The organism is Ignavibacteria bacterium (assembly GCA_017303675.1).
In the GTDB taxonomy this organism is placed as follows: Bacteria; Bacteroidota; Ignavibacteria; order Tepidaquicellales; family OLB5; genus OLB5.
The window spans coordinates 921447-1036789 of record JAFLBX010000002.1 but is presented as its reverse complement, the minus strand read 5'-3'; the positions used below and the strand labels follow the sequence as shown (position 1 = coordinate 1036789).

Here is a 115343-nt window from a genome sequence, read left to right as displayed (position 1 = left end):
AATATTATTGAACTGGTCAAGTGTTATATCCGCAGGCTCACTTAGCAAACCATTCCTCAGCAGGTCAACACCGCTTGAAGGCTCGAATTTTGCCGTGTAAATTTCATCAATATCATTATACACACACCACTGTATCTTAAATGCTGCATTAGATGATTTTTGTATGTAAATAAGATCTGTGTTGCTGTATGTGAAAGTTGCAATGCCGGAAATGTTCTGCAGCGAAAGCAGTCCCTGGCCTTCAACTTCAAATCCTGAAAGCCTTTCAGGCACAGGCTGCGTGTTATCAAACCGGTTTATCCTGAATATGGCATTATCGGGATCTATTGGACTTGAATTGTTATTGCCCGATCTGGTTACGAGATAGTAGTTATCCTGGAATGTTGCAATTCCCGTAAAATTCCCGTGGTCTCCCGGTATAGGTGTCGGCTGGTTAGAACGGAATGCAATTGTAGGTACTACACCTGTCAGCGTTCCGCCGTTGGGCTGAAGCTTAAAACGGTAAACCACATCAACTGTATCGAGTACGTTAGGGGGGATTGTATCAATTACCGATGCGATAACCAGCAGGTCAAAGTTTCTGTCCTGCGTTATCTTTTTGGGTCTTAATATAAACCCTGAAGTGCTTACAATACCGCCTGCCAGATTCAGCTGAACGATCCTGTCATTATTTTTATCAGCAACATATATCTGCTGGTCATACCCGAAATGTATATCTACCGGTTCGTTGAATCCGGTTATAACAGGTGTAATTGGAATATACGTTGTATCGCCAATTGTGCCCGGGTCAACATTTATCGGGTAATCAGCCAGGTTAACATCATCAGCATCAGCGCATGCATTTAAGTATATAACACACAAAAATACTGTGCTTATTATTATCAGTTTCGCAATATTATTTTTGATCTTGTTCAAATCTTTTTTTGTGTTGCCTCGACCTTCCGGTCGTGGATAAAATTAAATTTATTTTTGGCTTTAGCCTTAATTTTTTTCTATTTGGGGCTAAAGCCCCAAATCCTTTGTGAATCCTTTCCCACGGTCTAAAGACCGTGGTTACTCAAAAGCAAAAAATCAAGTTTAACCTTTCACGTTTTACATTTGACGTTTCACTTTTGACGTTTCACATTTGATGTTTCACATTTCACTTCATCACTTCTTCTTATTCAGCAGCAAATTTATACTTAGCCTGTGAGTAAAGCCAAGATCCTTGAAGTTAGCTATGGAATAATCCAGCGAAGCTGTTGTGATGGATATCGGCGCTCTTAGCCCTATACCGCCTGAATAATTTTCTGATTCAACGTTAAACTTGTACCCTGCCCTTAGGAACAGGAAATTCTTATATGAATATTCAGCCCCGATATTCAGGTTCTCTGCGTTATCATTGGGATGATTAAGCTGAATAGATGTTGTAAGCTTATTCATCTTGTTATCTATCGGGTCATATGCAAAGCCAATTCTGAACATTGTCGGGGGAGGGAAAGCCTGGAATTCTGATACTGTACCGCCCGTTGATGTTGTAACTGAACCGCTTGGTTTAACCTGCGGACCGAAATTGGAGATCGTAACTGCAAAGCGGGTGTTCGAAAGCCCTGTCCAGTAATATGTCCCAAGATCGAACATAAATCCGCGCATCTTAAGCTCCGCCAGTGTTTCTTCAACGTATCTTACGGTCAGGCCGAATGAAAATTGTTGTGTAAGCTTTCTTGCGAATGTTAAGCCAATGCCAAGATCGCCATACTTGAAATATTCGCCTGTTCCGCCGGGCTGAAATTCAGTAGTCTTCTGCATTGCCGGCGTATGAAGTGCAATTACGCTTAAACCTAAAGCGTTATTGCCGCCAAAGCGGTAAACACCACCGAAAAATTCATGGTTCAGGTCAACTAGCCACTCATTGTGGCTGAAGTGAACGCCGTTCTCTTCGAACTGCATTAATCCTGCGGGATTCCAGTAAAGCGCTGTGATATCATTTGATACAGCGACGAATGTTTCGCCCATACCTGTAGCCCTGCCGCCAACGCCTATCTTCAAAAACTGCAGCGATGATGTGCCGGCTCTTTGATTGCCAAGCTGCGGTATAAGCTGCGAGTATGAAACTGCGTCAGCTAAAAATAAAAACAGTAATATGTATATATATTTTTTCAAACCTATATTATCTTATTCCCTCAAAAGCGGAAATCTCTTCTTTTTATCTTAATTGCCACGAGCTTCACATCGTGGTTTATTTTTAAATCTTTAAACGGCTTAAGCCTTTAGCATTATTTTTGTTACAGGATATTCCCCAAATTGTTACCTTCATTACTTAACTACCAACAACTCCACCATTTCACTATTTCACTATTTCACTATTTCACAACTTAACTACTCACCAACTAAACCACTCGCCAACTAAACTACTCACCTAATACTGGAACGAAATACCAAACCTCAGCTGCCGGGGTGAAAGGAACCTTGCCGGGTTATACGGATATGGTGAAAGCGGACCCTGCAGATCAGGATACAGCGGGTCATTCCAGCCGTTTGGAGTCGGATCGCCGTACTCATATGCTCTGCCTGTTACCGGGTTTATTATAGCCGCGTTCTTTATGTTCAGTATGTTCGTTACTTCAAATGTCAAAGTCAGCTTCATATTCTTGAAGCGGAAATATTTATCTACACTCATATCAAGCCAGAACCAGTTTGCTGCAAGCTTGCTGAGCGGGTTGTTGATATCAGATTCATATTCAGGCCTGCCGTCACTTAAATATCCAACCAAAAGCTGGGGAGTGTATCTTTTGCCTGACTGGAAAAATGCCCTGAACTTGAATGATATATCATCAATAGTATTCTTGCCGAAACCGAAAATTCCTGTTCCCTTGCCGAAGTAAAAGCTTGTGTTAGCTGATATCTGTATTGGCCTATCCCAGCTCAGGTAATTTTCACCAATGGTTTCAAAGGCTCCGCCTGTTGCAACAAGATATCCCTGGTCAGGTGAGGAACTTTTTCCTGTGGCTATTGAGTATGTCATGTTTATGTTGCCGTTGAACCACTTGCCGATTCGTTTTTTGTAATCAAGCTCAATGCCCCTTGATTTGGTATAATCCTGGTTCACGTAGGTTATAAAGCTTTGTCCGGCAAACCTCGGGTCATTTATCTTCGCTGAAACTGTTGCAACATAATCGTAAATATCTTTATAGTATGCAGTAATAGTGAATACATCATCGTTTGTGAACTGGTTGCGAAGTCCAAGCTCATATGAAACCGTGGTTTCAGGATTCAGGTTCGGGTTACCGAACTTCTGGAATGAAGACTTTGAGCTTACATTGGCTATCTTCGCGTAAACAAACTGCGGCTTCGGGCGTTTTGAAAAATGCCCGTAGCTGAAAAATAAGGTCTGGTTATCTGTGATTGGATGCGATATACCTATACGGGGAGATAGTCTGCCTTTCCACCTCCTGCCGCCAAGGTTATATGTATCTTCCATGTACTGCTTTTTAACTTCATCAGGTATTGTAACAGCGTTCGGGTTGCTTATGGCATCATCAACAAGCTTGCCAGGGAACCAGTAATCAAACCTTAACCCGAAGTTAAGTATCATTCCCTTGAATGTAATTTTTTCCTGGGCATATAATGCGCCGAACATTGGGTACACTTTATAGGCATCATTGTTAAGCCCGAAAGTACCTATCCATGGCTTATATACATCAATTAGCTGCATTTCTTGGTAAGCCGCTTCAAAGCCCGCTTTGAATCGGTTCTTTACGTTGAATGTGTGGCTTAAGTCGAACTTCATCCTGTATTCATTTACAAAATGGTCATGCCATGTGTATGAATTGCCCACATCAAAAAATCCGTCGCCGGGTATTATGCCGTATGGATTGTTTGTATCACCTGTCTGGTAATATACAAACGGCGGCTTAATGATATCCTGCGGCTCTGTGTATTCATCCCAGTTAAGGCCGTTTGCATCAACTCTTAGCTGTGTGAAATACTTTGTGAGCTTAAGCTCGTAAAATGTCTTGGTGCCTATAGCATGCTCCCATGATATGCTGTTGAAGATATTCAGGTGGGTGTATGTATTGGCATTATCTAAAATTTCCTGGAAGTTGTATTGGTATCCCGGATCAGGCTCAACATATTCAAGATTTGTCTGCAGGCTTTGTGAATTCTGGTTGATAGCTACCGACTGGTTGAATGAATATGCCAGCTTCATATTTTCCTTCAGCTTCCAGGTTGCCTTTGCTAGCCAGTACCAGTTATTGTTCTGCCTTGGTGCAAACTTGGTTCCTTTGAAAATTGATGAGTAAAGCTGCTTCGCTTTGTATCCCGGGAAGTCAGCATCAGTTAAACCCGCAACGGATGTGAACCCGTCTGAAATGTTCATAAGGAAGTTACCGAAAAATGTTATCTGTCCCGGAAGCTTTATTCCAAGCAGCTTGCCGAGCAGAAATTTCGTCAGCGGTTCTGGACCGCCTATATTTGCTTCAAAAACATCTGTGTTGAATGACGACTTGGAATCTTTATTGAATACCAAGTTATCACGTTTGTATGAAAGGTTAACTGAATATTTTTCGTAGTTGCCGTCTTTGGTCTTTACATTCACAACGCCTGATGTTGCCTGTCCGTATTCAGCGTTATAGCCGCCGGTTATAACTTCAACCTCTTCGAGTGACTGCGCTGAGAGCTGAAGGCCGAAACCCGTGCCGGCAAGTGGATCCTGTACAGATACACCATCGAGTAAAAATGAATTATCATCGCTTCTGCCGCCGCGGATAAACAGCGCGTCATCCTGCTTGATAACTCCGGGCTGAAGTGTTACCACATCCACAACATTTTCAACTATCTTGCCTTCAATATCCTTGGCATTCATGATATGCTTGCTTTCCGTCTGCTCTATATCAAGCAGTGGGCGCTCGCCGACAACTAGTATCTCTTCACCAACTGTGAATGAGGTGGTGTTCAGGTTAATATTAAGTACAGTTTCTTCACCGTTTTTAACTTTAATATCGGTGTACTCTACGGTTTTATATCCAATTGATGAAACCGATACAGTATATTCGCCTTCAGGCACGTTTATAAGCACATACTTGCCGTCTATATCCGTTGCAGTGCCTATATAGCTTCCCTTTATCTTTACATTAACATCAGGTACAGGGTTCTTTGCGGAATCAACCACAACGCCTGTTATCATACCCTGCTGGCTGTATAAACCTGTGGTAATAAAAAATAGAACCAATAATATTTTCTGTAGATATCTTTTCATATCAATTATGGATATTGAAATCCGTACCAAGTATCCTTCTTAAGAAGATCGCAGCATTGCTGCTGCCGTTCATTTTGTTTAGCGGAACTGTCATCAGAAATACCTTTGGATTAACAGCCGCATCTTTAATGCTTATTGTTATCTTTGTTGTATCATAGGTCGGGTTGTACGGCATTTTATATACTACCCGTGCCGAAGGCTTGTAAACAAGACCTCTTATCCTGTCTATTGTTGAGCTTACCGTAAGCTCCGGGTAATTCTGGTCATAAACAATTACAGGAGTTGTGGTAAATACAGTTGTTGCCTGGTAGAATGTAACGCTGTCAACCGGGGCGAATTCAACAGGGTTGAAACCCTGGTCTATAGTATTACCGAAACCGCCCGAGAAGAAAACCTTGCCGCCTGCTGCAAGATAAAAGGGCAGTGTTTCTGTGGCAAGTTGGTAGTTCGGATTTTCGTTGTTATTGTTACCTCTGAATCCATACCATATAACGCATTCAAACAATTTCAGCGTTTCTATGAACATTGGATTTTTGATCTTAGGGATATTGCTACCGTTATTTACTTTAATATCAAGCTCACTGAATAAAAAGGGCAGTGTATCCAGTGCGCCTCTGTAGAACTGTGCCGCTGCTGAGTTATCGCTCAGCGATGCAGGGTAGTCATCTATAAGAAGAATCTTACCTGTTACAGGCCTTACAAACCAAGTCCTGCCGGAGTCTGGCATTGTAACAACAGGTGAATAAACTCCCGCAATATCTTTCACCTTCATGTAAAGCTTGTTGTTCTGCCCGGGAACAATTCCGTTTGTCTGCCTTAAAGTTATAGTTGATGTTGTTGCTGAAAGCTCATTCCATGTTGATGTATCATTTAAGGCGTAATAATATTTGCTTATCGAGCCGTCACCGTCAGGATCAGTTCCCGTCCATGCAAAAGTTGCAACCGGGAACGATGTATCAGGTATGCTTGTGCCGCCGTTAAATGATACTGATGGCGGTGAATTGTAAACCGGGAACAGGTTGCTTGCAGGTGTTGGATCTATATTCCCTTTATCATCCACCGCTGCTACCCAGAAACGGAATGTGCTGTCATTGCCAACAATAACAAGCTGGAATGTACTGTCATTGCCTTCCTTGTATGTCCAGTTAGTGCTGTCAAAGCTGAAGCGGTAGCCTTTAACAAGGCCGTCAGGGTCATCGCCCCACCAGGTTATTTTTAACCTGGTTATATGCGGACTTATAATGCTATCCGGAAACAACGATAAATATGTCTCCGGCGCTGAATTAGTCAGCATTCCTTCCGGCACATCCGTGCAGTTGTACAATGTAACCGCACTGATCAATATCAGTATGTAATATTTAACTTGTTTTAATATCATTTCTTTTAATTCCCCTCACAAGAGGGGAATTACATAATTCTATAATTTCAGGTTACTTCACCAATACCATCTTTTTAATTTCTCTGAACTTGTTGCCGTTTGATGATGTTGCATCAATTACATAAATATACATTCCTGATGCAAGTCCCATACCGTCAAACATTATCTCATATCTGCCTTTGCTCTGCTCACCGTTAACTAGTGTTCTAACTTCCTGTCCGATAAGATTGTAAACCTTAAGCGTTACTTCTGATTCAACAGGCAGATTGTAAACTATGTTTGTTACGGGATTGAACGGATTAGGATAGTTCTGCTTAAGCCAGAACTGTGTTGCAATTTCACCTATCGGTTCAACGCCAATAACTGTACCGAAATCAGCATTTGTTCTCGGTACCATTTTATATTTACCGAATGCATAATAAAGCACACCCTGCAGTGATGAGATCCCGTCCCACTTCCACAATAAACTTCCAGGCAGGGAAGGATTGTAATAATTTGCCTTGGTCTTATCCCAGCCATTCACTTTATCATGGTTTCCGTCCTGCAGCTCAATTCTTGCTTCAACATTTTCACCCGGATATACAACAAGTATCTCTCCGAAATTCCTGCGGAATGAAGTATCAGGCAGCGGGAATTCACTGGTGCAGCCAGATGCTGAAGGCGCATTGATACATGAAACTACGCACTGATTTGAAAATCTGATCAGTACACTTTCCCATTTCTCCGCTGTAGTATCACCATCAAGCTTATTATCAGCTACTATTGCCGGTGACATTACTTCAAAATTCGGAAGCGGCTGGCCGCTTGCAAGCACCTGGATATCGCCCGGAGTTGCAATTATAAGCCTTGTCATTCCGTTAGTTTCGTTGACTGTGCCTCTTACTCTTACTCTCTGTCCTTTAACAAGCGCGTCTGTAGCGTTTCCGTCAATCCAGATACCGCTCCATCCGCCTGCGATATTTCCATCCTGTATGATTACCCTGCGCGGCGAGGTCTGAGTTCCGCCTTCACTTGTGAATGAAAATGCGGGAATATCCGAAGTGTCAGCGGTTACAATACCTTCTGTTGTTACATCGTAACCGTTATAACCTGAAAAGCCGCCGTTGTTTGGTGTATACTGAATGTCTTTAATAGACATTGTATCGTTATTCCTTACATAATAAAAGTAAGTTGATTTACCTGTATCAGAGGGACTTAATCTGGATGCTCCCTGGTTATCTTTAGCTTTAATAAAATATTCAACAAGTGTGCCAAGCGGCTGCGCAGGCATTGTTGCTGAATATATGTTTCCTGTCGGGCTCATATTAAGCCTGTTGTAAACACCCTTGTTTATTCTGTAATAAAGCTGGCAGCTATCAACTGAAATGGGATTATCAAGTGTATCGGATACTACTGCGTTAACCTGAACCGTGTTTGCAGGTTTTGGCACACCCGGACTCCTTGATACACTGCTGATGAACGGGGGAGTGTTGCCAAGTGAAAGATCGTTCGGGTAAATAGGAACAATTACGTATCCATATAATCCGCCGTTTGCATCTGCATAAGCGCTGTTTACTATCACACCTCTTATTGATGTAACTGTTGCACCGATAGACGGCGGAGCCCATGCTGTCCATCCCCATGAAGGGGTCGGACTGGTTGAGAAGAAATTCGAAAAATCTCTTAAATAAATGAAGTTACCCTGCGCATCTATAAGCCTTCTGATATTCCTTACACCGGAACCGCTCTGCGGTCCAACAGTTACGTTATTTATCTGTACATACATTCCTTCATACTTTTCGCCTTTAAGGAACTTTACATTTCCGAGTGAATCAAAATCAGAAACATTTACTGTTATCGGAGCCGGTCTTCTTTTTATTGTAGGAAGTATCTGGATTTCAGTAAGTGTATCAAGCTTTAACTGTGTTGCGCCTGATGAAATAATGTCAGGGAATTCCTGAACAATACCTTTAACCATAACCTTCATACCTGAATCCAGGTTATTGATAAGCGTATTGGAAACTGTATCAGCCTGTCTGACAATTATACCGCTGAAGTTGCCGTTTGATGTATCCTGTATATATATAGTACGTGAGCTTGAACCGCGCATCAATATTCTGAAATCGTTGCCTGAAGCATTTACAACTGCCGGTGCAACTACTTTACCTATTACTGTAACGGTATCATTGATCTTTGTTGAACGGTCATGGCCAATTGCCAGTGAATCATTCGGCACTGTTTGTACAACCATTATTGTTGTATCGTAAGCGATGTAAAATCCAATAGCCGCAACAAATAAAAAAGCAGCTAAAAATGGTATTATTTTCTTCATGTTAGTATGTATTAATTTATTTTTAATCCTGAGCGAGTGAAACGAGCGAAGGATCTCATCAATTAAATCAAAATCTGATCCTTTTACTTTAATTTTATTTCTTCTATAAATTTTGTCATCCTGAACGAAGTGAAGGATCCAGAGTAAAATTCCGGATTATTCGTTTGTTGTCCTCACTCAGAATGACATTTATCTGATTTCCTTAAATTACTTTATCACCAAAAACTTACCTTTTTTAATAAATCCCGTCTTCTGGTTCTTTACCGTAAATATATACAGACCCGTTGCTATAGCCTGGTCATCTTTACTTATAAGATCCCACGCATGCTCACCACCGGCAAGTATCTGCGTGCCATCGGCAAATGTTTTGAACCACTGAATATCACCGCCGTTATATGAAGCAGCATCATGTGTAAAACGGTCAACTACATCGCCGGCAATTGTATAAATTGTTATTTCTGACTGCTCAGGCAGGTTGTAAAAATAAATTTTACGCTCCCTTTCCTGAAGCCCGTCCCATGCTGCGTTTACGTAATACGGATTCGGGTAAACGCCTATCGGGGTTGACTCATCATCGATTGAACCTGTTCCCGGAATAAGCCTGAACGAGTTTGAAAGCAGGCTTGATTCCAGCGATTCAAGATCGTTAGCCGTATCACCTTTATCATATGCCGTTAATGCATATACATACTGCCAGCCTCTCAGCTGGTTATTGTATTCAAACTTGTACCAGTACTGGTTGGTATCATTCGGGAAAGTCACTGGCTGCTGAAGCTTTATGTAGTTGAACCCTGTATTGTTGCCGATATTATTTATACTGTCAAAATCTCCGTTTAATATAAATGATGAAAGCAGCGGTTTTGTCGGGTCAATATCAGCTCCTGCATTTGTTCTGTATATTCTGTAGCCTTCAAAATCCTGTCCAAGTGAAATAGGGTCAATGCTTCTTTCAGCATTGGCAGCCCAGTAGACCGTTACTTTGTTCTCCTGGTTGATAATTTTAGTTATCGGGTTGTTTGGAGGTGATGGCAGTAAATACCTGTCAAGGAAATTGTTTCCGTTGATATCTTCACCCGGGTCAAGCCTGCCGTTGCCGTTTTTATCTTCGCCGTTGTATGCCTTCTGGCACCAGTCAGCATGACTGCGAAGCTCTGCGCGCTGGTAAGTGGAGTCCCAGCTCTGCGGGTCATTGCCCGTTTTTTTAGCACAGATAATTCCGTAAACAACTTCCAGTGTATCTAAATAATTCAGTGTGGTGTATGGACCGTTTGATACCATTACAGACCTGTTTGAAGGCTGTTTTATCTGGCTGTTTATCGTTGCGTTCATCTTCACGCCATTGGTGAAGTAGCCGTTCATTTTACTGTACCTGCCAAGATTTGAACCGTCCGCATCAGTTAAAGGTGCGAAGTATGTCGGATCAACTGTATTGCGGAACTGCCATGAAACAAAATTTCTGCCCGTGGGTAAAGTATCAGCCATTGTTCTGCCGTAGGGAGTAGAACCGAGTATCTTTACTCCGATATAACTGTTCGTATATCCAACATCGCCCGTTGCGTCAAATTCATAACCCATGTTATAAAGTGAATCCCATCCGTTACCGCCTTTTGTATAGAATGATGAACCGCCGGGCCTGGTTATCTGTGTGTTTCTTACAACAAGGTCAGTCCACATTCCTGTAAATACGCTGTCTATCGGCGATGTATCGCCGCGGTAGCCAATATTTACTATGCGGTATCTCATTATTACGAAGAAATCAGCATATGGATAGTTCCAGCAGTAAGATGATTGAATTACTTTTAAGCCGAGCGGGTTATGATTTACTATAACCTGTCCGCCAATGGTCGTTGCAGTATCGGTATATTCGCAGATGAAATCCTGGTGTGATACTGCAAGGGGTGAATAAAACGGTGAGGTTAATAGTGAAGATCGTTGTGTAATTATCTGTCCTGAAGCATTAGTATATTCAAAACCCTCGCCGCGGTTGGCAGCTGATGCATCAATTGCTCCTGTTGTTACTCGGATGACCCCGTTCTTTTTGCCGCCTATCCATAAACCGCCGTCAAATAAGTGTTCTATCTGAGAGCCTTTGGGATATTCGCATGAAGGCTGCCCCGGCCATAATGTAAAACCGTGGCCTATTGTTCCGAAATTCGTTATGGTTAAACCGATATTGCCGACATTTGTGTAATGATTTATATCATCGTCGGCTATGGCAAATCCGTCATACAATATTATGCATGCTAGCAGGGTAGAAATGGAATATTTGATAATACGGCTAAGAAAAGAACCTGTAAAAATTCTCATTCAATAATTGTTATACCTTTTTTAGATGAACCGATGTGTGAACCCGCTATAGAGCGGGGCAGTAAATAACCCAAAATTTACTGTTGCAAAATAGGCAAATCACGCAAAAAAAGCAATTCTTAATTTATTAGTTTGCTTTTGTTCTGTTAAGGATTTTATGCAATTTAAGTTTAAAAATCAAAAAATCAGTTAAAGAAATGTTAAGTTCAAGTTAATATAGTTAAATAAATAACAGGCAGGCATTTAAGTTATTACAGTTGATTTACAAATTCAAACCCACATCAGTAAATATCGAATATTATCATTAAACAACAAACAGAAATCAACAATGGGGGTTCACTTGTCATTTTTCTTAATTTTAGAAATAGTCTTACCTGCGATCTTAGCCGGTTTATCCATATCTTTTAAAGCAAAATTAATTGCTTCTTTAATCAACGATTTCACTTTCGTATTCCTGTAGTCAGAAGGTGTTTTTATATTAATATGTCTTATTAAATTCCCTGTACCGGTAAGCAATTTGTTTGGATCTTTTAATAAAGTGCCTTTATTGAAACCAAGATTCAAATGATTAGTGTAGATAGGCAGCATGCAAAAAGCATCTGCAAGCTTATCAGTAACTGAAAACACTGCTGTTAACGCATGAGTATGGTAAAGCAATTCATTGCTTTGGGGGCATAGTTCCAGAATAAAATCTCTTGCATCACAAAACAGATCGATAACTTCAGGAACTTTTAAATCCAGTAATGCTTGAAAATCCGGATGTATTGGTCTTTTAGATTTAGACAATTGTAAAATATTACCGGTAAATTCTTGAATAACACAATTAATCCTTACTAATCTTTACCCCCAAAATCTTATCCCCCCCCTTTTGCAAAGGGGGGAGGAAAATTCTGCTCCAATGTTGTACGTAAATTGTTCTTTAATTTTTAGAACAACTGAAATCAACAATGGGGGTTGCTTCTAAATGCTTTCTTTGCGTCCTTCGCATGAAAATATATAAATCCTGATTGATTTCTCCCCTCTCCTGTTAGGAGAGGGGCAGGGGGGTGAGGTCTTAATGTCCTACTTCACCAGCTTCTTTATCTTCGGATTCTGCTCCAGCAGATTCAGTACATACTTTCCTAAAAAATCAAACTCCAGATTAACCCTGTCACCAGCCTTATATTTACCAAAAGATGTATTATTGTAGGTGTATGGAATAATAGCCACCTTTATATCGAAATAATTGCCTTTAGGCTTGGTAACTTCGGCAACTGTAAGACTCACTCCGTCAACCGCAATCGAACCCACATATATCACATACTTCGCATGGCGCTTATGTATTTTTATCCTGTATTCCCAGTTATCTGAATCTTCCTTCTTTACCGCCTTTATCTGCTTAACTTCTGTAATGATCCCGGTGTCATCAACGTGACCCGCAACAAAATGTCCGCCAAGCTTTTTATTCATGGTAAGAGAGCCTTCAAGGTTCACTTCGTCACCCGTGTTGAGCTCGCCAATATTTGTTTTCTTCAGTGTTTCATGCATGCTTACAAAATCAAACTCGGTTTTGCTTCTGGTTGTCACTGTATGGCACACTCCGTTGATACTGACGCTGTCAGATTTTGCCAGCTTCTTTCCCACCAGCTTGGATCTGACCCTGAATTTAAATCCCTCGTTAATTTTTGTCTTCTTAACGACTTTACCTTTTTCTTCTACTATTCCTGTGAACATAAATTTTATCCAGTCTCCGCATTGTTATGTTGAAATTTCTTTCAGTGTTGTCAGTCTGAGCGGAGTCGAAGACTGACTTAAATTATTACTATCTCTGATAAACTATTACCTGCAACTTGAAACCTGCAACCTGCAACCTCTTAACCCTCATCACTTTTTCAAATTCACCAAAATATCCCTGCCTGATGAATAATAACTTATATTTTTATATTCCCTGAATGCCTGCTTATTTTCAAATGCTGTAATACCTCTGCCCATTATATCAGGCGCAATAAATATCAGCAGCTCATCTGTCAGATCCGCTTTTAAGAACTCATTGTAAACATACGCGCCGCCTTCAACCAATATACTTGCTATATTAATTGCTGCCAGCTTTTTCAAAACATCCTTCAGGTCAAATTTCCCGTCCCTGGTTCTGCAAGGCAATACCATAACTCCTTTTTTCTGCAGTGATCTTATCTTTTTAATGTCAGATTCCATTGCTGAAATTAATATCGTTCTGCTGTCTTTATATCTGAATACATCGTAATTCAAACCAAGTGAAAGCTCTTTATCAAGAATTATCCTGTAGGGGTCCCTTCCGTTAACATCCCTTACATTAAGCTTAGGGTTATCATACCTTATAGTATTTGCACCAACCAGCACCGCATCATAAACTGAGCGCAGCCGGTGTACTATCTTTCTGGATTCTGTTGATGATATCCATTTCGAGCGGTACTTTTCATCCGCAATCTTTCCGTCGATTGTTTGCGCCGCCTTTAAAGTAACATAAGGCAGGCCGGTTGTCACATATTTAACAAAAAATTTATTAAGCTCAATTGCCTCCGGCTCCAAGACGCCCGTTATCACCTCAATGCCTGCCCGTTTAAGCTTCTTAACGCTTCTGCCCATTACTTCGTGGTAGGGATCCTTCATTGCGATAACAACCTTGCTGAACTTATGCTCAATTATTAGGTCACAGCAGGGGGGAGTCTTGCCAAAATGCGCGCATGGCTCCAGGTTTACATACAGCTCTGCCCCTTTTAGGTCTATCCCTTTTCTTAAAGCTGAGTTTACCGCGTTTCTTTCAGCATGCGCTTCGCCGAATTTTTTGTGGTATCCTTCGGCTGCCACTTTTCCGTTCTTAACAATAACACATCCCACCATCGGATTAGGCGAAACAGCCCCCGCACCCTTCAGCGCCAGCTCAAAACATCGTTTTATATATTGTTCGTCGTTACTCAATTAATTAAATTATATCAATTTTCACATCTTACATTGTTAATTAGTATAATACTCATCATTTTTCCATTGCAAAGGATTATAATAAATATATTTCCTCACATTCTCTAATTCTTCTTCATTCCTGATTATTCTATCATGAAATCTACTTTTCCATTTAAAATTTTCATTAAATTGGAGAATCCTTTTTGTGCACTTGCCTTTAAACTGGTTAATTATGGAACCAACCGAATCAGCATACATCTTAGCTTCTGTAGAGACGCCCCGCTGGGGCGTCTCCGGTTTTGAGTGACTGCTTTTCTTTGTAAGTGCAATTATTCCATGAAAGTGATTGGGCATTACCTGGTATTCATCAAGGATCACATTATTTCTTAATTCACATGTTTTTTTCCATTCTTCATCGACAATTTTGCCCGCTTCGTTTAATATCATTTCCCCGTTTAACACATTGCCAAAAAATATTTTCATTTTATAAGTATTGATCGTAATGAAATACAAACCAGAACTCGTATAATCCCACCCTTTTAATCTCGTGCTTTCAACCCTGTATTTGTTGTTAAATAATGTCATGTTGTTTGAGACGTGCCAGCGGCACGTCTATACAGAATTATATTGAAATATATTACATCTGTACAGACGCCCCGCTGGGGCGTCTAAAGTAATGTGATAAAATTAATTATATACTTTAAGCTTTATCTCAAAATTTCCTTTCTTTTTGAGACGTGCCACCATGCCTTCGGCTTGGCTTAGCGGCACGTCTATACAAAATAATATTGAAATATATTTTATCTGTACAGACGCCCCGCTGGGGCGTCTAAAGTAATGTGATAAAATTATTTATAAACCTTAAACAAATCTCAAAATTTCCTTCGAGTTTATTCCTTGTTATAGCTCGTCTCTACAGTTTCAATTTCAAACCTCCACAAGCTTCGTAAACAGATCCCTGTCATCAAGGTATCGCTTGATCATATCAAGGCTATCGACCTGGTTCGGCCAGTGGATAAGATCTTTTGCCAGCTCATACGATGCCCATTTATATTCTGAGTGCTCATCGCTAATCGTTACTTTTTCGTCCTCCACAATAGTTAAAAAAACAGGTGACATGCATATTTTATCAGAAATCGCAAGATAAAATGTGTTTATCCTGGGAATGCTGTATATCTTAGCAGGTTTTAAGCCTGTCTCCTCTTCAAGCTCGCGCAGCAATGTATCTTTTGTGTGTTCGTGTGATTCAATTGTCCCGGTTATCATCTGCCATATACCGGGGTAAATTTTGGCGTTCTCTGAACGCTTTAGCAGCAGGAATTTATCTCCCTCGTCAGTCTTCCTGCATATATGAAGCTCTATGTAATTGGTTACTATCTGCGGCAATTTGAACTTTTAATTATTGAAATTTTTATGTCTTTTCCTTTTGCGTTCAAGAAAATTACGAAGTAATTTTCGAAGTCCCGCTGAAAGCGGGATAACATTTCGCGATTTATTCTATAAAGTTGCTATTTGTTATTTGCTATTTGTTATTTGTTATTTTATCACCACCATTTTCTTCGTATCGGTAAACACATTTTTCGATGTATTCAACACATCAGCGGCAAAGATCCTGTAAATGTAAACTCCGCTTGCAAGACCCGCTGCGTCAAAATCAATTGTATATCTGCCTCTGTGGAAATTATAATCGGCAAGCACAGCAACTTCTTTGCCTGCAACATCATATACTGCCAGCTTTACATATGAAAGCGTGCCGATATCGAACGTAATGCTTGTTACAGGGTTAAACGGGTTAGGGAAGTTTTGCCCGAGTGAAAATGTCTCAGGATAAATTCCCTGGTTATTTGAAATCCCCGTTGTTTGCCACTGGTTGAATAAAACCTGCAGTGAATCGATCGGGTCCTTTGGTGAGGGAACTGTCTGCACATTCAGGTCAAGCCAGTATGGACCGCTCTGCGGATCAGTAGGCTTTGCTACTCTTATGAATGCCGAAATCGATGACCTGACAGGCTGACACCTAGTATCTGCGCCTATTACCTTTGCCCCCTGCAATGAAGCCATTAATTTTTCAGCCATTGTGCCGGGAGTGTTAACATACCTGCTGTACATTGAGTCCAGTATCTGTTGTCCAAGCAGTATATTTCCCTGTACTGTAAAAGTTGGACCCAGATTATGGTTTTTATAATTAGTGCAGTTTACACCTGTGTATCCCGCAGTTCTGACTGTATTACCGATAAAATCCGTAATACCGTACTGCCTGATAAACGGATTAGTGTCACGCGCAACCAGGGAATCAATTATTTGCTGCGGTGAAAATCCAAGGTTCATTAAATTTCTGCCAATTGCCTGGTTGGTTGCGTTATACTGTGCCTGTGTATGTATAACACCGCGGTTCGGATGTACATCGCTCAATATTATTGAGCCGGCAATGCATGATGCTCCCGCGCTGCCAACAAGTCCCGTTACCGGGTCAACTGCCGTTATAGAAAATGTATCCTGCGCCGTAATACTGCTGCTGATTGAATAAACAAATAAAAATAAAATAATTATAAACTTTTTCATACGTTATGTTTTTATTCTAATAAGCAAATTAATATTTTTTTGTTTAAGATGTTAGTTTAATATTTATCAAACCTATGTTTAAATATGTGATTGTGCTGTTTACATTTTTTTACAGCGTTAATTTTTTACGTTTTGGAAATTTACCGCATGTTTTGGTGTTCTATATATTACAAGATAAACCCAAATCACAAATTATTAAATAACAGGGAGCTGAAAAAATGAGAACGCACCAAGAAAACAAAGGGTCGGGTCCATTAATGAATGAGCACATTAATAAAGGCCGCACCCAAAAAAGGAAACCGGGATTAATGTTCGTTTTAACCGGGTTATTGCTCGCTGCTGTAATTGCCACCGGAACGTCTATTATCAGTTATGCTTTTACGGGATTGCAGGATGACCCATACGGCAAGCTGGTTGAACAGGTCGCCGGCGAAATTAACCTGAATGAGCAGCAAAAAACTGAAGTCATGAAAATTAAGAACGATCTGAATGCAAAGCTTGAAAACCGCAAAGTTACTCATGTAACCGGCGGTAAGGATATCGAAGCCCTCTTCAGGGCTGAGCAGTATGACAGGAACGAAGCTATGAGAATTGCTAACTTACAGGATTCCGAAAACAGGGATCTTGCTGTGTATATGGTTGATGAGCTTGAAAAGCTGCATAGTTTAATGACATCTCAGCAAAGAAATGATGCTGTTGATAAGCTGAAATCATTATACAAGCAGATGAAAAACTTCAGATAAAGCATTGTATTTTAGTTTTTCAGATTAAAAATTTCGTTCGTATGAGTGGAGCCGAAGGCGGATTATTTCAGAATTTTACGGGGTTGTTTCAGAATTATTGGGAAAATTTTAAGGTATTTTCCATCAATTAATTCATGGAACAACCCCTTTTTTTGTAACATTTATTTACAGTATAATTACAATAAAATCATAATATTTGTGAGTATAAGAAGTAAATTTGTATAAATTCTGAAGTAAAAATTCATACGTCAAATAAAATATTTGCCGTAGCAAAAGGAGCAAAAAAATAATGTCAGATATGAATACATTCAACAATCCGCCGGAGCTGAATGACCAGCTTTCATCTTCATCAAAAAACCAAAAGAATAAAAAAAGCAGGAAGACTATTATAATCAGCGCGGTATTAGTGCTTGTTATAATCACCGGTATTGCCGGATTTGGTTTTGCCAAAGGATATTATGATAAACACAGGCCTCACGGTCCGCTTGGTATGATCATGGAAATGGCTTTAAGGGATCTTGATCTCACAGAGCAGCAGAAAAACGAAGTGATGAAGATTAAAGAAGAGATACAGCTTAAGATGGACAGCAAAAAAACCGACAGAAAAAAAGATATGGGTGAAATGATGGAAATGTTCCGCGGCGATACTTTTGATAAACAGAAAGCGCTTGATATGATGAAACAGCATGACGCTGAGCGCGATGAAATGCGTAATTTTATGCTTGACCAGACAGCCAGGTTCCACAGTATTTTAACACCTGAACAAAGAAATAAAGCCGTTGATAAAATGAAAGAGTTCCATGAAAAAAGAAAAGAACGCAAAGATAAACGGGACCGGGAAGACGGTAAACAATAAATAATTAGTAGTGGGTTGGTTTGAAAATTCATTTTCATTAACATGATTTTTTAATTATCTGTAGCCGCAGCCTTCAGGCTGCGCCCTAAATTCACAGGCTAAAGCCTGCGGCAGCTTCATTAACGTAATTTTTTAAATTATCTGTAGCCGCAGCCTTCAGGCTGCGCCCTGAATTTGCAGGCTAAAAGCCTGCGGCTGCGGTAAAACAACCAACTACCTGAATTTAATTAAAGTATTTTTAGATAGAAACTCTGTTTAATGATATGTATTTTTAAAGTATTGGGGGAGCATCAGAGATTTTCTTAAAAGTAATTTGTCATTCCTGCGAAGGCAGGAATCTTTAAAAAGTGTTCGTTTTTTTACAATACTTACTTTTCAGAAATCTTCCGGTATTCCCCTTTTATTTGCGCCAAAAAATGAAGGTAATTAGAAAGATCAATTAATATAATATGTCCAAATCGATACTTATAATAGATGATGATAACAAGCTCAATGAGCTGCTCGAGGAATACCTCGGTAAGAACAATTTTATCACTACGGCGGTCGAAAATCCGAAGGATGGCCTTGTCAAGTTAAAGAACAACCACTATGACCTTATCATACTCGATGTCATGCTTCCTGATATGGACGGCTTTGAAACTGTTAAGCAGATAAGAAAAGACCACGAAACCCCCGTTGTGATGCTGACCGCAAGGGGAGAGGTTACCGATAAAGTTGTTGGGCTTGAGCTTGGCGCTGATGATTACCTTCCAAAACCGTTTGAGCCGCGTGAGCTGCTTGCAAGGATACAATCAGTGCTGCGCCGCAGCGAGCTTAAGCTGAAAAAAAATGAAAATATCCTGCTAAAGGACCTGGTTGTTGACCCCAATAAACGCTCAGCTTCATACCACGGAAAAGATATGGAGCTTACTTCAACTGAATATGAGCTGCTGCTGCTTTTCGTTAAGAATAACGGCAAGGTGCTCTCACGTGATGAGATCATGCAGAACACTCGCGGAATATCATGGATGAGCTTTGACCGCTCAGTTGATGTTATGGTTTCACGCCTTCGTAATAAGTTCAAATCGCTTGGCAGCAAAAAGGATAAGGAACAGGTAATTAAAACCGTGCACAGCATCGGTTATATGTTCTTTTTAGACGAGGTGAAAAAATAAAATGCGGAGCATTTTTAATTGAAATTTAAAACACCCAACTTATCGATATTCCTGAAGCTGATACTGGTAGTTTTTGTATTCGGTATTTTACTGAATATAATTGTGCTCTTTGTATTCGAAGCAACCTCAGATAAAAAGCCTAGAAAGTTCCTTCGTGATTTTTCACGGCGAATGGAGCGCCATTTGGTTTATGAAATCGGCATACCGCCTGATACCGTTAAAGCCAAACAGATATGCGATGACCTCGATATTGAAATGAGATATATCGGCTCACCCTATAACTGGTCATCAAATGATGAGCTTCCTGATATTAATGCAATATTAAGCGATCCGGGTGACAGGGCGCGTTTTGATGATAATGAGTCCATTATAGCTCACCATGATGGCGAGCCGTATTCAGTCATCAGATTCCCGCAAGGTGTATTTGTGATAAAACCTTTTAACCCCCAGCTATTTAAACCTGAACGTGCAATTTTAATGCTGATTTTATTTATCAGCGTAATTATTGTAATTCTTTATTTCCTTCTGCGCAGCCTCTTCAGTCCGCTGAAGGACCTCTCTGCTGCTGTGGTAAGCATTGGCGAAGGCAACTATGATGTGAAGCTGCCAAAAGGCAGGAAGGATGAGCTTGGCGAACTTGCCGATTCAATCGGCGTAATGTCTGATAAGATCAACAGCTCTATTAAGAATAAGGAACAGCTATTGATAGATGTATCACACGAGCTGCGCTCGCCGCTTACGCGCATTAAGCTTGGACTCGAAGTTGGCTCATCAAAAGAAAAGATAGAAGAAGATGTGCTTGAAATGGAGCGTATGATAACCGGGCTGCTTGAAAATTACCGCGCTGATTCAGGGTTCAACCATATCAAGCCTGAAAAGGCTGATGTTACAGAGCTTCTGGATGAGACCATCGCTGAATATGATGAGAACTCCCGGCTGAAGTTCACAAATCCCGCTAAGGAAATATACTGCAATATCGATATGGATAAAATGCAGGTGGTCTTCAGGAACCTCATAGATAATGCGCTGAAGTATTCACAGAATGATGTAATAATAAGTATCACCGAACAAAAAGGCGAAGCCTTCATCAGCTTTAAGGATACCGGCAGCGGAATTCCGGAAGAAGATATTAAAAATATCTTTGAGCCCTTCTACCGCGCTGATAGGTCCCGTTCACGCCGCACGGGCGGCTTCGGACTTGGACTTTCCATCTGCAAAAAAATTATCGATGCGCATAAAGGCGAGCTGAATATCACAAGCAAGCTGAATGAGGGCACCGAAGCTATAATAAAACTCAGAACAGTTTAAAATATCTCACCCTGAGTGTTTCGACGGCCTCAGTAGTGAGTCAAAGGGTATTCAAACAATCCTTGTCGTGCTGAGTCCCGCAAAAAATTTTGCGGGATAAACTTCGTCGAAGCACATTTTTTCCCTCCTCTTCGAAACAACAGTCTTGTTTTAAGCGGGGGAAATCACTCCGCGGGAGTGACAGGAGGAGCCGCTTTTAGAAAATAGCCACGGTCTTTAGACCGTGGGCAGCGTACCTCCACTCAAATATGGGCTTTAGCCCCTAACATTTTTAAAACAACAAAATAAAGAGCGCCTACCGGACGCCCTTTTTTCACTGCATGATATTTAATCCTGTAATTAACCCAATAAAATTTTAATTTTCTTTCTTTAGCAGATTCAAAGCTTTGTTGAATGATTCAACACTGTCTATTGTAATTTCATCATAAGCATTTTCCCAGAAAACCCTGCCGTGTGTTCCGTGGAACTGGTTAAGCAGAAGTGTCGAGCGGTTCTTGAAAGCCGAAAGTATTTTTGGAATATACTTTTTCGGGTTATCAAGCGCCTGGGAATTATCTATCATAATTATTCCGCTGAATGTATCAGGAGTTATGGAGTAATCGCCAAGTATACAGATCGGGAATTTCCCCGGCAGCTCTTTCCAAGCTTTAATTACAATTTTTCCTTCAAGCTTCTCGCGGAACTCATCACCTTCAGCTACACCAAAATACCCGCTGCCGGCACGCGGCTTAAATGATACGTAACACAGCGTATATTTGCTGAACCCAACAGGCGTTAACCCGCTGAGAAATTTATATATGAATATGTTCTTTTGTACAGTCTGAAGCATTGAATGTTTGATTGTTATTTCAACAAATATAAAGTTCAGCTACAATAATTCCCTAACCGAAATCTGGTATATTAAATAACGCCAAAATCGGCTTTTTCATGAAATTTCTAATGTATTTGGGTTATGAAATTAGTTAAATACTATAACATACACAAATTACATTTTTAGGCTTATAATATTGAGCCCATAGATTAAGATCTAAAGTAGTTTACTATTCCGTTTGATTCATCAGATTTAAATTCTCATCATTCTTATCTTATTAATAAATTATTTAATCCGTATATATCCGCTTCATCCGTTTCATCAGTGTTCCATTCTTCAAAGAAAAAAATTTAAATTTTATCTTTCCCTGTAAAAGCATATCCACGCGTCATTCCCGCGAAAGCGGGAATCCAGACATAAAGTTTTTTTCAGAGCAAAATCTATGAAATACGAAACTCAAATCTGAACATTTATTTAAATTTTATCTTTCCCTATAAAGCCATATCTTTGCCTGTTAAAATAAATTAACAAAAATACCCCGCTGCAGGTCTTGTGACCTGCAGCTAAAAAAAATTATGAAGATCAGACTAATTTTATATTGCTTATTTTTTATTGGTTCAATTCTCCTCACCTCCTGCTCAAAAAAAGAAACCTCTGAAAATATTTTCAGGTATAACGAAGCGCAGGGGATAGAAAATCTTGACCCCATTATGTGCAGCAACTTTGCTGCCGGCTGGCCGCTGCAGCAAATGACCGAAGGTCTTCTGGAATACTCCCGTGAAATGAACCTTGAGCCAAATCTTGCTTCATCATACAAAATATCAGATGACGGACTGACCTATACATTCACAATCCGCAAAAGGGTTTTCTTCCACGATAACCAATGCTTCCCGGACGGAAAAGGCAGGGAAGTGAAAGCCTCTGATTTCAAATACTGCTTTGAGCGTGTGTGTGACCCATCCACCAAAACACGCGGGGCATGGCTTTTCCGCGATAAGGTTAAAGGCGCACTTGAGTTCATAACATCAATCAAAGAAAAACACAACAACGTAAAAGAAATAACGGGCATCCAGGCGCCGGATGATACAACGCTTATCATTACGCTCACAAAACCGTTCGCGCCGTTTTTGAGCATACTTACAATGCCGTATTCATTTGTTTACCCCAAAGAAGCCGTTGAGTTCTACAAAGATAACTTCGGCTATAACCCGGTTGGCACGGGACCCTTTAAATTCGTTAAGTGGGAAGTTGACCGCGAGCTTGAAATGACAAAAAATCCCAATTACTGGAGCCTGAATAAAGCAGGCAAGCCGCTTGTATATCTTGATGGCATCAAAGTAAGCTTCATCAAATCCAGTGAAACCGCATTCCTCGATTTCCAGCAGGGAAGGTTTGAATACTACGAACCTTCTCCCGAAGTATTAAGCCAGATAACCGATGAAACCGGAGCGCTTAAGCCTGAATACACAAAGGAGTTTGAGCTTATCAAACAGCCATGGCTTAATACGGTTTACCTTGGAATACAGCTTGATAAAAATGTACCCGGCGGAAAGAACAACGTCCTTTCAGATAACCGCAAGCTTCGCCAGGCGATAAACTACGCCATCGACCGCCAGAAAATTATCAGCTATGTGCTGAAGTTCCGCGGCACACCCGGGGTTAACGGACCCATCCCGCCCGGCATGCCGGGCTATAACAAAGAGCTCAAAGGCTACAGCTTTGATCCTGCCAAAGCCAAACAGCTCCTCAGCGAAGCCGGTTACCACGATGGAAAAGGATTAACGCTTAAGCTTGTGGTATCAAATGATGATACACAGAAGCTTATTGGGGAATCAGTGCAGGCGCAGCTTCGCGATCTTGGAATAGATGCCCAGCTTGATTTTATGCAGGCATCAACCATGCGCTCATCACAGGTCGGGGGAGAGCTTAACTTCTGGCGCGGCAACTGGGGCGCTGATTATTTTGACCCCGAAAACTTCATGGCGCTTTTTTACAGCAAAAACCACTCACCGGCCGGACCCAATTACACGCATTATCAAAACATGGCGGCTGATTCATTATATGAGCTTGCAATGCGCCTTACCGATTTTAACACCCGCGCAAAACTTTATAACCAAATGGAAGAGATCGTGCTCGAAGATGCGCCATGGGTAATTTTATATTACAACCAGGTTGTTTATTTAAAGAGCAAAAAGGTCCGCGATATGTATATCGATGGCCTCAACACCATCATCCTCAAATCCGCCAAGATGCAGTAATTGACTCTCCCCCTGGCAGGGGGAGCAGGTCTATGACTCTACCGAGTCTTTGACTCGTGGAGAGGGGGTCACAAGAAAAATAAAAATTTTGCCTCTGTATAGACGTCCCGCTGGGACGTCTGCTTTTGATGAATGAATAAATCCAGGCGGACAAGCCGCACCTGCTGCAGAAGCCCATAATAATTTTGCGAGCGGAGGGAATTCCAAATGAGTCGGTAGCATTGTAAAAAATCGTCTAGATGTAGAAGAGCACTGCGTGACTTCACTCCGCTTCGCTTCGTTCAGAATGACAACACATGTTCTTGTAATCTATACGTAAGCTTTAATCCATGTCATCCTGAGTCCCGCAAAAAATTTTGCGGGATAAACTTCGTCGAAGGATCTAGACGAAAATTGTTGTAGAAACGTCCCGCTTGGTCAAGCCAGCGGCATTAGGGGAGGTCTGCTTTTGATGAATAAATAAATCCAGGCGGGCAAGCCGCGCCTGCTGCAGAAGCTTTGCTAGCGAAATCGTAGGGCAAACATAGTCACTCTCCCCCTTGCAGGGGGAGTTGGTCTATGACTCTACCGAGTCCTTGACTCGTGGAGTGGGGGTCACAAGAAAAATATATAAATTGCAAGCGAAAGCGAAGCAATCTCATTAATCACTAAAACTCCTCAAACCCAAACCAACTTCCCTGAATACTTAAGCAATTGATTTTTTCATTGCTATTTGTTCTTTGTTATTTGATATTTGAAAAGAGGGTGGCGCAAATCATACATAAGCGCGGAGCATATCATTGTTCCCATGTGTGTGATTTGCGCTATTTTTGTTTTAGGGTTTTATTAGAAATTACTTTTTTCTAAATTTGATATTACCATTAATTTATATAAAATGAGGACTAACTATGTCCCTTGAATCTGCATACAGCTTAATTGAAAAACTTGTAAACGATTTTAACGCCAACGAAAAACATTACCTGGCCTCTGATTACTCTGAATCCCAGGCAAGGCTTGATTTCATAGATAAGCTGTTCATTGCCCTGGGATGGGACGTAAACCATGAACACCAGAAAAATCCTTACGAGCAGGAAGTAAAAGTAGAACGCCGTGTAAAAGATAAAGAAACCCAAAAACGCGCTGATTACGCTTTTTTCCTTTCACCAAATTACCGTGACCCCAAATTTTATGTTGAAGCTAAAAAACCCTCCCGCTCACTTGCCAATCCATATGATTCCTTCCAGGCGATACGTTACGGATGGAATGCCCAAACTCCGCTTGTTGTCCTCACTGATTTCGAAGAATTCCATATTCTGGATTCACGTTATAAGCCTGATATAAAATATACCAAAGAACGGAAAGTTTTAAGCTTCCATTACACTGAATATACCGATAAGGAAAAATTCTCTAAGCTGTATTACCTCTTTTCCCGTGAAGCGGTTGAATCAGGCTCAATAGAAAAATTTGCCGAAACAATGCCGAAGCCGCGCGGCAAAGCCGTGCAAAAAGGCTTGTTCCCCGGTTCATACCAGAGCATTGATGAATCATTCCTTGAAGAGCTCGATGAGATCAGAAATACCCTTGCCCGCTCTTTCAAAAAGAAAAACCCCGCGCTTACAAGTGAAGAATTAACCGAGGCAACCCAGCGGACAATTGACCGCCTTGTATTTATCCGTTTCCTCGAAGATATGCTGATAGAAGGCGAGCATCATATAAGCACATATGGAGATAAAGGCACAGCATGGGGTGATTTCATTGCTGACTGCCGCTCGCTCAATGCTAAGTATAACGGTATCGTATTTAAAGAGCATTTCATCGATCGACTCCCACTTAACAATGGGGAAATACAAAGGGGGTCTAACACAGCAATTGTCCCTGATGACAAAGACTTTGAGGATATTTGCAAAGAGCTTTCTCATATTAACTCGCCGTATAACTTTAACTCGATCCCGATTCACATATTAGGCAGCATATATGAGCGCTTCCTGGGTAAGGTAGTTCACGCTACAGATAAACGTGTTACCATTGAAGAAAAACCCGAAGTTCGCAAAGCCGGCGGCGTTTATTACACTCCGCAGTATATTGTCCAGTATATTGTTGATAACACTGTAGGCAAGCTTATCGAAGGTAAAACACCTGCTGAAATATCAAAGCTTAGGTTTGCCGATATTTCCTGCGGAAGCGGTTCATTTTTAATTACCGTTTACGATACTCTTCTCAGGTATCACTCAAAGTATTACCAGCTAAACCCTAAGGAAGCAAAAGCTGACGGCTGTATTTTCAGTAATGGCTTGTGGGTACTTTCACTAAAACAGAAAAGGCAGATTCTCCTTAATAATGTTTACGGAGTTGATATTGATCACCAGGCAGTTGAAGTAACCCAGCTTTCACTTTATTTAAAGCTGCTTGAAGATGAAACCCTTGCAACTGCAAACGAAATGCAGGCAATGTTTAAAGAAAAGATCCTGCCTGACCTGAGCAAAAATATTATCTGCGGTAACTCATTAATTGGTACTGATATTTATACAAACGACGCTCCCCTCCTTGCCAAGGAGGGGTGGCGCGAAGCGACGGGGTGGTCTGAAGAAGAAGAAAAGAAAATTAACGCAATGAACTTTGAAGATGCCTTTCCTGCTATTATGAAAAATGGTGGATTTGATGCAATTGTTGGTAATCCGCCGTATGTTAGAATTCAAATTTTCAAAGAAACCACACCCAAAATTGCAGATTATTTGAAAAAATATTATCTTTCAGCCAAATCGGGCAATTATGATTTGTATGTAGTTTTTATCGAAAAAGCTATATATAGCATTAATCAAAGAGGGTTAACTAGTTTTATTGTGCCTAATAAATTTTTTACTACTGACTATGGAGAAAATATTCGAAAATTCATATATGCAGGTAATCTTCTAAATACAATTTTGGATTTTAGACAACAACAAATATTCGTAAATGCAACTACTTATACGTCAATTATAGTTTTGCAAAAAAAGAGCACAAACTCATTTAGGTTCTCTAAACCAAGTGTTTCGAATTTAAGAGAGGATAAGATTGAATACATTACTTATGATATTTCAGAAATAGGTACTGAATGGGAATTCGAAAATTTAAAATTCAAGAGCATTATTGAAAAATTAGAATTAAATACAACAGAATTATTACAGTTACCTTGTGAAATAAGTAGGGGGTCATCTTCGGGTAATGATAAGATCTTTATGCTTGATGAATCGGAATTTACAAAAAATAACATTGAAGCAGAAATCAGTAGGGTCCCAATATTTGCAACAGACTTCAAAAGATATTTATTCAACCCTATAAATACATTTAGGATAATTTTTCCATATTATTTCATAAATGATGGTTTTGAGTTAATTGGTGAGGCTGAATTGAATGAAAGATTCCCAAATGCATACAAGTATTTAATACAGAACAAATTGCAGCTAAAAAAGAGAAAACAATTCAAAGAATGGTATAGTTATAGCGCTCCTAGAAATTTGAAATTGCATGAAAACTCTCAAATCCTAATTCCTCTTTTGGCAGAGAAAGGATCTTTTTCGCTAATATCGGGCAATTCGAAATATTGTTTGATGGCAAGCGGAGGTTTTAGTATTACTGTTTTAAATCAGAATTATTCAGAGAAATACGTATTAGGTCTTATTAATTCAAAGTTATTATTTTGGTACCTGAGAAATATAAGTAATATTTTCAGGGGCGGGTGGGTTACATGTACAAAACAATATTTTGGAAGGTTAAAAATTAAGAATATTAAGGATGAAAATAAAAACATCTATTATGCTATTATTGAGAATGTTGATAATTTGATAAAAACCAAATCAGTTTTAAACCGAGTAAACACAGACAAAGATAAAACCTTTTACGAAAATAAGAGCAACGCACTTGACCGCCAGATTGACCGGTTGGTTTACGAGCTTTACGGCTTAACCGAAGAAGAAATAAAGATTGTTGAGGGGGATTAAAATAGAAATTGAAACAATATTACAATATGGAAAAAATTAAAAACATTCTTTTGAAATCTTGTTTAAGCTTTTTCTTGTTTCTATTTATTTGCACTCTCTCAAAATGTACGAAAGATGATTCATTAAAGGAGCGCGAATTAAACTTAAAAGAAAAAGAATTAAATATTAGGGAAAAAGAGTTAGTTGAGAAAGAGAACACTACGGACAAAGTAGAGCGAGATAATAAAAGTAGTAAAGAAGAAAATCAGAATAAGCGGAAATTACAATACCTCTTTTCATCTAATGGCGGTCTTGTCGGTTACTTCAATGACGGAACTGTTGTCGGTTGTCCAAGATGTGACTTAACAAGAGAAAACGTAAAGAACTTATACAAGCTAAAATCAAATGGGTCTTTTACTGTTAATATCGATGGAACATTAAATGTAAAAGGTTCAAGTAAAGTTGACCCAAAGTCAGAGGATGGCTGGGTAATGATTAATTATAAATGGTTGGTAGAAGTAGAGTGAATAATCAAAAAAAAAGAATTTTTATAAACTAAACATAATCGGGAGGTTAAAATGTTAACACCAATGTTAAAACAAGTTAAAGAGAAATTAGATAAAAAAGGATATACCAAAAGAACGACTACTGAAGATAAATTATTAAAAGAGTTAGAAGAGATTGATAAGAGCAAAGATCTGTCAGAAGGTTTTAATAAATTGGGTAAATCTTTCTCTTTTACAGGGGGTGAAGTAGATAAATGCCCCTGTTGTGGGAGATAATTATGGAAAAAGGTGCATTTATAGTTTCACAACATAAAGAATTTCCTAAGGAGATTTTATTTAATATTACTGAAAATATTCCTTCAAGCAATCAACTCATTTTGAAAGGTGATATTGAGAAAGCATTGGTTGTGTTACAAAATATCTTTAAAGATGATAATAAATCTTATATGCAATACTTTTTTCAAATCCTTTCTCTAGCACAAGCTGGTTTAGCTGGTGCTAATGCAAATCCAGTAGTTGCTTTACAAGCATTGGCCAATTTGAAATATGATATTGTTGTTAAAATGAGTGGAATTATTAAAAATAAATATATGATAAAGTTGGGTATTTACTCAATAGCATTTTGCTTATTTTTTGTATTAATTTCATTTGTCAGTTATTACAATAATTGGTCTTCAACCATTTATCTAATATTGATTGCTAGTTCAATGCCTGGTGTTTGGTTGTCATTTGGAGCAAGGAAAACACAATTAAGTTTTGAAAACCTGCATATCATAGAAGAGGATAGACTAGAGCCAGTTATTCGACTTTCATTTGCGGGCTTGTTAACACTAATTATTGGTTTACTTTTTAGTTTAGGTGTTGTAAACATTGAATTGGGTAGTATTTCTACAGTTGATATAAATTCTGATTTCCGAGTTACAGTTTTAATTGGTTTGCTTTGTGGATTTAGTGAACAGGTATTATCGGAAAAAGTCAAAAAGTATGCTGTTGAACTATTAAAGAATTAATAAAAGTTTTTTAAAAAAGTGAACTTTCTAATTTTAAATATTTCATTTATAGCGTCTAAAAAGTTGCAGTAAATACAATAAAAAACCCCTCAAATGAGGGGTCTAAATTGAGGGTGAGTGCGCGGTAGGCTAGACACTGAGGGAACCACCCTCAGCCGTTTTCTACTATACCCCAACTTTTTAGGTTGGGTTGCCCTCTATAATCTTATGTTTTCTTTCGGCTTTCTGTTTTTCGTTGGTTAGACTCGCAGTTTTCCTTTTTCGAAGTTCCTAAAGACGACGTTTGCACCATATTGGTGCTTTCATCCTGAGGATTGTTTCAAAATTAGATTACCCAGAGAATATCATTATCACTGACTGTGCAGTAGATATTCACCGTGTTGTATCCATAATATTATAGAGGCACGCCGCCCTCAAAAATGTTTCTAAACATAAGAAACTCCTTTCGAGGGACATTATGCCCTTAATAAAATATACTAAATATTATTTAAAAAACAAATAACAAAGTACATAATTCACCGTTGTTGGTGCCTGTGTTGCTTTCTAAGGTTCTCACCAACGTCTATTAACCATGGCGCATTTCCGGCATTGTACGTAATTGTTACAGATCGAATCACTGATTCGGGCAAGCGAAACGGCGTTTAGCTTTACAAAAAATAACTTTAACCCTTCTTTATTCCTCTGTGCTCTTTGTGTCTCTGTGTTAGCAACTATCAATCTGCCGCCATTTCCCCGTCGTTTGTGCCTGCCTCAAAACGAATACATATTTCTACTATGCCGGAGTCAGTCCATAGGCCGCCAGGGCTTTTTTTACCACCCCACAGTGTTTTATACATAACCGCGAAGCGGTGCTATTATTGTAACCTTAGATCCAAAAAATAATTTAACCCGGAACGGGTGACATTATTTTCTTTTCATAATTTCACCCTTTCAGGGTTCACCAAAAAAGCAACAACCAAAATCTACAAAAATTCCACCCCTTCGGGGTTAAAAAAACTTTCTGTCCATGCAGAATCCCTGACTTTATGTTCTCAAAAGGTGGACTCTGCGGGCATAGGTCACCCCAATTTTCCCCCTTGACATATATTATACGCATATATTATATTTGCCATATATGCAAACAGCATATATATTTTATTCCTCAAAATACCTTTTAAAAACATTAAATTCCAAACTAACCCGTATAAAATATGCCAAAAAAATTCAATAAGGAGCTTCACGAAGACGTTAACACCCTTAAGCTGGTTTATGAAAACAATGACCCTGATGATTTCCGCACCGTATTTAACGGCACGCTTAAAAAACATAACATCTCGCGCGCCACGCTGTACCGTGAGATCAATAAAAAAATCCCGGGTATGTATAAAACCTTCAACCGCAAATCGGTACAATGCCCCGTTTCAAACCGTGATCTGAAGCTGGTATCAGAGCTTAAGGAAAAGGGCAAAACCTACAATGAAATGCGGGAAGCGCTTTCGCTTGAGTTCGGTTTCAGCTATTCAGCCCAAAGGCTTAAAAAAGTTTTAGGTATGCTGGATGAGCTTAAAAATAGAAGCTCTCATTTGCCGGCAGTTACCGCGGGTGAGCACACGGAGGCTGTAAGCACAAAGCACGGGGCAGGGCAGCCAATTGAATTTGACGGCGATATCAGGAAGTTGTTCCTGGATATAGCTTTATATGATAAGCTTGGTGATGTAGATCACATTGAAATAAATCTTAAAGGTAAGTTATGCAAAGTCAGTTCGCCGCTTGTAAAAGGATGTATAAACAGGATGTCACTCTCGGCGGGACACGGCGGCAAATCCGTGCCTGAAATTATAAAGTATAATGTAGAGCAGGTATTGCTTCGTGAAAGCGAGAACTACAAGAACGGAATGTATATAGCGCCGGTTGGCGTGCGCCAGCTTGTATTGGCATGCAGAACCCTTGAAGCCGCAGCTGAAGCTGCCAAAAAGCGTCCGCGGGGCGGTTATGATATGGATGCGGTATATGCGGCAGTCGCCAAGTTTTCACCCCGCACACCGCGCGATGTCGTTGCCCGCTTTTTGAAAAAATACATTGAAGGCGATTCCGCGCCTGCTGCAGAAGCCGAATGAATAATCTTTTGCTTTTTGTAGAGACGTCCCGCCTGGTCAAGCCAACGGCATGATGGGACGTCTGCTTTTGATGAATATAAATCCAGGCGGGCAAGCCGCGCCTGCTACTGCTGCTTTGCGAGTGAAACCGAAAGACAAATATAGTCACTCTCCCCCTGACAGGCCGAAGGACTGGCTCTGCCATGTGGGAGCAGGTCTATGACTCTACCGAGTCTTTGACTCGTGGAGTGGGGGTCACAAGAAAAATATAAATTTTGCGAGCGAAGCAATTTTGTCGCCCTGAGCGAAGTCGAAGGGCATTTCAATGAAAACAGATGCATTGTAAAATATCGTCTGGATGTAGAAGAGCACTGCGTGACTTCACTCCGCTTCACTGCGTTACGCTTCGTTCAGAATGACAACATTTTGAGACAACATCAACAATTCCCGTATTACAGACTAAAATCAAGAAATCTCACATGTCTCATTTATACTAAAAAATCAGCACCGGTGAGAAACTTCGCAAAAACTAACCAGTATCAATGAAAATACATAAAAATAAATTATTAACCCGAAATGTGAGACAAATGAGACAGCCTTACAAGCATTATTTCATCAAATTTAACCTATTTACTCTAATTTCGCACTTTCAAGTTTCTGAAATTTTGCATATATTTGTAATCTTAACTAATTATAAATCAATAAAACATATCATTTTTAGCATAAATGGCAGAAAATCAGCAGAATAAGGGCAAGATCGTTCAGATTATCGGTGTTGTGCTTGATATCGACTTCTCAGGCGGAAGGTTACCTGAGATCTACACAGCTTTACAGATCCCAAGGAAAAATACAGACGGAACAGATGATGTATTAATAGCGGAAGTTCAGCAGCATTTGGGCGAGGACAGGGTAAGAGCTGTATCAATGGATACAACAGATGGTTTGGTAAGAGGCATGGATGTAATTGATACCGGCGCTCCTATCACAATTCAGGTTGGACCTGAAGTACTCGGAAGGTTAATGAATGTGACCGGCGACACTATCGACGGGCTTGAACCGCTGAAAACAAAAAAGACCCTTCCTATTCACAGGGCTGCTCCCACGCTTGATGAGCTTTCAACACAGAAGGAAATACTTGAAACAGGTATTAAGGTTATAGATCTTTTAGAGCCTTACACCAAGGGCGGTAAGACCGGACTTTTCGGCGGAGCAGGTGTAGGCAAAACGGTTCTTATCCAGGAGCTGATAAATAATATTGCGACATTCCACGGCGGTTACTCAGTATTCGCAGGAGTGGGCGAGCGTACAAGAGAAGGTAACGATCTCTGGCGCGAAATGAAGGAATCAGGCGTTATCAATAAAACATGTCTTGTGTTCGGACAGATGAATGAGCCGCCCGGAGCGCGTCAGCGTATCGGGTTAACAGGCCTCACAGTTGCTGAATACTTCCGCGATGAAGAAGGAAAAGACGTACTTCTCTTTGTGGATAACGTATTCCGTTTCACACAGGCAGGCTCTGAAGTATCAGCGCTTTTAGGACGTATGCCTTCAGCGGTAGGTTACCAGCCAACACTTGCAACAGAGATGGGTGCCCTGCAGGAGAGGATCACTTCTACAAAGAAGGGTTCTATCACATCAGTGCAGGCTATCTACGTTCCCGCTGATGACTTGACAGATCCGGCGCCGGCAGCGGTGTTCTCGCATCTTGATGCTACCACAGTACTCGACAGGAAAATTTCCGAGCTTGGTATTTATCCTGCTGTTGACCCGCTTTCATCAACATCGCGTATTTTGGATCCGCTTGTAATTGGTGAAGAGCATTACCGCGTTGCGCAGTCAGTAAAAGAAGTATTGCAGAAATATAAAGATCTCCAGGATATCATAAATATTCTCGGTATCGATGAGCTCTCAGATGAAGATAAGCTTGCGGTTCAGAGAGCAAGAAAAGTACAGAAGTTCCTTTCACAGCCGTTCTTTGTTGCTGAACAGTTCACAGGCTCAAAAGGAAAGTATGTGAAGATCGAAGAATCAATTAAAGGATTCAAAGCTATAGTTAGCGGTGAGTGCGACGATGTTCCTGAAAACGCATTCTATATGGTAGGTAATTTGGAAGAAGCACTGGAGAAGGCAAAAACTTTATAACAGATGTCAGATAGTTTGATACACTTGGAAATTGTAACACCCGGCAAAGTTGTATTTGCAGGGGATGTAAAAAGCTTCACAGCTCCGGGAATTGAAGGAATGTTCCAGATACTTCATAACCATGCCCCTTTTATCTCAACAATTATTCCGGGACCGGTAAAATTTGTTTTGGCTGGCGGCGAGACCAAAAACTTCGTGACCTCAGGCGGCACTGTAGAAGTGCATGCCAATCATATCACGATGCTGGCGGAATCTCTCGTGCCGGTTGAAGATATCGATGTAGCTGCCGCTGAAAAAGAACGCGCAGAAGCAGAGCGTATCCTGGAATCCAAAGAACCGGGCCTTGATAAAGAAGCCGCAAAGCACGCTTTGCAAACCGCAAAAGCGAAAATTAAGGCAGTAAGTGCATAAAAATTAGTTTTTTGTTTTATCGTGTTTTTGCAGTAATTTTTTGATTATATTGCGGTTTATCAAAATTTGATCTTTAATATAAGTTTTAAACAATTTAAGTTTTAAGGCAGGGCCGGTAGCTCAGTGGTAGAGCATCTCCCTTTTAAGGAGAGGGTCGGAGGTTCGAGACCTCCCCGGCTCACATTTTTTTTATACTAAAGTATTATTATTAATAATAAATTAGTATATTTGCATAGTTTAAATCCGGGCATTTTGTCCGGATGTATTAAAGGGCGTTGATTTTCGTAGTTTTTAACGCTGAATTAAGTACTTAGAAAGGAGGAGAAGCCGAATGCAGAAAGGTAAAGTAAAATGGTTTAATGCTGATAAGGGATTTGGATTTATAACTGGTAATGATGGAAAGGACGTATTCGTGCATTTCAAGTCAATAGTCGGAGATGGTTACAGATCACTCGAGGATGGACAGGAAGTTGAATATGAGGTAGAAGAAACCGATAAAGGTTTACAGGCAAGAAACGTCACTAAAGCATAAATTTGTCTTAGTACACGAGAATAAATGAAATCCCGTTATTTTTTAGCGGGATTTTTACATTAAAATACATTTTAAACTCTTAAAATATTTCCAGCCTAAAATTTCACGTCTTCACGTTATTAAAAGTATACCTTGTACAAGTTAAATTTGTTACGTGAATGTTTAATTTTAAAAGGAAAAAATAATCATGAAAACAACTCTTATTATTCTATTAACAGCTCTATTTATAGGTACAGCATTTTCTAATCCCAAATATGATAAGTGGCAAAACGGCTCTTATTTCAGGGGATATAACGTGCTTTATGAATCACCCAAATCAGTTCAGGATTTTATTGATTTTAAAAACTATGGCGGTAACCTCTTCCATATACAGCCTGATGGCTTTATGGCAACGGATGCGCCGTACGGCCTTGTGCAGGCAAATATAGATGGCTGCGATATGCTTGTTAACTTCTGCCGCCAGGCCGGAATTCATTATGTTATCGGAATGCGTTCAGGTCCGGGTGCTTATGATACCTTTGATGAGTCACAGGGTACAACCGGTGAATCAAGGGTGTGGAACAGCGGCAATACCACAGAGCAAAGCAAATATGCTGAAATGCTTAACATGGTGGTACAAAGATATGCAGGCGATACTTTATTTGTTGGGATCAACCTTGTAATTGAACCAAGGCCTAAAGTAAGAGTGATACCGGCGAATACATCAGCATCATATAAGTTTTTCCTGGAAAATGTTTATAATATCCATATGGACCAGGTTTACACCTCATGGGTACAAAGCATCAGGGAAGTTGATCCAGAGCTCCCGGTAATTCTTGAAAGCTTCGCTTACTCTACCCCTGAGTTATTCCCGGCGTATGAAATTAACGATCCATACATAATATACTCAGCACATAATTATCAGCCGGTTCAGTTCAGCAAAGAGGCTGTTCCGTTTGCTATGACCTACCCCGGAGTTTACTGGAATATAACAACACTCTCACAGGTACTGTACGATGCGGCATTTCTCAGAAATACTGTATTTGGTAAGCTGCGTGAATTCCAGCTTTCAACCGGTAAACCGGTTTTCATTGGTGAAATGGGTATGTATAAGCCTCAGACAGGCGGCATTGAATACCTTGGTGACCAGCTTGATATTATGAAAGATTACGGCTGGCATTTTGCTTTCTGGGACTGGAGAAGAGGTCCCGGCGCTGACTGGAATATTGAAAAGTTCGGCGACCCAGATAATTTGCACTGGAAAAGAGTTCTTTCGGAATTTCACGCACCTCCGGTGCCAAAGATGATATCTCCTGCAAATGAGCTGGTCGTTCCCGGTAATCCAACATTTACATGGGATTCAATGACAGCTTTCACAACATACGATATTGAGCTTTCAAAAGTACGCGGCAGCAGAAATGATGTATTTACATTTACTGATATTTCACAGGCAAGCTATACAATAACCGGAAATTCATTGGTTGACGGAGAAACATACTCATGGAGAATAAGGGCAAAGAATCCCGGCGGCGCACCTGAAAACATTTCGGATTGGTCACAGCCGCAGATATTCACTGTTGGGCCTTCACAAAGCTTAAGCGGCAGAACCGCAGTGAATGTGGAGTATTCACTTAAGCAGAATTATCCGAACCCGTTTAATCCTTCAACGAGTATTTCATACTCAATTTCTGAAAACAGCATAGTTAAGCTTACTGTTTATGATATGCTGGGCAGGGAAGTAGCCAGCCTTGTAAATACACAGCAGATGAGCGGAAATTATTCAGCTGTTTTCAACGCTTCGCAGATTTCAAGCGGTGTATATATTTACAGGCTTGATGCATTACCGCTGAACGGCAAGCAGGGTTACAGTGATATCAGAAGAATGATCTTAATTAAGTAGCTGCAGAAGTTTTGGTATCACCTTTTAAAATATATTCACAAATAAAAAACCCCGCTTATGAAGCGGGGTTTTTTATTTGAATCAAATTCTTACGCTTATTTAACCAGCATCATTTTCTTTATATCAGTAAAATATATCGCATTACCGTTTGGCTCAAAAGCTTCAAGCTTGTAGAAGTATATTCCGCTGCTTAAGCCTTTAAAGAAGTTGCTGTCAAATTCAATATTATGGTTGCCGGCATCACGAACGTTGTTAAGGAGTGTTGCAATTTCCCTACCCAATGCGTCAAACACACGTACCTTAACCAGTGACTGTTTGGCAAGTGAATAGCTGATCATAGTTGAAGGGTTAAACGGATTCGGGAAATTCTGCTTCAATGAAAATATAACCGGTGTTTCAATATTCGGTGTTCCCGTTACTGTAGAGCCATACGGGAAATTTGTTGCCTGCGCGATTGTTGTGTAATAGCTTTTGAAGTAAGTATTGTTTGGCATTCCAAGAACAACTGTATTAGAAGAATTCGCTCCGGCTTTTGTTTTTGCGCAAAACAGAACATGTCTTACTGAATCTGTTACCTTGAACTTGATAGTGTCCATCACAACCTGGTTTGAAACATCAAAGTTTACTTCGTGCAGCAGGCGGTCGCCTGCATCAACAACATTATTTTTGTTAACATCCCAGAAGAGCCTGAACTTTTCAATATCATTAGCTGCTGCAGTTCCGCTTCTGGAAAATACGAGCTGTTTCAAAGAACCGATCCATGGTGATGAAGTATTCCTTAATTTTAATCCAACAAGCTCTCTAGCTGTATCATTAGGCGGGGTAGTTTGGTTAATAAGCCAGTTGCTGCCTCCGTTAACACCCTCAGTTAAACATGCAGGTGAAGTAGTTGCGAGAAGTGCATCAATTCTGCCGGCTCCATACCTGTAATCTTTGCCCGGGTCACCTTTTTCTATGGAAGTCAGCTCGAGTACCCTGTCAATATCACCCGGCAGCATTTCAGGGTTAATAGAAAGCATAAGTGCAATACAGCCTGCTGTATGCGGTGTAGCTGATGAAGTCCCGCCAAAAGTTGAGCCGTATCCTGTACCAGAGCTTACATATGTGGAAATTGAATTCTGGCCCGGCGCAGATACATCAGGCTTTAAAAGTCCCATTGAATCAGGCATTTCTACCGGTGCAGTTCTGCTGTAGGGGTAGTCCTTATGGCTTTCAAGAACTGTATACGGATATGCGGCATCCCAAAGATTCCAGTTTCCCCATGTAGCCGGACCCCACGGTGAAGTGGAATAAATTACATCAGTGCTTACATGAACATTACCAACCCCGATCACACCACTTAAATTTCCTATTTTTAACTGATCAGGATGGCGCCATGGCGCAGGGTTATTGCCTGCAGAAGAAATGTTATGCGGGATACCTGTTGTGTTACCGTCATTGCTTGTGGAATTTGCATGTATCATTCCGCCTGCTAGAGACATATCGGTAGCAAGCCTTACAAGGCTGAAATCAGGTTTGGGGCTGAAATACCATTTAAAGCTTAGTGAGCTGGTAACAACATCCATACCCATCTGCAGTGAATATTGGAATGCAGAGATCTGCTGGGTATAACCGCTAGGATTTCTCATGATCATACATTTTGCCCAGGGGGCGACACCAGTTTGCGTGCCCATAGTTCCATCGCCAACAACATGTCCTAATGTTGCTGAGCCGTGTGAAGCTGTTGAGATGGTACCGCTGTTTGTACCATAATCCCACCCGATAAAATCATCAATTTTACCATTACCGTCATTATCAACACCGTTCACATCACCCGGATCGATCACTGAACCTGTACCTGAAGCCCAAATGATAGTCACACCGTTATTATTTGCATCTTCGCCAAGGTTTTGCCAAATACCTTTTACAAGGTCAGGGTGTTTCCACCAAAAGCCATCATCAGCATTTGATACTTTTACACCCCAGCCGCGATTGCCTAATGCCCAGCAATCATCTGCATTCATAAGCATAATCCCGGGTTCCGGAGCAAGCATATTGAACGGAGCCGGAGCAACAATTTCATCTATCATCATTTCTGCCGGGTATTGCGGGTCTAAATTTATACCGGTTATTTCTGAATAATTTCCAGCATCCAGGTTATAAATTACAGAAGGTTTGGTGGTGAACCTTACTGCGTTAACGATCCATAACACTTCCATATCATTTATATCAGTAGCCCTGGCATTTAAGAATGATAAGACCCTGCTTTGTGTCCTTTCAGAATGTGCCATTAAACGTTCAATTACAATTTTTCTTCTATCCTGTTTTGGCAAATCGTACGGTATGTCGGCAAAATCATTTAAGCCAAGAGGGGAATTAAAGGTAACGTATACGTGGATCATATCGTTATCGGTGCTTTTATTCAAAGCATCCTGCAGGTACCCGTTAATTTTTGTTCCAGCAATTGCTGAAGCTGTGCTTAAAAAAAATAATAAGAACAGCGGGAGTAGTTTTTTATTCATGTTAATTTTATTTTAAATTAAACTGAAAGGTTCCCCAAAATTAAAAATTTTGTCCTCCGGGAATCCTGAATTTACTATTTTAAACTTTTGCTTTTCTATTTTATGCTCAAATATATTGAACAATTCACGGTATAACAATTCATTTTAAAAAGAAGAATGATAAATTTGCTGATTTATATGTATTTAGTTGTGTTCAAAATAAAAAAGCCCGGCTAATACCGGGCTTTTTGAATAATTTTATTCTATTAAATTATTTAACAAGGATCATTTTCTTTATAGAAGTGAAATTGCCTGCTTCCAGTTTGTAGAAATAAATACCGCTCGCTAAATTTGAAGCATTGAAATCGTAGTTATAACTTCCGGCATGAAGTTCGCCGTTTACAAGGTCTGCAACCTGCCTGCCTGTTACGTCATAAACAGAAAGCTTAACTAATCCTGTCTTGGCGATATCAAATTTGATATTGGTTACAGGGTTAAACGGGTTCGGATAATTCTGCAATAGGTCAAACTTTGTCGGTACATTTGTGCCAATTGGTGTAATACCAATTGGATTGTGTACCCTGATATTAAAAGACCTTAAATGTACAGGTGGCATACCGCCGGTTCCTGTTGTTTTAATATTCAACGTGTAGTTTCCGGTTGATGTACCCGGAGTTGTTGAAACCCTCATCTTAATTGAATCCGGATAAGTTGTCAGTGAATCCTGAGGCAAGTTTGTTGTTTTATTCAAAAACTGAATAGTTATTCCGCCGGCTGCAGGTGGTGTTGTTAAAGAAGCTGAGAATTTAACATTGCCTGTGTACAATTTTACTGAAGGAATAGTTACATAGTAGTCTTTTGTCTGACCGGCAACTGCTAAGCTATCTACAGTTGATCTGGTTTTTACAGCATAATCAGGGAAGTAAGCAACAGTACTCTGGAAGTTGTTGCTTCTGAAATCTGCCCAGCAAAGCATAGACATATTTCCAACGGAATTAATTCCATTATAGTCACCTAAATATAACGGAGTGCCTGCGCCGCCGCAGCTTGTGCAGTTGATCTTAAATTTAGCGTTTGAAATTTTTACGTTGGGAACAAATGTTGCGCCGCCGTCATCTGAATATGTTGCATAAACTTCGCAGCTATCGCTTGTGGGAGTATTTCTTGTATCAAGCCACTGAACCCATAACCTACCGGTCTGTTTATCGCACCACATTGCAGGATGCCACTGATTGTTGTTCTCTGAATTTGCATCATCATTAACTTTTTTCTCGGCTGACCATGTTACGCCAAAATCTGTGGAATAGCGGCTGAATATATCAGGCTTGTTGCCGCAGCCAACAGGTGTGTTGGATGCATAAATAAGATGCAGCCTTCCGCGGTTTGGACCGTAACTGTTATCCGCTGAAATGAACGGATAAGGACGGGTTCTCATATTCTGAACTGAATTTCTTCCGCCTACGTTATCTCCAACGCAGTTGGCAAAGCTTACCTGTGACTGCTGGCTGAATGTTGCGCCGCCATCTGTTGAACGGAAAAATGAATACACAGGTGAAAATGATGAGCCTGCATTTGTTACTACATACACACTTCCGCCCTGAATATTTCCGTTAGGACCAACGCATGGCATTGCTCCCGGTAATCCATGGGGTACGAGCGCTGTTACAACGTTCCACGTAGCACCTTTATCAGTACTGCGGGCTACATTACAGCTTGCACCGTTTGTCATTGCGCTGTATATATGATCTTTATAAGGACCGCCGGTCTGGTCGGCTGCTATCCAGTTCTTATCGTTACCTGCATTGCCGTTAGCAACATTAGACCATGTGACTGTTCCGTCTGTTGATTTTGCGATCTTTGTTCCGATAATAGGATTGCTCCACATATTTTCAAAATATGCATTTCCAACACTGTCATATGCAGTTACCGGGTCACCAGTCATTGTTGACCCCCAAACCGGGTTAACCCTGAACCAGTTAATTCCACCGTTTGTAGTTGTAGTTGGCACAGAACCAAGTGAACCGCTACCGTTGAAAGCTACAAAAGCATTCAATGGATTAGTAGGATTGATCGAAATATGCCCTTCAGCAAGATCAATTGCCACGTTAAAGTTATCATAACCATCTGATGTTGTTAATACAAATGGCACCGGTTCCTGGTGGGGTTTATTCATGTTCCTCAGAAAATATTCGTAAGGCACACGGTCTAAATTGGGATCATCATCCCAGCCTACCCAGCTGTTTGAGCCCTGGAAAATAAATAATCCTGCTGAGATCAGCAGCATTACGAGGGCAGTTCTGTAAATATTTTTCATTTGTGGTTGTTTAATTTGTAGTTAGTTATTTGAGATATAATTTAAATAATATAATAATAATTGATTTTTAATAAAAGACGCTTTTTTGACAAATATTAAAGGTCAAATATTTACTCCCTCCTCTGAGGGGGGACCTGGAGTGGTTTGAGGTCGAATCCGTGTCAAAGCCAATTTTTCGGATTTCAGGGTTCGAAAATAATTACATGTACAATTTTTAACGAGCACTAAAATTCTCGACTACAATTCGTTTAACAACAATAAAAAAGCCCGGTCAAGCTGACCAGGCTTTTTGTGAAACTGAATTTCTAAATACTATTTTACCAGTATCATTTTTCTTATGCTTGTATACTCAGGCGTTTCGAGCTTATAGAAATAAACTCCGGTAGCCAGGTTTTCAGCATTGAAATCATATGTATATGAACCGGCATTGTAACTTGAATTAACAAGCTCAGCAACCTGTTTGCCTGCAAGATCGTAAACTGCAAGCTTAACATTGCCAGCTTTTGAAATATCGAACCTGATATTTGTTGTCGGGTTAAACGGGTTCGGATAATTCTGGTATAAATAAAAATTATCAGGTACGCCAGTGTTGTTATTTGAAATACCAACTGCACCAACATTTACTGTAAATGTTCTTTCATGAACCGGAGTGCCGTTTGGACCATTGCTGATAACTCTGATTGTATATAAAGCTGAAGGAACACCGCCGGTAGTTCTAACTCTCAGCCTTAAAGAATCAGGATAAGTAGTTAATGTGTTTTGAGCAGCTGGAGTACTTCTGTTAAGAAATGTTAATGTTATTGTGCCTGATCCAGGTGGGTTCACTACCGAAGCGGTAAATGTTGTGGTACCTGTGAATAATTTAACACTTGGTACACTTATAAATGCAAAACCGCTGTCATTCGTACCATTTGTAATGCTTACAACGGGAGTTGTTTTTACAGCATAATCAGGGAAGTAAGCGCCATAACTTCCGAATGAACCATTTCTGAAATCTGCCCATGTGGCAATTGAGCCCTGAGGTGTAGCAACTATACCATTATAATCGCCCTGGTATCTTGGTGTACCGCCGCCGCCGCAAGTTGCGCAGTCAATTTTCATTTTCTGGTTTGAAAGCTTTTGGTTCGTTACCCATGTAACACCGCCGTTAGTGGAATATGATGCGTAGATCTCAGCGCTGTCACTGGTGGGAGTATTTCTTGTATCCATCCAGCTTGCATACAGTCTGCCTGTCTCTTTTTCACACCAAATTGTGGAGTGCCACTGGTGGTTGTTCTGGGTATTTGCATCATCATTTATTCTGACAGGACTTGAGAATGTCACGCCAAAATCTGTTGAATATCTGCACCAAACATCAGGTTTATTCCCTGATCCCGGCGGATCATTTGCAGAATAAATACAATATAATCTTCCTCTGAATGGACCATAACTGTTATCAGCAGCGATAAAAGGATAAGGTCTTGTTCTCATATTTTGAACCGAATTTCTTCCGCCAGATTGAGTACCGACTGTATTAACCCATCCGCTTTGACTTGATTGTAATGTTGGTAAAGTAGCCCCTCCATTAGTGGAACGGAAAAATGTGTAAGTTGGAGTAAAAGCTGAACCGGAATTAGTTACAACATATACGCTGCCACCCTGTATAGAGCCGTTTGGACCAACGCAAGGCATTGTGCCAGGTAAGCCATGCGGTGTTAAATTTCCAATTAATGAAAAACTAGCTCCTCCATTTGTGCTTCTGCTGAATGATGCCTGACTTCCGTTTGTCATAGAACCATAAACAAAATTAGCATATGGACCTGCTGTTTGATCAGCAGCTATCCAGTTTTTATCATTACCTATATTAGCTGTAACACTTCCTAATATCCAGGTTACGCCATTGTTTGTTGATTTTTGCATCCAGGTGCCTGTTATGGGGTTTTTCATATTGTCATAATATAAATTACCCAAACTGTCATATACTACTACAGGGTCGCCTGCTACAGAACCACCAAAACCCGGGTTATTCACTAACCAGTTCAAACCACCATTTGTAGTGTAATGTGTTCCATTAGTGTTATAGGCAGTAAATATCCATAAAGGATTTCTTGGATTTACTGCGGTATTACATTCTGCAAAATCTGTTCCAAGGAAATAGTTATCATACCCATCCGGGGTAATTATCGGGGTAAGCGGCAAGGGATTATTATTCTGCTTGACCTGGCTCATTTGGTGTACCCAATGAGGTGCTCTGTCTATATTCGGATTTTTATCCGAATCATCAGAGCTGAAATCAAACGCCTGTATTATTATTACAGTAATAACTGTAAGCATAATAACAGAAAGTTTTGTAAATTTTTTCATCTGTGATTGGTTAGTTATTATAAAAAAATGTTAATTGATTTTCGTAATATAAATGCATTTCTCTATATATGCAATAGTCAACATTTTCATTTTACTAACTATAATAGGTGGGAAGATTTAGTAAAGAATTTTTAGTTAAATAAAGAATTGCAGAAGCAATTATGATTAATTACTTCTGCTTAATTTGTAAATTATTATTTAATTAACACCATTTTATTTGATTTATCGAAATAAGTAGTTGTTAATCTATATATATAAATTCCACTCGGGTAATCCGCAGCATCAAATTCGAAAGCATTTAAACCTGCAGAAATATATCCGGAGTAAACATTCTTAACTAGTTTACCAGATAGATCATAAATTGATAAACTAACATAATCATCTTTCGGTAAATTAAATGAAATTTTCGTAATAGGATTAAAAGGATTTGGATAATTCTGATACAACTCGAATTTATCAATTATAATATTCTGGTAATTTGATTTGTAGTTAGATTGATCGTCATTATCACAACTGCAATTTGGATAACAACCGTAAACAAGTTTGAAATTACCTATATTTTTAGGTACAAAATAAATTTCGCAGCTTTCATTGCAATCTAGTGCAGGAAACTCTACAAAGTATGTAACATCGTCGGGATCAAAACAATAATAAATTTCTCCATTTGAATTAGTATACAATGAAAAGCTATCAAATGAAGGAGAGTATCTTGTAAATCTAATTTCCTTGTTAGCTCCTACATTAGTAGTGCATCCGGGATGATAAATTGTAATTGTTAAACAAGTTTGAGAAGTTGAGTAGGATGTTGACAAAAAAATAATTAAGAATATGAAAAAGCTAAGTGATTTTTTCATTTTATTTTTTGTTTATGTTATTAAAAGGTGAATTTAATTTTTTATATTATTTGACCTCCTCCCTAAAAGGGTTAATTAAGTTTACGAAAATATCGTTTTTTTTTTTTTTTATTATGCAACCATAAAAAAAGACCGGTAATGATAACCGGTCTTATGTTTTTGTTAAATATTTTCTAAATACTATAAACTAATACAACTTAATAATTTTATAAGGTAATAATGGTATTTTGTGAATACTTTTACAACAATTGATGTTTGGTGATTTTTTAGTAATCATTAGATGATCTTCAATCCCGCTGAGCGGGATTTCTTATAAAACAGCAGCCATTATTTTATCATCAACATCTTTTTTGTTGATACTGTTTTGCCATCAGCGCTTAAAGAATAGAAATAAGTGCCGCTTGCCAGCTGTGAGCCGTTGAAATCTACCCTGTATTCTCCCGGTGTCATAGTCTGATTTACTATAACAGAAATTTCGTTACCGATAATATCAAATATCCTGATCTTAACATCAGAGGTTTTTGCAACAGTAAAGTTTATCTGGGTTACAGGGTTGAACGGGTTTGGATAGTTCTGCGAAAGCGAAAAATCTTTTGCTATGCTGCTGATATTAACTATTCCTATCGGATTGTAAACTCTTACTTGTTTATTAGGGCTCCAGTTCCAGTTATCGCCCTCTGACCCTAATGTATCATTTACACTATTTGCTGTTCCAAATAGAGTATCAACCCCAATAGTTAATGGAGCTTTGTATTTGAAAATCCATGAAACAGTATCCGAACTGAAGAGTTTAGGCTCAGAATGAGTAATTTCCCATATAACAGTGTCAATTAATGTTCCTGTTCCTCCAACTGTGTCCAACCTTCCGAATTGGGAAGCAACATTTAATCCGCCTTTTACTGCAGGACCTCCAGACAGCTTAAGCCTGAATAATGCAGTTTGTCCTGCCGGTACACTATCCGGACCAATAATTTGTACTGTAACTGATGAAGTAGCGGTATCACCATGACATACGCAGCCCAGGTTTACATTGTCTTTCCTGGTAGTTCCGGTATATCCCCAAGGAAACCAGTTGAAAGAATAAGCAAACATACTAATAATAAATAAAGCTGTTATAGGTAAAAATAATTTTCTGTAATTGAATTTCATTGTAATATTATTGATGTGAATTATACTGAATTTATACTAATTTACGCATATTTTGAAAAATAATAAACCCCGTTTAAATTGTTTAAACGGGGTTTGTACCTAAATATATGTTAATATTATTTTACAAGAATCATTTTCTTTGTATCAATTTTCTGTCCGTCAACCAATAATGAATAGAAGTAAATACCGGTTGCCAGGTTTGATGCATTGAAATCAGCGGAATATTTTCCTGCTGCCAGATTTCCGTTAAACACTGCTGCAACTTCGTTTCCTAAAACATCGAAAACCTTGATAGAAACATATGATGCTTTAGCTATATCATATTTTATCTGTGTTGTTGGGTTGAACGGGTTAGGATAGTTCTGTGATAAACCGAATGCTGCCGGTACCTCAGAAGATATCTGACCGTTGGATACAACAGGTGTTACATTATATGTAATAACCATTTTATCAACACCGCTGCCCTGCTGGTAAAGCAGGTTCGATTTATCTAAAAACACTACACCTGCTGCAGGTGAGCTTGTTGTTGAAAGTGTAGTAAATGATGAACCTGATGTTAATGAAAAATATGTTGTGCTTCCGCTGTATGTGTTGAATGTAACTGCGGTAGGGTCATCTTTTGAAACATCAGTAGCCCAAAGAGCGCCTGTCTGGTTCAGATTTGTAAATGCAGAACCCATATTCTGGCTTTTCCAGAAACTGCCTGATGACCAGGTTGAATGATAGAATAAATTGAGGTCAAGTGATGTATTTGCCATCATCGGGATCTCTGAACCTGTTACAGTGTTAATTAATGACCAGTTAAGCCCGGTATTGGTCGATTTCCAAACTTTGCCTGAACCTGAACCTGTTGTGCCGTCACCTATTAAAATTACATTCGGATTTTCATACTGAATAATAACATCACATGGACTTCTGAATGTGCCGCCGGCTTCTCCGCCGCTTAAGAGAGTCCAGGTTGAACCCCAGTTTGTTGATACTCTTAACGGGGCGTTATCGGGAGCCAGGTAAACTGTATTCGGTGAGTTAGGGTCAACTTCCATAGGCATACCATAAGATGTTAAGTTGATAGGGTTAATTGAATTTTGCCACGTTGTGCCGTAATCTGTGCTTACAATAACCCTGCCGCCGGATGAACCCATTGAAGCGATCATCAGGTTTGTATCAGCAGTGTTTACAAAGAATGAGTGGCATGAACCGCCCGGAACTGCACCGTTTAATGTTGTCCATGTTTCGCCTCTGTCAAGGCTTCTTCTTAATACTGTACCGGAAAGAATGAATACACCATTTTTATTTTGCGGGTGCAGGCAGAAAGGATTGCCGATATTTCCGCTTGTGTTTACTTTTCTTACAAAAGACCTGCTAACAGTAACACCGCTCTGGAACTGCCAGCTTGCACCGCCGTTTGAAGTCCTTAAAATTGCTTTATTATCATTGGCTACTGCCCATCCGTTTGAAGAGTTAAAAAAGAATATATCACTTAACTTTCCCTGCATCGGGTTTTCCTGGTATGTCCTGGTTGTTCCTGCATCAGTGGTAAAATTAACAAATCCGCCGCCGCCGCAAGTGAACCATGTAGTAGCTGATATCATTGAAACGCCTCTAACATCAGGCTTAATAACGCTTTTATAATCTTTTATCGACCATACTGAGCCATTGTAAACCGCTATCAATCCGTCTGCTGCTGTTGCAACAACAGTAGGTGATACTGCATCAATTGAAAGAAGATTTTTAGTTGTTCCTGTTGTGTAGCTTTGCCATGTTGAGCCTCCGTTTAAAGTATATATAACTGTACCGTTATCTCCGCAGGCATATCCGTTTGAAGCGGTTGTGAATTTAACACCATTAAGATTGTTAGCTGTTCCGCTTGTCTGTGGTGTCCATGTTGCTCCGCCATTAACTGATTTTACAACTCTTCCGCCTGCGCCAACTGCGTAACCTGTATTTTCATCTACAAAGTAAACTGAATTCAGATCGCCGCCGCCTATACCGTAGTTTGTATAAGTTGCGCCGCCGTTAGTACTTACCTGAACAGCTCCGGCATCACCAACAAGCCAGACTTTCTGGTTAAGTGACTGAACTCCGTTAAAATTTATTACACCTGCATTAGGGTATGAACCGAAATTTGCGCCTCCATCGTAAGAGATGAAAATAGCGCCGCCATCGCCTGCTGCGATAACAAAGCTGCCATCTTTTGAATGAACTGAATTAAAACCTGTTTGTGAATAGGAGCTTACTGCGAACATAATAAGCCCTAAGAAAACTGTTAATAGTTTCTTCATTTTTTCTTTCTTAGTGTTAAATATTAATAATATTATTCAATAATCCGTAAAAATATGTAAAGATTTTTATTTAAGCAATAGGTTAAAAATAAACATTCTAACTGATTTAGTTACTAAAATTTAGATATTTGGTCTAATAAATTTCATAAATTAAATAAAATCGTTATCTTTGCCTTAATTATGTTAAAATCACTGTTTTTTTAAGAAATTGAAGGTGTAAAATTGATACAGTTTATAGAAAAATTACTCTGGAAAAGCCGTTATATGGTCTTTTTCGCGGTATTATCAGCAATTATTTCTGCGTTAATTATGATTGTAATGGGTACGATCGAAGTTATAGGTGTTCTTGGTGAATTCACTCATGCGTTCAGCAGTCCGGAAGCTTATGAGGAATTTGGCAAAAATACAGTATCGCATCTTGTTGGCGCAATTGATTATTACCTTATAGGAACTGTGTTCCTTATATTTGGCATTGGATTATATGAGCTCTTTATAAGTAAAATTGATATTGCTGAAAACGACGAAACATCTTCAAAGGTACTTGTTATACATGATCTTGACGCACTGAAAGAAAAAATTGCTAAAGTTGTTATAATGGTTCTGATAGTAACTTTCTTTAAGTATGCTATAAATTTCCATTACACAGAAATGATTAACCTGCTTTATCTGAGTATCGGAATACTGCTGATTGCTGTTTCAATTTACCTTACACATAAATCAAACCATGCAAATGGAAAAGGGCATTAATAACAAATATCAAATAACAAATAGCAAATAACTATGTTCAAGTAATAATTATCATTTAGCAGTTTTATATGAATACTGATTGGCTTCGGGAATATTGTATGAGCTTCAGAGGCGCAACAGAAGAAGTGCAGTGGAAAGATCATCTGCTGTTCAAAGTAGGGGGTAAGATATTTGTTATTACTGCACTTGATAACACATCGGAAAATCTGATGTCGGTAAAAGCCGAACCGGAAGTTTTTGAGGAGCTAATTGAAACAGAAGGAATAGTGCCGGCTCCATATCTTGCCAAAGCCAAATGGATAGCTGTAAAAAGAAACTGCAGGCTTAAGCCTGCTGAGCTGAAAGCTCTTATCAAAACCTCTTATGAGCTTGTTTATGAAAAATTACCGAAAAAAGTTAAAGCGGAAATTGAATTCCCCTCTTGAGAGGGGAGGGCTTTAGCCCGGGGTGTGTTTTTAGAACTAAGAAAATTAATTTATTAACTATTATTATATCTACTCCAGAGGCTTACCGGTTTTGTAATTTATTATTTTTGAATCTTTCCCCGGTTTCTGAATGTATGTGATCTCCTCTGTAACATTCTTATTCAATAAAACTGTTTCGCCGATTGTAAATCCTTTTACAGTTACTTCAGCAATATTGTAAATTACATCTTCATACTTTATTTGCAGGTTATTTCTGTTCGGAAAGTTACCTTCAACTGCTACGGCAATATGTCCCGGGAAATATACCAGCCTGTAGTTTATTCCTGCCTGTTCAAGCAAAGATGCGTAAAGTATTGTCAGCCCGCTGCAGTCTGATACACCCGTCATAAGTACTTCATTGGGCCGCTTTAGTATCTCATATCCGCCTTGAGCCTCGGTTTGGCTGAAATTTATTTCATTGGTAACAAAATCAAGCAGCTTTTGCGCTTTGGTTTCGGTATTATCACTTTCATTTACTATCAGCTTAATAAATCTATTTAAGCTTGGCTCTCCATTAACAGCAATAAACGCACCATGATTAGCCATGTATTTATTTTTTCTGGTTTCAACCCCGGTATTGCCGCCGTAAACGGTTGAGTCATCTGCAAAATCTGCCAGCTCTATAATTGACTGAGTATAAACTATGCCGTCTTTGAATTTTACAGTTACACTGCGGGAGCTATCAGGCTTAAAATCATTTTTAGGTATTCTGAACAAATGCCTGTTTGTGCCTTTTAATGTATATGCTCCAAGAAAAACATCACCGTTCTGCTCGAACCCGAAATCAACTGAATTTTTATCTATGGTAAGCTTATTTAAAGTAGTGCTGCTGTCAAAATCACTTTTATTTATTACAAAGTAAAGCGTTTTTTCATCCAGGTCATACAGCTTAAGGTCAGCTTCTGTGCCCGTTATCTGCTGAACAAAATCTTTATTGCGGAACATCGGCTCAGACATATAGCCAACAACAGCATCGCGCAGACGTTTGCTGTTATGAGTATCGGTAAGTTCATCCTGTTTTTTGGCGCAGCCTGTAAAAATAATTAACAGGAAGCTTATTACTATATATTTAAATAAATTTTTCAACTAAGCTTAAATATGATAGTTTCGGTGTTTATTTTGTCAGTAAATTCTATGATACGGTAACCGAATTCATTAATATCTGTAATAATTTCTTCGGTGTGTTTTAATGCCTGGTATGCTGCCGATGGTGTCAAATACTGAGTGATATTCCCTTCAGCAGCTTTATCTTCATTGTGTAGATGTCCGCAAAATACAGTGACCTCATTTACAACTGAATGTAATAATTCTTTCAGTTCATCACGTCCACCCAGTGAATACAGCTTATTCACAACTGAATCCACATGGAGTACTGGGTGGTGAATAAAAATTACAAGCCTGTGTGAAGCCGAAAGCTTGCCCTTTAACCAATTGAATTGTTCACGGCTGAAAGCGGATGTTGATGTATCCAGAAAAATGAACCGGTATCCGCCTTCATCGAAATGATAATACAGCTCGCCTGTGTTTTCAGAATTAATTTTAAAGTTAGCTGATACTTCCCTGAAATTATCATGGTTACCTAGGATAAATCTGAAATTTATTCCTGTGTTGTTAAGGGATTCAAAAAACATTTTATGTGAACCGGCGCTGCCAATATCACCTCCAAAAATGATCTCATCCATATCACCCCTTTTGCGTATATCTTCCAGTATCCTGTTCCAGTTCTTAACCTGGTTAACGCCAAGATCTTTTACTTCTTTTTCACCGAAGTGAATATCTGTAATAAATGCTGTTTTTTTCATGCAAGATAATTTTATACAATTTATAATACATGGTAACATTTAACAATGAATTTAATTCCACAATTAAATGGTGGATATTTTAATACTTCATCATTGTTAAGTTTTATGTAAATTTGCAGTTAATTATAATCTGCTCCCGTAGTGTAATGGATAGCACGTCAGGTTCCGGTCCTGCCGGTGAGGGTTCGAGTCCTTCCGGGAGTACAACTTCAAGTAATAATTAGTAATGAGTAAAGTGTAATTATTTTTTGATTTGAGTGCTTTAAATTTCTTCTTCCAATATTGCTCATTGTTCATTATTAATTGCTCATTGCCAAATGGACGCATTACTAAAAACCATTGAGATCCTCGGAATATTTGCATTTGCTATAACGGGTATAATAGAAGCCCGCAGAAAACAAATGGATATTATCGGCACATATTCCGTAGCAATGGTAACTGCATTCGGCGGGGGAACGCTGCGTGATGTTCTTATCAACCGTTACCCGCTTTTCTGGATGGAAAACTATAATTACCCTGTAATGATCCTCGCCCTTGCCGTAATATCTGTTTTTGTATTAAGGAAGTCTGTTAGTTTTTCAAAGCCTGTGCTTTTATCACTTGGTTTGCTTGATGCATTGGGGCTTGGACTTTTCAGTGCCGTTGGCACAAGCTATGCGCTCAGCGCTGGTGTGTTTTGGTTCAATGCAGTACTAATTGGAGTAATAACCGGTGTTTTCGGGGGAGTTATGCGTGATGTTATATGCAATGAAGTGCCTGTATTTTTTAAACAATCGCAATTATACGCAACATGTTCTTTTATCGGAGCGCTGGTTTTTGTGATTCTGCTGAATTATTTTCCTGAATCTTCGCTTGTAGCTTTATTGAGCTCAATTTCAGCAGCATTTGTGCTGAGGGTAATATCAATAAAGTATAATATTCAGCTTAAGTTTTGACCTTATGAAAAATAAATTTTCATACGAAAAAACCCTTAAGACTGACCCGGGAAATACATTTGTAAACCTGCAGCAATACCTGTTTATCACTTCAAAACAGATCACCAAATTTTTTTATTATACAAAGGTCACTCCTCACCAGGTTATTTTTTTATCAATGGTTTTTGGCTTAACAGCTTCAGTACTTTTCGTAATACCCGGCAAATATTATGCTGTCGGGGGAGCCTTCCTTCTGTTCTATAAAAATGTGCTCGATAAAGTTGATGGTTCACTTGCCAGGGCCAAAGGACTTGATTCACGCCGCGGACGGTTCTATGATTCTATTTCTGATTTTATTGTAACACTCACCAGCTTTGCGGCTGTATCATACAACCTGCATCTGCTCTGGGGCTCATACCTTGCATTTGCCGCAGGCTTTGTAGCTATGATATTTTCTATGCTGCATTGTTCATACTTCATTTACTACCAGGTTTCGTTTACCCGCTCTTCAGGCAAAGGAACTCAGAACAGGCTACTGGAAAATATCACAGATGAAGATATTGCATTGCAGGATAGCTGGACAACTTTCCTGCAAAGGGTATTTCAGGTTATTTATGGCTGGCAGGACCTGCTGTTTTATAAGCTTGATATTTATTTGCTGAACAGGCTGCCGCAAAATGCAGAAACCAAAAAAATCTGGTATGAAAATAAGCCGTTTTTAACATTTGCAAGCTCACTTTCAATAGGAACTCATATTTTCCTCATCTGTATAGCGGCAATCACCGGCAGATATGATTATTATATATTTGTGAATTTAATATTGATGAACTTATTGCTAATTTTAAGCGTTGTATATCATTACAGATCTGCTTTAAATAACTTAAAAACAAAAAATTAAATTGCTTTATATTACACGCAAGTTCCATTTCAGCGCTTCGCACAGTGTTTATAACCCTGCTTTGAGCGATGAAGAAAACCTGAAAAAGTACGGTAAGTGCTCAAATCCGAACGGGCACGGGCACAATTATGAAATGGATGTAACAGTTGCAGGTGAAGTCGATCCCGAAATTGGGTATGTTATGGACCTCACAGAATTAAAGCTCCTAGTTGAAAAGGAGATAATAAACAAAGTTGACCACAAAAATCTGAACCTGGATGTTGATTTTATGAAGGGCGTGCTCCCTTCAACAGAAAATATTGCTGTAGCTATATGGGAACAGATCGAAGGTAAAATCAACTCTCCCGGCAGAAAATTGTATTCAGTGAAAATAAAGGAAACAATTAACAACTCAGTGGAATACAAAGGAAAAAAATCATAAAATTATGACTGATAAAAAGAAAAATAACGGCATCACACAGGATGATGATAATAATATCATAAGTGTGAATTATAACGATGAATCAATTAAAAAGCTTGAAGAAAGTGTTGTAAACATCCTTGCTGAAATTGGCGAAGACCCGAAGCGCGAAGGATTGCTGCGTACGCCTAACCGCGTTGCGAAGGCATATAAATTCCTTACAAAAGGATACAGCGAAGATATTGAAAAGCTGCTGAACAATGCAGTGTTTAATGAGCATTACGATGAAATGGTTATTGTTAAGGATATCGATTTCTACAGCCTGTGCGAGCATCACCTTCTGCCGTTTTTCGGTAAATGCCATATTGCATATATACCCAACGGAAAAATTGTAGGGTTAAGCAAGCTGCCAAGGATGGTAGAAATGTTCAGCCGCAGGCTCCAGGTTCAGGAACGTATGACTAGGGAAATAGGCGATATGATAAACAAAGTGCTTGAGCCTAAAGGAGTAGCCGTAGTTACTGAAGCTTCCCATCTGTGCATGATGATGCGCGGTGTGGAAAAACAGAATTCCGTCGCAACAGCCTCAGCAATGCTTGGCAGATTTAAATCAGATGAAAAAACCAGGACCGAATTCCTGAAACTCATAGGTAAGTAAGCCTTTCATGGATTGCGCTGACTGCGCCTGACTGCGTCAGCAGTTCAGTGCTCGCATCAACATAGTTGATGCACTCCAAAGAGAAGCAAAAGAAAACTAACTTCTAAAATTTTTGTCATTCTGAGTGAGCGAAGCGAGCGAAGAATCCAGACGATAATCTAAGATTTGTCGTATAAACAAAGGTGAAGTTATTTTACTTATATTTTAATTCACCCGTTGTTGTTCTTTTTGATCAACAACAAAACTAACGTAATCCAACAAATTGCTAACCGCCAACCAAATAAAACAATTCGCTTCACTGAAGCAGAAAAAATACCGCGAAGAACACGGCAAATATCTCATTGAAGGCTTCCATTTAATTGAAGAATGCCTTAACTCACCTCATGAGCTTGAATATATAATACTGCGTGAAGGGGTTGACCTGCAGGGACATACTGCAATTTTGGAAAAGCTTGCCACTAATAAAACCATTGTTGAACCGCTGCCTGAGAAGTCATTTAACAAACTTACCGATACTGAAAGCTCACAGGGAATTGTTGGAGTTGTTGCCCATCCTAAAACAAGAGGCGGCATTGCAAATGGTGAACTTGTCATTGCACTTGACAGGGTCAGTGACCCGGGAAATCTGGGAACAATTATACGCACAGCTTATTGGTTCGGTGTAAAAAATATTATACTCAGCAAGGAGTGTGCTGACCCTTATAATCCCAAAGTTATACGTTCAACGCAGGGCGGGATATTCCATACCAATATTACTGAAGATGCTGAACTTGCAGTTGAGCTGAAGAAACTTGAATCAAAAGGGTATTCAGTTTACCTGTTTACACTTGATGCAGAAAGTTCATTATCGCAGATCACTCAATCAGCGAAATCTGATAAATCTGTGATCGTGTTTGGCAGCGAAGCTCACGGTATATCAAAAGAAATAATTGAATCAGGATTTGAGAAGTTGAAAATTGAAGGATACTCAAAAAGTGAATCTCTTAATGTAGCAATTTCTGCAGGAATAGCTTTATATGAGTTTAAACATCTTTCTCCGGATATATAGACATTTATAATTTAATTACTACTCACCAACTTACCTACTCACCAATTCACCTATTTTACAATAACCATCTTTTTTGAATCTATAAATCCTTTCGCTTCCATTTTATAATAATACACACCGCTTGGCAGATCAGATGCGTTGAATTCAGCTTCATAAGTATTTGCTGTTTTGTATCCATCCTGCAGAACAATTATTTCTTCTCCAAGATCATTATAAACTGTTAATTTAACATATCCATTTTCCGGCAATCCATATTTAATCTTTGTAACAGGATTGAATGGATTAGGGTAGTTTTGGTATAATCTGTAAGTGTTGGGGATTTCAACTGTATTTATACCGCCCATATATATATAATAACTGATAGATAGACACCATGCTTTCAAAAAACCGGTATCACCAGTTGCAGTATCTGAAATGTATAGTGACCAGTAACCGCTCGCATTAAAGGATCCATTAAAAACAGAAAGAGGGTTATGTGGTTTAAATTGTCCGGTAAAAGGAGCATTAGCATTACCTATCGAAATTGCTGCTGAATCATTAAAAATTGTTCCTATGAAATTATCTCCTGAACCGCCTGTTCTGTTAAATAATTTAACTCCGGCAGTATCTTTTCTCAGGTAAATAGAAAGATCACTTACCCAGGTATGAATCAGTGTATCAATAGTTATGTTTATATCTGCAATAAATGAAAGTGCAGGCAAAGAAATCAGTATACTGTCACGCATTGTTCCGTTATTCGGAATAAGTATAAAAAGACCGTTTCTGCATTGATTATATACTGGATTCTGGGCGTAAGAATTTATAGATATTAAAAGTATAATAACAGAATATGTGTATTTAATAAATTTCATATTTGAAGTAATTATTATATTTCAATTATGAAGCGTTAATAACATAATTTTACAATCTGCTTATTTCAATGTATAAAAATGATATATAAAATTCCGGTTAACTCTTTACCGTTAGAATAATCTTGCTAATTTCCAAAAAATTAGATAATTTGTGCCAGTATATATTAATACTTGCACAAAAAGCTATTCTATCACTAATTGAAAATATTAGCTTTTTCAAATTAACGCCGTTTAAAAACGGCATGCATAAATATTTATCAGCAGCAATAATATTTTTCCTGTTAATCCCTTTAAATATTTTTTCACAGAAGATCCAGGTTGATGAAGGCGAATCACCGGAATATTACGCAAATATCGTAAAGCTTTACGCGCCAAGTGAAGACGCATTCATTGCTCTTCAATACCTTGCCGCTCCTTCATTATATAAACATGACTGGGTTAAGGCTGTAAAAGTTTACGAAGACCATAAATCAAAGTTCCTTGGTCTGGCAGACCGTATTGATAAAATAATTTCGATCATCAACGATACCGCGAAAAATATTAAGCTTTATAATATGGGCGGCAATATAAATTCTCTTGGCCGTGAATACAGTCCCGTGATTTCACCTGACGGAAAAAGGATCTACTTCACAGGGCGTGACAGGGAAGATAATATTGGCGGAGAAGATATTTTCATTTCACAGGAAGTTAATAACCGCTGGATAATTGCTAAACCTCTTATTGGCAGTATCAACACAGAAAGCAATGAATATATAAACAGCATTTCCGCCGATGGAAATACCCTGGTACTTTTCGGCAATTACCTGAACGCGCTTGGCAGGGGTGATAACTTTTACTCCGTCAAAACAAAATCAGGCTACTCAGAAGTTCAGCAATACCCCGAACCGATAAATTCCAAATGGTGGGATGCCGATGCGTACCTTACTGCTGACGGTAAGGCGATATTGTTCAGCAGTGAAAGGCCCGGAGGAGTGGGTGACTATAAACCCAAGGGCGACTATTACCACGGTATGTACTGGGGGAATACTGACCTGTATGTAGTTTTAAAAGAGCCTGACGGTTCGTGGAGCAAAACCGCTATAAATCTTGGTGATTTTATAAATACACCATATACTGAACGAACACCATTTCTTCATCCCGATGGCAAAACCCTCTACTTTTCAAGTGACGGGCATCCCGGGCTTGGCAAAAGCGATGTGTTTAAATCGGTACGGTTAAACGATTCATCGTGGACACACTGGAGCGAACCTGTAAATCTTGGGAAAGAAATAAACACTCCCAATGAGGACTGGGGATTTAAAATTTCCACTGACGGCAAACGCGCGTATTTTTCCACAGTTAACGATATGGGTTTTGGCGAAGAGGATATTTATTACGTCGAGCTTCCCGAAGAAGTGCAGCCGGTAAGCGATGTGGTTACAATTAACGGTAAAGTGCTTGATGAAAACGGGAATCCCGTGGAAGCCACAATTAAATGGGAAGATGTAGAGCTAAAAAAAGAAGTTGGCGTTGCAAAAACCGATCCGGTTACCGGCGAATATTTTATCGCCCTGCCGACAGGCAGGTATTACGCGTATTACGCCGATGTTAAAGGGTTCTATTCAATTGTAAACTACCTTGATCTTACAGCAGCCAAAGCTTTTGAGCAGATAAATACCAATATGAGCGTAATATCAGTTGAAGAGCTTAAAAATTCAGGTAAAGCTATTAAGATAGAAAATATATTTTTTGATTCCGGTAAGTTTGAACTAAAGGATGAATCACATGAAGCATTGAACCTGCTGTACAGGTTCATGCATGCAAACCCCGAAGTAATGGTTGAAATCAACGCACATACTGATGATATTGGCAGCGACCATTTTAACAAAGAGCTTTCTGATAAACGCGCAGCTTCAGTTGTAAGTTACCTGGTAAGTATTGGTATTAATCCCGCAAATATCATATCACAGGGATTTGGTGAATCACAGCCCGTTGCGCCAAATGATACAGAAGAGGGCAGAGCCCTCAACCGCAGGGTTGAATTCCGCCTGCGGAAATAATGGATATTGATAGATAATAATGTTATTTAATTACCATCATCTTTTTTGTTTGTGAAAAACCATTAGTTTTTAGACTATAGAAGTAAACACCGCTTCCCATATTAACAGAATTCCACTCGGTTTCATAGATGCCAGGCATCAGTCTTTCATTTACCACAGTTGATATTTCCCTGCCAAGCGCGTCATATATAAAGAGCTTAACAAATTCTGCCGATGGAATTGAAAACCTGATCTTCGTTACCGGATTGAACGGATTCGGATAATTTTGCTCTAATCTGTATTCTGTCGGAATTTGATTTGAAATTTGCTGGATACCTATTGTTTGTGAATATTTAACTGTCGCAAAATCTCTGCCTGTACCATTGCCAAAGCTCGCTCCGGTAACATACACATTATTCATACTATCAACATCAAGAGCCCAGCCGTAATCGCTGCTATCTCCTGTGCCGTTATATAACACTACCCATTGCTGATTACCTGTTATACCGTTATATTTTACAGTTGCAAAATCAAATGTCCCGCCAGCAGGAACATAAGCGTAGCCTGTAATGTAAACATCGCCTGCCCTATCTAATGCAACATTTCGTACAAAATCATGACTGCTTCCCGGTCCGTTATATCTTGCAACCCATTGTTGAATCCCGGCTGAGTTATATTTTATGGTTGCAAAATCATTTCGTGTTGCAGCCCCCCCATAACTGTAACCTGTTACATAAACGCTGCCGGTTGAATCTAATGACATCCATTGAGAAACGTCATCTCCGCCTGAACCATCATAAGTTTTTGCCCATTGCAAGTTACCCGAAGAATCATATTTTATAGTGATGTAATTGTGATTACCGGCACTGCCGGTGTATCCTGCTAAATAAACATTATTATATTTGTCTAATTCAATATCATAACCAATACCGCCAAAATAATTAGCCAACCATATTTGATTACCCGCTGAACTATATTTTATTGTTATAATGCCGCTACCTTCGCTTGAACCTGTAATATACACGTTTCCTGAGTTATCAACTGTTAAAGCGCGTGCCTGGTCATAAGAATTCGTAATACTATTATACAGTACAGCCCACTGTTGATGACCTAATTTGTTATACTTTATTGTTATATAATCAAAATAAGTGCTGTCGTTCCAACTCCAACCAGTGACATAAACATTGCCTTCTTTATCAACTGCTATTTCTCTTGCGTTGTCGATATCCGGACCGTTATACTGAGCTGCCCATTGTTCGATGCCTGTTGTTGTATATTTAATTGTAATTATGCCATTTGTATTATCACCTGTTATATAAACATTTGCGGAATCATCCAGAGTGATTGCAAAAGCTGAGCCATATCCTACATTATAGCTTTTTGCCCACTGTTGAACACCAGTAGAATTATATTTTATAGTATAATAATACCGTTCGGTTAAATTAATAAAACTATAGCCAGTTACATAAATGTCTCCTAACTTATCAATGGCAATGTCTCTCGGTTCGTCCCAGCCGTTTATAGTATTGTTAAACCTTTGAACCCATGATTGCGTTACTTGACTTTGAATATTTTGTAATAAAATATTTAAAGTCATAATGAAAATGTAATATATAATATTCTTCATATTCTATTATAAATATTCCATTAATGTGTTACCGGAGTTTGAGGAATAAAATCACCATTCTGTGAATATTTAATTGTAGCCCAGTCAAATTCAATTCCAGTTTCATAACTGCCGCCTGTAACATATACATTTCCTGAATTATCTATAGTAATTGCATACGCCTCATCATTGTAATCATTATCATATCTTGCAATCCATTGTTGGGTACCTGAAGAGTTATATTTAATTGTAGCATAATCAAAGTCTGTTCCGTTGCCTTTGCTTCTTCCAGTAATATAGACATTACTGCTTCCATCAATTACTAGGGCATATGCTTCGTCGTTATCGCTACCGGGACCATTATATCTTGCTTCCCACTGCTGAGACCCAGAGGAATTATATTTAATTGTTGCATAATCAAAATATGTGCTTGTAAAACTTGCTGGTCCTTCACTCTTTCCAGTAACGAATACATTCCCTGAGCCATCAACAGCAAGTGAGTATGCTTCGTCCCAATCGTATCCATTCCCGTTATATATCGCAGCCCATTGTTGGGTTCCGGAGGAATTATATTTTACAGTTGCGTAAGCAAAATCAGTTGAAGCATATTGTTTACTTCTGCCTGTAACATATACGTTACCACTGCCATCTACTTTAATGGTGTGTGCAATATCTTCACCACTTCCGACGCCATTATAAGTCGCAACCCATTGTTGAGTCCCGGAAGAATTGTATATGATTATAACATAATCTTTACCTGTTGAACTACCAGTGCAGTAACCTGTAACGTATATATTAGCAGAACCATCTATTACCATTGACTCCGCGGCATCGTCATCATCACCACTTCCGTTATACCTGGCAACCCACTGCTGAGTGCCGGAAGAATTGTATTTTACTGTTGCTATATCATAGTTTTTGTCAATGCTGCGCCCAGTTACATATACGTTTCCAGAACCATCTAATACAACAGAAACCGCCACGTCATCACTGCTTTCCGGCCCGTTATAGCGTGAAGCCCATTGTTTTTCGCCTGTTGAATTATATTTAACAGTTGCATAATCAAATGATGTTGAAGTACTGCCATAACTTCTGCCCGTTACATAAATGTTTCCTGATCCGTCAACTACAATTGAATAAGCAGCATCAATACCATCATCTGTGGGTGAATTATTATATAATCTATGTCCAGGGGCAGTTTGCCCTGTCCAATAATAATCGCCATCTGGTTCATACTTAATTGTTCCGTAGTCATATAAGTAGCTAAATGAAGCATCGTCCTCATTTCTCCAAACAATGCCGGCTACATAGACGTATCCAGAACCATCGACTGCTATTGAATATGCGGTGTCGCCAGCGTCTGTTTGAAGTGAAAATCTCTTAACCCATTCTTGCGTTACTTGTGCATAAATTTGTTTTGTGCTAACAATTACAAAAATCGTAAATATAAAAATACTTTTTATAAAGTACTTCATTATTGATAAACCTCCCTCTAGGAATACAATGAATTCTCTTTTTAGAAAAAATCTAAAAGAAAGTTAATAAAAATCAAGTCAAAAAGTCAATTTCGCAATTCTAACGTAAATTGCTCAATAGTTGATAAATTTATTGACTAACTGATGCAGAATTTAATGTTGTATTTAAGCTGCTTTTTAAAATGAAATGTCACTTTTGGATAGTATTACCCGTTTTAGTGAAATTCTTTTTGACCATTATATGTTAAATTTGTAAATATGAAATTTTCAGGAATAATATTAATTCTTCTATTCTTTGCAGTTAGTGCTTTATTTGCACAGCGTGACCTGGAAACCATAACATCCCCCGAAGAGCTCAGGCAATACATACTTTTTACCGCTCCTTCAGAAGACGCATTTGTAGCTGTGCAGCGGCTTGCAAAGCCGTTTATAGAAGCCGGGGATTATAACAGCGCTATGAAAGTATTCCTTGAATACCGCGATAGATTTATAGAACAATTTGACCGCACTGATAATATCATTGCTCTCTTAGGCGCTATGGAAGAGGGGCTCACGGTAACGAACATTGAAACTGTTAACACAAAAAAAAGCGAATACTTCCCGGTACTATCAATTGATGGTTCTTTTATGTATTTCACATTTGCCGAAGGCAAAAAAGGCGGTGAAGATATTTACTATTCACAGCTTATTAGCGATACATGGATAAAGCCTAAAAATCTCGGTGCGCCTTTCAGTACAAATGAAAATGACGCTGTAAACAGCGTCTCAGCCGATGGCAATACGATGGTGCTCTTTGGCTCATATAAAGGATTCATAGGCGGCGGCGATAATTTTTATGTGCAGAAAACCTCCACAGGCTGGTCAGCAATAAAGCCTTTCCCCAAGCTCCTCAATTCGCAGTATTGGGAGTGTGACGGATTTTTAACCGCTGACGGCAAAGCGTTTTTCTTTACCAGTGATAGGCCCGGCGGGGTAGGTGAGTTTGTGAAAGGCGGCCAGTTTTACCATGGTGAGTATGAAGGGAATACAGATATTTATGTTTCTGTTAAAAATGATTCAGGCTGGGGAAAACCTGTGAATGTTGGTGAAATTGTAAATACTCCATTTGCAGAGCGCTCGCCGTTTCTGCATCCGGATGGCAAGACGCTCTATTTTTCAAGTGACGGGCATTACGGGCTTGGCAGCCTGGATGTATTCAAAACCGTGAGGCTTAGCGATACATCATGGCAAGTGTGGAGCGAACCTGTAAATTTAGGGAAGGAGATCAACACTCCCGGCTACGATGTAGCATATAAGATATCCACCGATGGAAAGTTCGCATATTTTTCAAGTGACCGTGAAGGCGGCAAAGGAGGCTACGATATTTACCGTGTAAGCCTTCCGAAGGAGGCTATGCCTGAGAAAAATGTGCTCACAATTAAAGGCAGGATTACTGATGAAAATTCAAAGCCGCTTGATGCAAGGCTATTGTGGTATGACCTGGGTTCGAATTTCAATGCGGGTGAGCTTACAAGCGACCCTGAAACAGGGAATTATATTATAACTTTACCAAACGGAGCAAGTTACAGCTATTTTGCTGAACGGCAGGGGTATTATTCCATAAGCAATAATATTGATCTAACCGGCCAGAATGAGTTTGGTGAGCTTACAGTTGATATAGTTATGCAGTCTGTGATGTCACTTCTAAATACTTCAATAGTATTGAATAATATTTACTTCGATTTTGATAGATCAGACCTGCAGCCAGGCTCATCTATAGAGCTGGATAGAGTTGTAAAATTCCTTAATGATAATCCAACAGTTAAAATAGAAATTTCAGCTCACACGGACAGCAAAGGCAGTGACGATTATAACCTTTCGCTGTCACAAAAAAGGGCTGAAAGTGTGGTTGCATTTTTGGCAGGCGCAGGGATTGATCCCGCCCGGCTGATAGCAAAGGGCTATGGCGAAACCGTGCCGGTGGCTGATAACTCAACAGAGGAAGGCGCTGCCAAAAACCGCAGAGTTGAAATGAAGGTCCTGAATTGATGTGTTTATATCCCCCTTTTAAAAAGGAGAATTAATAATTAATACTTTCGAATTCAATAATAAAATAAAACTTTCGCTTTTTTACTTTGTGCTTGTTGCAGCAATAGGTACATTTCTCCGGTTAAAGTTCGTATTTCCGGTTGAACTTCTGAACTATGATAATACCCTGCACTCACACTCACATTTTGCAATACTTGGCTGGCTTTATAATGCGCTTTACATTGCGATAGTACATTCATACATAAAAGATCCCCTGAAGCAGAAAAAGTATAATATTTTGTTTTGGGTAACGCAGGTATCAATACTTGGTATGCTTTTCACATTTGCATGGCAGGGATATGCAGCGTATTCAATTACATTTTCAACTCTGCATATTTTCTGCTCTTATTTTTTTATAGTCTTTGTACTTAAGGACCTGGCTTCCGTAAAGACTGAAACTCTATCATTAAAATTCATATACGGAGCTTTATTTTTTCTTTTCCTTTCATCACTGGGTCCGTGGGGATTGGTTGCAGTAATGCTGCAGGGTTCCGCCGGTACTGATCTCTACAAACAGATAATTTATTTTTACCTGCACTTTCAGTATAACGGATGGTTTATATTCGCCCTCATTGGTTTATGGCTTAAGTATTATGAAAACAAAGGCGCAAAGTTCAATGAGAAAACCTCTTCGGCAGCGTTCAATTTCCTCTTCTATTCCAATGTTGCTGCTTATACGCTTTCGCTGTTAGGATTCAAATTACCTGCTTATATCTACTGGATTGCAGTATTAAGTGCATTTGTTCAGCTTGCCGGACTGCGATACCTGTATAAGCTTTTATTTGCAAATGAAATAATGGTATTCCATAAAGAAAGCAGTGTTGTTCAGTTATTGTTCCGTTTCAGTTTTTTCGCACTGTTTGTAAAATATCTGCTGCAGCTGGTTTCAGCTTTACCGAATATTGGTGATGCCGCTTTTTTAAGCAGGGAAGTGACTATAGGATTCATTCACCTTGTTATGCTTGGGGTAATTTCTGCGGGTATGCTGGGATGGATTGCAGGGTCAGATTTTATTAATGCCAATGGTATATGGTTTAAGTATGGAATCTACACATTCCTAGCTTCGTTTCTACTGAGTGAGGTGCTGCTCTTTTATCCTGCTTTGGTGATTTGGTTTAAGATATCCGGTATTTCCAATTATGCAATGTATATGTTTGCTTTATCTTGCGGAATGCTTGCCGGTACGATTGGTGTATTTATAGGTTGCTTGTCATACCCGCGAAGGCGGGTATCTAGTAATTGATTTAAGCTGAAAAGTGGATCTTTGAAATACGATAATTTTATAGAATGTGACTTCTTCATTAAGATAAGCAGAAACTCCTTACAACTATTTCAAAAAAGAGAAGGTTATAAAAAACTTATTTGCTATAGTCATAATTCCTGAGTTTTTGTATTTACTGAAATAATAGTCTGGATACCCGCCTTCGCGGGTATGACATTTTTATTCAACTATCTGCTTCAGGTGATACTCCATATGAACAACGTAATCCTCTATCAGCCACAGCAGTGTTTTATCGGTTGAATCTTCGCGGAATGCTGCGTTGCCCAGCTCAATTTTCACCGCGAGCTTTGATTCGGGAATATTTGAAATTACCCGTACTATCTGCCTGTTGAGAGTGATCCAGTAATTCAGAAGTTCACCGGTATCCATATCATTGTAGTAATTAACCCTAACCCAATCATCCTGTGCATAGGGTACTATCAGGAATGGCTCAGTTTCAAATTGTGCGCGTACAAACCGGCTTAAATTATTTACTGCAGAATCACACAAATGCCCGAAAATTTCTTTTTTCGACCATTTCTTAGGTGACTTCTTGTATGTAAATTCACCTTCCTGAATTTTATTTATTTTTTCAGGAATTTCCTGCAAATATGAGTTTATTCGGTTTACAGAATTATAGAGAACATTCATAAAATAATTATTTCTTATTGTTTACTGAATCATTTGGACCCAGACCTATCATAAACTTAGAGCAGTAAGGATGTTTATCCTTTACATAGGCGATAAACTGCTCCCGGTATTTTTCACCTGTTTCGAATTTTACTTCAAGTTTTTCAAATTCTTCAATGCAAGGGTAAAGTTCAGCTGCTTTTAATTGGAAAGTATCCATGTACATTCTCTTTTGCGCAGTATCAGAACCTTCGGACATTTTTTGTTTATAGAATTCCAACGGCTCGATGCATTTGCAAATCTTTGCAATTGAACTCCTGTCGCTGTTATCCAGCAGGCTGTATTTATCCTCACTGCCTGAGCATCCCCAGATATAAGCAAAAACTATCACGAATAAAATTAAACTTTTACGCACATTACCTCCATTGGTTTTTCAAATCCTTTAATTGAAACTTCGCCAAGCGATTCTGATGCCTGGCCGTTTGTACTAATGCTGTTAAGAAAATCCCGTGATACCAAAAACTGTGTCTGGAACTGCTTATTCAGCTGCTCAAGCCTGGCGGCTGTAATTACTGTCGTTCCGGCTATTGAATACTGCTTGCGTATATCATTACCAATATTTCCTGTAATTACTTCGCCTGAATGAATGCCTATCCCAACCCGTGTAACGGGTATGATATTCATTTCAGCAAGTATCTTTATTTTATTAATTATTTCCAGCCCTGCATTGAAGGCATTCTGGCGGTGGTCTTCAATCTGCAGCGGAATGCCGAATGAAGCCATAAAACCATCACCCATGAACTGGTTTACAAGTCCTTTGTGTTTAGAAATTATTTCTATGAGCGGATCAAAAATATTATTCTGGAACTGGATTATTTCAGCAGGGTCTTTGGTTTCAGCATAAGAGCTGAAATTCCTGATATCCAGGAACATAATTGTTGCATTAACCCTTTTGATATCAAGGTTATCTTTACGGAGTATCAGCTCATCAACAATTTCACGTGATACCTGCTGCCCGAAAAGGTTGATAATTTTTTGTTTTTCCATCAGCTGGCTGAAGGAGTTCTGCACACGTTTGTTTATCTCCGAAGCTATCATTCCTGAAGCAGCTCCTGTAAAGAGCATCATTACAGCCCTTACATAATATGAAGCTATCGGCATATGAGCTTTCAGATCCTGTGCCGGGATTATATAATTATATACATAGTAAGTTAAGGCTGAATACTGCAGTGCTGCTGCAATGCCAAGAAAAAAACTTATCCGGAAATTAAGCTGAAGCGATGAAATAGCTATCAGAAGAAAATAGGTAAGAAAATACGGGGCATCAAGATAAACTGCACGTTCTTCAATAATTGTAAGCATGAACATCAGTATCCCTGGGAAGACTATTTCTATTATCGTATGTACAAGCTTAAGAGTATCGTGAATTGAGATCTTATCTCTTATATATCTTTTAAGCAGGAAAAGAAATATTAGCTCATAATTAAGGAAGAAAAATACCCAGATAATTATTGCGTACCCTGAGGTTTTATATTTGAAAAATCTCTGCAGGTCAAGGAAATCCAGGTAATTATTTGCTATACTTATAACCATACCGATACCAAGCAGGTAACAGATAATTTTTACCCGTTTGTATTCACTCAGAGTTTTTTCAAACTCAAATTCTTTTTTGAAAGAACTTTCCTGTATCAATATTTCATTTTAATTAGTAAGTATCCTTCTGTGATAATTGATCTGCCCTGTGTGATAACCCAGATGCAGGGCTAGCCTAATCAATGCATCATAAACTGTCTGGTCTTCACCGTGAGATGTTTCAGGGAACTGTTCAGATAATTGCTCGGGTGTAAGTGATTCAAGCACTTGTTTAACAATTTCAGCTGTACTTGTGATCTCTGCAAGTATTTCCTTTTTGCCGGTGCCGGTTTGAGAAAACTCAAAGTCACGATCACGGATATACCCGTTCTTGCCGATCACAGCACCAATATTATGTTTTAGATTTCCGCACAGATGCATAGCGAGATTTGCCGGTGTATTTTTAAGGTCACCGGTCAGCTTCCATAAGTCGATTTCGTTATGATAAAGTGATATTTCTTTTTCAAGATTTTCAAGGTATTTCATGTACTGGGATGTAATGTATTTCATTTTATTAGAAAAATTAGATTATTTTTAATAGCCAAATTATATATACAATAGCAAGTACCAGCATAACAAAGGTCATTATTAATCTGAATTTGAAACCCGGCCGCAGCTCCTGCTGCGCTTCTTCTTTTAATCCGTGTGGTAATGAATGTGTTGTTTGCTCTGCAGCAACATTAACATTCCCTGTTTCCGGCATCATCATTCCAAACCCTGAGCTTTCAAGTTTTCCAAGTCCTTTTTTGACCATTTCCCTGGCTTCCTGCGGCATTTGGTCTATACTGCTGTACTGTTTACCGTTATAGAAGAAAGAATTAAAATTTGCTATCAATGGTTTTTGGCTGCCTGTTGTATTTGCGTTCAGCAAGCCTTCTACAAAGTCAGGTATCCCGTTATTGTTCTCATCTTTGAACATTACCCTGAACTCATCCGGTATTTCGTTTAGGCTGTTGTATTCTTTCCCGTTAAAATTTATTTTACTCATATAATTTAAAATTTTTCTTAACCAGCTTTTTTGATATTAGCTTTCCATTCATCGTTATTTTCTGCAATACCTACAACCTGCATCCATTTATGCTCAGGCAGCAGCTCAATTTTCATCCCAAGCCTTTTTAATACGGCCTGTGATGGATTGTTATACATATTGGTTATTCCCACAATTCTTTGCAGCTTAAGAGTTTCAAAGCCGTATTTTATCAGTCCTGATGCTGCTTCATGCGCAAAACCCCTGCACTGGTAATGTGAGGATACAGCGAAAAAAATCCCGACCTCGGGGTAATTGCGGTCGCTTTCAGTTGCATCGGCTATATAACGGTAATAGGGAACTAATCCAAGCGGAGCCAAAACCGGAACAAATCCGCATGTTCCTATAAGCTGAAGCGAATCTTTTAGAACTATCGCATGATCGCCGTAGGGCGGATTGAGCAGCATGCGGTTTTGTTTATATCCCTGTATCGTCCACTCAAGCCATTCTTTGCGCTGAGCTATTGATGAATCCTGTAACTTGGAATCCTTGAATTTCAGCTCAACATCAAGTATCCTGTAAATTTCTCCAAGATCAGCGGGGCGGAATTCCCTGATTATAAGCCTTTCGGTTACTATTGGTTTCATATTGTTTTTATTATTAATGCAAATTACTAAATTATTTGGTCAGATTACAGAGAAGGATTAAATCTTAAAACAAAAATAATTAACTTTGAAAATGTTCAGTACCTTCAGCAGAAAATACCCGGCAGCACTTGCTGTTTTCCCGATGGCTTTGGGAATATTAATCAGTGATTACCTGAAAGTAGATCTCTCGTTCTTGCCTGAGTGGTTTTTCCTAACTGCTATTGTTACTGCAGGTATTTTTATAGCAGTGCTTTACCCCAAATTGCAAAAAGGAGAGCTGTTCCTTTTTTCCTGTTTATTCCTTTTAATGCTTTTCGGATTATTATCGTTTCAATTCAGGTATTACAAAACCGGTGAGAACAACATTTCTGCAAGGATATTGCAAACAGAGCCGAATTCAGTAGTAAAAGGGATAGTAGCAGAACAGCCTGAATTGAAGGATGACAGGATGAGGCTCTTAATACAGTTAATATCGGTAAATGATTCATCTGTTTCCGGAAATATGCTTGCTTCTGTGTATAAAAACAAATTCACCGAAGAAGCTGCGGCTGAGTTTACTTATGGTGATATAGTAGAGCTTAAAGGAAAGATCGAACCGCTGCCGGGCAGGCGAAACCCGGGAGAATTTGACTATGGAAGGTATCTGAAAATGCATGGTGTTGATGCAGTATTTTCAGCTTACGGCTTTGAAAGCATAACACTTACAGGCAATGAAACACAAAATCCATGGTACACTTATGTGATAATACCGGTTAAAAAGTATTCATTAGAAGTAATTGAAGAGAATTTAAGCGGCCAGGAAGCTGAATATCTTAAAGGGCTGCTGCTTGGTGAAAGAAGCAATATTTCAGGGGAGACCAGAGAAAATTTTATAAATGCCGGTGTTGCGCATATTATCGCAGTCTCAGGGCTGAATGTAGCATATGTTGCATTGATAATCTGGGCAATACTTATCTTTATACCAATTAAACAGCATTATAAAATATTTATCACTATCGCATCTTTGCTGTTTTATATGGATCTGACCGGCAATTCACCTTCAATAGTCCGCGCAGTTATAATGGCTTCTGTTTTTTTGATAGCGCAAATTGCAGGGCGCAGGCCAAACAGCTATAATATACTTTCATTTGCGGCGTTGCTGATTTTAGTTGTAGACCCCCGGCAGCTTTTTGATGCCGGTTTTATACTTTCATTTTCCGCATTGCTTTCCATAATAATTATTTACCCGTTTTTAAATAATAAGCTAAATAATATTAAATGGATCAAAGAGCTCAACAGTGATAAATTATCCGTAAAGGTTTTTAAAGCTGCAGCAGCATTATTCCTTGGTACTTTTGCAGCGCAGCTGGGTACACTTCCCATAACTGCTGTTATGTTTAAGAAAATTTCAGTTATATCCCTGTTATCAAACTTGTTTGCCATTCCGCTTTCAAATATTTCGCTGGCATTAGGGTTTATAATGGTGATTGTTTCACCGTTATCAGGATGGCTTGGTTCAGTTTTCGGGGCTGTGAACCAGATGCTGCTGTATATACAGCTTTTGCTAATTGAATTCTGTGCCGGGCTGGATATTGCATATGTGCAAACGTATTTTGTTGATGGTATGATGCTGATATTTTATTATATAATATTGATCCTGGTTTTGACTGCAAACAGAAGCAATTATATAATTCGTTTGGCAGTTTCCCTGCTGCTTATTATTAATTTTGCTGTATGGAAAGATGTAGCAGCTATGACCAATGAAGCTGAAATAACATTCCTGAATACAGGCTCATCAAACTGTACTGCTGTAAAAATGCCGGGCGGAACAACTGTATTGATAAATGCCGGGACATCAAGTGATAAATATAATTCAGCGCAACGAACTGTACTGCCGTATTTAAAAGCTGGGGGCAGTGGTAAAATAGATCTTCTTATTATGAATTCAATGGATAAAGATGAGTTCAGAAACCTGCTGTACCTTGTTCAGAACACAGAAGTGAAGAAGATGATGCTCCCGGTATATTACAAAGATATAATTGAATCGAAATATTTTAATAGTAATTTTAAAAATACTGCTGTTGAATACATCAGCAGTTCTAAGATCATAAATAAAAATGGTAACTTCAGGCTGTATATTTATTATGACAGCCTGTATAAAGCCGGCACAATGATGACACAGTTTTTGTTTGGCGACCAGTCCTTTGTATTTACCGATGCAGTAAAGCCGGAAGAAATAATTTACAATTCAGTGTATTTGAATGATCTGGACCTAAATACGCAGGTAATTCGCGTTGCTTCTTCGGGTTCATTTACAACAACACCGCCGCAGTTTATTGCAAATGTTAATCCCGCATATATTATTATTGGTGAAATTGTTTCGGGAAGAAGAAGGCTTAATGCAGAAATATTTAAGGCAGCACTATATGAAAATGGATTTAATGTGCTCGATGCCGGTAAAACAGGCGCTGTTATACTGAGAACTAATGGTGATTTTACAAGAAGGGTAGTGTGGGAGTAAAACATTTTCTCTTCTGTAATATAAGGTGCGAATTTGCGAGCGAAGCGAAGCAATCTTATAGATCATGCAATGAGTTCTTAATGAGACTGCTTCGTCGCTTCGCTCCTAGCAGAATTGAAAATATTAAATTTTACGAGCGCAGCGAAGTAATCTCATAAATCAGGCAATATGTTCTTAATGAGACTGCTTCGTCGCTTCGCTCCTCGCAGAATTGAAAATAATAAATTTTGCGAGCGCAGCGAAGCAATCTCATTAATAGAATTAAAAAATTAATATTATAAAATATGACCCAGGAAACATTTGCCGTTTATATTATGACAAATAAGTATAACAGTGTATTGTACACAGGATTTACAATAAACTTATACCAAAGAGTTTTGGATCATAAAAATAAAACAGTAAAATCATTTACATCCAGGTACAATGTAAATAAATTAGTGTATTATGAGTTATTTGCAAATGGCGATGATGCCATAGCAAGGGAAAGACAACTTAAAGCGGGTTCTAGAAAGAAGAAAATTGACTTAATAAACAAAATTAATCCCAATTGGGATGATTTTTTTGATACATTAAGTTTTTAATTTCAATTATAGAACTAAATTTTGCGAGCGCAGCGAAGCAATCTCATAATTCAGGCAATATGTTCTAAAGAGACTGCTTCGTCTCTTTGCTCCTCGCAGAATTAGATGCATAGAATTAAGTAGATTTATTTAATACAAGCAATACACCTGATTTAATCTCTACCGAAACCTTTTCAGCAACAGCTTCATTTAACGCTCCTTCACGAATTCCAATTTCAAGCGAGCCGTTTTTTAATGGGTATTTTAATCCGCTGGTAGTAATGCCTGCAGCTTCAGGTAATGGGATCAGTGATACTGTATCACCAATACGGCAATCAATTTCAACAATCCTGTTAATTATTTTACCTTCGAAACCATTATCAAATATTCTAATATCAGCCTTAAGGTAAAATTTTTTAAGTATACTCAGATTGTTCAGAGTATGGTCCAGCCTTTTGCCGCCAAAACCGATAATATTTATATGCTTGAATTTTTTCGATAGGGCATAAATGATAGCTTTTTCAAGGTCGTTCTTATTCTGGTCATATACTTTTTTTATTACGACATTTTTCCTTGAAAAATATTTCAGGACTGCGGGTTTTATGGAATCAAGATCGCCTATAATTACATCGGGGGTGATACTGCTGGCTTTCAGAAATTCAGAAGCCCCGTCACAGGCAATTATAAATAATGCCTTACGGGGCTTAATAAATTTTAATATATAGTTTAAGTCACTCTTTACTAATTTGCCATGTGATACTATCAAACATTCCTTAATATTATCCGTTTGAAGCTTCACTTTTGGCATATAGCTTGATGAATTTTACTTTACGGAAGCATTACTGCAGCAGCTATAACAGTTGTCCAAATACCTGCTTTATCGCCTTCGGCTGATTGTGTAACATTGAAGGTTTTATATATCTGCCCGCTGGCTTTATAAACCTGCTCCCTTTCATCCCATGCCTGTTCAGGGTCAAACTCAATACCAAGAGTTGTAGCAAGCATCTGCGCGGCAATATCTTCGGCATACTCACCGGATATTTTTTCAGATTCGCCGAACGGGTGATGCTCTGAAATATACCCGTACTGATTGCCGTCACTGGGTAATGCTACCCCTATTGATGATGCAATAAGACGGTTGGCTTCATTTGTGGAATTTCTTGCCATAACGCAGAATGTTATCTGCCCTGGCTCGAGAAGCTTAACGCCTTCTTCTTTTGATAGCCTTTTGCAGCCTGCCGGGAAAATACTTGATACCGAAACCAGGTTGCATTTTTCTATGCCTGCCATACGAAGAGCCAGCTCGAATGACTGTAAATAATCTTTATGCCTTCCAACACCCTTGGTGAAAAAGATTTTAGTAGGTTTGAACAATTTCTGTTATTTCTCCAATTAGATAATTAAATAAAAATAGGTGAGTTATACAGCGCAAATATAATAAATAAAAATTAAAACCGTTATATAATAATTGTTAAGAACCCTCACCCCCAACCCCTCTCCCGGAGGGAGAGGGGGGCAATTACCTAAAGCTATTGGTCTTTCTCACCTCTCCTTTCAGGAGAGGGGCAGGTCTACGACTCTTCGAGTCGAAGACTCGTAGAGGGGTGAGGTCGAAACTAAACCCTTACCTTCAAAAACTTCCTTTTGCCGACTTTCAGCACGAAATCCTTTTCAGCCCTGATAATATGCTTTTCATCCGTGATCTTTTCACCGTCAATTGTTACACCGCCCTGTTTTATTAACCTGATAGCTTCGGAAGAAGTTGCCGCCATATTATTTTCTTTAATAATAGTAACCAGCTTTACTTCTTTTGCGTCAAGCTTAAATTCAGGGATATCATCCGGGATTTCCTTCTTAACAAAAATAGTCTCAAACTCATTCTGAGCGTATTTCGCGGATTCTTCATCATAATACTTCTTTACAAGCTCATAACCCAAACGAACCTTCAGGTTACGTGGATTTGTTGCCGGGTCATCTAGCTGTTTTTTTATTTCAGCCAGCTCAGCATCATTGAGCATTGTGCCCAGCGTAAAGTATTTATAGATGAGCTTATCCGGGATCGACATTGATTTTCCGAAAATATCTTTAGGTGAATCTGTAAAGCAAATAGCGTTGTTTAGCGACTTGCTCATTTTTTCAACACCATCAGTGCCTTCAAGCAGCTCGCATGTTACAATGCATTGTGATGGCTGACCGTATGCTTCCTGAATTGCCCTTCCAACAAGTAAATTGAACTTCTGGTCGGTGCCGCCAAGCTCAACATCGCTTTGCACTGCAACGGAATCATATGCCTGGCTCAAAGGGTATAGCAGCTCATGCAGGCTAATGGGAGTCTTACTCGCCATACGCTTGGTAAAATCATCACGCTCAAGGATCTGCATTACGGTATATTTGCTTGAAAGCTTTATAACATCGCTGAAGGTCATCTTATCAAGCCATTCAGAGTTATACCTTATCTCAAGATCTTTCTCAAGCAGTATGCGTGAAGCCTGTTCAAAATATGTTTTCCCGTTTATGCGGGTTTCTTCCATTGTTAATGCGGGTCGTGTTTTGCTTTTGCCGGAAGGGTCACCTATCATTGCTGTGAAATCACCAATGATGAGCACAGCTTTATGTCCCAGGTCCTGGAAATCACGCAGCTTTTGCAGTACAACACCGTGCCCAATGTGAAGATCGGGACGGGAAGGGTCGCACCCAAGCTTTATCCTGAGTGGTTTATTTTCCTTAATGGATTTTTCGAGTTTCTTAACGAGTTCATCTTCGGGAATAATTTCAACTGTATTCCGTTTAATATGATCAATTTGTTCTTTTACCGGTGGAAATGACATATATGTTATATAAAAATTTGTCACCCTGAACTTGTTTCAGGGTCTTCTTAAATCAATATTAAAAAACAGATTCTGAAACAAGTTCAGAATGACATGATAAAAATTATACTTTCACTCTCTTCAGCTGCCTCTGTACATCTGCCTTTTTAATGGACTCGCGCTTATCATACTGCTTCTTGCCTTTTGCCAGACCAAGCTCTACTTTAACAAAGGGACCCGAAAAATATAATTTGAGCGGTATTAAAGTAAGACTCCTATCCTTAAGCTTGTTTTCAAGCTTTCTGATCTCACTTTTTTTCATCAGCAGCTTTCTGCTGCTGGTTGGTTCGTGATTGGTAAACGTCCCAAGCTTGTAAACAGCAATATTAGCGTTTAAGAGCCAAACTTCATTTTTCTTTACACGGGCGTATGAATCAACCAGGCTTGCCTTATGGTCACGAAGTGACTTCACTTCAGTGCCGCTTAGTACGATGCCTGTTTCATATTTATCAAGGATCAAATAGTCATGATAAGCCTTTTTATTTAAAGCAATTACCACCTCTTTTCGCGGTTTTGAAACAGGCATATTGCCTGTTGACATATTGCCCGTTGTGCCTGTTGGCTTCGGTTTGACTGTTTTTTCCCTGTTGTTCATTGTAAATTGCAAAAATATTTAAAAAAGTAAGTAAAAACTATACTATAAACAGGTAAGTCGAAACGCTGTTTCGACTGCCGGATCAGTGATCAGGCAAACAGGAATTTATGACAACTAAAACATTCACAGTTAACCCGTTTTCAATGAATTGCTACATCTATTGGGATGAGAAAACAAAAGAGGGTGTAATTATCGACCCCGGTGCTTATGAAGATTTTGAAAAAAATGAAATATTGAATTACATCAGATCCAACGGAATTAATATAAAGCTCATACTGCTAACCCATGGCCACATCGATCACATTATGGGCAACAAATGGGCAATAGATACATTTGGCGTGCCTGTGCTGATGCACAAAGAAGACCTGCCGCTTATCGATAGGGCAATGGACCAGGCGGCAATGTTCGGTGTGCAGTTCCCAAAACCGCCTGCACCTGATAAATTTATTGATGAAAGCGATGTTATTGAAGTTTCGGGCAATGAGTTTAGAATAATTCATACGCCGGGCCATTCACCCGGCAGCGTATGCTTTGTTGATGAAAAAGAGAAAATTATCTTCGGGGGTGATACAGTTTTCCGCGGCTCAATTGGCCGCACTGACCTGTGGATGGGTGATATAGATATATTGCTTGATTCAATTAACAGCAAAATTATGATATACCCTGAAGATTTTGTCATTTATCCGGGACACATGGATGCTACTACAGTAGGCGAGGAAAAAGCCGCAAATCCATTTTTAAACGGGGAGTATGATAATTTAGTGTGAAATTATTTCACAACTGCCGGCAGCAGATATTTTTCTAAAATTATATTAACCTGCCTGTGTGAGTATGGTTTATTGTATGCTGTTGATGTAATAACAATTACCAGAGGCAGTTCTTTAAATATGAATATTTTATTCCCGCCATTTCCGCTTGCATAGTATGCTTCGTAAGAAATTCCATTTACATTAAATATCATATTCCAGAACAGGTAACCATAGAATTCATTTTCGCTGCCCGGTATCTGCAGGTGACGGGTCAGTGATTTATTAACCCACTCTTCAGGCAGTATCTGCTTATTTTTATACTTCCCTTTATTGTTATAAAGCCAGCCGAATTTTGCCAGGTCAAGCAGCCTCAGGCGGAGACCGCCTGCAGTGTTTGCCACACCCTGCGGGGTATATTCCCATTGATACCTGCTGATCTCCAAAGGTTGAAATAATTTTTCTGCTGAATACTTTTCCAGTCCGTTTGGAACAGATTTATTTAGAATATCACCAAGCAATACAACACCAGCTGTAAAATAATCCCAGCTCTTACCGATAGTCTTTAGGCTATCCATAGGCAGGTCTAAAGCGAACTTAACCCAATCAGCAGCGGGATACATATTTTCCTCATTGCCGGGGGAGCTCATATCGAGATCAGACCCGTAAAAACCTGAGCTCATTGTTAAAAGGCTTTTAAGAGTGACTTTTTCTTTATCAAGGCTGAAGTTATCATATTTTTTTAGGTCATAAAATTTGTTTAAAGTTTCATTTTCACTCTTTATAAAGCCATCATTAATTGCAATACCGGTTAATGCAGATGCAAATGATTTACCAACAGAGCGTGTATCGTGAAGGGAATCCCTGTTGTAACCGTTAAAATATTCTTCTAAAACAAGCTCACCGCTTTTTATTACTGCAATACCTGTTATTTCTTTGAAGTAATTTTGAAGTATTTTGGTATTAAGATCTCTGATAATAGCTGTATCAACCACATCACCAGCCGTTTCCCAGCCGCTATTGCTTGAAATTAACTGTATGCGGCTTTCTGCTTCGCTTATTTCGGGGTATTTTATGTTCAGTAAAATTTCACCGGATGCAATTACATCACCGTAGATCACAGATCCATTTTTAAAATACGGCTTAATAATAATTTTAAGCTTATGCGTTCCTTCAGTAAGGGCATCTTCTCCGCCTTTGAACATGAATCTCTGCCATAAAAACCTGCCCCATGAATCTTCGCCGGTTGAGCTTATCAGCGGTACCCTGAAAACAGTATTTACTTTTTTACTCTCACCTGAACCCGCGCCGGGATTTAGGTCTTCTGAGTACATTAAATTATCATCAACATAAAATTCAAACCTGTAATTGCCCTTGGCATTTAGCTCATCAGCAGAAAGCTCCGGGGCAAGTTTGTGCAGCTCATTGGTCAACGAATTCTTAAGATACACACGAATGTTCAGATCTTTTACGTTGAGAAGCTCAATTGAACTAAGGAAATCAGATTCGGTAAAACTTTCAACTGGAATAATACTTTCCATAAATGTAATTTTACCTGTGTTGTTCTTATGAACTTCGGAAGTAATTCCGTTATCTTTAATAAACAGGCTATCGAAAGTATTTAATGAGTATATTACATTTGGGAGAGTAATTAATGATATAATGATTAGCAGTATTTTCATTAATAGTTTATAAAAATTAATTTTCAACAAAGATAATGAACATCTGATTTCTAAAATAGAATGAAATTAACATTTAGAAAAATTAAAAATTAATTTTTCAGTGTTTTTCTGAATAATTGCGGTGTGGTTTTGCTGAAAGCTCTGAAAACACGGATGAAATGACTTTGATCGGAAAAGCCGCATGCTGCGCTTATTTGAGTTAGTGAGAGCTCTGAATTGAAAATTAGGTCTATAGCTTTATTTATTTTAATTTTGCGGATATAATTACCTATAGTGGTCCCGTAGTATTTTGGGAACATCCTTGAAATATGAACAGGGTGGACACCGGAGCGTTCTGAAAGATTTTCAAGAGTTAGAGGCATTTCGGTTTCTTCCGTTAAAATGCTTTCCACTGTTTTTAACCATGAAGGTAATTTAGAATTGCTTATCTCATGCTGCCTGTTCATAACTGTAAAAAACTCTGTAAGCAAAGCCTCAATGGAAATAGCCGAAACATTATCATTTAATACTGATTCTATATAAATATTATTGAAAATATTTCTAAGCTCAATATCACAAATTATTCCTGAGCCTTCAAAATTTTCTGTTTTGAAATCATGCTTGTGCAGCCAGCCAGAGCTGAATTCAAGCTGGAATCCGCGGGTAAAACCATCCGGTTTTATATTATAATGCGCATCCTGGCAATTATGGAAAAGCAGAGTGCCGGCATTACAATTAAATGTTTCTTTTTTATTTATTTCCTGAAGCCGGCCCTTTATCAAATATGTGAAATACGCATTTTCGTGGTAATGCCAGTCTACTTTTTTATGAACGTACTCGTTATCAGTGAGAACAATATCTCCAAGATTTATAACCTTATTTGGTACTCCGTAATATTTACCTTTGTCTAAATATTCCACTAATCTATAAATAAATATGCATAAGATAGCAAAGAAAATATAAATGAACTCTGCTAAAATGTATCTTTACCAGATTATGAAATGGTTTGAGCCTTCGAGAAACAGAGTTTCAGGTTTTGGAGGCTCAACAGGTATGCTTGCCTGTAATTCTGAAGCGAATTTTTTAAATGACTCCATTTCATTGAGTTTCTTCTGTTCTGTTTCATGCCTGAAAACAGCTAAATGCATAAATGTTACATCATCTTCACTAATAAAAACTGAATATTTTATTCCGTCTTCATTGGCTTTCTTAAGCTCATTCATAACTCCGGCGATATTCTTTTTATTGGTATCTGTATATTCAGGTCTAACCTTGTATTGTACTCTTACTGCTTTCATTATTATTTTGCCCTCATTCTGTTGTTTCTGGGATTATGTTCCACTTCAGCAAGTCCCAATTCTTCCAGTAACGGGGGAATGTACATTCCAAACCGTCCTCTTAAACCTTTTTTTAAACCATACCAGCCGCCAACTGGATTTTTGGGAGATCTTCCCCATGCTTCTACTGTTCCTTCTTTTGCTTCTTTTTGTTCATCAGTTGAGCCGAGCTCCATCCAGTCACCGTGTTTTTTTAACATTGTATGCAGGTCTTTTATACAGTCAGCATTATAAAGCAATACTGTTTTACCGACCGTACAAACAATTACCTCTTTGCCGTCTTTTGTATCTATGTACATTTCATACTCTGACGTTCCGGGAGGTGTTTTCAGCTTCCATGGATATTCTTTTGTTCCTTTTGCTTTTGTCATAATAATTAAGTTATATTTTATTTTATTATTAATTTTTCAAGTACACCAAACATAAATTCCCAGCCTTTGGTTCTGCCGCTACTTTCAATTTTCCCGTTTATTTCCTGGTTAAGTACAAGTGTAGTTCTTGAATCTGAACCTGAAAAGCTGACTGTAATTATGCATTTACCTATATTTGAATGATCAGGATCATACATTAATGTGAAAATAAGGCGACTGAATTTTTTTATTTCTTTATATTCACCTTTGATGGTTAATACATGCTTCCCCTCTTTCAAAAATTCACATTTATAGCCACCTCCTTCAAAGGGAGATACATTAAAATTACCCGCTTCAAATCCCGGGGGACAGAACCATTTACTGAACAATTCTTCTTTTAAAAAAGCTTTAAAAAGCTCTTCTGCGCTGCATGGAAATTCTCTTTTTAAATAAATTAGCGTTTTATCTTTTATTTCTTCTTCCACGTTTAGTAATCGTTTTGATTTTTATTAACTCTGTTAGCTTGTTAAAGCTGTTATCCCATAGGCTGTGCTGAGTATTTATCCAATCCAATGCCGGCTTAATAGCATTGAAATTATAGCTGCAGTAAATAAACCGTCCTTTTTTTTCTTTAATAATAAACTGCGCTTCACTTAATATCTTAATATGTTTCGAAACTGCCGGTAAAGACATATTAAAATCTTCTGCAAGTTTTATTATATTCTGCGGCTTTTCCTTGATCCTGCTTAGTATTTCTCTACGGGTGCTGTCACCAAGTGAAGAGAATAACATATCTAATTTGACTGATTCCGACTCTTTATTCATTTTTATTTTAACAAATATAATGATTCATAAACATTTAACCAAATGGTTAAATAATAATTTTTAAATAAAAAAGCCGGCTGTTAACCGGCTTCTGATCTAATGAAAAAAAATTTAATATTAATCTGCCTTTATAAAATCAATAACAACATTGCCTTTCATATCAATAAGGGTTAGAATGTTATTTTCAATAATGAAACTGTAATAACCTTCATTTATTATTGAGAAAACATCGTTTTCAAGCTTCATATCCGGACACATCATCATAGTTGAAGCGGTTTTGCCGAAACGAAGTTTGTTGCCCTTTGATTCAAAGCTTCCAAAAAAGCTGTTGCAGCCTGCGTTGCCGCTGAAACGCTCAAGCGAAAGTGAAAGAACCATTTGGGGTGATTTTTCCTTCATGATCTTATATTCACTTATATCTTTTCCGTTCACTTTACTTATCAGCCAGTTACCGCCGAGCCTTAGATCAGCCAGGTAAGTGCCGCAGCCATTAAGCGTATCAACCTTCAGACTTTTACCGGTGCGCAGCTTAACTGTTACTTTGTAAGGAAAAACATCTCCCGCCATGTTATCTGTGCATTCCTGCTTGATTATATCAACAGAAATTTCATGTTTCGCTGTATTTCCTTGATATGTAATTACAGGTGCATCCATAACCGCTGCTTCTTTGATATTAGTAAAAGTAATTGAGCTTTCACCAAGCCTTGAATATGTCAAAGTCTTATCGTCTAAATCCAGATCTATGTTCCAGAATGGTTCATTGCCCATCCCGGTAAAATCTATTCCTTTGCTGCGTTTTGCTGCCCAGCGGTCAGTTTCCACAGGCTGCTCTTTAGTCATTCTGGTAATTTGTCCTTGTGGAACGGAATTACCTGAAGCGTCCAGAAGGTTCAATGTATTTCCGCTTAATCTGAATTTTTGTTTCATACCGGTACTTTCATCCAAAGTAAGTATGTTATCACTAAAGCTCCATTTGCCTGCTGTCTGAAATGGTTTAACATCCTTGTTGTAATAATCCATTTCATCTTTATAGGTATTATCACTAAGCAGAATAAGCTTGTAATTAATGTATTCGCAGTCAGCGCAGGGAAGCTTTCCCTGCCAAGTGCCTGCAAGCTCATTTTGATTCTGTGAATAAATATTTTCCGCTAAAATCAAAGCTGCGCAGATGGTTAAAATAATTGATCTTTTCATTTCTTTAAAAATTTTATTTAATTCTATTGTTAAACTTATGCATTTTAGCTCATGTTCCTTAATTTACAAAAGTTTACAAATCTAACTATATTAATAACAATTATTTAATATCACGTGTTACATAAATTGTTATGGGAATCATAAGGTTCAGCAAAACTGCATAAACAAATATTAACAGAATATCCGTAACATTTATTAATCCGGTGGAATATAATTTACTGTAAATATACATTGCCAGCGGAATGAAAAATATTGCACCGGTCACAAGGCCGGGATTGTAATCCCTGGTTTTGAATGCCATGAAAAAATGCATGATCCCGTTTATAAATAATACAGTAATTACTATCAGCATTGCTGTGATATTGCCGTTAAAAATTATAAATACCGCAATATTCAAGCCCCAGCCAAGAATTACGTTAACCCAGAATATTCCTTTATCAGTAAGTTTATTTTTAAAGAATCCGAAAGGATTGAATATCCTAGTGTTGAAATAATTTTTAAAACCACCGGGGTAAACATATTCTTCAAATTGGTGCAGCATTAAAAATGCCAGGTTAAGAAGTATATATTTATCTGCAAGAGCAATATTTTGTTTCCTTATAAGATATACATATGAAATAATAGAAAGCGCAATTATTAATCCTGCCTTTGCCCAGTTTTGATAAATTAAATTCATTTTTAAATCTTTAAGTATTCTTTTTATTCAGATCTATACCTTTATAAAAGCCGGTATCAATATCTTTCAGTATCTTGGTATGTAATACAATTTGTCCTGTGTGGTAGGAGTAATGTTCGGTAACATGAACTACAATCGCAACCCCGCTTTTTTGAAAGCCCTGCACACTGTATTGGGCTAAAAGCTGTTCGCGGCTCAAGCCTTCTGCCACGGCAGCAGCGTTTTTGGTGACTTCTTTCAGTTTATGAAGCAGCTCTGCTTTAGTGAAATTTTTATCAGCAGAAAATTCACCATCGCGGTCGCGAAGGTCTTTGTTATTTCCAAGCGTTGAAATTATATATTGTGTTATATTCCCGCAAAGGTGAAGGGTAAGGTTAGCAATACTGTTAGTTGAGCCGTTAGGGTGTTCCCAGATCTCCTCTTCGCTTAGTTCAGAGAAGCACTTTTCTATTCTTGAACAGTTCTGCCAAAAGTAATACACAGAGCTTTCCAGAAATTCTTTTTGTAAATTTTCCATGTTTCAAAATTAAGTGTTAATGTATTTTAATAAAAGTGAATAAGTGAACTAAAAAGAAAAACCCGCCGGTTTTTCAACTGACGGGTTCACGTTACAATTGTAATTTATAAGATCAGTGTTTCATCTGCTGCTGCCGCTTGATAAGCTCTTCATCTGAAACATCTTCTGTGTGTGTGGCTATCCACCACTGATTGCCTGAAGAATCTGCTATGCCGCAGGACCTGTCACCGTAGAATTCATCGGTGGGTTCACGAAGTGACACTCCGCCTGCATCTATAGCGCGTTTGTAATATTCATCGCAGTTATCGGTATAAATATACAGCATTGCCGGCTGAGCGGGGTAGCGTTCGCTGCCTTCGCTTAACATAATCGCATTATCGCGAATATGAATAGTTGCATGCATTATAATGCCTTTATCATCACGTGAAATGTGTGATTCTTTTGCGCCAAATACCTTCTTGCAGAAATCGATCACTTTATCGGTATCTTTGCAGACAAGAAACGGTATAACGTTTGAAAAGCCGTCAGGTATTGGTTTTACGCTCATAATGTTTTTATTTTTATTCTGCTGTTGGTGTAAATGTTGATGAAATATTTTTAATTTCAGTTTCTTTTTCTGCGGTGTAATCCTTAACTTCTGTAATGAACCTCACCATGTAAACATAATTAAATGGAGCATCAGGAAGCTTGGTGCGGAAGTAATAAATTGTCTCATCGAACTTATTATCCTTATAGTGCGCATTCTTCATATCATATTTGCCGAAATCCTGCTCGCTGTAATCGCCGCTTTTTGTCGGGATGTTTAGCGAAATGTCTTTTTCCAGGTTATAAATGAAGTCGTCAATATTCTTAACGCTGTTAAGCTTGAAGGCTAAGAGCATAATTGTCATTTTTTTATCAGGAGATTCAAATGAATAAGATATTGCGTCCTTATCTGTTGTCTCCTTCATATCCTTCATTTCCCAGCCTGCAGGCATTTTGAAACTGAATTTATAGGTAAAGTCATCAATGACTTTATCGCTTCCCTGTGAAAATGCCGCAGATGTGAATATAAAAAATAAAATAATAAGCTTCAGTAGTGATCTGTTAAACATTTTTTCTGAATAATTTTTGGTTAAGAAAAAACAATTAGCGTGAGGGCAGCTTTTGTTTCATAGCCTGGTATTCATCTGTATACAGACCCTTGGTCGGGTCAGGCTTTGGATTCATTTTGCCGAGTTCCTTATTCACAAAAGTGATCCTGTCATTAGGCAGGGGATGTGTGGATAGCAGCCTGTCAAGATCACCGGGTGTAGTTCCTTTTTTACGCTGTTCTTCCTTGATCTTATCAAAGAAGAATGTAATTCCGCCCGGGTACCATTTGGTGGATTTTAAATATTGGATCGAGTAATAATCTGCTTCAGTTTCATCATCACGTGAATTTTTAAGGAATGCCAGTCCTACGAATAAATTCGCTGCAATTTCAGCAAGCAGGCTTGGATTTCCGCCAAGAATAAAGCTGAGAAGCATGCTTACACCGTAGTAAGCAGTTAAGCGCTGTGTTACGTGCCTGCGCTCAGCATGCGCTATTTCATGGCCTACAACACCGGCTAAGCCTGATTCATTATCAAGGAATTTCATTAATCCTGTATATATGTAAACATATCCGCCCGGTGTGCAGAATGCGTTGATAATTGTATCATCTATGACCTGGAACTGGTACGGGTAAATATTTCTTTTTTTGATCTTTGGTGAGTTCAGGATTTCCTTGCCCATTGAAGTTACATAATCCTTAACTTCCTGGTGTCCCTGCAGCATCGGGAATTCTTTTGGGTTGGCTTTTATTTCCTTATCGAACTGTTCGCCAAGCTCAACATCATCTTTATCTGAAAAAATGTTTGACTGTTCGCAGCTTTGGAAAACAGCGGATGCTATAAGCAGCGAAAAAAGGAATACGAACGGGTAGAATCCTTTATGTTTCAGCTCATTTTTCAGAAAATTCATATAAATTTTAGTTTAATTTACCCTGTAATGTATAGTAAAGCTTTTTGGCAAGCTCATATTTGGGAGACATTCCCATAGCTGTTTTATATTCTTCAAGCGCTTCAAACCATAAGCCTTTTAATTCATATGCTCTGCCAAGATTCAGGTGTGCATAATGGAATGAATCATACCTTTTAGCCTTCAGCGCCATTTCAAGCCATGTAATGGCTTCATCATACTGCGCCTGCTGTATGAGGTATGAACCTATATCATTATAAGGATTTCCATAGTCAGGGTCAATTTCTATAGCCACTTTACATTCTTCTATTGCACGGTCAAGATCACCTAAAAAACTATATGCCCAGCCTAAAAATGTGTGCGCTTCGGCTGTTGGAAAGAACTCAATAGAAAGTTTATAGTTTCTTATAGCCTCTTCATAATTGCCATCCATTTGAAGCTTGTAAGCTTTTTCCAGGTATTCCTGGGCTTTTGAGATACTGGATTCGGTCACTAATTAATTGATCTGGTTTATAATAAAATGCTTAATAATTTTAACAGATAATAATAACTTATTGTTTCAATTTTAAAGCATTTGTTACAATTTGTTAAATACAGCGTATTTTCAATGCAATATACTGTATTTTATCGTGTAAATTTGCAAAAAATAAAATTATTTTGAAACATAAAAAGTATTATTCATATAAATTGATAAAAAATAGCAATATATCACTTGGATTAATACTGGGCTCAGGCATTGAGCTCGATGAAAATATTATTACCAGCAAAAAAGTGCTGTTTGAAGATAATAGTGGTGTTCACCACAAGGTGATTTACAGCGGCTGTGTTTCGGGGAAAGAAATACTGGTTTTTAAGGGCAGGAAACACTTTTATGAAGGCTGGAGCCTGGAAGAAATTACGGCAAATATAAAAACTGCAACTGATTACGGAGTAAAAAATATTTTTGTTACAAATGCAGCAGGGGGTTTGAATGATAACTTCAGGGCAGGTGATCTTATGCTGATAAATTCACACATTAATTTCATAGAAAAACTGAAATTCGGCACTCTTTTTGTTAACCGGAATTTTTACAACACAGAGCTTAAGAATAAATTCATAAATGCCTGTAAACAGGCTGCAGTAAAGCTGCATGAAGGGACTTACGGCTGCTATACTGGTCCTACTTATGAGACTAAAGCCGAAATAAGAATGCAGAAAAAAATAAAGCTTGATGCTGCAGGAATGTCAACCGTTCCGGAGGTCATTTGCGCAAATGATAGCGGAATTAATATTCTTGCCGTTTCCGTTATCACCAACCTGTTAAAAGAAAATTTAACCGAAGCGGCTTCTCACGAAGAAGTACTTCTTACCGCTGCATCTGCATCAATAAGCCTTAATAAAGTACTTCCTTTATTCATAAATCAATTGAATTAATGCTAATTTTTGCTTATTTTTGAGAATATCATAGAATATTCGGGTCAGATTTTTAATACTTCATCCAAAATTTAAGGGTAATTTATATGAATCCCTCAGCAGCTTATTTAAACGATATTGAACAATTCACTCATGGCAAGAACTTCTGGCAGGCAAGCCTGCTGAAACAGATCGAAGGTCTTAACATGCAGCAGGCATTATACAAACCATCCCCTGAAAGACATGGTATCTGGCAGATTGTCAGACATATTGCATACTGGAAATACTGGGCGCTTACATATCTGAATGAAAACAAAAAGCTGAATGCCAAAGAGGATAACTGGGCTCCGATGCCGGAAGTTCAGACAGAAGAGACATGGCAGGAAGAGATCGCAAACCTGAAGAAACTTAATGATGACTGTATCTCTTCTGCGGAAAAGCTTGGCGATGAGATATTTTCATCAGGTGATGAAAGAATTGTTTTTTTCAGGCAATTGCTTTACCATGATGCGTACCATACAGGCCAGATAGGCTTTTTAAGGGCAATGCAGGGCATTCCGCCGGTTGAATAATTAGAAATTGAGCTCATACGGTGATCCAATATCATCGAGTGAGTTAGAATCAAATAACAAAAAATTTTAATTTTATACATATTAACTATATAGATGGCTAACGAAAAAATTATTCCTGTAAATATTGAACAGGAAATGCAGAACTCTTACCTGGATTACTCAATGAGCGTTATTGTAGCCCGCGCATTACCTGATGTAAGGGACGGGCTTAAGCCTGTTCACCGCAGGGTGCTCTACGGCATGAATGAGCTCGGGCTTCAGCCTAACCGCCCGTATAAAAAATCCGCAAGGGTTGTGGGTGATGTGCTTGGTAAATACCATCCGCACGGCGATAAGGCAGTTTATGATACAATTGTGCGTATGGTGCAGGATTTTTCACTGCGTTACCCGCTGGTTGACGGACAGGGTAATTTCGGCTCTGTTGATGGCGACTCTCCCGCGGCTATGCGTTATACAGAAGTAAGGCTGGCGCAGATATCAAACAATATTCTAGCCGATCTTGATAAAAATACAGTTGATTTTATTGCAAACTATGATGATACTGCAAAAGAGCCTTCTGTATTGCCGACAATTTTGCCTAACCTGCTTGTAAACGGTTCAAGCGGTATTGCTGTTGGTATGGCTACCAACATACCGCCCCATAACTTAAGCGAAGTTGTTGACGGGCTTGTTGCGCTGATTAAAGATCCGGGTATCAGCATTGATAAAATAATGAAGCATATTAAAGCACCTGATTTCCCGACCGGCGGTATTATCTGGGGATTTGAAGGTGTTAAATCTGCTTACTTAACCGGCAGGGGCAAGATAATTATCCGCGCCAAGGCAAGAATTGAAGTTGCTAAAAATGACAGGGAAACGATCATCATAAGCGAGCTGCCATACCAGGTAAATAAAGCTAACCTGATAGAAAGCATTGCTTACCTTGTACGTGATAAAAAAATAGAAGATATTTCTGATGTAAGGGATGAGTCAGATAAAGACGGCTTAAGGGTAGTAATAGATGTAAAACGCGGCGGTGCTGCAAATGTTATCCTGAACAACCTGTTTAAGCATACACAAATGCAGGTTACTTTCGGTGTGATACTGCTTGCGCTTGTTGACGGAATTCCCAGGGTGCTTAACCTGAAGGATATGATGGAGAGCTTTGTTAAGCACAGGCTTAATGTTATTATCCGCAGGACGAAGTTCGATCTTGATACCGCTGAAAAGCGCGCTCATATTTTAGAAGGCTACATGATTGCTTTGGATAACATCGATGAAGTGATCGAGGTTATCAAAAAGTCAAAGGATGTGCCAACTGCGCAGGAAAGATTGATGAAGCGCTTCAAGCTTTCTGAGATCCAGGCTAAAGCTATACTTGATATGCGCCTGCAGCGCTTAACGGGACTTGAACGCAAGAAAATTGAAGAAGAATACCGCGAGCTTATTAAGCTTATCGAAAAGCTTAAAAGGATCCTCGCAAGCGACGCTTTGAGAAGAGAGATATTGACAGATGAGCTTAAACAGCTTAAAGAAACTTACGGCGATGAAAGAAGAACTGAAATTGTGATGAATGCCGTAAAGATAAGCGATGAAGAGTTCATTAAGGAATTCATTAAAGAAGAAGATGTTGTTATCACTATAAGCCACAGCGGGTATATAAAACGTACACCTGTGAGCGGGTACCGCAGGCAGTCAAGAGGCGGCAAAGGTATCATTGGAGCAACAACACGCGAAGATGACTTCATAGAACATATGTTCGTTGCATCAACGCATAACCATCTTATGTTCTTTACTGATCTAGGAAAATGTTACATGCTTAAGGTACATGAGATCCAGGAAGCATCAAGAACTGCGAAAGGATATTCAGTTGCCAATTACATTGGCAAGAGCAAGGAAGAAGAGATTACTGCGATTCTTAATGTAAAAGATTTCGGCGAAGAGAACTATATCACAATGGTAACAAGGCAGGGCGTGATGAAAAAGACTGACCTGAATAACTTTGAAAATACACGCAAAGGCGGGATCATAGCAATAAGCCTTGGTAAGGATGATAAGCTTATAGACGTTCAGCTTACAAACGGGAAGCAGGAAATATTAATAGGCACTCACGGCGGTATGGCTATAAGGTTCAATGAAAGCGATGTGCGCTCAATGGGCAGAACAGCTGCCGGTGTAAGGGCAATTAAGCTTGATAAGAAGGATTTCGTTGTAGGACTTGTTGCAGTAAAACGCGCAGGTACCTCCATCCTTGTAGTTACTGATAAGGGCTACGGCAAACGCAGCGACCTGCAGGATTACCGCATGACACGCCGCGGCGGCAAAGGCGTTATCACAATGAAATCCAGCGACAAGAACGGCTCGCTGATATCAATAAGGGAAGTTGTTGATAACGATGACTTGATGATAATTACAACAAAAGGAATTATGATAAGGCAGAATGTAGGCGAGATAAGAGTTATGGGAAGAAATACGCAGGGCGTTAGACTGATAAAGCTGCATGATAACGATACAATTTCAGCCGTTGCCAGCGTTGTTGGTGAAGATGATGAAGTTGAATAACGAAATTAATTTATTGAACTGACTAAATAAAAGGCGGGTAATATACCCGCCTTTTTACATTTTTGAATGCTGAAAAAGTCATTTTTTAGAATTTTTATATATAGTATATTTAAAAATGGATAAACAAAAACTATATTCCGAAATTGTTGAATTTTTGAAATCAAAAGGTGCCACCAAGGTAGCTGTTTTTGGTTCTTATGTCAGGAATGAAGAAACGCTTGAGAGTGATATTGATTTAATAGTCACATTACCTGATGATATAAGTTTGATGAAATTCGTTAGGATTGAAAGAGAACTATCAGAGAAAATCGGCAAAAAAGTTGAACTTCTAACTGAGGAATATATTAGCCCTTATCTCATCAAATCAATTCACTCGGAAATGAAAATCCTCTACAGTTGATCAAAGATAATTTTACATATTTAAACCATATTTTAACTTCGATAAATTTTATTGAAGAGTATTCCAGAGGAAAGAAATTTGATGATTTGGTCGCCAATAAAATGATGCAGGATGCAATCATAAGGCAAATTGAAATTGCAGGTTGAGAAAATATTGAATGATAATAATATTCAAATAAATTTAGGATTTAATGACAATTATTGATCTGCGTTCCGATACAGTAACCCGTCCTTCACCTGAAATGCGTGAAGCAATGGCAAATGCAGAAGTTGGAGATGACGTATGGGGTGATGATCCAACGGTAAATCTGCTGCAGGAAAAATGTATGGAGCTGACCGGTAAACCGGCAGCTCTTTTTGTTACTTCAGGATGTATGGGTAACCAGCTAGCAATAAAATGCCATACAAATCCCGCAGAAGAAATTATTGCTGAGTGGGATTCACACATAGTAAAATATGAAATAGCCGGACCTTCATTCATTTCAGGAGTGCAGGTTATGCCGTTAAAAGGCGTGCATGGGGTTATGGATCCAGATGAGATCACAGCCCACATAAGGCCTGATTGGTACCACTACCCAAAAACTTCGCTTGTGTGCATTGAAAATACCCACAATCGTGCCGGAGGCACTATCTACCCGCTTGTTGAAATTCAGAATGTAAGCAAGGTCTGCCGGGATAACGGCCTTAAGTTTCATATTGATGGCGCAAGGATCTTTAATGCATCGGTAGAGTCAGGTGTGAGCGTAAAAGAATATGCAACATGCGCTGACTCAATTACATTCTGTTTTTCAAAAGGGCTGGGGGCACCCGTTGGCAGCATTTTATGCGGTGAAACCGATTTTATTAAACGTGCGCATAAATTCCGCAAAATTTTGGGCGGTGGAATGCGCCAGGCAGGAATAATTGCAGCAGGCGCGTTATATGCCATAGAAAACAATGTTGATCGCCTGAGGGAAGATCACAACAACGCGAAATATTTTGCCGCAGAAATTTCCAGGCTGCCTTATGTTGTTATTGATATGGAATCAGTGCAGACCAATATTGTTGTTTTTAATACTACCCGTGATGCATCAAAAATTAAAGAGATGCTCGAAGGAAAAGGTGTGCTGGTTACCAATGAAGGCAAGGACAGGATGAGGGCTGTGTTCCATATGGATGTTACCGCTGAAGAGACGCGGCAGGCAATAGAGATATTTAAAACAATAAAGTCTTAAAAATTTGTCATTCCTGCGAAGGCAGGAATCTAAAAATTTTATAATGATTTTTCAATGGAACTAGACAGAGCAAAATATAAACATAAGTTTACCTTAAGAGTCCGAAATTTCCAGGTTGATTCCCAGGGCATTGTGCACAATGCCATTTATCTTGAATACTGCGAGATTGGCAGGGTAGAGTATGTCCGTGATCTCGGAATTCAGTTATTGCCTACGGGAATTTTTGATGACGGCGTAAAGATAAATGTTAAGCGCAATGAGATCAATTATGAATCACCCGCAATGGTTGATGACCAGCTTGATATTTATACCCGCATTTCTTATATAAAGAACTCAAGCTTTTGTTTTGAGCATTTGATATATCACCATGATGCTGACAGGCTGCTTGTAACACAAAAATCAGTGCAGGTTAACCTTGATGCCGAAACCAACAAACCCGCAAGGTTGCCCGATCATTTAAGGAAGGTCATAATTGATTTTGAAGGCGATGCAGTTGAAATAATAGGATAGAAATATTCATGGTTGATATAGTTTTATATCTCCTTATTATACTTATTTCTGTAATCGATTGGTGAGAGCCCCGCAATTTTTTTGAACACATCACGGAATGCCTTCGTATCTGAATAGCCAACATCGTACATTACCTCATTCACAGTTTTTCTGCCCTGCTCAAGCTGCTTTTTAGCCGCTTCAATTTTTACTCTCTGGATATATTCAACAATAGTGTTGCTTGTCGCTTTTTTAAAGCGGCGCTCAAATGTCCTTCTGCCTGTTCCGAAAAGATCACACAGCTCATCAACTGTAATTTTATCTTTATAATTTAGCTCAATATATTCCTGCGCCTTTTTAACTGTTTCATCGCCGTGATCTTTCTGCCCGGTAAAGATTATAAAAGAAGACTGGTTTTGTTTGCCTATATCAAGCAAAAAGAATTTTGAGATCATTATAGCTGTTTCCCTGTCAGTATATTTTTCAACCAGGTACAGCAGCAAATTCCAGTAAGAAGAAGCACCGCCGCTGGAATACAGACCCTGCTGGTCAGTTACTATCTTATCATCAGCAAGCTTAATATCAGGGAACATCTGCCTGAACTGAGCGGCATAAAGCCAGTGCGTTGAGCACTGTTTGCCCTTAAGCAATCCGGTAGAAGCGAACAAAAATGCGCCTATGCACAGGCTTGCAATTTCTGAACCGCTTTTATACTGTTCAACTATCCACGGGATGAGCTCCCTGTTAGTTTCAATTCCTTTTACAACATCCCTTCCCAATGCTGGGATGATCACCAGGTCTGTTTTTTTGATATCGGATATCAGGCTTTCAGCGTGAATTGTCGCTGTACCGTCATTTAAAGTAACATCTTTTTTTGAAGCTGCTAAAGTGACAGTGAACAATTCCCGTTTTCCGGAATTTCTCAGCATTTCATTTGCTGCTGTGAACATATATCTTGGATCAGCAATGCTTGCAAGAACAGCCCCTTCGGGAACTAAAATTGTGATATTTTTCATGATACAAAATTAACAACATATATTGTCGCAATCAACCCGTTAGATTGTCGTATTTACATATTGGCTATGTCGTAAAATGACCGTATGTTTGTAGGTCTTTTTGCGACAAAGGTAAATTTTAAAAATAGGAATAAAGATCATGGAAAAGAAAAAAATTGAAAACGATATCAGGACAATTTGTATCAAAGCAGTACGCTTCCCCGGGGGAGTAAAAGAAGCTCATGAAAAATTACATGCTTTGCCCGGAGAAGAAAAAAGGAGATTTTTTGGTATTTCATGGATGGGAAAAAATAATGAAATTATATATTATGCAGCAGCAGATGAACTATCTGCTGAAGAAGCAATTACATACGGCTGCGAAACCTTTACAATTAAAAAAGGGGATTATTGCGGGATAATGCTCAAAGACTGGTGCAAAACACCGGAACTTGTTGGTATTACTTTTCAGGAACTGCTGAAAGAGCCTGGACTCGATCCACACGGCTATTGCCTTGAAATATATCACGGCGATACTGATATGGAGTGCCTGGTAAAACTTAAGAGCTAATTTCGTCAATAATTATGATCAAAACAGAAACATTCCGTGAGATCGCATTATCTCTGCCTGAGGCAGTTGAAATGCCGCACTTTGATAAAACTTCATTCAGGGTTAAAGGAAAAATTTTTGCAACACTTAATACTGAGCGTAATCTTGCTACAATCAAGCTTACAGAAATTGACCAGAATGTTTTTTCACTCGTCAATCCGGGTGTGATATTTCCTGTACCCAATAAATGGGGAAAACACGGGTGGACTCATATCGAGCTGAAGAAAGTAAAAAAGAATACGCTGGTTGATGCGCTTACAACATCATACTTCGGAGCAGCAAAACCAATGAGCAATGAACAATGAGCAATGAACAATGAGCAATGAGCAATGAACAATGAACGAAGAATAATGAACTATCAAACATCAACTATCCACAATCAACAATAAACTATCATTTTTAAACTAAGAAAAAATGGCTAAAGAGATATTCGTAAATTTACCTGTTAAGGAACTCAACAGATCAATTGAATTTTTTACAAAACTTGGATTCACTTTTAATCCTAAGTTCACAGATGAGCACGCAACCTGCATGATAATAGGCGAGAATTTTTATTCGATGCTTATAACCGAATCAATGTTTAAGACCTTTACTAAAAAGCCAATTTCGGATGCATCCAAAGCTACAGAGGTAATAACCTGCATAAGCGTTAACAGCAGGGATGAAGTGAATACGATGCTTGAGGCAGCAATTGCTGCAGGAGGAGTTGAATATACTGAACCCAAGGATTATGGCTGGATGTATTACAGGGCTTTTGAAGATCTTGATAAACACCAATGGGAAATAATGTATGGCGATGAAAGCCAGTTCCCGCAGGAAAATAAATAAAATTTTTAAACAAAAAGAATAAATTTAAGGAGCAGCTATGAAAAAAGTAAAACCCTGCCTTTGGTTCAACTATAATGCTGATGAAGCATTGGAATATTACCAAAAGGTATTTAAAAATTTTGAAATTACTAATGTAACAAAATACGGTCCTAACCAGGGGGGACCCGAAGGAGCAACTTTAACCGCTGATTTCAGAATAGAAGATGAAGAGTTTATGGCTCTAAACGGCGGTCCGCATTTCCAGTTTAACGAAGCTGTATCACTCATGGTGTTCTGTGAAGATCAGCAGGAAGTTGACAGGTACTGGAAGATGCTCACAGATGGCGGAATGGAAAGCCAGTGCGGATGGCTTAAAGACAAATTCGGCTTATCATGGCAAATTGTGCCTAAAAGATTTATAGAGCTGCTTAAATCACCTGATAAGGAGAAAAAAGATAAAATGATGGCGGCAATGATGAAGATGAGAAAGCTCGATATAATTGAACTTGAAAATGCGATGATCAGTTAGCTAACAAGTATCAAATACCAAATACCAAATATCAAATATCAAATATCAAATATCAAATATCAACTATTAATTTTCAATTGTAAGCTAATTAATCATCCATAAACCAATTAATATATACTGAAATGAAAAAAATGTATCCGGTAGTACACTTTGAATTACCCTGTGATGACAGGGACAGAATGTCAGATTTTTATTCAAAAGCATTTGGCTGGGAAGCGCAGAAACTTGGACCCGAAATGGGGAATTATACTATAGTAAAGACTGCTGAAACCGATGAAAAGGGCTTTCCAGCTCAAAAAGGCATAATTAACGGCGGCCTTTTCCAAAGAATGAAAGATGCGCAGTATCCAACTGTGGTTATAGCAGTTGAGGATATTCGTGCTTCAATGAAGGATGTTGAAAATGCTGGAGGCAAGATCATTGGCGGCGGGTTTAAAGCAGGTGAGCCGGATGATATCCCGGGTGTCGGACTTTATATTGCATTTTCAGATTCCGAAGGCAACAGGATCGGAATGCTTCAGCCAAAAGGTATGTAAAATATTAATAAAGGGAAAATAATGAAAAGACTGATATTACAGGTCCAGATGTCAATTGACGGTTTCGTCTCAGGTCCAAACGGTGAGCTTGACTGGATGACATGGAACTGGGATGATAAGCTGAAAGATTTCGTTACCGGACTTAATGAACCGGTCGATACAATTCTGCTTGGCAAAAACATGACTGACGGCTTTATTGAACACTGGAAAAAAGTAAAGGAAAATAAAGATAACCCTGAACACTGGGCTGGAGTAAAATTCACAGATACTCCCAAGGTTGTATTCACTAAAACCTTAAGTGAATCAAAATGGGAAAATACAACCCTTGCCAAAGGTGAGCTTAAAGATGAGGTTAACAGGTTAAAGTCTCAGCCGGGAAGCAGTTTGATGGTTTACGGCGGAGCTGGATTTGTATCCTCGCTTATTAAGGAAGATCTTATTGATGACTATTACCTTTTTATAAATCCAACAGCTCTTGGCAATGGTAAAAGAATATTTGATGATATTACTAGCAAGATGCAGCTTAAGCTTGAAGATTCCGTAAAATATGAATGCGGAATAGTAGTTAATCATTATGTTAAATAATTAAAACCAATTCATCCATGGAAACAAAACCAAAAAGTTTAAAAATGGCGCCTTTCATTTTTCTGTATGACCTTCACACTCAGCTTTACCCGAATGTGATAACAGGAATAACACCGGAGGATGCGCATAAAAGGCTGGATTCAAAAGCCAACCATGCCGCATGGATAGCGGGAAGCCTGCTTCAGCAGAGAGTTGAAATGATAAATAACCTGGGAGGTAAAGCCTCGCAGGCTGCAGAAGAGCTTTTCAATAACTTCCAGGGAATTAAAGATGATGTTAAATATCCTGAGCTTGAATCTTATAACAAAGATTGGCAAAAGGTATCAGGCCCGCTTAGAGAGCTTCTTATGGTGCTGACCGATGAAAAGCTTGAGAGCATTCACAAAGAGCCGGATATGCCTGAAATGGATATGCCAGTTTTTGAAATGATAGCATATTCAATTCACAGAGAATCATATTTAATCGGGCAAATCGGTTTGTGGAGAAGGCTCCTTGGATACCCGGCAATGAAATATCCCGGAATGTAAATCCACTAATTTAAAAACGGAAATAGAAAAAATATAAAATTGTTTATTTAAGAAAGGATACAAAAATGGAAAAACTCAATTATTCAATTAAAATAAATGCTCCGCGTGAAAAAGTTTATAAAAATATGCTGGATGATAAAACTTACAGGCAGTGGACAGAACCGTTTTGTCCGGGATCATATGCTGAAACGGACTGGAAAAAAGGAAGCAAAGCGTTATTCCTTGGACCCGACCAGGAAGGCAAGTACAGCGGAATGGTAAGCAGGATTGCGGAAAATATCCCGAATGAATATGTTTCAATTGAACACCTGGGTGTTGTTAACAATGGTGTTGAAGATACTGAAAGCGATGCGGTGAAAGCCTGGAAGGGAGCTATGGAAAATTATACATTCAGAGAAGCTGATGGCGGAACAGAAGTGCTTGTAGATATGGATACAGATGAAAACTATTCCAAGATGTTCAATGAAATGTGGCCGAAGGCTTTGCAGAAATTAAAAGAGATCTCTGAAGCTTAAAAATCCGTCATGAGAGAAAAGTTCAATACAGTTGCTGAATATATGAGATCACTGCAGCCTGAGGTGCGAAAAACACTTCGGGCTGTCAGAAAAAACATATTGAGCTCAGCAAAAGGACTCGAAGAATCGATAAGCTACGGGATCCCTGCATATAAGCTGGATGGCAAAGCTGTTGTATTCATTGCCGGGTTTAAAAATCACTGCTCTTTATACCCCATGACAAAAGACCTGGTAAAACAGTTGGGAAACAAGCTTGATAAGTTTAAAATTAAGGGTTCAACCCTGCAATATGAAACAGGTAAACCGCTGCCTGAGGAGCTGGTTAAATTAATTGTTAAAGAAAGAATTAAGCTTATGAAGTTTATGCCCCGTTAGTATTATTATTTCACTGCTTTAGTTTAAAATTTTATGTAATTTGAATATTATGATTAAAGATCTGAAATTATGGGAAGAATTTGAAATAGAATGGACAAAATCCAGTAAATTAAATTTTGATGATAGTTTTAGATTGTTTGAGGAAATGCAGCAAATTGCAATTAGTACAGGGTATTTTCAACAAAAGGATTTGCTTTCAGGTTTGGCAGAAAAAGTAGAGTTTGTGAAACGAATGCAGAAGAGATAATGTCTGAACTACTTCTGGAAAAGATTTCTGATGCTTTAAATAAAAAAGGGTTAGAATATATCGTAATAGGTGGATATGCTGTGCTGGTATACGGATATGCCAGGTTTACAAATGATATTGATCTTCTGCTCGGTTCAGATATTTCAAAGCTCAATTTAGTTGATGATATATGTAATGAAATTGAGCTTACACGATTGAAAGATGATGAGTTCGCAAAAAAAACAAATGTTGTTCCTGTGTATGATCCTAAAACTAATTTCAGGGCTGACTTTATTTTTAGCTTTACAGATTTCGAAAGAGAAGCGGTTTCAAGAGCTGTAACATTTACAAAGAATGGGGTAACTCTTAAATTTGCTTCAGTTGAAGACCTGATAATAATGAAATTGTATGCTTCAAGGGCTACAGATATTGAAGATATTAAAAAACTGCTGTTGTTAAATGAGAATATTGATAAAATTTATATTCTTAATTGGCTCGGAAAATTTGATGAAGAACCTGAACTTGGTTTAACAGAAAAATTCAGCTCAATTTTAGAATCAATTAAATAACTACTTTCCTTTTTTAAAAGCATCTTTAAGCGAATTTCTAATGATCTTCCTTGTTTTTTCGCCGCCGAAATTTACTGTGATGGTTCCCTGGTGAGTCAGCCCAAGATCCTGGTGGTTATAAAAACCATAGTCAATTTCAAATATTGAATAATATAAGCCAACACCTGCAGAAAACTTCGTCGGTTCCGTTCCAATACCTGCTCTCAGATCTATCATATCATACAAGGAATATTCAATACCTGCTTTAACTGATGTTGTGTACCTTGTATCTTTTTCAACATCAAGCATAAAGTTAAGCTCATTTCTCGGCTGAACAGAAATTCCCGTACGGTAAACCTGCGGCAGCTTGTCATCCTGTGTGCCAATCTTTGGCCGGTTTAGGTTAAATGCTGCGAACCCCCATCTTAAAAAGTCTGTTAAATAAGCAAGCCCGCCGATATCAACCCCGAATGTTGATGCTGATCCGTAATTCTGTATTTTGAGATTATAAAAATTTACGTTCGCGCCGTAATAGATCTTTTTCTTATAGTTATTTGAATACGATGCTGTCACGGTGATTTCTTTATAAAGCTCAAACCCGTATGTCTTTGCGCTCAAGCCAAATGCGCCGAATTTTGTCGGTTCAACAAAATTAACAGAGCCGTTGGCAAGCTCCTTTAGCCCGAAGGGAGCCGGAGAGTAAAATATAGATACTTCCCTGAACGGCATTTGTGAAAGACCTGCAGGATTATAATATACTGCATTGGAATTGTTGGCAAGTGATGTAAAAGCTCCGCCCAAAGCGATAGGTTTTGCTCCTACATCAAGCAGTTCAAACTGTGCAAAATTTACACGGAACGAAACAAGTAATAAAACAATTATAATTTTTAAGCTTATCTTCATTTTCTGTGATTATAACGCAATATAATAATTAAAATCTCACTAAAATAGTGTGGATTGATTATATTAGCTCAATTGATTAACTTGAAGTGTAAAAATATGAATTATTTGTTGAAAATGCAAAAAATATCGTTAAAATTATGCATAATTATTGCATTAATTGTAACCCCTTTTTTACCCGATACCATTTCATCCCAGGAGCTTGATGCTACAGTAGATGTGGACCTTTCTGCCATTAATATTGATATCAGGGACAGGCTTTCTAATTTTAAAAATGATGTACAGAACTATCTGAACCGTACCAGGTTTACAGATGAGAATATTGTTAACGATGTAAGAGGAAAGCCGTATAAGATAAAATGCAGCTTCTCGTTCTTTTTCAGGTCTGCAACAGGTATTGATAGCTACGAAGCCCAGCTTGTTGTGGGAGTTCAGAGGAATATTTACCGCACTGAGAATTTTACAACTATATTCAGGGTAAAAGATGAAACATGGGGCTTTAACTACGTAAAAGGGCAGAGCTTTTACCACGATGACCTTAAGTTCAATAACCTCACCAGCTTTCTGGATTATTATGCTTACCTGATAATAGGGTATGATGATGATTCATGGGAGCCTTCACTTGGTACATCAAGGTTCCAGAAAGCACAGAACATTGTAAACCTGGCTATTGCCAACAGCGATGGCAGGGGATGGGTAGATAACTCAAGCTTAAAACAATCACGAAGTGTTTATCCTGCTGAACTTCTCAATTCTAAATATGATAATTTCCGCAAGGCTGTCTGGATATATCATTTTTCAGGTATAGATTCTTTGCAGTACGGTAAAAAAACCGCTCTAGAAAAAATCGCGGAATCACTTGAAATGATAGGGAAGATCAAAAAAACCGAGGTCAGATCATTTATCATAAAGCAGTTCTTTGAAGCAAAGTATATGGAAATTGCTGCAACCCTTGTTGATTATTATGATAAATCAATTTACAGGAAGCTCTCAGAGTATGACCCTGACCATTCTGCAATTTATGATGAGTATTCCAAAAAATAGTTTTCTTCCAGTCTCGATTTTTCTAAATATTTTATATTAATCATTTCTAAAGGAGAATATGAAGGCAATTAATTTTTACAAAATTTCACTGTTTGCGTTAATTTTATTTTGTTTTACTGCATCATCAACATCATTTGCCGGTGACCCGTATAAAAGGGTTAACAGCAAAGATTCAAAACCGCATTTCAAAGAAGCTGAAAAGCTTCTGGCTAAACGCAACAAGTTCTTCAGTCTTGATGCTGATATAAAGCTTGGTGTTGGCATAGCAAACACTAATTTTGAGCTTAACAAACCTGATTCAACAGGTCAGCTTACAACCACGCAATCCAAAGTTGGACCTTCTATTGGCGCGACACTTTCACTTAACTTTTTCGGATTCGGCTTCACTACCGGTTTTGCTTACGGAAACAAAGGATTTGAAAGCGGAACAGGGCAGAAAACAAACCTGAACTATTTCAATATCCCTTTATTGCTTTATTTTGATTTTAACGTTGGTCAAAAAGTAAGGGTTGAAGGTAACCTTGGACCATATTTCGGTCTTTTAATGTCTCAGGATGCCAATACTTTATACAAAGCCAAAAATTTTGATTTCGGCTTAACTGGCGAGCTTCAGTTTGCATATATGTTCAATAAATATATGGGCGTTTTACTCGGCGGAAATTATGAATACGGCGGGTTAAATAACTTAAGTAACAATGAGTTAGTGAAAAAAATGACAACTTCTACAATTAGTATTTATACAGGATTGAAGTTTGAATTGTAATTGATTATTTTTGAAGAATTTATTAAAAGAGATATTAGTATTTTTAAAAAAGGAGAGAAAATGAAGTTTTTTACAAAGTTCAGAAATTCAGCATTATTTGTTTTTGCTGTAATTTTGGGTGTAACAGCCTTCAACGGATGCGACGATGCTGGTGTTGAAACACCGCCGGTAACACCTTCATATGTTATGCATTTTGATAGTATCGGGGTTGAAGATGGAGTATCTGGTACAACCTTTAATGGTTTAAATCTCTATAATGGTACAACAGTTACTAGAGATAGTGCATCAAAAGATGCTCAGTTAGTAGATTCATTAAGTACATTCTTTAACTACATGTTAAGATCAGGTGATTTATCAGATCACAACTCACCTGTGGTTGGTTTCCAGACACGATTCAACAGGATTTATGCTTCAATGACTCAGGCGCAGTTTGATACAATAACTGTTATACCTGATTCAGATACAACTTTAAATGCAAATGATTTCACTTCTGATGATACATACGGAAGCGGAGCATGGGGTTATTTTAACGCACCAATGTCAACATCAGATTCCAAGCCGGTTTATTCATTCTGGCTTAAAGGTAAATCAGAGAATTTCCTCGGTGTAAATGTATTCGGTATATTATACCCAAGAGAAGCTACAAACACGGGCACATACAGAATGTCATTTGAAGTCAGGATCAATACAAAAGGATTGAATGATTTTAAACACGAAGGTCATTAAGAATTATTCATAAAAACAAAAAGCCCGGCTTGTTAAGCCGGGCTTTTTTATTGTTTTGCAGAATTATTTGTTTTTGTTATGCAGTTCCGTAAAGTGAAGGTCTGTTGAAATGATTGCCATTTTAATGCTCATCAGCTCTGTATGCTCTTTATCAAAACCTACAGTTGAGCATTTCTGCCTGTAATATTCCTTTTGCCGGTTGAACATGTGGTTGAAATTCTGCTCAATTTCCGGCTGTTTCAGAAACTCAGTGTAATCCACTCTGATCATGAAATGTTTGTTTCCCAAAATTAACATTCATTGATTAAGGAAATATTAATTTGATGTTAATAATATTTTTTTATGATTAAGATTATTAGGGATTAGTTAAAAATTTGAGATACATCCTGTTTCACAAACTCCAGTTTGGGAAACCTTAAATGCTTTTAAAGATTGTCAGTCATTAAATTCCATACAGACGTTTTGCATTTTCTGTAGTTATTTTGCCTACTTCCTCTATACCCATGCCTTTTAGCTCAGCAATTTTTAAAGCAGTATGTTTCACATACGCAGGTTCATTTTGTTTGCCGCGGTAGGGAACGGGCGGCAGGTAGGGAGTATCGGTTTCAAGCAGTATGTGTTCGGCTGCGGTATTTTTTACTATCTCATATGCTGTATAAGTGCTTTCATTGGGCTTGTATGTTATATTGCCTGTGAAGGAAATGTAAAAACCCATACTGATACACTCCTTAGCTTCATCCAATCCCGCGCTGAATGAATGGAATTGACCTCTGAGCTTGCCTCCATCCCATTCTTCCTTTACAATACGCATAAGGTCATCAGTGGATTTACGGTTATGCAAAATAACCGGCAGGCTGCTTCTTTTAGCAATTCTAAGCTGTTCGGTAAGCACCATTATTTCAAGCTCTCTGTCGTAAGGCTCCCAGTAATAATCCAGTCCTATTTCGCCAATTGCCGCTACTTTGTGTTCCTTCGCAAGCTCTTCAATCTTAGGTAAATGCGATTCTTCAAAATCTTTAAGATCTGTGGGGTGAATACCAACAGCGGCATAAAGCATTTTATGCTTTTGAACAAGCTCAATAATTTCAATGGAAGTTTTGTAAGTAGTTGCAGGAACTATGATCGATTCCACTCCCACATCTTCAGCACGCGAGAGGACATCATCAATATTCTTTACAATATCAGGATAGTTTAAATGCGCATGTGTATCTATGAACATATATTCTTTTTGTTTTATCCCCCTCTCCTTTGGGGAGGGGGTAAACGTACCTTTGGTGCGTTTGGGGGTGGGGTCAATTAATTTTTAAAAATCAATTTGTGAGCTTTTTACTCTTCCCAGATCTGGCTTTTATCTTCTATTATTATCTGTTTTTTGCCTTTGTATTCTGTCAATTTTCCTTTTGCGTAAATATAGTATCCTACAGGGTCATCAAGCTTAAGCTCTTTTACAAGATCCATGTGCTGTTTAAAGAATACAAGATCTATGGTATCATATTCATTTATTTCTAGCTTAGCAATGTAGGGGTTATTATCAGTAATTACCCTGGAAATATTCCCGAAAATTGTAACTGTATCACCCATGTGAGATGCCAGCTTATTGAAATCACTTTGGTCAAGCATGCTGTAGTATCCGGGTTTGCCTGCGTATTCGGTTTCAAATTTTCTTATCTGGTCGCCGCGCTTATCCCACCACAGCAGCCTTTCAGTGTAATCAGGGTAGCAAAGCTCCTTACCGCTCCATATGCCCAGTTTTTTATCCTGCGCGTATTTCTGCGCTGCTTTGAACTCCTTATCAAATCTTGCAACATAGCCGTATTTGCTGAAATAAGGCGAGTATCCCAGCTTAACACACTCAATGTTGTAGTTGAACTCTGTGCCGTCTTCTTTGATTGCGATAATATACACTAAGTAACGGTTGAACATATCAATAACTCGCTTATAGTCATCAACTTCAAGCCTAACTTTTACCACATCCTTAAACAGTTCTTTTGTCCACTGCCAGGTTTGGTAGCCAAAGGGCGATTCTATCTTTGCAGGCTTGCTTGAAGAATCCTTTTTATGCGCGTAATATTCAGCCCAGTATGAAGCGATATCATTGACCTTCAGCTCAGCATCTGAATCCTTGAATGTTTCCTCAGTATCAATACCCATAAGCCTGGTCGATTTATCGAGACCTTCAAACCTGAAAGTATCACCATCGAGGATTTTTGAAACAGTGAACTCACCGATTACAAATTCACTCTGGCTGTATGTTAAGTGAATTCCTGTAAATAATAACAGGAATATAAAAAGCTTGATCGTGTTTTTTAGTATCATATACGGCAAATTAACATTAATTATGATAATTTATAAGGGATGAAAATTCGAACAAAGAGGATATGAATTTTCCTGTTTCCCAAACTCCGGTTTGGGAAACAATACCTTTACCTAACGTTGAGTTCGCTGACTGTGTCAGTGCGTAATTTTTTTGGGACTAAAGTCCCGGAATAGGGGAGCATTTCAACCCCCGCCCTGAAGGGCGGGGCTACTCAATAGCATTCTGCCTTCTCGGGTAATACTCTTCACATAAAAAAAGGCAGCTAAATTGGCTGCCTTAATAAAACCTGATTCAAATGAGCAAAATTCCTTACGGTCTGAATTCTTCACTTACGAAAGGCATCAATGCAAGCTGACGGGCTCTTTTAATAGCCATTGTCATCTGTCTCTGCATTTTTGCGCTTATTCCCGTAATTCTTGAAGGAAGGATTTTGCCCTGTTCGTTAACGAATCTGGCAAGCAGGCGGGTATCCTTGTAATCGATATATTTGATACCTCTGGTCTTCAGAGGATCAACTTTTTTTCTCCTCTGTTGCTGCTGCTTCTGGTTCATCTGCATTGTCTTGTATTGACTCTGCTCTTCTCTTTTGTTTTTTCTCATCTGTTAATTTAAAGTGTTATTGTTAGTTATTATCTTTGATTTTTATTTTATGATTGTATTTTTTTACTTTTCACATTTACCGTTTCACGTTTGCCGTTTTAATTCCCTGAATTCATTAAATATTTTATTGCGCCTTCAATATCAAGCTTACCGTAACCCCATTCAGCATTTGGCACACTGCCGGTGAAATTATCTTTCCTTGCGGAGTTCAGCAGTATCATCCTTATTTTTTCATGTGTCAATGCGGGATCATACTGAAGCAGCAAAGCTGCCGCGCCGACTACATGGGGTGCTGCGGAGCTTGTTCCGCTGAAGATCTGGTATGTATTGTTCTTTTCTGTGCTGAAAGTCGAGTGTCCAGGTCCCGTTATATCAACACCAAGCTTGCCTGTTATGTTATATCCTTTGCTCGAGTAGCTTGCAAGCGCTCCAACTTCATCCATCCAGCCCATATTGAACACATATGCCCCTATTGCCATGCAGCTATCCGCTGTTGAAGGGAAGCAGATGTTTGATTCATCGGTGATTGCAGGGGAGTTAATCCACCTTGCATTACCGCTCCATGACTGTGTTACATCAACAACGTATCCGCGGAGCTCCTGGTCTTTATCGCTTGTTACTTTAATCTTAAACTTCCCGCGCACTATATCTGAATCCTGGGTAGATGCCCCGAATTTCATCATTACCGTGCCTTTTGGTGAGACTTCGCGGCTGTAGAATATTTTGTATTGACCGGTCTTTAATATGCCGCTGCCTTCTGAAAGCTCACCTGTTGATTTGCCGTCGGGAGTTTCAACTTCAAACTTAATTTTACTCTCAGGGTCACGCCATAAAAAGCTGAAGAACACCCCGTCATTTTTCTTTACATCTTCATCAGGCTTGCCTGAACAGCTTGCTGTATATGTAACACTTTTACCTGTTTTAAGCTTATCTATCAGAACCATATTGCCGCCTGACATATTGCCTGCGCCGCCTATAATTGTTACGCCGTCGCGCGCCATCTGATTAAGTATCTCTTCTTCAGGTGAGGATCCGTCCATAAATTCCCACATCCACTCGCCATCTTCAATCAAAAGTATATTAACTTTTTCATCGCGCAAAAATCCAAACAGATCCGGAAAGTTGCGTACAAAGCGGGGAGTGTAATCATAGCGGATACTTGAAAAAACCATTTCAGCATCAGGTGCTATGCCGTGAATCTTTTGTACACCGTAATGACCGCCGATTATCAATCCGGCAACGCCTGTTCCGTGGCCATTCTTATCTTCTTCTGTCATGATAAGATCAACACCGCGCCTTCTTATAACATCATCACGCTGTCTAACAGAACGTATCTTTGAGGTTTTTAATCCAATGATCTTTTCGCCGGCTTCTATCTTGCCGTTTTTGTTGCCATCTATAGAAATAAAGAACTGTTCGCCGTATGTGGGATCGTTTTCTGTGAATCCCGCAGCAGGACCGAAATCACGTTTCTTGTTTCCGTTTACATCAACATATAAAAAATCGAATTCGGGGTTATATTTGCCTGACTGCTGACCAATTGAGCCTAACATTCCCCATGTGTTATCACGGATCTCCTGGTAGCGGATGATCTCTTTGCTTTCAATAGTGCCGTTACCATCCAGATCAACGCCATCTTCACCTAAAGTCAAAACACCGTCACCGTTCACATCAGTAAAACTGAACTCTCCGCCATCAGCAAAAAAGAACATAGGGTGGAAAACATCAATACCTGAATCAACATCGCCAATTATCACGCCTTTACCGGTTAAAGCATTGCCGTTTTTATCGGTGAATTTTTCCTTTAATACAGTTGAAGCTTCATATTTACCCTGTGAAAAAGTAATAGAACCTGCAATTATTGTGAATATAACCGCAATTACAACGAGGTTTTTATTTATCATACGAACTTGTAATATAGTTTAAAATTTACGGATTTTCAATGAAATTAATAACCCTCCCCCTTAGAGGGGGAGTTGGAGGGGGTCACAAATAATCAAAACCCCTTTATTTCAAACGAGCCCTGAAAGGGCTCGACTACATTCATTTTTCCAAATCTCCCGTAGTCGAACCCTTTCAGGGTTCGCAGATGTAAGAACATCTTATTTCCAATACACCCAAAACCGTACATTTGTTCCAAATTTTAAGTTTTTCATAAAGTTCGGGGTTAAATAAAAAAAATCTTATGTAAAAAAAATTCACATGTTTGCTTAAAATCATTATTTATAAGCAGAAATCAGCATTTTCCCCTAAAAACGGTATTCACATAGTGCATTTGGGGTCTTTGCAAAGTGCGGAAATGATTTATTATACTCGCATAACATAAAATGTACGGAATATTGAGCAATCAATCAGAAAAATTGTTTGAAGTAATTTATAAAATGCTGGGGCAAAAACAGCTTAAGCGCGAAGAACGCAGATGGAAGGAGCTGCCGGGTGAGCTGAAAAAGCTGCTTGGCGAAGCAATGAATGCAGGCATTCCCAGGGATGAAGCAAAATATCTTTTGTGTTCATTTGGCGCTGTGAATCTTTGTCTTGCGGAGTATGCAGATGCAGCAAATGATTTTTCAGCCCAGTATTTAGTTTTCGGCAAAGAGCTTCTTTATATATTCGAAAATTGAGTATAAGGTTTCATGTTGCAGGTTACAATTTGCAGGTAGCAGGTTACATGTTTCAGGTTGCAGGTTGCAGGAAATCGATAACCATCATTAATTGTTCATTGCTACTTGAAAAAGATTTCACTCTTGCACGCGTGATAAAGCCTGCGGCAATTTTAAAGCCCGGCAATTTCTCCCCCTCTCTTAACGCGGGAGGGGTGAGGTTTTTTAGACTAACACAGAGGCACAGAGACACGGAGTTAAATCTCCTCATCCCGAGCCCGTCGAGGGATGTAGCGAAAAAGCAAAAAGAAATAACCGCAGAGTCGCGGAGTCGCTAAGAGCAAATTGATAAACAAACAAACCCTCAAACACCCGGAGGGATGGTCGGGTGAAGAATTAAGATAACAAAAATGAAGAAAGCAATAATTTTAATTTTGGGGTATATCGTTTTTTCTCATACAGGTTTATTTTCACAAGAAGATTTTGTTAAGGTAAAAGGAAGATATGGTGAATGCTATCAGAAAAAAGGCTTTGATTCACGAAACGAGAATCAGCCCAATAATACTTGGGGATTTAAAAACGTAGAAATTTACGAAGATTATATTTATTTATATGATCCTGCATATTTAAACCAGGGTAATTATTTTCTATTAATAAATAAAACAAAAATAAACCAAATAGTTGTTGATGATGAAGGGAAGTTCACTCAAATTTATTTCACAACCACAGAGGAAAACATAGGATTTCGCAGAATAACATTGTATAGCTCAGGTTCACATGATTCCTTTGTCAAGTTAATGTTAATGGGTGAAGAAGTACAAGAAATTTTATGGGATAAATATGAACTTACCGAAAAATATATTAAGCTTAAGCGAACAAATCAACAAAATACCGCATTTGAGATCACGCACTTAAGAATTGGTGAGATTAAAGAAATAAGACTTCATGCTGAAGGATCAAATTATCAAATATATATTTGGGCAAATAATGTTATGCATAAGCTATATAACATAAATGAAGAAGTTTATAAAGAAATCATTAATCATTGCAAAAATCAAAATTAAATCCCTCAACCACCCGGAGGGATAGTCGGGTGAAAGTATAAATTTAACTGTTAGGTGTTATGAAAAGAAAAACAACAATTTTATGTATGTTATTTTTTGTTCATTGTAGCGTTAGTCAAGTGATAAATATTGATTACATTTCAAAACCCGACCTTATCACTGATAAACTTAACGAAACAGAAGACAAACTCAGTAAAAAATTAAAAGAATTGGATGGAATTAATCAACAAATTAAAAAGATAGAAATTGACACTAATCTATCTGAAATAGATAAGGAACTTATTTTAAAAAGAAAGAAAAGAGAAAAAAAAGACATAGAAATCGAAATTATAGAATTAAAAGAAAATGTCAATACGTTGGATAAAACCAGGGACAAGTATCTAATGTTGAAAGATAAAGGAAATGTTCAGTTTTTGGAGAAAACTTCATTCTCTATTGTAAAAGATGTTAGTAATTTTTTGCCAAATCTGCAACTTTTAAAGGTTAACGTTGGTGAACCGAAAGGATTTAAGATACCAATTTTTTTATTTATTGGGTCACCATTTAATTTGAAAGATGATTTAAATCATGAAAAGACAGCTGCTGAGTTATTAAATCCAATTGGTGGATTAATTAATCTCTACATACAACACGATCACAAGCTAATTGGAAAGAATAACAAATTATCTTTAACCAAACTTAATCTTAAGAGCTCAATAATTGCAAAATATGTTTCTGGAACAGATACAGTGAATAGAATTTCAAGAGAGTTTTTTAATTTTGCTGGTACATTGGATTTTTTCTTTCAAACCGGAGCTTGGGAAGCAGCAGATGGTTTCAACCCTGAAAAATCAGGTGTATTTTGGATTAATCTAAATTTTAGTGCAAATGCCGTTGTTGGAAATAACTTAAAAGAAGTATTTAATCAACTAAACGATAATTCATTCTTAAGTGCCTCTTTTGGTATTAGGCTGGGGCTTTACATTGAAGATAAAGTTAATATCAATGTTGGTTACATAAACAATTTTACAAAAGGTCCTATTAAGGAAGTATTTCAGCAAGGGGTGTTTAAAATTTCAACTGATTTAAATGTATTAAAATAATATATCTAATTATGCAAAGCTATTACTCCATTTAGGATTGGTTTCTAGTCAACTGCTTTTATTCTTCTCTTTCCGCTTCTCCTCAAACATGGGGGCGATGAATTTTTGTATAAGTGAAATAAAAACCCTTAACGACTCAGCTCTGTAGTAAACACCTGCTTGCTGTAACGACTCGGGCGGTTTTATAGAGCTTCTTTTTGGCTTTAACCAGCTTTGGTGGCATCGAAATCGGTTCGAACTGACAAGTCTCTCGTTTCGTGTAATTTGTGCAATTCGTGGTTAACTGTTTTAAAGAGAGTGATAAAATATAAAATTTGCGTGTGGTTGCTTTAATGGTTGTAATGTTAGTTTAACACACCCCGTCCGCCAAGTGCCGGACACCCCTCTCAAGAAGGGAATATACTTTCTGCCCTTAGTGCCTTAGTCGTGAAATTTTGTTTTGATCCTCAGCATAAAAAAAGACGCATTACCTGCGCCTCTGCTTTAACCTGCAACTTATAACCTGAAACTTGCAGCCTGTAACCTTCCTTCGCTCTGCTCAGTAAGGCTAGCCTGCTGCCTGTAACTGCTAACTTCCCCAATCCCTGTTATACCTGAAATCGACATTAACAGTGCGGTTTGAGACCTTTGCAATTATCGGCGGTACGCGTTTGAACTGGTTAAACCTTATCTTGCCGCGCAGGGTTTTTATGAATTGCAGCTTAAAGCCAAGATCGGTAAGCTCCTCATCACTATAACGCTGGTCTATCATGTAATAGAGCAGCTCATCAGCTTCGCGGTAGGTGAAGCCAAGCTCCCCTTCATCGGTCTGCCCGCTCCACAGGTCAGCCGAAGGCTTCTTCTTGATAATTTGTTTGGGACATTTAAGAAGCTCTGCCAATTGCCAAACCTGGGTTTTGTAAAGATCGCCTAATGGATTTATCGCGCTTGCGCTATCGCCATACAATGTTGAATATCCCAGCAGAATTTCAGTCTTATTCCCCGTGCCAAGCACAAGGGCATTTTTTTCGTTTGACTGGTCATACAGGCATATCATTCTCATTCTTGCCATGATATTCCCGAACCTTACCTTATTTTTCAGTATATCCGGATCATTTTCAGCAAGCGAATCAACTGCGCCCGTAAGGTTAATCAGCATGCTTTTAATTTTGAGGTCTTTTACAACTGAAAGGGCATCGCTTACGCTATCAGCGCTTGAGGTTTTGTAGGGCATCATAACACCAAGCACATTTTTTGGACCAAGTGCTAACGCTGCTAAATATGCGGCAACAGTGGAATCAATTCCGCCGCTTAAGCCTAATACAACTTTTTTCAGCCCGAAGCGTGTTGTTTCACTGTGTATAAAGTTAACCAGGACCTTAACTAAGTCCTGGTTAACAGGTATTTCAAATGGATTTGATCTTTTTGAAGAGTTTTTTCGTGAGGCTTTAATTACGGGTTCTTCCAATTCTTTTTCCCTTTATAAGCCATTTTATCAGAATATGTGCAGATTTTACTTCTTTGAAACCTGGTAAACTATCTTTCTTATTGTATCAAACTGAAGATAGGGGAACATCTCTTGTATTTTATCTATAGCTTCGCCAGCACTCATTTCTCTTCTCATATCTTTGTACATCTGGCGGATCTTATAGTCACGGATAGCTTTTTCATCCAATAATTTGTATTTTTTCAAATTATTATATGTCTCATCGTCAATCAGCTCGCTTAACGGATTATCGGTCTTTGACTTAACTGTCGGCTTCATTTATGCCCTCCCGTCCTTTCGGACTATTAGTTTATTAATATAACCTTTTTCTGGATACGGTAACTTAAATTTCTAGTCTCCTCATCTCCTAATGTTACAAATATAATTAAAAAGCAAGTTAAAAATCAAGTAATCCAATAATTTAGCTCCATTTAATTACACTTAACTTTAAATAAATATATAGTTACAGAACGGTTATTTCTTTGTTAATTAAACGTCAAACCAATCGAAATCGTTTCATTAAGGTTTAATAAGACTTGCAATAACCTGCAATTATGGTTATTTTAATCAAAATTTTTAGGATTTATGGAGAGGTTCTTCAGGATTTTTTATTACACCGCATTCACGGTATTTGTTTTATCCACTATTCTGGTCATATTTTCGCTTGTTGTTTCATTTATAGCGTTCTTATACTGGTCTTCTACAGTGATACTTCAGTATATACTGCGCTTAATTTAAAACTATAAGTAAAATAATTTAATCTTTTTATGTTAAGAAACTTACAGCTTCGCATCTTAATCATATTTTTTACATTTTCGGCAATATATTTTTCAGCCTGTAAGCAGGGCGAAGAAATAATTACTCCTATTGACCCGCCGGTGGTACTTGATACTACAAAAATTTTCTCAAAAACATTCGGTTCGCAGCTCTCAGATCTTATCACCGGTTCACGCCAGACTAGTGACGGCGGTGTGATCTTATGCGGTTATACAATTTCAGGCGCTTTTGGCGATAATGATATATTCATAATGAAGCTTGACGGTTCAGGCAACATTGTATGGTCAAATCTATACGGCGGCTCAGGTAACGACCAGGCTACTTCAATAGAAAAAACCTCAGACGGCAGCTTTATTATCAGCGGCACAACATCATCATTCAGCGGAACTTTTGACCCGTTTGCCATGAAAATTAATCAGGCCGGGGTCATTGAGTGGAGCAAGCTCTACAGATGGTGGAACGAAGATTATTCAAACAACATTATACAGACCGGTGACGGCGGATATATTTTAACAGGATATTCCAATTCATTCAGCATAGGCAATTATGATATTTTCTCTTTAAAGATATATCAATCCGGCGGCCTGATGTGGGCACGCGCATATGGCGGCCCTGAAAACGATTACGGAAATTCAATTAAAACCACGCCGCAGGGCGGCTATATTATCGGTGGCTATACATTTTCATACGGTACAGGCGGCGATGCATATATTCTTAAGCTGTACGGCGATGGGGTGCTTATATGGAGCAAAACATACGGCGGGGCAGGGTTTGATAATATTAAAGACCTGCAGAACACTTCAAACGGATATATTGTTTGCGGCTCAACAAGCTCATTCGGCTTAGCCTTTGAAAACGCTATGGTTTTCAATATTGATAACCAGGATGGTTTTGTATACTGGACAAGAACTTTCGGCGGAAATGGCCAGGGAGTTTCGAATTTCCAAAAGGTGTTAAATACTCCCGATGGCGGCTTTTTGCTGGCTGGAAACCTGCAGGAGCTGGCGAAGAACCAGCAGGATATAGCACTTGTTAAATTATATGGAGATGGTGAGTTTAACTTCGCTAAGATATTCGGAGGCGCTGCCAATGATGCAGGTACATCAATATCTTACACAACCGATGGCGGAATACTGCTTACCGGCAACACGGCATCATTCGGAGCTGGCAGCAATGACGCGTATTTGCTCAGTCTCTACAATAACGGCACTGGGTGCCTGCAGGATAATCCTGTAACACCGGTTGGCGGTAACCCGCTTATGGAAGTAAATGAGCAGACATCAACATACCTTGATATCAATTTTTATGAAACTGCATCTGCTACATGGAATGTTGGTGCATTTAATGTTGTACCTAATTCACAATGTATACAGAATCCTGCAGATAACACAAATACGGTTACTGTTAAATAACTTAAATTTTTTAGAGCGGTTTATAATTTGAAAGTACCGACATTTCAGAAATTCGGTTTAACAAAAGCACAGCTTAAGAACAGTGAAACCAGGGATAAGAAGATATCTGATATCTTAACCCACCATTTAACTATTGGCATAGGTATAGCGTTCGGGCTGGTGGTATATGTTCTGTATTTTACAAAGGTGCAGCCTGATAATTTCATACAGATAGTAACACAGGTATTTATCTTTGCCAGCCTGGGAATAATCTGTGTAGGCGTACCTGCTCTTTTATTCAAACTGGCAGAAATGTTCTATTTTAAACAGATAAAAGAAAAAACTGAAGAGCATAAAACCATTGTTAAGTTCACAAAAGAACGGGATGAATATGATTTTTGGAAGCTTCGGAAAGACTACAGCTTCTGGAAAATGCTTGACGGATTGAGTTTTGAAAAGGAAGTAATGAGCGTTTACCTGCATCTTGGTTATGAAGATATGGCAGAAATTTCACCTGATGAGTTTGAAAATGACAGGATACTTAAATTTGAAGGGAAACTGCATTATTTTACATTCCATACAAAAATTACTGAATTTAAAGATTCTGCTGAAATCGATAAATTGCTGGAAAGAAAAGATAAAAATAACTGTGAAGACCTGAAGATATTTTCAAATAGCGGTTTTCACAAAAGCGCTGCAGGCTATATCGAAGGTAAGCCTGTAAGCCTGTATGATATAAACGGGATAATAAAAGTTGTCAGAACAGTTAAATTTTAAGGCAGATCCAAACAAACAAACAGCGAACAAAAACACTAAGATCCTTGCGACACTTGGTCCGGCTGCGGATACCAAAGAAAAGATAATCGAGCTTATTAACGCAGGTATAGACGGCGTCAGGCTTAACTTTTCACACGGCGGCCATGATTATTATGACCAGGTTTTTAAAAATGTTAATGATGCATGCGTAGCTACAAGTGAGCCTATCGCGATACTTATCGACCTCCAGGGTCCGAAAATACGTGTAGGCGAGCTGCTGCTGCCTGAATATGAGCTAAAAGAAAACGATCACCTTGAAATTACGATGCATGATATAGTGGGCACCAAGGAAAAATTTTCATGCTCTTATAAAGGTCTCGCTCACGACGCCAAAATCGGCGACCATATTTACATAGATGACGGATTGATAAAGCTGCTTATCATAGCAATTGACCATGATTCAATTTTCTGCGTTGTGCTCGAAGGCGGTACTCTGAAACCAAGGAAAGGGATGAACCTTCCCGGGATGGAGCTCAGTCTGCCATCGCTTTCAGAAAAAGATTTCGAAGATCTTGATTTCGCGCTTTCTCACAGGGTTGATTTCATCGCGCTTTCTTTTGTTCGGAAAGCCAGTGATATTATCGAACTCCGGAAATACCTGGTTGAAAAGGGCTTTGATAAGAATATTATAGCAAAGATAGAAAAACCTGAAGCGGTTAAGAACTTCGATGAGATACTCGAAGCCGCTGACGGAATTATGATAGCAAGGGGTGATCTCGGTGTGGAGCTTCCTCCGCAGGAAGTACCCGTTATTCAGAAAAGTATCATCCGTAAATGCAACCGCCTCGGTAAAATGGTTATTACAGCAACACAGATGCTGGAATCAATGATACATAACGCTGTACCCACACGCGCTGAAACCAGCGATGTAGCTAACGCTGTATGGGACGGCACAGATGTTGTGATGTTAAGCGGTGAGACATCAGTGGGTGAGTATGCAATAGAAGCCGTTGAAATGATGCAGCGTATCCTTGTTAAAACCGAAGCCAATATGCACCTTGTCCAGTTTGAAAGAAAAGAACGACCGCTGACAGTCGAAGAAACAGTGTTTGATTCTGTTGGCAAAGCGCTGGCAGAAATGGCAGTGCAGCTAAACGCCGAAGCGGTGGTATCATTTACCCGCAGGGGCAGAATGGCGAAGGCTATGAGCAAGTTCAGGCCTAATACACGTATTGTTGCAATGAGCGACAGCTTTGAAGTTATGAATGTACTCAGGCTCATCTGGGGCATTATCCCGGTTTATTTTGAGGATGTACCTGATGAGCAGACAGCTATTAAAGCTGCTAAAAAAATACTTCGTGATAAGAAAATTGTTAATGAAGGCTCTACAATAATCTTCACTTCCGGCGCGCCAATTGATGAAAAAGGCAAGGATATCTGGATACGCTTTGCTAAAGCTTAATATTAAACCCTGAACGTAGTGAAGGGTCTCATTTTGTTAAAATATTTTTTTTCCGGAATCAATTCAAGTTTTCCCCTTTTAAATTGTTTCTTAAGTTAATTTTCTGAATTTTTTTAGCCTTAATTCTCAGAGATCCTTCGCTTACTGCCTGCACTATCGTTTCGGCAGTTAATCGCTCAGGATTTTGCTGTTTTTCGCGGTTTTTTATGCTATATACCGTAATACTTTTAACTACATACAATTGGTTTAATGAACTATATGCAAACGAAATACGGTATGTTATATTTGTATCAGAGTTAATTAAGGAAAGAATATGAAACACTTACGATTTGCAATAGTTAAAATTAATCCCTTCTGATTTTTACCCCGTTTTTTTCTCCTATATCCTCTTTATTCCCTGTTCAGTGAAAAACCGAACAGGGATTTCCTTTTAATAAAAGTAACTGTTGAGCATAATTATAAGCCGTTTAGAGAATTTGTATTTTTAGTAACAATTATTTTGCTCCACTAAATTCATTTATTTTTCTTTCCCCTTTAATAAATCACCCAATATCCATAAATTTACCCGTTCAATAAATTTTTTCCTCATTCCCAAACTCCTGTTTGGGAATGTAATAATAATTTGTAATTTGAATAAAATACTGCTAATAACATTTTTTTTGTTACTGTTTCCACTCAATATATTTGCTGACAGCAATATTGACGGGCAGACTGTGACCTTCACACAATTCATAAATGAAATGGCTGTGTGTACGAAGTACACAACATTTGAAAATGTTAAGATCCGCTATAAAATGCCCGATGATAAAGAGGGGATGGATAAACGTTTTAACGGAGGTGAGCCGGAACTGTTCATAAACCAAAGTATCCGGCTTGTTAACTGTGATTTTGATGTTGACTACTGGCTGGTATTGCGAAATGTGACATTTAACGATTACTTCGCAATAGCGAACTCATCACCGCTTAAGATAATTTTTAAAGAATGTACATTTAAAAAAACACTTAGGATTTATAACAGCAATATCGATTTCATAGATATAGACAGCTCAAAGCTTGAACACGGTTTTAAATTCTTCAGAAATGATGTTAAAGACAGACTGACATTAAAACACTGCTATATATCGGTTAACCCATCATTATTTGGTGATACAGATGCGCTGGATATGGAGCCAAGGCTTTTCAGGTTCGCGAACAAACAGAACGGGTTTGATGTGGAAATAACCGAGTGTGTCTTCAGCCTGCCGGATAACTTAAGGAACAATCCGCAGTTCTTTTTATCATTAACGGAATCTGATTTTAAGAATCTCAGCCTTACGGGAAATGTATTCAACTGCACTGTAGATCTTTCCGAATCAACTGTGGGCAATGCATTTGTCACTAACAGCTGTGAATATAACGGTAGTCTTGTGCTGGATGCATTCAACATAAACCCTATAAACACCAGGGTGCAGTGGTCAACGGTTGCCGGCAACCGCATTGCGATATTCGATCACAAAGCCGGCAAGGTATATAACGGTAATCACGCCGATAGCATTGGCAGCGAAGTTAGATTCGCGAGCCTGATTAGCTGTTATGCCAATTTTTATAATGCGTTTAAATCACAGGGTAACCGTATAGCTGCCAATGCATGTTATGTGGAATGGAAAGATATTGAAACAAAGTATCTTAATAAACAGTATTCATCGGGAGTTGATAAGAGTGTATTCTTCAATTACCTGATGAATGTTTTCCTGAAAACATTTTGTGACTACGGTACAAATCCGCTGAAGGCAATACAGATAGCATTTTATGTGCTGCTTTTCTTTGCGGGAATTTATTTCTTCTTCCCGTATTCGATACTTTCTTTCCACAAACGTAGTATGTTTGACCAGTTAAAGATTTACGGTAA

The 115343-nt window shown here is 38.6% G+C and carries 112 protein-coding genes and 2 tRNA genes (2 of these 114 cut by a window edge); 58 read left to right on the top strand and 56 right to left on the bottom strand.

Annotated elements, in window-relative coordinates:
• The 12 genes from J0M37_14165 to J0M37_14110 form a co-directional block, all read right to left on the bottom strand.
• Nucleotides 1-915, bottom strand: the 5' portion of a protein-coding gene (locus J0M37_14165) for a hypothetical protein (GenBank protein MBN8586231.1). 204 nt of this gene lie to the left of the window's left edge; the window shows 915 of its 1119 coding nt (coding positions 1-915); it begins with the start codon at nucleotides 913-915; its stop codon lies beyond the left edge, outside the window.
• Nucleotides 916-1149: 234 nt separating this feature from the next.
• The gene (locus J0M37_14160) at nucleotides 1150-2142 is read right to left on the bottom strand and encodes a PorV/PorQ family protein (GenBank protein ID MBN8586230.1); all 993 of its coding nucleotides are present in this window, start codon (nucleotides 2140-2142) and stop codon (nucleotides 1150-1152) included.
• A gap of 256 nt (nucleotides 2143-2398) precedes the next feature.
• Nucleotides 2399-5239 carry a TonB-dependent receptor gene (locus J0M37_14155; protein MBN8586229.1) on the bottom strand — a complete coding sequence of 947 codons (2841 nt, stop codon included), beginning with the start codon at nucleotides 5237-5239 and terminating at the stop codon, nucleotides 2399-2401.
• 1 nt (nucleotide 5240) lies between these two features.
• Nucleotides 5241-6617 (bottom strand): hypothetical protein, encoded by a 1377-nt coding sequence (locus J0M37_14150; GenBank protein ID MBN8586228.1) that lies wholly within the window; start codon nucleotides 6615-6617, stop codon nucleotides 5241-5243.
• 52 nt (nucleotides 6618-6669) lie between these two features.
• Complete coding sequence (locus tag J0M37_14145; GenBank protein ID MBN8586227.1) at nucleotides 6670-8928, bottom strand: T9SS type A sorting domain-containing protein; 2259 nt, start codon at nucleotides 8926-8928, stop codon at nucleotides 6670-6672.
• 207 nt (nucleotides 8929-9135) lie between these two features.
• Nucleotides 9136-11235: a hypothetical protein gene (locus J0M37_14140; GenBank protein ID MBN8586226.1), complete on the bottom strand. Its 2100-nt coding sequence runs from the start codon at nucleotides 11233-11235 to the stop codon at nucleotides 9136-9138.
• Between the two features lie 336 nt (nucleotides 11236-11571).
• A complete protein-coding gene (locus J0M37_14135) occupies nucleotides 11572-12021 on the bottom strand; it encodes a DUF1801 domain-containing protein (protein ID MBN8586225.1) in 450 nt (149 codons plus the stop codon).
• Between the two features lie 276 nt (nucleotides 12022-12297).
• Nucleotides 12298-12948: a riboflavin synthase gene (locus J0M37_14130; protein ID MBN8586224.1), complete on the bottom strand. Its 651-nt coding sequence runs from the start codon at nucleotides 12946-12948 to the stop codon at nucleotides 12298-12300.
• A 150-nt stretch (nucleotides 12949-13098) separates the two neighbouring features.
• The gene (gene ribD / locus J0M37_14125; GenBank protein ID MBN8586223.1) at nucleotides 13099-14172 is read right to left on the bottom strand and encodes a bifunctional diaminohydroxyphosphoribosylaminopyrimidine deaminase/5-amino-6-(5-phosphoribosylamino)uracil reductase RibD; all 1074 of its coding nucleotides are present in this window, start codon (nucleotides 14170-14172) and stop codon (nucleotides 13099-13101) included.
• A 36-nt stretch (nucleotides 14173-14208) separates the two neighbouring features.
• Nucleotides 14209-14739, bottom strand: coding sequence for a transposase (locus J0M37_14120; protein ID MBN8586222.1), 531 nt, complete (start codon nucleotides 14737-14739; stop codon nucleotides 14209-14211).
• Between the two features lie 342 nt (nucleotides 14740-15081).
• Entirely contained in the window at nucleotides 15082-15540 is a 459-nt protein-coding gene (locus J0M37_14115; GenBank protein MBN8586221.1) for an NUDIX domain-containing protein, read from the bottom strand.
• 150 nt (nucleotides 15541-15690) lie between these two features.
• Nucleotides 15691-16716, bottom strand: coding sequence for a DUF1028 domain-containing protein (locus J0M37_14110; protein ID MBN8586220.1), 1026 nt, complete (start codon nucleotides 16714-16716; stop codon nucleotides 15691-15693).
• Nucleotides 16717-16934: 218 nt separating this feature from the next.
• Here J0M37_14110 and J0M37_14105 point away from each other — a divergent pair, with 218 nt between their 5' ends.
• The 4 genes from J0M37_14105 to J0M37_14090 all read left to right on the top strand — a co-directional run bounded on the left by J0M37_14105 (nucleotide 16935) and on the right by J0M37_14090 (nucleotide 20777).
• Nucleotides 16935-17459 (top strand): hypothetical protein, encoded by a 525-nt coding sequence (locus J0M37_14105; protein MBN8586219.1) that lies wholly within the window; start codon nucleotides 16935-16937, stop codon nucleotides 17457-17459.
• A gap of 289 nt (nucleotides 17460-17748) precedes the next feature.
• Nucleotides 17749-18315, top strand: a complete 567-nt coding sequence (locus tag J0M37_14100; protein ID MBN8586218.1) for a Spy/CpxP family protein refolding chaperone — start codon at nucleotides 17749-17751, stop codon at nucleotides 18313-18315.
• A gap of 449 nt (nucleotides 18316-18764) precedes the next feature.
• Nucleotides 18765-19469, top strand: a complete 705-nt coding sequence (locus J0M37_14095) for a response regulator transcription factor (GenBank protein ID MBN8586217.1) — start codon at nucleotides 18765-18767, stop codon at nucleotides 19467-19469.
• A gap of 18 nt (nucleotides 19470-19487) precedes the next feature.
• Nucleotides 19488-20777 carry a HAMP domain-containing histidine kinase gene (locus J0M37_14090; GenBank protein ID MBN8586216.1) on the top strand — a complete coding sequence of 430 codons (1290 nt, stop codon included), beginning with the start codon at nucleotides 19488-19490 and terminating at the stop codon, nucleotides 20775-20777.
• 355 nt (nucleotides 20778-21132) lie between these two features.
• On the opposite strand, the gene J0M37_14085 is transcribed toward J0M37_14090, so the two are convergent.
• The gene (locus J0M37_14085) at nucleotides 21133-21606 is read right to left on the bottom strand and encodes a hypothetical protein (GenBank protein MBN8586215.1); all 474 of its coding nucleotides are present in this window, start codon (nucleotides 21604-21606) and stop codon (nucleotides 21133-21135) included.
• 557 nt (nucleotides 21607-22163) lie between these two features.
• Here J0M37_14085 and J0M37_14080 point away from each other — a divergent pair.
• From J0M37_14080 to J0M37_14030, 11 genes are all read left to right on the top strand, one after another.
• Complete coding sequence (locus J0M37_14080; protein MBN8586214.1) at nucleotides 22164-23846, top strand: ABC transporter substrate-binding protein; 1683 nt, start codon at nucleotides 22164-22166, stop codon at nucleotides 23844-23846.
• A gap of 887 nt (nucleotides 23847-24733) precedes the next feature.
• On the top strand, nucleotides 24734-27802 hold the full coding sequence (locus J0M37_14075) for an N-6 DNA methylase (protein MBN8586213.1): 3069 nt from the start codon (nucleotides 24734-24736) through the stop codon (nucleotides 27800-27802).
• A 26-nt stretch (nucleotides 27803-27828) separates the two neighbouring features.
• On the top strand, nucleotides 27829-28308 hold the full coding sequence (locus J0M37_14070; protein MBN8586212.1) for a hypothetical protein: 480 nt from the start codon (nucleotides 27829-27831) through the stop codon (nucleotides 28306-28308).
• A 51-nt stretch (nucleotides 28309-28359) separates the two neighbouring features.
• Nucleotides 28360-28563: a hypothetical protein gene (locus tag J0M37_14065; GenBank protein MBN8586211.1), complete on the top strand. Its 204-nt coding sequence runs from the start codon at nucleotides 28360-28362 to the stop codon at nucleotides 28561-28563.
• Between the two features lie 2 nt (nucleotides 28564-28565).
• The gene (locus J0M37_14060) at nucleotides 28566-29297 is read left to right on the top strand and encodes a hypothetical protein (GenBank protein ID MBN8586210.1); all 732 of its coding nucleotides are present in this window, start codon (nucleotides 28566-28568) and stop codon (nucleotides 29295-29297) included.
• Nucleotides 29298-30487: 1190 nt separating this feature from the next.
• The gene (locus J0M37_14055) at nucleotides 30488-31393 is read left to right on the top strand and encodes a hypothetical protein (protein ID MBN8586209.1); all 906 of its coding nucleotides are present in this window, start codon (nucleotides 30488-30490) and stop codon (nucleotides 31391-31393) included.
• A 705-nt stretch (nucleotides 31394-32098) separates the two neighbouring features.
• Nucleotides 32099-33514, top strand: coding sequence for a F0F1 ATP synthase subunit beta (atpD, locus tag J0M37_14050; GenBank protein ID MBN8586208.1), 1416 nt, complete (start codon nucleotides 32099-32101; stop codon nucleotides 33512-33514).
• Between the two features lie 24 nt (nucleotides 33515-33538).
• Nucleotides 33539-33925 carry an ATP synthase F1 subunit epsilon gene (gene atpC / locus J0M37_14045; protein MBN8586207.1) on the top strand — a complete coding sequence of 129 codons (387 nt, stop codon included), beginning with the start codon at nucleotides 33539-33541 and terminating at the stop codon, nucleotides 33923-33925.
• Nucleotides 33926-34034: 109 nt separating this feature from the next.
• Nucleotides 34035-34106, top strand: a tRNA-Lys gene (locus J0M37_14040).
• A gap of 150 nt (nucleotides 34107-34256) precedes the next feature.
• Nucleotides 34257-34457 carry a cold-shock protein gene (locus tag J0M37_14035; protein ID MBN8586206.1) on the top strand — a complete coding sequence of 67 codons (201 nt, stop codon included), beginning with the start codon at nucleotides 34257-34259 and terminating at the stop codon, nucleotides 34455-34457.
• A gap of 187 nt (nucleotides 34458-34644) precedes the next feature.
• On the top strand, nucleotides 34645-36336 hold the full coding sequence (locus J0M37_14030; protein ID MBN8586205.1) for a cellulase family glycosylhydrolase: 1692 nt from the start codon (nucleotides 34645-34647) through the stop codon (nucleotides 36334-36336).
• Between the two features lie 95 nt (nucleotides 36337-36431).
• On the opposite strand, the gene J0M37_14025 is transcribed toward J0M37_14030, so the two are convergent.
• From J0M37_14025 to J0M37_14000, 6 genes are all read right to left on the bottom strand, one after another.
• A complete protein-coding gene (locus J0M37_14025) occupies nucleotides 36432-38837 on the bottom strand; it encodes a S8 family serine peptidase (protein ID MBN8586204.1) in 2406 nt (801 codons plus the stop codon).
• A gap of 250 nt (nucleotides 38838-39087) precedes the next feature.
• Nucleotides 39088-41130 (bottom strand): T9SS type A sorting domain-containing protein, encoded by a 2043-nt coding sequence (locus J0M37_14020; protein MBN8586203.1) that lies wholly within the window; start codon nucleotides 41128-41130, stop codon nucleotides 39088-39090.
• A gap of 312 nt (nucleotides 41131-41442) precedes the next feature.
• Nucleotides 41443-43473, bottom strand: coding sequence for a T9SS type A sorting domain-containing protein (locus tag J0M37_14015; protein MBN8586202.1), 2031 nt, complete (start codon nucleotides 43471-43473; stop codon nucleotides 41443-41445).
• Nucleotides 43474-43667: 194 nt separating this feature from the next.
• A complete protein-coding gene (locus J0M37_14010) occupies nucleotides 43668-44327 on the bottom strand; it encodes a T9SS type A sorting domain-containing protein (protein MBN8586201.1) in 660 nt (219 codons plus the stop codon).
• 327 nt (nucleotides 44328-44654) lie between these two features.
• Complete coding sequence (locus tag J0M37_14005) at nucleotides 44655-45476, bottom strand: T9SS type A sorting domain-containing protein (protein MBN8586200.1); 822 nt, start codon at nucleotides 45474-45476, stop codon at nucleotides 44655-44657.
• 116 nt (nucleotides 45477-45592) lie between these two features.
• Nucleotides 45593-47758 (bottom strand): T9SS type A sorting domain-containing protein, encoded by a 2166-nt coding sequence (locus J0M37_14000; protein ID MBN8586199.1) that lies wholly within the window; start codon nucleotides 47756-47758, stop codon nucleotides 45593-45595.
• 264 nt (nucleotides 47759-48022) lie between these two features.
• Between J0M37_14000 and J0M37_13995 the strand changes: the two genes are divergently transcribed.
• Both J0M37_13995 and J0M37_13990 read left to right on the top strand, forming a co-directional pair.
• Entirely contained in the window at nucleotides 48023-48505 is a 483-nt protein-coding gene (locus tag J0M37_13995; GenBank protein MBN8586198.1) for a YqhA family protein, read from the top strand.
• Between the two features lie 98 nt (nucleotides 48506-48603).
• Entirely contained in the window at nucleotides 48604-48930 is a 327-nt protein-coding gene (locus J0M37_13990; GenBank protein ID MBN8586197.1) for an MmcQ/YjbR family DNA-binding protein, read from the top strand.
• Nucleotides 48931-48999: 69 nt separating this feature from the next.
• On the opposite strand, the gene J0M37_13985 is transcribed toward J0M37_13990, so the two are convergent.
• Both J0M37_13985 and J0M37_13980 read right to left on the bottom strand, forming a co-directional pair.
• Nucleotides 49000-50055 (bottom strand): transglutaminase domain-containing protein, encoded by a 1056-nt coding sequence (locus J0M37_13985; GenBank protein ID MBN8586196.1) that lies wholly within the window; start codon nucleotides 50053-50055, stop codon nucleotides 49000-49002.
• Nucleotides 50052-50771, bottom strand: a complete 720-nt coding sequence (locus J0M37_13980; protein MBN8586195.1) for a metallophosphoesterase — start codon at nucleotides 50769-50771, stop codon at nucleotides 50052-50054. Before J0M37_13980 ends, J0M37_13985 begins: the two co-directional genes overlap by 4 nt.
• A gap of 132 nt (nucleotides 50772-50903) precedes the next feature.
• Between J0M37_13980 and J0M37_13975 the strand changes: the two genes are divergently transcribed.
• The 6 genes from J0M37_13975 to J0M37_13950 all read left to right on the top strand — a co-directional run bounded on the left by J0M37_13975 (nucleotide 50904) and on the right by J0M37_13950 (nucleotide 54689).
• Nucleotides 50904-50975 (top strand) — tRNA-Arg (locus tag J0M37_13975).
• A 113-nt stretch (nucleotides 50976-51088) separates the two neighbouring features.
• A complete protein-coding gene (locus J0M37_13970; GenBank protein MBN8586194.1) occupies nucleotides 51089-51706 on the top strand; it encodes a trimeric intracellular cation channel family protein in 618 nt (205 codons plus the stop codon).
• Nucleotides 51707-51710: 4 nt separating this feature from the next.
• Complete coding sequence (locus J0M37_13965; GenBank protein MBN8586193.1) at nucleotides 51711-52583, top strand: CDP-alcohol phosphatidyltransferase family protein; 873 nt, start codon at nucleotides 51711-51713, stop codon at nucleotides 52581-52583.
• Between the two features lies 1 nt (nucleotide 52584).
• On the top strand, nucleotides 52585-53004 hold the full coding sequence (locus J0M37_13960) for a 6-carboxytetrahydropterin synthase (protein MBN8586192.1): 420 nt from the start codon (nucleotides 52585-52587) through the stop codon (nucleotides 53002-53004).
• Nucleotides 53005-53008: 4 nt separating this feature from the next.
• Nucleotides 53009-53641, top strand: a complete 633-nt coding sequence (folE, locus tag J0M37_13955) for a GTP cyclohydrolase I FolE (protein MBN8586191.1) — start codon at nucleotides 53009-53011, stop codon at nucleotides 53639-53641.
• Between the two features lie 262 nt (nucleotides 53642-53903).
• Complete coding sequence (locus tag J0M37_13950; GenBank protein ID MBN8586190.1) at nucleotides 53904-54689, top strand: RNA methyltransferase; 786 nt, start codon at nucleotides 53904-53906, stop codon at nucleotides 54687-54689.
• 50 nt (nucleotides 54690-54739) lie between these two features.
• Here the strand turns inward: J0M37_13950 and J0M37_13945 are convergent, their stop codons facing one another.
• Nucleotides 54740-55540: a T9SS type A sorting domain-containing protein gene (locus J0M37_13945; GenBank protein ID MBN8586189.1), complete on the bottom strand. Its 801-nt coding sequence runs from the start codon at nucleotides 55538-55540 to the stop codon at nucleotides 54740-54742.
• Between the two features lie 242 nt (nucleotides 55541-55782).
• Here J0M37_13945 and J0M37_13940 point away from each other — a divergent pair, with 242 nt between their 5' ends.
• Nucleotides 55783-57579 carry a PD40 domain-containing protein gene (locus J0M37_13940; GenBank protein ID MBN8586188.1) on the top strand — a complete coding sequence of 599 codons (1797 nt, stop codon included), beginning with the start codon at nucleotides 55783-55785 and terminating at the stop codon, nucleotides 57577-57579.
• Nucleotides 57580-57601: 22 nt separating this feature from the next.
• Here J0M37_13940 and J0M37_13935 read toward each other — a convergent pair whose 3' ends face one another.
• Nucleotides 57602-59185: an SBBP repeat-containing protein gene (locus J0M37_13935; GenBank protein ID MBN8586187.1), complete on the bottom strand. Its 1584-nt coding sequence runs from the start codon at nucleotides 59183-59185 to the stop codon at nucleotides 57602-57604.
• 20 nt (nucleotides 59186-59205) lie between these two features.
• Complete coding sequence (locus J0M37_13930) at nucleotides 59206-60639, bottom strand: SBBP repeat-containing protein (protein MBN8586186.1); 1434 nt, start codon at nucleotides 60637-60639, stop codon at nucleotides 59206-59208.
• 258 nt (nucleotides 60640-60897) lie between these two features.
• Here J0M37_13930 and J0M37_13925 point away from each other — a divergent pair, with 258 nt between their 5' ends.
• Both J0M37_13925 and J0M37_13920 read left to right on the top strand, forming a co-directional pair.
• Entirely contained in the window at nucleotides 60898-62667 is a 1770-nt protein-coding gene (locus tag J0M37_13925) for a PD40 domain-containing protein (GenBank protein ID MBN8586185.1), read from the top strand.
• 88 nt (nucleotides 62668-62755) lie between these two features.
• Nucleotides 62756-63949 (top strand): hypothetical protein, encoded by a 1194-nt coding sequence (locus tag J0M37_13920; GenBank protein MBN8586184.1) that lies wholly within the window; start codon nucleotides 62756-62758, stop codon nucleotides 63947-63949.
• 198 nt (nucleotides 63950-64147) lie between these two features.
• Here J0M37_13920 and J0M37_13915 read toward each other — a convergent pair whose 3' ends face one another.
• From J0M37_13915 to J0M37_13890, 6 genes are read right to left on the bottom strand one after another with little or no spacing between them, the layout of a single operon-like run.
• Nucleotides 64148-64618 carry a DinB family protein gene (locus tag J0M37_13915; GenBank protein MBN8586183.1) on the bottom strand — a complete coding sequence of 157 codons (471 nt, stop codon included), beginning with the start codon at nucleotides 64616-64618 and terminating at the stop codon, nucleotides 64148-64150.
• Between the two features lie 7 nt (nucleotides 64619-64625).
• Nucleotides 64626-65012, bottom strand: coding sequence for a hypothetical protein (locus tag J0M37_13910; protein ID MBN8586182.1), 387 nt, complete (start codon nucleotides 65010-65012; stop codon nucleotides 64626-64628).
• Entirely contained in the window at nucleotides 64997-66289 is a 1293-nt protein-coding gene (locus J0M37_13905) for an adenylate/guanylate cyclase domain-containing protein (protein MBN8586181.1), read from the bottom strand. Before J0M37_13905 ends, J0M37_13910 begins: the two co-directional genes overlap by 16 nt.
• Before the next feature lie 9 nt (nucleotides 66290-66298).
• Entirely contained in the window at nucleotides 66299-66739 is a 441-nt protein-coding gene (locus J0M37_13900; protein MBN8586180.1) for a DUF1572 family protein, read from the bottom strand.
• 13 nt (nucleotides 66740-66752) lie between these two features.
• Nucleotides 66753-67217: a hypothetical protein gene (locus J0M37_13895; GenBank protein ID MBN8586179.1), complete on the bottom strand. Its 465-nt coding sequence runs from the start codon at nucleotides 67215-67217 to the stop codon at nucleotides 66753-66755.
• A gap of 17 nt (nucleotides 67218-67234) precedes the next feature.
• A complete protein-coding gene (locus J0M37_13890; GenBank protein ID MBN8586178.1) occupies nucleotides 67235-67843 on the bottom strand; it encodes a GNAT family N-acetyltransferase in 609 nt (202 codons plus the stop codon).
• 85 nt (nucleotides 67844-67928) lie between these two features.
• Here J0M37_13890 and J0M37_13885 point away from each other — a divergent pair, with 85 nt between their 5' ends.
• Together J0M37_13885 and J0M37_13880 are read left to right on the top strand one after the other, a co-directional pair.
• The gene (locus J0M37_13885) at nucleotides 67929-70343 is read left to right on the top strand and encodes a ComEC/Rec2 family competence protein (GenBank protein ID MBN8586177.1); all 2415 of its coding nucleotides are present in this window, start codon (nucleotides 67929-67931) and stop codon (nucleotides 70341-70343) included.
• Nucleotides 70344-70657: 314 nt separating this feature from the next.
• Complete coding sequence (locus J0M37_13880) at nucleotides 70658-70924, top strand: GIY-YIG nuclease family protein (GenBank protein ID MBN8586176.1); 267 nt, start codon at nucleotides 70658-70660, stop codon at nucleotides 70922-70924.
• Between the two features lie 115 nt (nucleotides 70925-71039).
• Here the strand turns inward: J0M37_13880 and J0M37_13875 are convergent, their stop codons facing one another.
• The 4 genes from J0M37_13875 to smpB all read right to left on the bottom strand — a co-directional run bounded on the left by J0M37_13875 (nucleotide 71040) and on the right by smpB (nucleotide 74296).
• A complete protein-coding gene (locus J0M37_13875) occupies nucleotides 71040-71711 on the bottom strand; it encodes a thiamine diphosphokinase (GenBank protein ID MBN8586175.1) in 672 nt (223 codons plus the stop codon).
• A 20-nt stretch (nucleotides 71712-71731) separates the two neighbouring features.
• Complete coding sequence (locus tag J0M37_13870) at nucleotides 71732-72277, bottom strand: arginine decarboxylase, pyruvoyl-dependent (GenBank protein MBN8586174.1); 546 nt, start codon at nucleotides 72275-72277, stop codon at nucleotides 71732-71734.
• Nucleotides 72278-72519: 242 nt separating this feature from the next.
• Complete coding sequence (locus J0M37_13865) at nucleotides 72520-73731, bottom strand: tyrosine--tRNA ligase (GenBank protein ID MBN8586173.1); 1212 nt, start codon at nucleotides 73729-73731, stop codon at nucleotides 72520-72522.
• A 103-nt stretch (nucleotides 73732-73834) separates the two neighbouring features.
• Complete coding sequence (gene smpB / locus J0M37_13860) at nucleotides 73835-74296, bottom strand: SsrA-binding protein SmpB (protein ID MBN8586172.1); 462 nt, start codon at nucleotides 74294-74296, stop codon at nucleotides 73835-73837.
• A gap of 176 nt (nucleotides 74297-74472) precedes the next feature.
• Here smpB and J0M37_13855 point away from each other — a divergent pair, with 176 nt between their 5' ends.
• A complete protein-coding gene (locus tag J0M37_13855) occupies nucleotides 74473-75132 on the top strand; it encodes an MBL fold metallo-hydrolase (protein ID MBN8586171.1) in 660 nt (219 codons plus the stop codon).
• A gap of 2 nt (nucleotides 75133-75134) precedes the next feature.
• Here the strand turns inward: J0M37_13855 and J0M37_13850 are convergent, their stop codons facing one another.
• From J0M37_13850 to J0M37_13790, 13 genes are all read right to left on the bottom strand, one after another.
• Nucleotides 75135-76793 (bottom strand): serine hydrolase, encoded by a 1659-nt coding sequence (locus J0M37_13850; GenBank protein MBN8586170.1) that lies wholly within the window; start codon nucleotides 76791-76793, stop codon nucleotides 75135-75137.
• Nucleotides 76794-76882: 89 nt separating this feature from the next.
• Nucleotides 76883-77692 carry a helix-turn-helix transcriptional regulator gene (locus J0M37_13845; protein MBN8586169.1) on the bottom strand — a complete coding sequence of 270 codons (810 nt, stop codon included), beginning with the start codon at nucleotides 77690-77692 and terminating at the stop codon, nucleotides 76883-76885.
• A gap of 66 nt (nucleotides 77693-77758) precedes the next feature.
• Nucleotides 77759-78070, bottom strand: coding sequence for a hypothetical protein (locus J0M37_13840; protein MBN8586168.1), 312 nt, complete (start codon nucleotides 78068-78070; stop codon nucleotides 77759-77761).
• A gap of 2 nt (nucleotides 78071-78072) precedes the next feature.
• Nucleotides 78073-78480, bottom strand: a complete 408-nt coding sequence (locus J0M37_13835) for a hypothetical protein (protein ID MBN8586167.1) — start codon at nucleotides 78478-78480, stop codon at nucleotides 78073-78075.
• A gap of 17 nt (nucleotides 78481-78497) precedes the next feature.
• Complete coding sequence (locus tag J0M37_13830; GenBank protein ID MBN8586166.1) at nucleotides 78498-78944, bottom strand: SRPBCC domain-containing protein; 447 nt, start codon at nucleotides 78942-78944, stop codon at nucleotides 78498-78500.
• Nucleotides 78922-79284: a winged helix-turn-helix transcriptional regulator gene (locus J0M37_13825; protein MBN8586165.1), complete on the bottom strand. Its 363-nt coding sequence runs from the start codon at nucleotides 79282-79284 to the stop codon at nucleotides 78922-78924. Before J0M37_13825 ends, J0M37_13830 begins: the two co-directional genes overlap by 23 nt.
• Nucleotides 79285-79401: 117 nt before the next feature.
• Nucleotides 79402-80478 carry an META domain-containing protein gene (locus tag J0M37_13820; GenBank protein ID MBN8586164.1) on the bottom strand — a complete coding sequence of 359 codons (1077 nt, stop codon included), beginning with the start codon at nucleotides 80476-80478 and terminating at the stop codon, nucleotides 79402-79404.
• Between the two features lie 100 nt (nucleotides 80479-80578).
• Nucleotides 80579-81154, bottom strand: a complete 576-nt coding sequence (locus J0M37_13815) for an HXXEE domain-containing protein (GenBank protein MBN8586163.1) — start codon at nucleotides 81152-81154, stop codon at nucleotides 80579-80581.
• Between the two features lie 10 nt (nucleotides 81155-81164).
• Nucleotides 81165-81671, bottom strand: coding sequence for a DUF1572 family protein (locus tag J0M37_13810; GenBank protein MBN8586162.1), 507 nt, complete (start codon nucleotides 81669-81671; stop codon nucleotides 81165-81167).
• Between the two features lie 112 nt (nucleotides 81672-81783).
• Nucleotides 81784-82218: a VOC family protein gene (locus J0M37_13805; protein ID MBN8586161.1), complete on the bottom strand. Its 435-nt coding sequence runs from the start codon at nucleotides 82216-82218 to the stop codon at nucleotides 81784-81786.
• 13 nt (nucleotides 82219-82231) lie between these two features.
• Complete coding sequence (locus J0M37_13800) at nucleotides 82232-82765, bottom strand: hypothetical protein (GenBank protein ID MBN8586160.1); 534 nt, start codon at nucleotides 82763-82765, stop codon at nucleotides 82232-82234.
• Nucleotides 82766-82799: 34 nt separating this feature from the next.
• Nucleotides 82800-83654 carry a M48 family metalloprotease gene (locus J0M37_13795; GenBank protein MBN8586159.1) on the bottom strand — a complete coding sequence of 285 codons (855 nt, stop codon included), beginning with the start codon at nucleotides 83652-83654 and terminating at the stop codon, nucleotides 82800-82802.
• A gap of 7 nt (nucleotides 83655-83661) precedes the next feature.
• Nucleotides 83662-84084 (bottom strand): tetratricopeptide repeat protein, encoded by a 423-nt coding sequence (locus tag J0M37_13790; protein MBN8586158.1) that lies wholly within the window; start codon nucleotides 84082-84084, stop codon nucleotides 83662-83664.
• A 254-nt stretch (nucleotides 84085-84338) separates the two neighbouring features.
• Here J0M37_13790 and J0M37_13785 point away from each other — a divergent pair, with 254 nt between their 5' ends.
• From J0M37_13785 to J0M37_13755, 7 genes are all read left to right on the top strand, one after another.
• Nucleotides 84339-85064 carry a purine-nucleoside phosphorylase gene (locus J0M37_13785; GenBank protein ID MBN8586157.1) on the top strand — a complete coding sequence of 242 codons (726 nt, stop codon included), beginning with the start codon at nucleotides 84339-84341 and terminating at the stop codon, nucleotides 85062-85064.
• Nucleotides 85065-85150: 86 nt separating this feature from the next.
• Entirely contained in the window at nucleotides 85151-85615 is a 465-nt protein-coding gene (locus tag J0M37_13780) for a DinB family protein (protein MBN8586156.1), read from the top strand.
• A 93-nt stretch (nucleotides 85616-85708) separates the two neighbouring features.
• A complete protein-coding gene (gene gyrA / locus J0M37_13775; protein MBN8586155.1) occupies nucleotides 85709-88156 on the top strand; it encodes a DNA gyrase subunit A in 2448 nt (815 codons plus the stop codon).
• Nucleotides 88157-88271: 115 nt separating this feature from the next.
• Nucleotides 88272-88556 carry a nucleotidyltransferase family protein gene (locus J0M37_13770; GenBank protein MBN8586154.1) on the top strand — a complete coding sequence of 95 codons (285 nt, stop codon included), beginning with the start codon at nucleotides 88272-88274 and terminating at the stop codon, nucleotides 88554-88556.
• A complete protein-coding gene (locus J0M37_13765; protein ID MBN8586153.1) occupies nucleotides 88553-88702 on the top strand; it encodes a hypothetical protein in 150 nt (49 codons plus the stop codon). The genes J0M37_13770 and J0M37_13765 overlap by 4 nt, the downstream gene beginning before the upstream one ends.
• Nucleotides 88703-88746: 44 nt before the next feature.
• Nucleotides 88747-89769, top strand: a complete 1023-nt coding sequence (gene ltaE / locus J0M37_13760) for a low-specificity L-threonine aldolase (protein MBN8586152.1) — start codon at nucleotides 88747-88749, stop codon at nucleotides 89767-89769.
• A gap of 54 nt (nucleotides 89770-89823) precedes the next feature.
• Complete coding sequence (locus J0M37_13755) at nucleotides 89824-90279, top strand: acyl-CoA thioesterase (GenBank protein MBN8586151.1); 456 nt, start codon at nucleotides 89824-89826, stop codon at nucleotides 90277-90279.
• Nucleotides 90280-90302: 23 nt separating this feature from the next.
• On the opposite strand, the gene J0M37_13750 is transcribed toward J0M37_13755, so the two are convergent.
• Nucleotides 90303-91274 carry a helix-turn-helix domain-containing protein gene (locus J0M37_13750; protein ID MBN8586150.1) on the bottom strand — a complete coding sequence of 324 codons (972 nt, stop codon included), beginning with the start codon at nucleotides 91272-91274 and terminating at the stop codon, nucleotides 90303-90305.
• A 139-nt stretch (nucleotides 91275-91413) separates the two neighbouring features.
• Here J0M37_13750 and J0M37_13745 point away from each other — a divergent pair, with 139 nt between their 5' ends.
• The 11 genes from J0M37_13745 to J0M37_13695 all read left to right on the top strand — a co-directional run bounded on the left by J0M37_13745 (nucleotide 91414) and on the right by J0M37_13695 (nucleotide 96529).
• Nucleotides 91414-91821 carry a transcriptional regulator gene (locus J0M37_13745; protein ID MBN8586149.1) on the top strand — a complete coding sequence of 136 codons (408 nt, stop codon included), beginning with the start codon at nucleotides 91414-91416 and terminating at the stop codon, nucleotides 91819-91821.
• A gap of 14 nt (nucleotides 91822-91835) precedes the next feature.
• A complete protein-coding gene (locus J0M37_13740; protein ID MBN8586148.1) occupies nucleotides 91836-92165 on the top strand; it encodes an MmcQ/YjbR family DNA-binding protein in 330 nt (109 codons plus the stop codon).
• A 109-nt stretch (nucleotides 92166-92274) separates the two neighbouring features.
• Complete coding sequence (locus J0M37_13735; GenBank protein MBN8586147.1) at nucleotides 92275-92688, top strand: glyoxalase/bleomycin resistance/extradiol dioxygenase family protein; 414 nt, start codon at nucleotides 92275-92277, stop codon at nucleotides 92686-92688.
• A 37-nt stretch (nucleotides 92689-92725) separates the two neighbouring features.
• Nucleotides 92726-93196 carry a VOC family protein gene (locus tag J0M37_13730; GenBank protein ID MBN8586146.1) on the top strand — a complete coding sequence of 157 codons (471 nt, stop codon included), beginning with the start codon at nucleotides 92726-92728 and terminating at the stop codon, nucleotides 93194-93196.
• Between the two features lie 131 nt (nucleotides 93197-93327).
• The gene (locus tag J0M37_13725) at nucleotides 93328-93732 is read left to right on the top strand and encodes a VOC family protein (protein MBN8586145.1); all 405 of its coding nucleotides are present in this window, start codon (nucleotides 93328-93330) and stop codon (nucleotides 93730-93732) included.
• A gap of 21 nt (nucleotides 93733-93753) precedes the next feature.
• A complete protein-coding gene (locus J0M37_13720) occupies nucleotides 93754-94317 on the top strand; it encodes a dihydrofolate reductase family protein (protein MBN8586144.1) in 564 nt (187 codons plus the stop codon).
• A gap of 17 nt (nucleotides 94318-94334) precedes the next feature.
• Entirely contained in the window at nucleotides 94335-94844 is a 510-nt protein-coding gene (locus tag J0M37_13715; GenBank protein MBN8586143.1) for a DinB family protein, read from the top strand.
• A gap of 65 nt (nucleotides 94845-94909) precedes the next feature.
• Complete coding sequence (locus J0M37_13710; GenBank protein ID MBN8586142.1) at nucleotides 94910-95359, top strand: SRPBCC domain-containing protein; 450 nt, start codon at nucleotides 94910-94912, stop codon at nucleotides 95357-95359.
• A 9-nt stretch (nucleotides 95360-95368) separates the two neighbouring features.
• Entirely contained in the window at nucleotides 95369-95734 is a 366-nt protein-coding gene (locus J0M37_13705; GenBank protein MBN8586141.1) for a DUF1801 domain-containing protein, read from the top strand.
• Between the two features lie 49 nt (nucleotides 95735-95783).
• The gene (locus J0M37_13700; protein ID MBN8586140.1) at nucleotides 95784-95981 is read left to right on the top strand and encodes a hypothetical protein; all 198 of its coding nucleotides are present in this window, start codon (nucleotides 95784-95786) and stop codon (nucleotides 95979-95981) included.
• A complete protein-coding gene (locus tag J0M37_13695; protein ID MBN8586139.1) occupies nucleotides 95981-96529 on the top strand; it encodes a nucleotidyltransferase in 549 nt (182 codons plus the stop codon). The genes J0M37_13700 and J0M37_13695 overlap by 1 nt, the downstream gene beginning before the upstream one ends.
• Here J0M37_13695 and J0M37_13690 read toward each other — a convergent pair whose 3' ends face one another.
• Complete coding sequence (locus tag J0M37_13690; GenBank protein MBN8586138.1) at nucleotides 96530-97411, bottom strand: hypothetical protein; 882 nt, start codon at nucleotides 97409-97411, stop codon at nucleotides 96530-96532. It abuts the gene before it with no gap.
• A gap of 114 nt (nucleotides 97412-97525) precedes the next feature.
• On the opposite strand from J0M37_13690, the gene J0M37_13685 reads away from it, so the two are divergent.
• The 3 genes from J0M37_13685 to J0M37_13675 are packed head-to-tail and all read left to right on the top strand — an operon-like array spanning nucleotide 97526 to nucleotide 99941.
• A complete protein-coding gene (locus tag J0M37_13685) occupies nucleotides 97526-98452 on the top strand; it encodes a DUF4835 family protein (GenBank protein MBN8586137.1) in 927 nt (308 codons plus the stop codon).
• Nucleotides 98453-98510: 58 nt separating this feature from the next.
• Nucleotides 98511-99215, top strand: a complete 705-nt coding sequence (locus J0M37_13680; GenBank protein MBN8586136.1) for an outer membrane beta-barrel protein — start codon at nucleotides 98511-98513, stop codon at nucleotides 99213-99215.
• A 60-nt stretch (nucleotides 99216-99275) separates the two neighbouring features.
• Nucleotides 99276-99941: a hypothetical protein gene (locus tag J0M37_13675; GenBank protein MBN8586135.1), complete on the top strand. Its 666-nt coding sequence runs from the start codon at nucleotides 99276-99278 to the stop codon at nucleotides 99939-99941.
• 63 nt (nucleotides 99942-100004) lie between these two features.
• Here J0M37_13675 and J0M37_13670 read toward each other — a convergent pair whose 3' ends face one another.
• From J0M37_13670 to J0M37_13650, 5 genes are all read right to left on the bottom strand, one after another.
• A complete protein-coding gene (locus J0M37_13670; protein ID MBN8586134.1) occupies nucleotides 100005-100211 on the bottom strand; it encodes a hypothetical protein in 207 nt (68 codons plus the stop codon).
• A 172-nt stretch (nucleotides 100212-100383) separates the two neighbouring features.
• Nucleotides 100384-101160, bottom strand: coding sequence for a TatD family hydrolase (locus tag J0M37_13665; protein ID MBN8586133.1), 777 nt, complete (start codon nucleotides 101158-101160; stop codon nucleotides 100384-100386).
• Between the two features lie 107 nt (nucleotides 101161-101267).
• A complete protein-coding gene (locus J0M37_13660; protein MBN8586132.1) occupies nucleotides 101268-102257 on the bottom strand; it encodes a thermonuclease family protein in 990 nt (329 codons plus the stop codon).
• 310 nt (nucleotides 102258-102567) lie between these two features.
• On the bottom strand, nucleotides 102568-102810 hold the full coding sequence (locus tag J0M37_13655) for a 30S ribosomal protein S18 (protein ID MBN8586131.1): 243 nt from the start codon (nucleotides 102808-102810) through the stop codon (nucleotides 102568-102570).
• Between the two features lie 146 nt (nucleotides 102811-102956).
• On the bottom strand, nucleotides 102957-104762 hold the full coding sequence (locus J0M37_13650) for a S8 family serine peptidase (GenBank protein MBN8586130.1): 1806 nt from the start codon (nucleotides 104760-104762) through the stop codon (nucleotides 102957-102959).
• Between the two features lie 423 nt (nucleotides 104763-105185).
• Here J0M37_13650 and J0M37_13645 point away from each other — a divergent pair, with 423 nt between their 5' ends.
• The 4 genes from J0M37_13645 (at nucleotide 105186) to J0M37_13630 (ending at nucleotide 107604) form a co-directional block, all read left to right on the top strand.
• On the top strand, nucleotides 105186-105479 hold the full coding sequence (locus J0M37_13645; GenBank protein MBN8586129.1) for a hypothetical protein: 294 nt from the start codon (nucleotides 105186-105188) through the stop codon (nucleotides 105477-105479).
• Nucleotides 105480-105508: 29 nt separating this feature from the next.
• Nucleotides 105509-105796 carry a hypothetical protein gene (locus tag J0M37_13640; GenBank protein ID MBN8586128.1) on the top strand — a complete coding sequence of 96 codons (288 nt, stop codon included), beginning with the start codon at nucleotides 105509-105511 and terminating at the stop codon, nucleotides 105794-105796.
• Nucleotides 105797-105868: 72 nt separating this feature from the next.
• Nucleotides 105869-106522: a hypothetical protein gene (locus tag J0M37_13635; GenBank protein ID MBN8586127.1), complete on the top strand. Its 654-nt coding sequence runs from the start codon at nucleotides 105869-105871 to the stop codon at nucleotides 106520-106522.
• A 59-nt stretch (nucleotides 106523-106581) separates the two neighbouring features.
• Nucleotides 106582-107604 carry a hypothetical protein gene (locus J0M37_13630; GenBank protein MBN8586126.1) on the top strand — a complete coding sequence of 341 codons (1023 nt, stop codon included), beginning with the start codon at nucleotides 106582-106584 and terminating at the stop codon, nucleotides 107602-107604.
• A 568-nt stretch (nucleotides 107605-108172) separates the two neighbouring features.
• Here J0M37_13630 and J0M37_13625 read toward each other — a convergent pair.
• Nucleotides 108173-108988 (bottom strand): NAD+ synthase, encoded by an 816-nt coding sequence (locus tag J0M37_13625; protein ID MBN8586125.1) that lies wholly within the window; start codon nucleotides 108986-108988, stop codon nucleotides 108173-108175.
• Between the two features lie 108 nt (nucleotides 108989-109096).
• A complete protein-coding gene (locus tag J0M37_13620) occupies nucleotides 109097-109348 on the bottom strand; it encodes a hypothetical protein (protein MBN8586124.1) in 252 nt (83 codons plus the stop codon).
• A 488-nt stretch (nucleotides 109349-109836) separates the two neighbouring features.
• On the opposite strand from J0M37_13620, the gene J0M37_13615 reads away from it, so the two are divergent.
• The 4 genes from J0M37_13615 to J0M37_13600 form a co-directional block, all read left to right on the top strand.
• Nucleotides 109837-111258, top strand: coding sequence for a hypothetical protein (locus J0M37_13615; GenBank protein MBN8586123.1), 1422 nt, complete (start codon nucleotides 109837-109839; stop codon nucleotides 111256-111258).
• A 27-nt stretch (nucleotides 111259-111285) separates the two neighbouring features.
• On the top strand, nucleotides 111286-112014 hold the full coding sequence (locus J0M37_13610; GenBank protein ID MBN8586122.1) for a hypothetical protein: 729 nt from the start codon (nucleotides 111286-111288) through the stop codon (nucleotides 112012-112014).
• Entirely contained in the window at nucleotides 111992-113455 is a 1464-nt protein-coding gene (pyk, locus tag J0M37_13605; GenBank protein ID MBN8586121.1) for a pyruvate kinase, read from the top strand. Before J0M37_13610 ends, pyk begins: the two co-directional genes overlap by 23 nt.
• A 659-nt stretch (nucleotides 113456-114114) precedes the next feature.
• Nucleotides 114115-115343, top strand: the 5' portion of a protein-coding gene (locus tag J0M37_13600) for a hypothetical protein (GenBank protein ID MBN8586120.1). It continues 481 nt past the right edge of the window; only the first 1229 of its 1710 coding nucleotides appear in the window; its start codon is at nucleotides 114115-114117; its stop codon lies off the right edge, out of view.

What these genes read in the sequence shown, in the direction of transcription:
- J0M37_13795 (MBN8586159.1), bottom strand. Translation starts at nt 83,654, where the DNA reads ATGAATTTTCTGAAAAATGAGCTGAAACATAAAGGATTCTACCCGTTC.
- J0M37_13740 (MBN8586148.1), top strand. Translation starts at nt 91,836, where the DNA reads ATGATCAAAACAGAAACATTCCGTGAGATCGCATTATCTCTGCCTGAG.
- J0M37_14120 (MBN8586222.1), bottom strand. Translation starts at nt 14,739, where the DNA reads ATGACATTATTTAACAACAAATACAGGGTTGAAAGCACGAGATTAAAA.
- ltaE (MBN8586152.1), top strand. Translation starts at nt 88,747, where the DNA reads ATGACAATTATTGATCTGCGTTCCGATACAGTAACCCGTCCTTCACCT.
- J0M37_13650 (MBN8586130.1), bottom strand. Translation starts at nt 104,762, where the DNA reads ATGATAAATAAAAACCTCGTTGTAATTGCGGTTATATTCACAATAATT.
- J0M37_14130 (MBN8586224.1), bottom strand. Translation starts at nt 12,948, where the DNA reads ATGTTCACAGGAATAGTAGAAGAAAAAGGTAAAGTCGTTAAGAAGACA.
- J0M37_14140 (MBN8586226.1), bottom strand. Translation starts at nt 11,235, where the DNA reads ATGAGAATTTTTACAGGTTCTTTTCTTAGCCGTATTATCAAATATTCC.
- J0M37_13660 (MBN8586132.1), bottom strand. Translation starts at nt 102,257, where the DNA reads ATGATACTAAAAAACACGATCAAGCTTTTTATATTCCTGTTATTATTT.
- J0M37_13810 (MBN8586162.1), bottom strand. Translation starts at nt 81,671, where the DNA reads ATGGAAAATTTACAAAAAGAATTTCTGGAAAGCTCTGTGTATTACTTT.
- J0M37_14035 (MBN8586206.1), top strand. Translation starts at nt 34,257, where the DNA reads ATGCAGAAAGGTAAAGTAAAATGGTTTAATGCTGATAAGGGATTTGGA.
- atpD (MBN8586208.1), top strand. Translation starts at nt 32,099, where the DNA reads ATGGCAGAAAATCAGCAGAATAAGGGCAAGATCGTTCAGATTATCGGT.
- J0M37_14030 (MBN8586205.1), top strand. Translation starts at nt 34,645, where the DNA reads ATGAAAACAACTCTTATTATTCTATTAACAGCTCTATTTATAGGTACA.
- J0M37_13745 (MBN8586149.1), top strand. Translation starts at nt 91,414, where the DNA reads ATGGAAAAGAAAAAAATTGAAAACGATATCAGGACAATTTGTATCAAA.
- J0M37_13990 (MBN8586197.1), top strand. Translation starts at nt 48,604, where the DNA reads ATGAGCTTCAGAGGCGCAACAGAAGAAGTGCAGTGGAAAGATCATCTG.
- J0M37_13805 (MBN8586161.1), bottom strand. Translation starts at nt 82,218, where the DNA reads ATGAGCGTAAAACCAATACCTGACGGCTTTTCAAACGTTATACCGTTT.
- J0M37_13880 (MBN8586176.1), top strand. Translation starts at nt 70,658, where the DNA reads ATGACAAATAAGTATAACAGTGTATTGTACACAGGATTTACAATAAAC.
- J0M37_13995 (MBN8586198.1), top strand. Translation starts at nt 48,023, where the DNA reads ATGGTCTTTTTCGCGGTATTATCAGCAATTATTTCTGCGTTAATTATG.
- J0M37_13615 (MBN8586123.1), top strand. Translation starts at nt 109,837, where the DNA reads ATGTTAAGAAACTTACAGCTTCGCATCTTAATCATATTTTTTACATTT.
- J0M37_13965 (MBN8586193.1), top strand. Translation starts at nt 51,711, where the DNA reads ATGAAAAATAAATTTTCATACGAAAAAACCCTTAAGACTGACCCGGGA.
- J0M37_13695 (MBN8586139.1), top strand. Translation starts at nt 95,981, where the DNA reads ATGTCTGAACTACTTCTGGAAAAGATTTCTGATGCTTTAAATAAAAAA.
- J0M37_13735 (MBN8586147.1), top strand. Translation starts at nt 92,275, where the DNA reads ATGGCTAAAGAGATATTCGTAAATTTACCTGTTAAGGAACTCAACAGA.
- J0M37_14085 (MBN8586215.1), bottom strand. Translation starts at nt 21,606, where the DNA reads ATGCTTCAGACTGTACAAAAGAACATATTCATATATAAATTTCTCAGC.
- J0M37_13800 (MBN8586160.1), bottom strand. Translation starts at nt 82,765, where the DNA reads ATGTTTAACAGATCACTACTGAAGCTTATTATTTTATTTTTTATATTC.
- J0M37_13655 (MBN8586131.1), bottom strand. Translation starts at nt 102,810, where the DNA reads ATGAACCAGAAGCAGCAGCAACAGAGGAGAAAAAAAGTTGATCCTCTG.
- J0M37_13850 (MBN8586170.1), bottom strand. Translation starts at nt 76,793, where the DNA reads ATGAAAATACTGCTAATCATTATATCATTAATTACTCTCCCAAATGTA.
- J0M37_14145 (MBN8586227.1), bottom strand. Translation starts at nt 8,928, where the DNA reads ATGAAGAAAATAATACCATTTTTAGCTGCTTTTTTATTTGTTGCGGCT.
- J0M37_14155 (MBN8586229.1), bottom strand. Translation starts at nt 5,239, where the DNA reads ATGAAAAGATATCTACAGAAAATATTATTGGTTCTATTTTTTATTACC.
- smpB (MBN8586172.1), bottom strand. Translation starts at nt 74,296, where the DNA reads ATGCCTGTTTCAAAACCGCGAAAAGAGGTGGTAATTGCTTTAAATAAA.
- J0M37_13675 (MBN8586135.1), top strand. Translation starts at nt 99,276, where the DNA reads ATGAAGTTTTTTACAAAGTTCAGAAATTCAGCATTATTTGTTTTTGCT.
- J0M37_14015 (MBN8586202.1), bottom strand. Translation starts at nt 43,473, where the DNA reads ATGAAAAAATTTACAAAACTTTCTGTTATTATGCTTACAGTTATTACT.
- J0M37_13915 (MBN8586183.1), bottom strand. Translation starts at nt 64,618, where the DNA reads ATGAATGTTCTCTATAATTCTGTAAACCGAATAAACTCATATTTGCAG.
- J0M37_14105 (MBN8586219.1), top strand. Translation starts at nt 16,935, where the DNA reads ATGAGAACGCACCAAGAAAACAAAGGGTCGGGTCCATTAATGAATGAG.
- J0M37_13970 (MBN8586194.1), top strand. Translation starts at nt 51,089, where the DNA reads ATGGACGCATTACTAAAAACCATTGAGATCCTCGGAATATTTGCATTT.
- J0M37_13825 (MBN8586165.1), bottom strand. Translation starts at nt 79,284, where the DNA reads ATGAATAAAGAGTCGGAATCAGTCAAATTAGATATGTTATTCTCTTCA.
- J0M37_13925 (MBN8586185.1), top strand. Translation starts at nt 60,898, where the DNA reads ATGAAATTTTCAGGAATAATATTAATTCTTCTATTCTTTGCAGTTAGT.
- J0M37_13865 (MBN8586173.1), bottom strand. Translation starts at nt 73,731, where the DNA reads ATGTCATTTCCACCGGTAAAAGAACAAATTGATCATATTAAACGGAAT.
- J0M37_13690 (MBN8586138.1), bottom strand. Translation starts at nt 97,411, where the DNA reads ATGAAGATAAGCTTAAAAATTATAATTGTTTTATTACTTGTTTCGTTC.
- gyrA (MBN8586155.1), top strand. Translation starts at nt 85,709, where the DNA reads ATGGCTAACGAAAAAATTATTCCTGTAAATATTGAACAGGAAATGCAG.
- J0M37_13940 (MBN8586188.1), top strand. Translation starts at nt 55,783, where the DNA reads ATGCATAAATATTTATCAGCAGCAATAATATTTTTCCTGTTAATCCCT.
- J0M37_13630 (MBN8586126.1), top strand. Translation starts at nt 106,582, where the DNA reads ATGAAAAGAAAAACAACAATTTTATGTATGTTATTTTTTGTTCATTGT.
- J0M37_14055 (MBN8586209.1), top strand. Translation starts at nt 30,488, where the DNA reads ATGCCAAAAAAATTCAATAAGGAGCTTCACGAAGACGTTAACACCCTT.
- J0M37_13930 (MBN8586186.1), bottom strand. Translation starts at nt 60,639, where the DNA reads ATGAAGTACTTTATAAAAAGTATTTTTATATTTACGATTTTTGTAATT.
- J0M37_14020 (MBN8586203.1), bottom strand. Translation starts at nt 41,130, where the DNA reads ATGAAAAATATTTACAGAACTGCCCTCGTAATGCTGCTGATCTCAGCA.
- J0M37_13790 (MBN8586158.1), bottom strand. Translation starts at nt 84,084, where the DNA reads ATGGATGGCAATTATGAAGAGGCTATAAGAAACTATAAACTTTCTATT.
- J0M37_14080 (MBN8586214.1), top strand. Translation starts at nt 22,164, where the DNA reads ATGAAGATCAGACTAATTTTATATTGCTTATTTTTTATTGGTTCAATT.
- J0M37_13670 (MBN8586134.1), bottom strand. Translation starts at nt 100,211, where the DNA reads ATGATCAGAGTGGATTACACTGAGTTTCTGAAACAGCCGGAAATTGAG.
- J0M37_13750 (MBN8586150.1), bottom strand. Translation starts at nt 91,274, where the DNA reads ATGAAAAATATCACAATTTTAGTTCCCGAAGGGGCTGTTCTTGCAAGC.
- J0M37_14025 (MBN8586204.1), bottom strand. Translation starts at nt 38,837, where the DNA reads ATGAATAAAAAACTACTCCCGCTGTTCTTATTATTTTTTTTAAGCACA.
- J0M37_14150 (MBN8586228.1), bottom strand. Translation starts at nt 6,617, where the DNA reads ATGATATTAAAACAAGTTAAATATTACATACTGATATTGATCAGTGCG.
- J0M37_14070 (MBN8586212.1), top strand. Translation starts at nt 27,829, where the DNA reads ATGGAAAAAATTAAAAACATTCTTTTGAAATCTTGTTTAAGCTTTTTC.
- J0M37_13945 (MBN8586189.1), bottom strand. Translation starts at nt 55,540, where the DNA reads ATGAAATTTATTAAATACACATATTCTGTTATTATACTTTTAATATCT.
- J0M37_14100 (MBN8586218.1), top strand. Translation starts at nt 17,749, where the DNA reads ATGTCAGATATGAATACATTCAACAATCCGCCGGAGCTGAATGACCAG.
- J0M37_13895 (MBN8586179.1), bottom strand. Translation starts at nt 67,217, where the DNA reads ATGAGTAAAATAAATTTTAACGGGAAAGAATACAACAGCCTAAACGAA.
- J0M37_14060 (MBN8586210.1), top strand. Translation starts at nt 28,566, where the DNA reads ATGGAAAAAGGTGCATTTATAGTTTCACAACATAAAGAATTTCCTAAG.
- J0M37_13705 (MBN8586141.1), top strand. Translation starts at nt 95,369, where the DNA reads ATGAGAGAAAAGTTCAATACAGTTGCTGAATATATGAGATCACTGCAG.
- J0M37_14075 (MBN8586213.1), top strand. Translation starts at nt 24,734, where the DNA reads ATGTCCCTTGAATCTGCATACAGCTTAATTGAAAAACTTGTAAACGAT.
- J0M37_13620 (MBN8586124.1), bottom strand. Translation starts at nt 109,348, where the DNA reads ATGAAGCCGACAGTTAAGTCAAAGACCGATAATCCGTTAAGCGAGCTG.
- J0M37_14000 (MBN8586199.1), bottom strand. Translation starts at nt 47,758, where the DNA reads ATGAAGAAACTATTAACAGTTTTCTTAGGGCTTATTATGTTCGCAGTA.
- J0M37_13900 (MBN8586180.1), bottom strand. Translation starts at nt 66,739, where the DNA reads ATGAAATACATTACATCCCAGTACATGAAATACCTTGAAAATCTTGAA.
- J0M37_13725 (MBN8586145.1), top strand. Translation starts at nt 93,328, where the DNA reads ATGTATCCGGTAGTACACTTTGAATTACCCTGTGATGACAGGGACAGA.
- folE (MBN8586191.1), top strand. Translation starts at nt 53,009, where the DNA reads ATGACTGATAAAAAGAAAAATAACGGCATCACACAGGATGATGATAAT.
- J0M37_13710 (MBN8586142.1), top strand. Translation starts at nt 94,910, where the DNA reads ATGGAAAAACTCAATTATTCAATTAAAATAAATGCTCCGCGTGAAAAA.
- J0M37_14095 (MBN8586217.1), top strand. Translation starts at nt 18,765, where the DNA reads ATGTCCAAATCGATACTTATAATAGATGATGATAACAAGCTCAATGAG.
- J0M37_13835 (MBN8586167.1), bottom strand. Translation starts at nt 78,480, where the DNA reads ATGACAAAAGCAAAAGGAACAAAAGAATATCCATGGAAGCTGAAAACA.
- J0M37_13680 (MBN8586136.1), top strand. Translation starts at nt 98,511, where the DNA reads ATGAAGGCAATTAATTTTTACAAAATTTCACTGTTTGCGTTAATTTTA.
- J0M37_13685 (MBN8586137.1), top strand. Translation starts at nt 97,526, where the DNA reads ATGCAAAAAATATCGTTAAAATTATGCATAATTATTGCATTAATTGTA.
- J0M37_13935 (MBN8586187.1), bottom strand. Translation starts at nt 59,185, where the DNA reads ATGAAGAATATTATATATTACATTTTCATTATGACTTTAAATATTTTA.
- J0M37_13780 (MBN8586156.1), top strand. Translation starts at nt 85,151, where the DNA reads ATGAATCCCTCAGCAGCTTATTTAAACGATATTGAACAATTCACTCAT.
- J0M37_13665 (MBN8586133.1), bottom strand. Translation starts at nt 101,160, where the DNA reads ATGTTCATAGATACACATGCGCATTTAAACTATCCTGATATTGTAAAG.
- J0M37_14110 (MBN8586220.1), bottom strand. Translation starts at nt 16,716, where the DNA reads ATGAAAAAGTTTATAATTATTTTATTTTTATTTGTTTATTCAATCAGC.
- J0M37_13720 (MBN8586144.1), top strand. Translation starts at nt 93,754, where the DNA reads ATGAAAAGACTGATATTACAGGTCCAGATGTCAATTGACGGTTTCGTC.
- J0M37_13840 (MBN8586168.1), bottom strand. Translation starts at nt 78,070, where the DNA reads ATGAAAGCAGTAAGAGTACAATACAAGGTTAGACCTGAATATACAGAT.
- J0M37_13730 (MBN8586146.1), top strand. Translation starts at nt 92,726, where the DNA reads ATGAAAAAAGTAAAACCCTGCCTTTGGTTCAACTATAATGCTGATGAA.
- J0M37_13890 (MBN8586178.1), bottom strand. Translation starts at nt 67,843, where the DNA reads ATGAAACCAATAGTAACCGAAAGGCTTATAATCAGGGAATTCCGCCCC.
- J0M37_13635 (MBN8586127.1), top strand. Translation starts at nt 105,869, where the DNA reads ATGAAGAAAGCAATAATTTTAATTTTGGGGTATATCGTTTTTTCTCAT.
- J0M37_13815 (MBN8586163.1), bottom strand. Translation starts at nt 81,154, where the DNA reads ATGAATTTAATTTATCAAAACTGGGCAAAGGCAGGATTAATAATTGCG.
- J0M37_14010 (MBN8586201.1), bottom strand. Translation starts at nt 44,327, where the DNA reads ATGAAAAAATCACTTAGCTTTTTCATATTCTTAATTATTTTTTTGTCA.
- J0M37_13700 (MBN8586140.1), top strand. Translation starts at nt 95,784, where the DNA reads ATGATTAAAGATCTGAAATTATGGGAAGAATTTGAAATAGAATGGACA.
- J0M37_13820 (MBN8586164.1), bottom strand. Translation starts at nt 80,478, where the DNA reads ATGAAAAGATCAATTATTTTAACCATCTGCGCAGCTTTGATTTTAGCG.
- J0M37_13770 (MBN8586154.1), top strand. Translation starts at nt 88,272, where the DNA reads ATGGATAAACAAAAACTATATTCCGAAATTGTTGAATTTTTGAAATCA.
- J0M37_13645 (MBN8586129.1), top strand. Translation starts at nt 105,186, where the DNA reads ATGTACGGAATATTGAGCAATCAATCAGAAAAATTGTTTGAAGTAATT.
- J0M37_13715 (MBN8586143.1), top strand. Translation starts at nt 94,335, where the DNA reads ATGGAAACAAAACCAAAAAGTTTAAAAATGGCGCCTTTCATTTTTCTG.
- J0M37_13855 (MBN8586171.1), top strand. Translation starts at nt 74,473, where the DNA reads ATGACAACTAAAACATTCACAGTTAACCCGTTTTCAATGAATTGCTAC.
- J0M37_13980 (MBN8586195.1), bottom strand. Translation starts at nt 50,771, where the DNA reads ATGAAAAAAACAGCATTTATTACAGATATTCACTTCGGTGAAAAAGAA.
- J0M37_14005 (MBN8586200.1), bottom strand. Translation starts at nt 45,476, where the DNA reads ATGAAATTCAATTACAGAAAATTATTTTTACCTATAACAGCTTTATTT.
- J0M37_13875 (MBN8586175.1), bottom strand. Translation starts at nt 71,711, where the DNA reads ATGCCAAAAGTGAAGCTTCAAACGGATAATATTAAGGAATGTTTGATA.
- J0M37_13755 (MBN8586151.1), top strand. Translation starts at nt 89,824, where the DNA reads ATGGAACTAGACAGAGCAAAATATAAACATAAGTTTACCTTAAGAGTC.
- J0M37_14065 (MBN8586211.1), top strand. Translation starts at nt 28,360, where the DNA reads ATGTTAACACCAATGTTAAAACAAGTTAAAGAGAAATTAGATAAAAAA.